Below are 115,343 nucleotides of genomic sequence, written 5' to 3'. Positions count from 1 at the left end.
AAGATAATATTGATATAATTAGAATATATATAGAACAAGGGAGTTTTCCAATTTGCTAACTAACCACTTGGATTTTCGATTAGAAGCTAAAATTAAAGAAATATATGAGCAACACAAAGTTCGCTCTGCAAAAATAGATTGGGGTTATTATGAGTTTCTGCCATGGGATAAAGCTCAAGATTTTAGAAGATTACCCTGGGATAAGAGCCAAGTTACTCTCCCTAGTGGCGTAATTATCGCTGTTGAAACAGCCTTACTTACTGAAGTTAATTTGCCTTGGTTTACTTCTCACTTGGAACAAACATTTAAAGGTAGTTTATCAGTTATCACTGACTTTGTTCATACTTGGACAGCAGAAGAAGATCAACATTCTAATCTACTTGAAAATTATTTACTTATTACACGAAACGTAGACCCTAAGCGATTACACGAACTTCACAAACAAACCGTTGAGGGTGGTTGGTCGCCTGATTTTCATACCCCTTTTGAAACAATGGTATATACAACACTTCAAGAACTTGCGACAATGGTATTTTACAACAACGTAGCCAAAGTTGCCGGTTCACACGACAAAGATTTATCTTCTCTATTAAGAAGATTGGCTAAAGATGAAATTTTACACTATGCATTCTATCGCGACGTAGTAAAATTCCATTTGCAAATAGAACCAAATTATTGCTATTACCTGGGTCATGTTCTTAAAAACTTTCAAATGCCTGGAACAGTAATGCCTGACTTTGAAGAAAGAATGGGCACTATCGCAAAAGAAGCGAATTATGGTCCTCTTGAGTATTTTGACCAGGTATTAGATGTTATTGTTGAGTACTGGGAGTTGGAAAAGATAAGACCAATTGCCCCTGAAGCTGAGAAGGCTCGCGTAGACATTATTTCTTATCGTGATAGATTAAAAAAAGTAAGAGACCGCCTAGCTAAAAATAAAAAAGGTCCCAATGAATAAACAACGGTCAAAAATATAAAATAAGTTCATGTTTTAGTATTCCAGAATAGGGCGCGATTGTGGAGCAACACAAGTAGAAAATGATTAAACTTTTTTATAAAACCGAAATTTAAATCTGCTGGATAAGAATCCATTTTGATCAAACTTTTTTCAAAATGGATTCTTTTTGTTTATCATAAAATACTGGTTTGTGAGGAATTTTTGATTAAACTTTATTTAACAGCAACACTAAGTTAGACCAATATATGTATATTCTCCTCAAAAATGCAGTTGGAGAGCTTGTAGGAACAAAGATCCTAAAAAAACAGAGTAAGTTCATTTGAAACCTCGTTACATATAAAAACACCATTCTTTCTATCATATAACAGAAAGAATAGCGTTTTTTTCATTTTGTAGATAATGATTTGCCTTAGCTTGATGGGGATGCGGTCGTACCCCAAAAAAGGCAAGAATTAAAAATGATGCTGGATTAACAGGGGAATTAGAGAATAATCAAGAATAAATAGGTTAAATGGTAAAAAAGAGGGTGCTACAATGGCTTCAAAAAAGAAATGCTCCAGGCATAAAGAAATCAAAATAGAGGCTCTTTTGACAATTGAAAATAGAACGTATATTAGTAGTTATTGTTTTTCTTGTTGGATAGACCAAAAGGAACTAGAATGATGCATTCCAATAAAATTTTCTTTGTTTTTAAGTCATGGAGAACAGTTTTCTATTTGATTATTTGTATATTTTGTTTATTAATTTTAGCGGGATCTTCTCTTATTGTGAATCAGCCCCCTATAAAATCCGGTGCTATCATTATGCTCGGCGGCGGTTGGACAGAACGAGCTAAAGAGGCAAGTATGTTATATAAGGAACATTTTGCTCCTGTTATTATCATATCGGACGGAGGAACAAGAACTAAACCATCAACGAAATCTGCAAAACAGGAAATTGAATGGCTTGAAAGTTATGGTGTTCCTAAAAAATTAATTATTCCCGAGTTTCGTGCACAAAGCACTTACGGAAATGCAGTTTACACCAAAGACATTATGCATAAGTATAACTTCCAATCAGCCATAGTAGCTTCATCCTCTTACCACATGAGAAGAGTAAAATATATTTTTGATAAGGTATATTATAACTCGGTATAAGATTAACTTACTGCGCCGCGTTTGTTCCGGAATATACCACATATTTTTGGTGGGATAGTCTTGCCGGTTGGAATCATATGATATCTGAGTGTATAAAACTTGTAGGATACTGGGTTCATTATGGAATATTAAATAAAAACCGATGACATCGCGTAAATTAATATTAAAATTATGTGCTCTTTTCTTAAGAAAAACAACAACTTTAAAGAGTTCGTTTATAAACGAAGGCAAAAAAATCTCTACAACGATTAGCACTACCTTCTTGTCTCTTTTTTAATTTTCCTTTCCTTTTCTTTTCGCTATTGGCGTAAAAATGGGATTAAAATGTCTGGTACGTATGAAAAAGCCGATCCAAAGTCCTCCGATAGCAGAAATAAATTCCTTTTCTCTAAATATTACTATGGATCGTCATTTGTCCCGGTGGCATCCCCTTTTCTTGTTCAACTAAATGGTAGATTAGTTTGAATTAAATTATTTTCCGAGGGTAATCCTAAACAAAAATATGGGAAAAGGGAGATTAATAATGGATACTTTAAATCCAATGGATGTTATAAAACCAATTGATTTTAGTTCAAAAGCATTTGACGAGAACCAACCATTAACATCCGTTGAAATGGGAAAACTTTGGGCGACTTATGTGGGAAACAGTATGTCCTTTCAAATTTTAAGTTATTTTCTTCAACATTGCGAGGAGGAAAATATAAAGAAACTATTAGAAAATGGTTTAGACTTATCAAAGGACTTTATGAAGAAAATAGAAGAAATTTTTAAAAAAGATAATTTCCCTATACCTGTAGGATTTACTAAGGAGGATGTAAATCTTGGTGCCCCGCGTTTATACGAAGATGAATTTTATGTTCATTATTTAAAATATGTGGCTAAGGCAGGGCTTAGCCTTTACGCAGTAGCAGTTCCAATACAAATGAGGGAGGATATAAGAGAATTTTTTATTTATCTTAATAATTGTGTAGCGATCCTTTTAGGGCAAATTAATAATGTATTAGCTGTAAAAAGGTATATCGCAAAACCTCCTATTATTCCAACACCAGAAACAGTTGATTTTATTCAAAAACAAAGTTACTTAAATGGTTTTGTTGGAGATGTCCGACCTTTACATGCATTAGAGATTACTCATCTTTATGATAACATTGAGAATAACACAGCAAGTAAGGCATTATTATTGGGATTTTATCAGACAGTTAGAGATGAAAAGATAAAGGCGTTATTTAAACGTGGATTAGACATGACTAATAAGTCAATTAAGCAGTATATGGAAAAACTTCAGACAGAACACCTGCAATCACCGTCATACATTGACCATTTAGTTACAACATCTACATATCCACCTTTTTCAGATAAAATAATGTTATTTCATAAAGTGGACATGTTCTCAATGAAGATAAGGGCTTTTGGGAACTCACTTGCGGTAAATGGAAGAAGGGATATGGGATTTTTGTACGGGAAGAAATCTCATAAATATTACTTTATTTATCGATGACGCTACAAATATCATGATTGAAAAAGGGTGGTTGGAATCACCGCCAAAAGCATTTGACAGAGTTTAATTATTACTAATTCGTTTATTTTATGGTTTAATTATTTATTTTTGATTGTAATATGGGAAGATGCTTATACATGCAATCGCCTTTTTGAGCTTACTTTTAATAAACAGATTGTGAAAAATTGTACTTAAAGTAACGGGTGCAAGAGTTAAAGATTGGGATGGCTGCGGCGGTCCCTTTTTTGTTCGACTAACGTGGCAGGTTGGTTTAAGAAGCTATGTGGGAAATTATGTATTAATAAAATTATGAAAATGTTATAATTAAAAATGTAAACTAATTGGAATTTACAAAAAAAGCCCATAGGGATGTGTTAATTGTGAAGAAATTAATTATAGGACTTAGTATCGTGGTGGTCGCTTTTCTAATTTCAATGTTTTCAAGCAATTACACTTTATTATATAAAATTACAGGGGCTGTGGGAATTATCTCACTGATAGTAGGAGCTTTGTTATCTGGAGCATTCTTGGATGGGGATAGGTTGGGTAGAAATCTACAATCTGAATCAAAAGAAGATAGAAAACAAAGATTTTCACAAACTAATTGTATATTGTTAATAGGATTACCTAATTTATTAATTGCAGCGGTTTGCTTTTTTCTAATGAAATAAATGAATAACAGTAACCAACTTCCTATTGTTTGTTAAACTAACGTGGGCAAGAGTTGTAGATCAAGCTGTCATTGTGGCAGCTTTTTCTTATTGCACTAATGGGGCAGTTTAGCACAAGAAGAGAACTTCAACAACAGAAATAAAAAAAGACAGTTTATCCGTCTCTTCTGGTTAATTTATAGATGCTTTTTCATTGTTTCGTTCTTTAAAAAAATGATATTTTATTTTATCTATGCTTCTCCAATCCCCATTGCCAATAACAATAAGAAAAATAGAATTAATGTGGCACTATTTAGAACTACGCCAATAATGATACTTGTAAGTTTTCTCGATAGGATCGCAACAATAACTCCTACTATCGATAGGATACTGATTACCAACAGGAAAATGCCTGGATATTTGTTAGTTTCATTGATGAAGAAAGACAATAATATACAGATACCAACCATTAATAATGAAAGTCGTCCATATTTATTCACTTAAGTTCCTCCATTAATTTATTATTCTAATGTTATTACACATTAAATTTTGTAAAAAATTGTAATTAAACCCCATCCCTTAATCTTCAACTACCATGAAAACTAACTTCTGAAATGCTGAAAAATAGCATGGGCTTTTTATTTTGAAGTTTTCTTAACGTTGTAAAACCTTCGTTAAATTTTCTTATTATGTTCAAAGTTTTTTAAAAATTAAAGAGTAAATTAATAGTTGTGAAGTTACTTTTTATTTGAAGGAGAGATACCATTGAAAGTTAAATCAAGTTTAATTGCTCCTGTAATAGCAGCATCTTTATTAGCACCAGCAGTTGGAACTGTCATCGCCCATCCTACAACCGATTCTGCAAAAACAGCAGTATCTGTCCAAAAAGAACATCATAAAAAATGGCACCATAAATGGGAAAAGGGCGAAAAGAAAAAAGAACTCACAAACGTAATCAATAAATACGCCACACCACAGTTAAAGACTCAATTAACAAAGGATATGGCTACTCGTCAAAGCTTACTAAAACAACTGCGCCAGACACCTGGATTCAAAAAGGATGAGGCCAAAGAAAAGCAGAAAAAACAAGAGTTTTACAAAGCACACAAAAAAGAAATTGACTCCATTAAACAACAACTGAAAGACGGCAAACTTACAAAACAACAAGCACGTTCAAAATTCGAAGCTCTGTTTGGAAAAGAACGTGAACATTTTAAAGGTAAAGAAGAAAACGAAAAAGGCGTCTATAAGCAACTAAAAACAGCTATTAAAGATAAAAACAAAAAAGAAATTAATGCTGCATTGAAAAAATTTGATCAAGAATTAGAAAAGTCGATTAAAGAATTACAAAAAGAGATTAAAGCAGATAAATAACATTGCATTCTAAGTCCTTGCCGTAAATGGCAGGGGCTTTATTGTTCTACCATGATTTTAATATTTTTTTATAATAATTTGTACAAGCATTTCATCACAAGAGTGGCTGAGATGTCACTCTTTTTTTCTGCAGTAAGTTTGTAGGTTGCATTCAGTTCTTTAAGTATCAAATCGGTGTTTTTATTTAATCTCTTATCATTTTAAAATATTGGTTGTCTCGTTATCTTGGCTTCTTCATACAAAACCTAAAAAAGATTAGCGGAAAGTATTTTGTGAAATGTTTCACTTAAACTAACGTGGCAGGTTAGTGGAATAAGTTTTGGGGAAATTTTCTTGAAGCAATAAGGTTAACGTTCATGCTAAGATTCACAGGAGGTTTTTTTTTGAGAATACAAAAATGTAATAATTGTAGGAATCAATTTACATGGAAAGAAATTCAAAATGCATCTGGTTGGGGATATAAGAAATTAGTTTGTAAAAAATGTGGTTTGGAACACCTGATTACTTTTCAATCAAGGTTTTTACCACGTCTGATATATGCAGTATTAATTTTTTCTAACTTATTTCTCAGTAATGTTCCTTATGCTTTACATCAAACGTATTTTGGATTGGCTTTATTATTAATTTTTATTAATGTGTTGATTTTTCCTTACTATGCAAAATATAAAGCTGTTTAAAAGCATAAATAAATATATTCTTATTCAAGTAACGAGTGCTTGAGTTGAACAAAAGGGTCGCTGCTGCGGCTTTTTTTTGTTTCACTAACGGGAGTGGAAGAAGAGAAATAAAAACAATATCTCCTTTATATCCAATTTGACTAGAAATCAAAAATTCCACTAATTCTTTTTTGATAAGAATTAGTTGTGCAAAATCAAAAATAACTTCAAAGTATGCACCAACAATACACATCAATAAGCCATCTTCATGATATGATCAACACTTACCCCCGGCTTTACAAAGGGATATAGTGCAGGCCTATGTGATTTTAATTACTTTTGACAATGAATAAAGCGTATCCTGGTATTAGGATACGCTCAAGGGTGCTCACCCCACCCGTAGTTGTTTCAATTGTAAAAGATCCATTAAAACTTCTTCATTTACTTCCTCTTTAAAATCTGCAGGAAAATCTAATGAAATACCTTTTCGACTAGCTACTGAAATAATTAATCCTAATTCATAGTACATCTTTTTACTTAATATTCCTTCTTCTACATTATGTAAAATTTCTTTATAGAATCGAATGAGAAACTCAATTGGTAAATTTTCATAAAAATCCATTATTTATTCACCCTTTCAGGAAAACGCTTACAAATAAAGTATATCATAGTTTTTGTTTGGGGTTCTGAATAAGCTGAATATTTAATTTAATTCTAATCTTGGATTACCAAATGGGAATATCCATATGGATTGGCAGGGCTACCGATATATCTAATACATCTTTTGCGTCCTACATATCGGCCAAATCCGTCGAAGTTTCATCTTTATAAGATATATCTAATATGTTCGTAATAGGTTGATTGAAGGCAACGGTAATGCTTTTTCTTATTGCAGTAACGTGGCAGGATTGTTAATAAAATGCTATATGTTTCATTTTGAAATCTTGGGTAAAATAATATTGGCATTGGAAATACTATAATAACTGGAAGGTATGTTCTTATGTTTCATATTACCGAAAGTTTAATCTGGGCAGTATTAGTTGGTGTAAAAGGATATTGGAAAAATTGGAGTACATATCAAAGCACAATTCTTTATGTAATTGTTGCGATTTAATATATAATTTTCTTACATATAATTATCAGTTGTGGGAATATACGGATAAAAACATGGTTTTTCCTAATACAGCATTCATAATTTATATGTAATGTTTTTTCTTCACCCTTGGTTTATAGTTGAATTTATACAATTAAAATTACGCATTATCAAAGATGAACATGGTTGGTCTCTATTGTATTCCATACCATTTGATATACTGGCTTATTAATTCTTAATTTTGCACCACAAAAGACCATTTTTGACTTACTTACTATCTTTTTTGCGGTTATCTTCCTTGTGTGGTATTTCCATGATCCAGTTCTAAATGAAAAATGACGATATTTAAAAATAGTAGGGATTTTAGTTTGTTGAAAAACTCTACTTATAGTAATGGGGTGTGATTGTTAAAGAGTGACAATCGCTTTTTCATTAAAGGAGCAGGAAGGTTTAGCAATAATAAATGGATTCATTTGTAAAATAGAGCAAAGATAATAATAAATTATCTTTGCTCTATTTTTTTAAACCTTGTTATTATAAACCAACATATTATTGCCAATAGCCAATAGATAGGGAATGAATAAATGTTTTTCCAAGTAATCTCTTGATATATATTAAAAAATTCCAAAAATTGTTCAGCTACAAATGCAAGGAATGCAGATTGAAACCCTGATATGAGAAAGAATTTTTTAAAGTTATCTCCCCAACGTTGATAAATTAACATAAACGGGATAATTACTATACCTATATCGTAAGGGTATAACTGTGGAAATAGGTAAGGTGTTAAACGTATAGGATATGTCCATGCCATTGCGTTACTCCCTATGGAGTCAAGAATAATAGCAGAAACTCCATAAAATAAGCCGTAAGCAGTAACCTCAGTAATTCTTATTTTATTGATAAAAATCCAATAAAATATGGGGGATAAAATACTAAGTATGACTAAGAGCCACCATTGCCATGTATAAAGATTATGTTCTCTCCAAAAATCTTGAATTGTATTATAAAAAGTTTTTTCGATTTGTATTAATTCGTCAATAGGAATTGTGCTTGACAATAAATACTCATATAAATTCAATGATACTATGTTCATTTATAAACACCCTATTTTACATATATATAATTATGTTTTACAAAACATTGATAATGTATCCGCTATTGAACTAATCGGGTGGCATTACTGAAACAAAGGTAATGCTTTTTCTTATTGAAGTAACGGGGCAGGTTTGTTAAATAACCATTGAAACAAGCTGTTCAATAATACCCCTGGTAAAACAATAACACATGAGCTTTCAAGACTGGAACATGTGTCAGTTATTATCACTACTGAGTACACCTTTTTCAATGGTGACGTAAAATGGTGTGGAAGTTTTTTTGTTTTTCCCATGTGAAAATAGGTATCATGATGTTCTATATTTTTTCTTTACTCTCTTCACAATCAATATTAGAAAAAAGAGTAAAGGAATGTATCCATAATCTATTAAAAATCCTATTTTCCCCAGGTAGCTAGTTACCGTATTAATTTGTTGCCTTGTCCTTAAAAAATTAATGATAATTAATACAATCATAGATATCATAAGTACCCCATATTTTTGCTTCAAGTTGGTCACCTTTTTTATAATACGGCTGGCACACCAAAAGGAAATACAAAAATTAGGAAGAAGGACAATAGTCCAAGTGGCAATGCCAATGTATTCAAATCTCTCAACAAAAGGCATCTCTACTATTTTCCACATCGTTAAGGTTGGCCATATGTTTTTTTGCAACTGTCCTTCAGAAAAATAAGCAAAGGTTAAAATCGTAAGAAATGTATAGGCAATCGTAGCAAGAAGAACAGCCACATGGGCCCATTTTTTTGATTTTTTCGGTTCTTTGATAAATGGATAAAAAAACAAAAGTATCAAAGAGCCAGAATAGGTAAAGGACATTTGATAAGATGCTTTAACCAGATCCTTTATAGAGTGGTCAAAAATTGGAAGAAGGTTCTTGAAATCCGCATAAGGTAGCGTAAATAGAAAAGTGAAAACTAAATAAGCAGGAAGAACAAATCCAAAAAACGCAACACCTGTTATGGTTCTAATCCCTCCAAAAACGACATAAGTACCTAAGCAACAAAAAGCTAGAGAATACCAAAAAGTACTAAGATCAGGAAACATCCACACTTGAATGACCTCTATAAAATTCCTAAGAACAGTGACAGCACTAACAAGAAAATAGATAACAAATAGCAGGGATATGAATTTGCCCATTTTATTGCCAAATGTGACGGTATGGGCTATCATTATATCGCCATCTGCTGTTTCGGCGATTTTGTACATCATCCATAGAATCATATGGATGCTTAAACCGGAAATTATAACGGCAATCCATGCATCGTATCCTGCAGTTAATGCGATAATAGGCTGGAAGCCAAGAACCCCTATTCCAACTTGCATCTTATGGATCAGAAAAAAAACTAAAAAAGACGATATTTTTGCTTTTTCAGGCACTATTTGTTCCATTAACCCTTCCTCCGGTTCTTATGTCCATCACTTTTTTGCTTTTTATTCATGTGAAAATATCATATTTAGGATTTTATGCCCTTGAAGCTTATAATCATTGAGGTTAATTGCTTTAATAAGAGTAATCTTAAGGTCCAACATTCACGGTATAGATTAAAAAAGGAGTTAAGGAAGGTAAATCTTAATAAGTATGTCTATATTTATCTTTTCCTTATATGGAATAATTATGAATCATGCTGTTGTATAATGGGTCACTTATGTAGGTAGATGAAATTTTATGATAAAGGAAATCATTTGCAAGTTACATTGATGAGTCTTAATGTTGGTGAAGACACCGGTTTGGAAATTCATCCTAACGTTTACCAATTCTTATGGATTGAACAAGGTCAAGGGGTTGTGCAAATGGGCAAGAGAAAAGATAATTTACACTTTGTTCAAAAGGTTTATGATGATTCGGCCATCATGATACCTGCTGGAACATGGCATAATGTAACCAATACAGGTAATATCCCTTTTAAACTTTATTCTATATATGCACCTCCTCAACATCCATTTGGCACGGTTCATGTAACTAAAGCAGATGCCTTGGCTACGGAACACCGTTCTACCTTTGATATGCACTATGCAGATTCAAAAAAGTATTCAAATAGGATTCAAACTAATAATATAAAAATCGTTAAAACTCGCTTTTCTAAAGAAGAAGCAGCAGCGGTAGCTTTACTTTTAAGTATTGACTTTGATAAAAGTAAGTTTGATTTAGATGAGATTTGGATGGGAGTGAATACTGAACTTGAGCATGGAAAACAGTCCAGCCAAACAAATGTTACTGGAGATGATCCTATTATTACTGGAAAAACTGCCCTAGCTCATCTTAATGAATTTCCTGATTATTATAAAAGGCTAAAAGTACTTGAGGATGAAGCAAAAGCATTGGAACAAATGATATACACACACTCCAGAAAACCCATATTGAATTAAACTTTAAGAACCATCCTGTTTTTCAGGTTGGTATACTTTTGCAATGAAGGAATTCTGGATAGAGTTAACTTAGAACATACCTCTTAAGTGGACCAATCGAGACTATTGTTTGTGAAGAAATTCACTTAAACTAACGGGTGCAAGAGTTAAAGAAGGGACCGCTGTGGCGATCCCTTTTTGTGCGACGGGCAGTCGCATGGAGTGTTGATCTAGTCGACACTCTTCTTTTCATTATCTGACAGAGACGTCATCTCGGTGAAACGACTGGTTGATGATGATGATACTGAATCCCAGATGGTGAAAGTCCATCTCCGAGGAGACTGACCTAGCTCGGGAAGCTTAATCTAGGGCAATACCGTGAGGTATTGTCTGAAGGAGATGCGGTAAGTCGAGAGACCCGTAGGCAACTAGATAGACCCTAATGCAATAAGTGTGAAGCACGGCGGCGGGATAAGTTGGCGACTCTTCGAAAAGTGAGGAAGCCCGCTAAAGGGGCATTTTCTTTAGAAGTCAGAGCGAGAAAATGTGACTTATAACGTGGTGGTGCAGGGTATGTCTAGAAGGGAAATGCGATAACCCCGTGAGGTCTCCACCTTACCAAACAGGCAGGGTTCTAGTCTATAAGGGTAATCCGAAATGACGAGGAACGGGTGGAGAAGTCAGACGTTCTCAGAGTACGGAAGTAATTCGATGACCATAACATCGAGTGAACGGAAGGGGAACGACCTATGGCTCCAAGCCATTAACTAGGTGTAATGTAAGCAATCATGTTACTGCGGTAAAACCGTTTGAATGTACATCAAGGAAAGGCGTGGAATACGCAATGAATCAAGAGTGGAAGTTTAAATTACACAGTGTATATGGGCAGATATTGTTTGACCGAAAATTAACCCAAAGCTTCGAACAAGTTAAAGCAAACAAAGGGGCAGGAGGAATCGACGGAGAAACAATTGAAAGTTATGATGCCAAATTACAAGAAAACATCATGGAACTTCTAAACAAATTGAGAGCAAAGACTTACCAAGCTCAACCAGTCAGAAGAGTATACATACCAAAGAAGAATGGAAAGAAACGTCCTTTAGGTATTCCAACTATCGGGGACCGCATAGTTCAACAAAGTATTGTAAATGTACTACAGCCAAAATTTGAAGATTTGTTGTTTCATAACTGGTCGGTTGGATACAGACCGAATCGAGGGGTACAAAGGGCCCTGCAAATAATCCTCTGGAATATTGAACAAGGATATAACCATATTTACGATTGTGATATAAAAGGTTTCTTTGACAATATACCCCATAATAAACTGATTGGGGTTTTAAAGAAATATGTGTCAGACCGTACGGTCCTGAGTTTGGTTGAACAATGGTTAAAGGCTGGGCACATGGAAGAGGGGAAACTTATCCATTCTGACTATGGCACACCTCAAGGCGGCGTCATCTCACCACTACTTGCAAATGTATACCTTAATGAACTTGACTGGGAGTGGGACTTGAATGGTATTCGATTTGTCAGATATGCAGATGATTTCTTGTTATTTGCTAAATCAAACGAAGAAATCAAGAAGGCGGCTACCTTAACTAAGAATAAGTTAGCTGAGTTGGGACTGGAAATCTCTAAAGAGAAGACCAGAGTTGTCAACTTTGATAAGGACGACTTTGACTTTTTAGGGTTCACATTCCATCATTGGACAAAGAGAAGGAAAGATAATAAACCCTTCTTTAATGTTACACCAAAGGAAGAATCCATCAGGGATTTTCGATTGAAAATCAAGGAAAAGACTAGGAAATCCCTAACTCTTAGCAAAGAAGAATGGATAAATCGGGTAAATCCTATTATTAGAGGTAAGGTAAATTACTATGTGACTATTATCAAAGCGGTAAAAGCAAACGAAGAATACGGACAAAAGAGTCACTGTAGAACCCGATGGATAAGGAAAATTCTTGAGCGAATTGATGGATATATAAGAAAAAGACTGCGTGTTGCGTTAATCCATAAGCACCCAACCCAAAGAAAAGGTATGAGAATGAATACCCTTTGGAATAACGAATTCTTTTTAAAGATTAAACTAATCCCATCCTATTGGCTTTATCTAAATAAAGCCTACGGATACACTATAGAACAATACCTAAGCGATATGAGTAAATCTGCAAAAAGAAGATTCCAATACAAAGTCAAAAGAGCAAAAGAAAAAGGTGAGGAATATTTTACCCCTCATCGCTTACAAAAGATGCAAAATGCCTGGAATGCATCCTCTTGATAAACATTGTAACATTTGGTAAGCCGTATGCCTTAATAGGGCACGTACGGTTTGATAAGGGGGAAGCCTCGAGAGAGGTTTCCCTACTTTCTCATTGCCGTTATTGAACTGATATGAACGAAACTGTCAACCCACCACACCCAAATGTTTTTATTTAGCGTTTTATTCAGTATGAATAGAGTTATTCCTTGTTCAACTTATAGACCAAATATCCTTTCGGATCTAGCTTGTCAAGGGCGCACTTTCCCTTGATAAGCTAAATCCGAAAGGGATACAATACAGAAAGTTGAACAGGATAACCTTAAAAACTTGGCACGAAGGCAAAAACTCTGACGGTGATATACAAACTGATATGCGTGGGTTGGGTACCACATTTCACTCCATCCGTCACGGAGCTGCCTCGGACTAAAGGCGCACGTTCAGTTCTAGACCTAGTGCATAGTTCAACATGAGGGTTCTCCTTCACGGGAATTTGCCTTCGAGCCAAATCTTCAATTTCCAACCAAAAAGTTATTACTTCATAAGAAAACTCCATTAATTTATTACTTTCAATCTACTTAAGCAATATTCAATCTACTTACTTGTTTATCTTCAATACAACAAGCGATAGCCCAGATAAAGCCAAGTAATTCTCTAGCAACGGCAACAACAGCTACTTTTCCACCTTTTCCTTTAGCAGAGATTCGATGATATTTCATATGAAGACGGTGTTGAGCTTTCCAAGCTATACGTTTTGCCTCTGGATCTTGACCTTCTTGACGTTTTAGCAATTCACCTTTAACAGATGGGCGATGACGATAAGACCAACAAACTTCTACTATGGAACGTCGAATTTGTGAGTTTCCTGTTTTCGTAATCGAACCTTGCCAACGACTTGATCCACTAGAGTATTCTTTAGGAACAAGTCCAGCATAGGACATCAATTGTCTTGGGTTAGAAAAACGAGAAAACTGTCCAATTTCAGCTACCAAGGTAACGGCAGTTACTTCCGCAACTCCTCTTAATGTTTGGAGTGCTTGAATAACGGGGGCGTGTTCACTTTGAAGTGCTTCTTCATGGATTTGATCTTCAATTCGTTTCATACGATCTTCTACTTCATTGATTGTATGAAGATACTCTTGAAAAACAATACGTTGTGCAGCTCTTTTAAATGTTAAGCGTTTTAACCATTCACGATGTTTTACAGACCAATTTCGAACTCCTTGCGGAGGACGTATATCATGGCGAAGTAAAAAGTGAATAAGTCTCTGACGAGAACTTTGTAAATCTTCACGAGCATCATGACGAGCACGAATTAAGTCTCTCAATGCTTCATGATCTTCATCTGGAACCCATACAGAAGTAAGCTCTCCCGCACGTAGTAACTGAGCTAATCTAATAGAATCTCTTTTATCTGTTTTCACGCGATCGCCAGATCGCTTTGGGATAAGAGAGGGTGCCACAACCAAACATTCAATTTCCATTGAAAGAAGTAAACGATAAATTCCATATCCAGTTGAACCAGCTTCATAACATACTAATAGGTTGTCAGGATTTCCTAACTTTTTCATTAGTTTGCGAATGTCTTCTGGCTTATTTTGGATAGTTCCATGAAATCTTGGTTCACCACGACCTGGATCAGCAATAGCAACAGCAATTGTATCTTTAGATACGTCTAAACCAACAAATTTTTGTACATCCTTCATATTAAACGGCTCCTTTTCGTGTGTAGCTCTACACTTGGTTTATTTTTGGGTAGTAACATTATGACCAAGTGCAACCTACGTTAAGCGATGGGAGCCGTTTCGTTCATTATGACTAAATGGCAGGATAGTTCAAGAAGAATTGACACAAAAGGTCGTCAATGAAGCGATTTTCTTTTGTCAAATTTTAGAATAAGGGATTTCCAGTTGGAATATTATGTTAAAGTTAAAGATCAGAGCAGTTTTTAGGGTATTGATAGTGAGAGTAATTGGGGAAATGATTATCTTCGAGAAAAGTCCTATGATTCATTAAAACTAAAACAGTTTAAATTATAATTCTTAAGGGGTGTTTATTAATAGTTATAAATAGAAATAAAAATGAGAGTTTAATTGGAATCGTTCTGTTCATTGTAGAGATAGAGATTTACGAACTCACTGGTCTAGCGGCCGAGGTAACCTCATGAGAGTAATGAAAAAGCTACCAATTTCACATTTGCTGAAGAAGCGTAGATTTTGGGGTTATGGTGCCGCTATAGCGGTAATGCCTTATCTGTTAATCAAAATCGCCTGGACTTTCGGTCTCTTCATGCCGACCGAACAAATGGGTGAACCAAGTTGGCGCACTGCAAACGCAGTAACAATGGTTCTAGCTGCAGTTGGTATCCTGTTAGCATTGGCCTTTAGCATGACATGGGGTGAGCGACTGCCCGCCTGGTTGGTTGCCTTGCCCGTATGGGTAGGTACTGGTTTACTTATACCTATGCTGTTGCTGGCACCTGTGCTTGGTCCTGCTGCTATGATACGCGATCAGCAGGCAGGAGCTGCCAACGTTTGGGTATATGAGCAGATTTTCGTAATGGTCTCACTGGTTGGAGTAAGCATCTGCCTACCTTTCGCCTTAGTTGAATACGCTAAAGCGCGTTGGCCAGAGGCATTTGCTGATTCAATCGACATTGAATTACTCCCGGGCAACAGCCAGAAACTGCAAATCACCTTAGCTAGGCTTGTCGCGGCTGGCTGTATCCTGCTTGGATTTATTAAGCTATTCTGGGCGGTTGGTGGAACTATTGGTATCAACCCAGCTATGTTGGATAAACGCGATTTATGGTGGCATCTATTGTCGTTGAGTACCGGTGTGTGGGCCTTCGCGGGGGCGTGGGGTTTATTGGTACTGACCACCCGCCGCAGGTCGAAGAGGTTCTTCCCTCCTATGGCAGCAGCATGGATCTCGTCGGGAATGCTGTTCTCTTATAACCTCTTTAACCGCTTGTCCGCCACTCGCCCCGATGCACAACCAACTATAGAGTACCCGTTTGCATATGTACTAGCCACCGAGTTAGGTAGCATATTGGGAGTGATGATGGGAATAATTATCTTGATGGTACTGCACGACCGCCAGAGAGCAATGCGGAGTTCTAGAATGAATTAATGTTCCTAATATTGAATTATATTTATAAAAAGAAAATAAATTAAATGAAAAGGCCCCCAATTTGGTGGCCTTAATACCCTTGTTCAACTATCGGGTGCAAGAGTTAAAGATGGGCATAGTGCGGCGAATTTTTTGCTTGTCGTACTAAAGACGCAGGTTAATGAGGTGAAATTACGCCATTAATATCGCTATCGACTCAAAAAGCTAAAAAAATAAGACTAGGATTGTAAACCAGTCTCAAGTAATAAGTCATATATATCTCTTTCCACAATTTCCTCTAACAACATTTTTAAAAAAGAATCATTTAATTTATGTTCATAAGCCGTTAAATATATATCAATTAGCTCTTCATTAGATAGTGTTTTAAATCGCATTACTATCTCCTTGTTATTCATCCTAGAATAATTTTGTGCATATTTATAGAGAATTTTTGTAAGTCTTTATAAAATCCAAGGTGACTTTTTTATTGAGTTATAAGTAACCGCATTTTACTTTTTATAAAACTAATATCTTTTCATTTATAACCCGTACATAACGTACTAAATATGAATTTATCATAAAAAGCTCTTGGTCATCCTCTAGAACGTTTTTTTACAACTCCTGAATCCACCAACTTTTTTTATAGTCTAATGGTTTGCTAACAAAACTTTTTCATTTGTTCCTAACTTAATGGTAGATTCAGTAGGGATCCATAAACCGGTATTTTCATTTCTACCTTGAAGTACATATTTAGGGTTATTTTTCCCCATTCGTGAGGCAGCCAATTTTGAAAGTTCTCCAATTTTGCTGCCGCTTACGCGATTAATAATCAAGCTAAGCTTTGTATCCTTAAACTCGGTCAACATTTCATAATCGGTATTGCTGTCGCCTGCAACAAAGATAGGGCCACATCCTCCTTTATTACTGGCAATTTCATTTATAATCGTTTTTGTTTTTCCTTGACCAGCAGTAATCGGATAATTTTCTTCATAAACAGGCTTGATGTTTCCGGATTCTTTCTTTAATCTCATGCCAAATACGTTTTCTTCCGGAAGGTTATAACCATATTTAGGATTGGATGCGAATACTTCCACTACTTCTTCCATTGAAGCGGATACAACATAAACATCAATTCCATTATTCTGAAACGTGTGCATTAAATTTGAAATTTCAGGTGCCAATCGTAAACCCGTTATATGGGAAATGCTTACTACGCCAGCATCGCCGTGCAACTGTTGCGGACTTGTCAGTTTCTCTTTCGATATGCCTGCACCTAAGTTGAAATCATTAGAATCTTCTGCCAACTGTTTAACTTCTCCAACGGACATGTTTGAAAACAAGTAAAGAACCCATGGATAACTAATGTCAGTACTATACGTATCGCCAATTGCCTCATAAAGGAAATATAGTTTCACCTTAAAATCATGAAAATAATCTGTGGTGCGAATCTCATCGAGAGATTGATCGCCTATTAATACCTTGTAATGTCGATAAAGATAGTCATAATCCCGTTTTAGATCATTTGTAATCGCTTCTAGCGTTACCAATTCCCCGTTATTGTTTTTATAGGCGTTTGAAAATGGTCCATCTGGAATCTTCGTTTTTATGACTGTGTAAAACTCTTCTGGAGTCAGATTAAATTTCATTTGATCAATTTGATAGAAGAAAAGGGCTTCTTCTGTATCATTCATAATGCTCGTATTATCCCAGTCAAATATGGCGTAGGGTTTCTTTTCTGACTTATACCTAGAGCTTTTGGCACCATACTTGTTGATCAAATCTTGTATGGCTTCATATGTATTCGGAGCCCATTTCCCTTGATCCAACATCTGGATAGATGAAAGATTTTCTTTTTTTTCAAACTTTTTATCTTGATCCTCAACCTTTGATTTTTCAGATGTCGCTGAAAACCCTGTTGTCAGAAGCAAGCTGCTGATGACGATACTTCCCACGATGCCTTTCAGTTTTTTTCTTTGCATGAACATTTCCTGTTTCCTCCTTTTAAAGCAAAAAAAGCGCCTTTAACAACAGTCTATTAGACTGCTGCTAAGGCGCCTTTGCCCAGTAATTATTTTATACCTCTAAGATACCATAAATGTGCGAAATTTCAAATATTTAAACTAGTCAGTTTTTTAACTATTCACCATTATTCATAAAATGAATCCCCACAACAGCCAAAAATATTTACACCTCGTCCTTGTGGGTTTATACAAAATGGCGTTTGGGAAAAAGATGTATTCGAGTTTAAAAAGTAATATATTAATTTGATATTTCCACTCAACTAACGGATGCAGGAGTTCAATAAGGTGTTGCTGCCGCAGCATCTTTTTTGCTTATTGAGCTACTGGCAGTTAATTCAATAAAAAGACAAATTTAACGCAGATTATAAATGGTATAGAATTCGTAGTCCATCTCTTATTTTTTACTAGCCTGGGTAAAAAGGAGTAACTTTATGACATTTAAAAAATATATGATTGCTGCATTTATTGCTGCAATTCTTTCTATTGTTATTCGTTCCATACTTCGTGCCAATGGTATCCATAATTTTCTTAACCAAAACTCAACTGGTCAAATATTGTTATATTTGGTCATTTTGCATTGTGTTATTTATTCTATAAGGGACGGACTGATAAATAAGAATTATATAAATGAATTTTCAAGAGATTGTGAAGCATTGTACTTAAACTATCGGGTGCAAGAGTTAAAGAAGATGGAGATCGATGCGACGATCTTTTTATTTGGGTACAAAAGGGTAAGATTGTTTAAATAAAGAAGGAGTTTAAAAGGTGTATATTGAATGTAAATATTAGGGAATTTTAAAAAGGGGGGGTTTTTGGAATGGAATTAACTCATACACGTTTGCTTGTAGATAATTATAAAGACTGTTTTTTATTTTACAGAGATGTTTTAGGGTTTCAAGTTTCTTGGGGAGATGAAAATTCTCGGTATGCTGATTTTAAATTTAATAGTGGTGCTACTTTAGGACTTTTTGAACGTAAACTAATGGCTGAAGCCGTCGGTGTAGAATACTCTGCTGTTATTGAGAGGGTTGATAGAACGGCTTTGATTTTTCAAGTAAGTAGCGTTGAAGAAAAATATCAAGAATTAAAAGATAGAGTAGAGTTTATTACTAAGCCAACTGAACAAAAGGGTTGGGGAATTAAGGTCGCTCATTTTAGAGATCCTGATGGTTCACTTATAGAAATTTATGAAAATATTTAAGCTATCGGAGGCTTTCCTTAAAGACCAGGCTGCAAAAGGCAGCCTTTTTGTGCGACGGGCAGTCGCATGGAGTGTTGATCTAGTCGACACTCTTCTTTTCATTATCTGACAGAGACGTCATCTCGGTGAAACGACTGGTTGATGATGATGATACTGAATCCCAGATGGTGAAAGTCCATCTCCGAGGAGACTGACCTAGCTCGGGAAGCTTAATCTAGGGCAATACCGTGAGGTATTGTCTGAAGGAGATGCGGTAAGTCGAGAGACCCGTAGGCAACTAGATAGACCCTAATGCAATAAGTGTGAAGCACGGCGGCGGGATAAGTTGGCGACTCTTCGAAAAGTGAGGAAGCCCGCTAAAGGGGCATTTTCTTTAGAAGTCAGAGCGAGAAAATGTGACTTATAACGTGGTGGTGCAGGGTATGTCTAGAAGGGAAATGCGATAACCCCGTGAGGTCTCCACCTCACCAAACAGGCAGGGTTCTAGTCTATAAGGGTAATCCGAAATGACGAGGAACGGGTGGAGAAGTCAGACGTTCTCATAGTACGGAAGTAATTCGATGACCATAACATCGAGTGAACGGAAGGGGAACGACCTATGGCTCCAAGCCATTAACTAGGTGTAATGTAAACAATCATGTTACTGCGGTAAAACCGTTTGAATGTACATCAAGGAAAGGCGTGGAATACGCAATGAATCAAGAGTGGAAGTTTAAATTACACAGTGTATATGGGCAGATATTGTTTGACCGAAAATTAACCCAAAGCTTCGAACAAGTTAAAGCAAACAAAGGGGCAGGAGGAATCGACGGAGAAACAATTGAAAGTTATGATGCCAAATTACAAGAAAACATCATGGAACTTCTAAACAAATTGAGAGCAAAGACTTACCAAGCTCAACCAGTCAGAAGAGTATACATACCAAAGAAGAATGGAAAGAAACGTCCTTTAGGTATTCCAACTATCGGGGACCGCATAGTTCAACAAAGTATTGTAAATGTACTACAGCCAAAATTTGAAGATTTGTTGTTTCATAACTGGTCGGTTGGATACAGACCGAATCGAGGGGTACAAAGGGCCCTGCAAATAATCCTCTGGAATATTGAACAAGGATATAACCATATTTACGATTGTGATATAAAAGGTTTCTTTGACAATATACCCCATAATAAACTGATTGGGGTTTTAAAGAAATATGTGTCAGACCGTACGGTCCTGAGTTTGGTTGAACAATGGTTAAAGGCTGGGCACATGGAAGAGGGGAAACTTATCCATTCTGACTATGGCACACCTCAAGGCGGCGTCATCTCACCACTACTTGCAAATGTATACCTTAATGAACTTGACTGGGAGTGGGACTTGAATGGTATTCGATTTGTCAGATATGCAGATGATTTCTTGTTATTTGCTAAATCAAACGAAGAAATCAAGAAGGCGGCTACCTTAACTAAGAATAAGTTAGCTGAGTTGGGACTGGAAATCTCTAAAGAGAAGACCAGAGTTGTCAACTTTGATAAGGACGACTTTGACTTTTTAGGGTTCACATTCCATCATTGGACAAAGAGAAGGAAAGATAATAAACCCTTCTTTAATGTTACACCAAAGGAAGAATCCATCAGGGATTTTCGATTGAAAATCAAGGAAAAGACTAGGAAATCCCTAACTCTTAGCAAAGAAGAATGGATAAATCGGGTAAATCCTATTATTAGAGGTAAGGTAAATTACTATGTGACTATTATCAAAGCGGTAAAAGCAAACGAAGAATACGGACAAAAGAGTCACTGTAGAACTCGATGGATAAGGAAAATTCTTGAGCGAATTGATGGATATATAAGAAAAAGACTGCGTGTTGCGTTAATCCATAAGCACCCAACCCAAAGAAAAGGTATGAGAATGAATACCCTTTGGAATAACGAATTCTTTTTAAAGATTAAACTAATCCCATCCTATTGGCTTTATCTAAATAAAGCCTACGGATACACTATAGAACAATACCTAAGCGATATGAGTAAATCTGCAAAAAGAAGATTCCAATACAAAGTCAAAAGAGCAAAAGAAAAAGGTGAGGAATATTTTACCCCTCATCGCTTACAAAAGATGCAAAATGCCTGGAATGCATCCTCTTGATAAACATTGTAACATTTGGTAAGCCGTATGCCTTAATAGGGCACGTACGGTTTGATAAGGGGGAAGCCTCGAGAGAGGTTTCCCTACTTTCTCTTATTCGACTTAACGGGGCAGTTTAGTGGAATAAGGACAATATAGATTTAGAACAGGTATTTTCTTAGATGAAATTGATAGCATTTAATATATTTGTGTAGAAAATTAAAGGCAAAAAGCTTGGGGAGTTTCCCAAGCTTTTTGTGCGGAGATTTCTCCTTATTCCAGTTATGTTCATGACCAACATGAAACATATCAGGGAGTTCCTCTTAATAGTAAGGTACCATCATTAAGTAAACGATAACGCCGGTTATACTTACATACAGCCAGATGGGCATTGCCCACCGGACAATTTTTTTGTGTTTTGTAATTTGCATCGTCCATCCCCATACAAGAGCAAAAAGCGCAATCGGCACGATGATGGCAGCTAAAAAGCTGTGTGTAATGAGAATAATGAAATAAATCGTTCTAATGGCACCATGCCCCCCATATCTTGCTGTTTCAGGAGATATATAATGGAAGGTCAGGTATGAAATTAAAAATAAAAAAGTGGAAGAAAAAGCTGCCAGAATTAAGCCTTTATGCACATTTACATTTTTTTTCATAATTGCAATGAAAGCAGCGACTAAAAAAATGAATGTAAAGCTGTTAAAGATGGCATTCAGCCGGGGTAAAATATTTACATCCCAGGTTACTTTTCCTTTATAACCTATGTTCGTAAAGAACAGCGCCAGAATTATAATATTGGCAATGACGGAAGTGGAAATAATTAGCACAGCAAAGTTTTTATTGCTTTTCTGATTGTACTGTTGATTATTCGTTTGTGTCATGGGAATCAATACCTCATTATTTTTTTGTATGTAAAAAACCTATATGAATTGCTTATTCATATGTGCATTATAGTATATTAATAAATCACTGTCATTTCTAAGAGGAAAAAGTCGCTGGATCCAATCATCAGGCACAACTGCCAAAAATGAATTTGAGAAAAGAGCTTTAGTTACAGGAAACGGGTAAAATTAAGATTGTGAAGAATTGTACTTAAACTATAGGGTGCTTGAGTTTAAGATCTGAGCTGTCATCGTGGCAGCTCTTTCTTGTTGAACTAAAGGGGCAGTATAGTTGAACAAGGATTTTGGTACTCGTTCGGAGAAATTTAATTATTATGTTTTCTGGGGATGTGTTTAGGAATGGAAGAGAGTTTTGTCGCAGGATCATTTAGTTTCATTATTCGTGGTGTAGATTTAGTCCCTGATGAAATAACAAAGAAGTTAAACCTTAAACCTTCAAGCGTTAAAAGAAAAGGTGAATTACTTACCAAATAGATAAAAATGAAGGATTCTTATTGGAGCTATCAGATGAAATTTAAAAATAACGAGGAATTAAATCAAGTGTTAGGGGAATTTTTAGACACACTATTGCCTTATAAGGCTTTTATCAGTGAAATCGCTGAAATTTATGATGCCTATATATATTTTGGTCTAAGCTCAAATTTAGGACAATTGGGGTTTGAATTACATCCCGAGACTCTACAAGCATTAGCTGACTTAAATATTAGATTTGAAGTCCATATTATTTCGTATGGAGAAGTTGAAAATTAATAAATTCCATTTTTTCTTCTACAACTATCGGGTGCAAGAGTTAATGATTGGGTTGCTTCGGCAGCCTTTTTCTTGTTCCACTAACGGGGCAGGTTACTTGAAGAAGGACTTTTAAATTTGAATATAGAAATAGTAAAAAATAACAGAAATGGCTTATTTGTAATGAGGTGGTACGATGGGAATTTATATCAGCATTTATTCAATCAAGCATATTGGTACTGAAAAATACGCAAAAAATTTCTTTGATTTAATGGACCAAAGTGGATTAAATATTGAAAAAATAGGATTATTCGAACCAGTAAAAAAATCATTTTCAATGGAAGATGCTATTGGTATGTGGACGACAGAAGAACCTGGAATATATGATTTCGAAACTAACAAAATGATTGGCAAATCAGGCGGAATGCTTGGAAAGAGTAAGGGATATTGGTGTCAAACTCATTGGTGGTTGCACCCGACTGAACTAAGTCTGAACTATCTAACCATTTATTTGAATAAAAAAGTATTTAATCAAATAAAGAATGATATATTGCCATTGTTTGAAGGGTTAGTGGACTGTTTCGAAGCTATTCTTAAATAACGGAAATTCTCTTTATGACATTCCTTGGCAAAAATTAAAAGGATTTAATAATAATGGGATTATATCTCAATTGACTGAAGACCCCTTCGACCGAACAATAGCGGATTTGGAAAAAAAGGTACAAAAACGATTGGGTGTCAGTAAATTTAATGCAACTGCCAAAGATTATCCAAAAATACTAATACAATAATTGTTCTTCAACTAAACCAGCTAATAGTTTGTCAACATTTTTCAATAAAAGCTTAAAATTTTTTATGTTATACTAAAAATGCGCATGCCAAACAACCCTCCTAGATTCGACTTTTGGAAGGTTTTGTATTGTTTGGTTTTATTTATAAATTAAGCGATATCTTGGAAAGTAGTGTTGGTTTTTAAAAGTGCGTAAATCCAGTGTAAGAGCTTATTGGCACAAGCGATTACAGCTACTTTATAAAGTTTTCCTTCTTCGCGTTTCTTATCATAGAACTCTCTTAACCTCTTGTTGCGTGGAATGATTTCTTTGGTTGTTTTCTTTTTACGACAATCACGAATAGCGCATTTTACAGCCAAATATAAGGCACGCCTTAGCCTACTTGATCCTCTTTTTGTTATTCTGTTTACGGTTCCTTTGAACCTTCCAGACTCAAAGATACTGGGATCAATTCCGGCAAAGGCTACAAGTTTTTTAGGGTGATTAAACCGATCAATCTCACCGATTTCGGAAATAATCATTGCCGCGATTTTTTCTCCGATACCAGGGATTGATTGGATAATCTTATATTCTATAAGTTCTTTTGCTAAAGCATCTATCTCAGCCTGAAACGTAGATAGGTGTTTTTGGTATTCTAAAAGCATATTAATATACATTTTTAGGGTTAAAATATGGCTTTTATATAAAGTCCTCTGAAAAGGATTCCTAGCTGCCGCATCTATAAGTTCCTTTGCCTTAGTATTTGCCCATTTGTGAGAGCGACTTTTACAGTGCTCTTTGATTCTAGCTGTTATCATTTCTTCTCCTTCTTCTAAGACATCGTTAGATGTAGGATAATCTAATAAAGTTAGTAAAGAAACAACAGAATATAAATCCCCAAAAACACCTACATATTCAGGGAAAACCTGATCAAGAACTGCTTGAAATTGTAGTTTGGCTTGTACATATATTCCTGTTATGTTTTCGTGTTGTCTTGTAAGATTACGAAGGTTTAAGAGATGTATTCCACGTTTTTTATAGGGCTCTAAATCCTCTTTATAGTACAACTTACAGAGATGATTAGCATCGATTTTATCTGTCTTTACTTTCCGTAAACTTGAGCTCTTGGCTCGATAGGAGACAAGAGGATTTATAATTATTAATAAATAATCTCTGTCCTAAAAATACTGAACAACGGGTGTATGATAATGCCCTGTAGCTTCAAGAACAATTGGAGGTTTAACCCCTGTTAAGTTCTCAATTTCTCTAAGAAATTGATGTAAAGTATCTAATCCCTCAAGTTTATGTGAAACTTTAAAACTACTTTTGTATGGTTTTTTCTTATCCAAGAAAGCTTGAACCTGACTTTCACCTTTTGCTATATCCAGACCAACGACTGGATTCATCGATAAATCTCCTCCTCCTATAATTAAATCACCGGTACCCCTAATTCCTTCTTGCAGTATCATAGCTTCGCTTGTTATACGAGATCTATGTCCCAACCAGCCAAATCATGTTTAAGCAAGTAGGGGGCGAACGGTTTACTTGACGGGTTCTAAGTCCCACGGGTGCTTACGTTCTACCCCGGCTACCGTTATAATAAAACCAAATAAAAATTGGTCAACCAGAAATATCTGGCTGACCTTATAATACGAAAGGGTGCTTTAATAAAAAAATATTCTAAAGCTGTAAATGGAGAATAACGATGGAAATTGGTAAAGAGATTTTTTCGGATAGCAAAAATCATAAGGCTGTTATTTTTAAAAAAAGTAAGATTTTTGAAATCCGTTTTTTTAAATGCTTTCCTGAGTGTATTGATGAAGAAGGCGATACTTGGGAAGAGTTTTGGCAAGAAATAACCCAAACTACGACAATAACTGATACAGTACAGATTGCAATTAAACTTGCCAAAGAGGAACTAGGCTTATTGAAGTAACGGGTGCAAGAGTTGTAGATCAAGCTGTCATTGTGGCAGCTTTTTCTTATTGCACTAAAGGGGCAGTTTAGTTGAACAATCGCCATTAGCTTTTTTTCAACAATCGGGCCATTATGTGGAGTAAAAGTCGAAAGGGACTGGACAATTATGGTAAAATATAAGAATATAGGAGCCCCCAAAAATACCTTTAATGTGAGGTGTGATAATGAATTTATTAACCAGTTTCTGTATAGCTGCCGTCTTCTTAATTATTTCTTATTTAATTTGGAAAAAGAAAATGCTTTTTCTTATTATCGGATATAGTGACAATAATTTTTTTGGCGATAAGGACAAATTGGCAAAAAGAGTCGGTATCATTACTGCTATAATTGGTGTCTTATCTCTATTTTTTCCTATTTTGATAACGATATTTGGTTCTTTTGTAATATATGTTTATGTAGGTGTTGTAGTTTTTTTAGCTGTTTTAGGCTCCCTTTTTCATACCCTTCCTTATTTTCAGATTAAGTGATAAGAAGATTCTTTTTCCAGAAAAGGGCGCATTTCTAGAATAAGAAATGCGCTCTTCTTAATGAATTGGGCCATTTAGTTCAAGAAGGAATTTTATTTACAAAGTGTTATCTGTATATTAGAATGTAATGCATTAAATCTTGGAGGAAAAAAATGGGTGAAATTGCTTTAATTATTATAGATGTACAAAAAGCATTTGATGATAAAAAATGGGGAGAACGAAATAATCTAAACGCAGAAAAAAATATTAGCAATATATTAAAGTTTTGGAGAGAAAAAAATTGGAGAGTTATTTACATACAGCATATGTCTGATACCCCTTCTTCGGTTTTTTACCCTAAGAATGAGGGATTTGAATTTAAAGAAATGGTTAAACCTATTAATGGAGAAGTAATTATAACTAAGAAAGTAAATAGTAGTTTTATTGGTACTAATTTAGAAGAGTATTTAAGAGAAAATCAAATATCAACAGTAGTTATAACTGGTTTAACTACACCTCATTGTGTATCTACAACCACTCGAATGAGCGGAAATTTAGGTTTCAAAACTTACCTGATTTCAGATGCAACTGCAGCCTTTGGTATGAAGGACCAAAATAACACTTATTATAATGCTGAAACTATCCATAATGTATCTTTAGCTACATTACATAATGAATTTGCTACGGTACTTACAACAGAGAAATTAATTAATAAATTTAGTAACTAAACGTCTTAAACGAGGGCATTACTTCAATAATGGGGAATGCCGTTTTCTTATTCAAGTAAAGGGCAGAATTGTTGAAGAGTTAATTCCAAATGGTTGTCGAATTTAGTATTATTAAGAATTAAATTTCTAAAGGGGAAAAAGCATGAAAATAGGTCAATTAGAAGTTTTTAATCTTCATAAATTAATCCAAGACAAAACTGAATATACAAATTTTATCGTAAGTGAAGTTAATGATCACGCACTTAGAATAGCCGTTATAAATGGGGAATTTCATTGGCATAAGCACGAGGATTGTGATGAATTATTTTATGTATTAGAAGGTGAACTATTTATAGACTTAGAAAACAATGAAACAGTATCATTAAAACCAGGTGAAATATTTACTGTTCCTGCTAATACAATGCATCGAACTAGTTCAAATGAACGAACAGTTAACTTATGTTTTGAAAAGTCCAGTACTAATATTAACGGATAGCTAACTGCAAATACTACGTATTTATTTCATTAACGGGTCAAGAGCAAAAAATCAGCTGCCATTTTTTCGATGCTTTTTTATTGAAGTCAATACAGAAGTTATAAAGTGTACTGATGGTGCAAATATTTTAATTCCCTTATTCAACAATCGGGCGCTTTTCTTTAGTAAGAAGGCGTCTTTTTTATATGCTCTTACACAAAACATTGTGAAGATTTTCACTTAAACTATAGGGTGCAAGAGTTAAATAAGATTGGGCTGCTGCGGTAGCCTTTTTTGCTTGTTCCACTAACGGGCAGGATAGTTGAAGAAGCAACCTTGTTTTTTGTTAAAATAAAATCAATAAATATGTTCGTTAGAGGGGAATGCTTTAATGGATATAAACGAACGCAAGGAAAAGATTAAGTTACTTCAAATGAAGAGTAAAAGAAATAATATAATTAAAGATATGAAAACTAAAGAAATTCATTTAAATCTTGATTCATTTATTGAACCTCAATATTCCTATGATTTACTTAGAAAATTATTTAACAAAATAGATAACCTTGGTGAAAATAAAGAGGAATCTAAGTTTGAACATAGCACCTATAAAGCTGTAAATCAGCTAAGAATACTATGTAAGAAAATTCCTAAACAGCTTCAAGAGAACCAAGTTATTTTGTTTCATTTAAATTATCTTGATACAGGTGCAATTATTTTAAGTTTAGAAGACATCTTTAGAGATATTAATTGGATAGTTAATTTTAGTGGATATTCAAATGGTGAATTTGATTTTGTCGTTGTTGAACCGACATTTAATTTTGGAATTTGTATTGAAGGGTTTGAATATTGGGATATCCTTACTATATGGGGTTTGTTCAAATAATGGTGGCAAAAGTTGTAAAAGGAGTTGCTTTGGCGACAACTCCTTTCTTATTGAACAAACGGGGCAGGTTACTTAAAGAAGGATTATTTTACTGAGACGGTACTGGTGCGAACTTATTTGTTTTTTTACCTGACGGTTAGATAGTCGTTGATGATAAAATTGATGAAACAAAAAGTATTGGGGATATTTTAATGAGTGTATCAGAAGAAAACAAAATACTTGCACAAACAGCTGTTAAAGCATTTGAAGGAAAGCCTAATGTTTTTAAATATTATGATGATAACCATAAGAGTTCAGTCGATATTCTTTCTTGTGAAGACAAAAATTTTGAAAGTATCTTATCTTATTCTACGCTTGGTTTATCCGATTTTTCTATTGGCTACGAGGGAAACAGGTTACCTTTAAGGGTTGAATTGGTGGGGGCAAGTGATTTTGAATGCTTCCCCAATATTTTAGCAACTTGTGCATTCAATATTATTAATTCTAAATTTGAATGTTCATTTGGAACGATTTTTAAGAACGTAATTGATATGTATCTGCCTGATAGTCCTATGAAACATATTTTATTTTTATCTCCTTTTCTTTGGGAAGATACGTTGAAAACAATAAAGTTCAAGAAAAAACAAGTGGCTTGGTTAATGGCAATTCCAATTTCGGAAGAAGAAAAACAATTTGCGGATAATAACGGGATGAAGGCTTTAGAACAGCTATTTGAAGAATATCAAATAAATGTATTTGATTTGGAAAGGACTTCAGTAATATAAATCTTATTGTGCTTATGATAAAGATGGGGATGACTGTTGACGGTCCCTTTTCTTATTCGACTAACGGGGCAGTTTACTTCAAGAAGGTTTCGCCATTTTTTATTAAACAATCTTTTCAGATTAGCATAGAAGGAAAACACTTCATATATGGAGAAGTAATTATAAATGGCTGCATTGGCAGCCTTTTTTGTATTTTTCAGAGAAAAGTCTTGTATTAAAATAAAAAATTATTATAAGTTAAACCATTTTGTATAAATAAAAAACAGTCTAATAAAAGCATATAATGACAGGTTTTATTTACATTTAATTATTATTATTTAACTAAGGAGGAGCTATATGGAGTGGATTGAATCTTTACAAAAGGCAATAGATTTTATGGAAGAACACTTATTAGAGGAGATTTCAATTGGAGATATAGCAAAGGAGGCCAAAGCATCTGTTTTTCATTTTCAACGAACTTTTACGATTTTAACTGATATTTCAGTTGGTGAATATTTACGACGAAGACGTTTAACCTTAGCTGCACAGGAACTTTCTAATACAAATAACAAAATCATTGATATTGCCTTCAAATATGGCTATGAAACTCCTGAAGCATTTTCAAAAGCATTTCGCAGGCAGCACGGGATAACACCCAGAGAAGCACGGTCTAATAAAGGAATCCTTAATTCTTATAACCGCCTGGTAATCCAGGTGAGTCTGAAAGGGGCAGAGCCGATGAAGTATAAAATTGTGGAAAGAGAAAGTTTTCAGGTAGTGGGTGTAAAAAAAGAGTTTTCTACCTTGAATGATGACAACATAAAAGGAATACCTAAAATGTGGGGTGAAGTCCATAAAGACGGAACAAATGAATTATTATTTAAGATAAACAACGGAAAAATAGAGGGTATCCTTGGTGTGTGTGTTACTAAAAAGGAGTACCAAGGTGACCAATTAATTGATTATTGGATAGCTACGGAATACGTAGGTGAAACACCTGACGGTTTAGAAATCCTTGACATTCCATCTTCCAAGTGGGCAGTTTTTGAGGTCCACGGGCCAATGCCAGATGCTATGCCTAGAGTCTGGAAGCAGATTTATCAAGAGTGGTTTCCATCTAATGCGTATGAGCACGCTGGAACCCCTGAATTAGAAGTGTATTCAGATGAAGACCCTTCAAGTGAGGACTTATATTCTGAGATATGGATTCCTTTAAAGCAAAGGTAAATTAAATGTCCAATAATAGGTGAATAATAAAGGGTTGCCAAGGCACCTTTCTTGTAAAATTCGCGGTAAATACTGAGTAGATTCAGGTATGGAAAGTTACGAAGAATCAACGGATTTAAAGCGAGAAGATAAGTGTTTGTGAAGTATTTCACTTAAACTATAGGGTGCAAGAGTTAAAGATTGGGATGGCTGAGGCGATCCTTTTTTCTTGTGGCACTAAAAGGGCAGGGAGTTGAAGAAGGAAATAACTACTTTATATTGAAATTATCCCTTAAATTAAAAAGTTAATTAAAGATATACCCCTCACTAATGAAGGGTATATCTTATTTATCTTGTGCAAGTTCTTTTCTATTGGGAGCAAGTGGTGGCTGTTCTAACCACTTGTTTTTCACCATAATATCGAACCAGTTTTTTGTCAATGCTAATGTTTTTAGAATTGATTTTTCATAAACTACAGCTAGGTCTGTTCGCATGGCTGATGCTAGACCTGTCCCGTAATATACTTGTGCAGTTTGAGCCAAGAAACCCATATGATACAACATTAATTTATCTGAAAAAGGAGAGTCTTTTGACGTTGTAACCTCTGATTCCCACGACATTGGTATTGGCAAATTATCCTTGTGCATAATTTTTGACAGGGCTTGTATGTTTTCATCTGCCTTTTTTTCTAATTCCTCAAAAAACTTTCTTATTTCTTCCGATTCAGTGACTTGACTGAATCCGATTGAAAGAGTTTTTGCCATAATGCTCTTTTTAATGTTAAGAGAAATACTGATTATTTCTGTAGCAGATAATACTCTCCCTTTTCCGAAGAATCCATCAGTAAAATCTTTGGTAGATATAAATTCAGGGCTTTCGTTAGGATAAAAATAGGGGTCTCTTTGGAATTTTCCTTTTTTAAGCAATAACTCAATGGTTAAATCGTACATACTTTTTGCATCATTATCACATGAATTGTAAAATTCCCGTAGGTCCTTTCTGACAGAAACACTAAAAGCAGTTGTATGACCCAACAAACCATGTATAGTCATAATATGTAAATAATTTAAGCAGAATGTGTCAGAAAACAATCTCTTTGCACCTTTATTAAGGTCGGACTCAGTAAATCCAATAGGAACTGGAAATCCCTCTTTCTCAATGAAGGAAACAAGATTCTTCTTTTGCTTTTCCCATGTCTCAATGGCAATTTCAAAAACTTTTTTTATTGATTCGTCTTCCAAAATAGAAATCATATACCTATTTACTATCTCGGTCATAGTTCCGTTAACATACTCCCCCCATAGTGTTCCTATTTCGGAAGATGTAAGTTTTAAATTATCATTTTCCATTTGTTCTCACCTCTTCCGTATTTTTTACTGACACAGAAATAGATATGCGTTTCCTTGAACTTAAACCTTTTAGATGATAATAGTTGAGAAGTTTCTTGTTGAACTAACGGGTGCAAGAGTTGAAGATCTGCTGCCATTTTTGGTGGCTTTTTCTTTTTCAGCTAACGGAGCAGTTTAGTGAAAGAAGGAAGTGGGCAATCTCTGCGGTGAATGGTATCAAAATATATCCTCAGCATGCAAAGGGGATTATTTACCATAGGCTAAAGTCACGGCAATTTCTTTATGTTTTTGGACCCTCTTGCTATAATAAATACTACAGTTGTAAAAGTAGGAGGGCTATCATGAAAGATATTCCACAAATATCAGAAGCAGAATATGAAGTGATGAAGGTTATATGGAACTTTGAGCCAATTTCGACTCCTGAGGTAGTGGAGAAATTATCGAATAAGAGTGATTGGAAGCCAAATACCATCCACACCATGCTGGCGCGCCTAGTTAAGAAAAGGGCTTTACACGCAAGAAAAGATGGCCGAGTGTTTATTTATTCTTCACTGGTTGAAAAGCACGAATATGTTGAGCAAAAAAGTAAATCCTTTCTGCAGCAGTTTTTCGGCGGCACGTTAAATTCAATGATATTAAATTTTATTGAAAATGATAAGTTATCTAATGAAGATATTTCGGAATTAAAGAAAATATTATCCATGAGAGACAAGAAAGGGGAAAAATAATGGATACCATGTTGCTGCGGATTTTAGTTAGTACAATCGTGGTATCCCTCCTTATTGTCATCATTCTGTTAATCAAAAAGCTATTAAACAATCATATGACGGTGAAAGCACATTATCATATTTGGTATTTTCTTTGCATTCCAATCCTTGCTACCTTTATACCTTGGAATTATTTTCGCCTTGGAGAAGGAACGCGCTATTTTAAAAGCTTACTTTTTTTTCATAGAGACGCGCCATCGAAGAGTGAAAGAATTAATGGAGTGGATGCCTCTCAGGCGCCAAACAGCGATTTATTACATGATTTCACGGTATCGGTAAACAAGTCAACGCCCGATTTCGTCTACCATACATTTTTTACAGTTTGGGTCATTGGAGTGGTTCTTTTTGTTGGGACTGCTGTTTATTCAAACTATCAAATCTATCAGATGAAAAAGTCAGCTGCGGCTGTTCATAACCAAAAGTTAAATGAACTATTAGAAGCGTGCAAAGAGTTGGTTGGGGTGAAAAGAAACATAAGGCTGCAGGAGACCTCTCTTATTACCTCGCCTATCACGGTGGGGATTTTTCAACCCTATATTTTTTTACCAAGCAAAACGGGAGAAGCATTCTCGTTAAATGAATTAAAGTACGTGTTTTTGCACGAGCTGCACCATCATAAAAGCAAGGATCTGTTCGTGAATTACGTCATGTGGTTGTTTCGTATTATTTATTGGTTTAACCCGTTCGTTTGGTATGCCTTAAAAAGGATTCGATTCGATCGGGAATTAGCCTGTGATGCTTCCGTTTTAGATCTCTTGGATGAGATCGGATATATCGAATATGGGCATACCATCATTCGGTTTGCAGATAAAAAATATGATCGTACCCTTGAACATTTTGCTCCAGGTATAGGTGGCACAAAAAAACAAATCACACAAAGAATCCAGTGCATTGCAAGCTTCTCTAGTGATTCTCTATTATTGAAATGGAAAAGCAAGGTCATCTTCGCTGTTTTAGGAATTGTTGTGCTATTGCTTGCTCCAATCACTACCGTTATTGCCAGCCCAGATAATGTGTATCGATTTAGCGGCAATAATACGGTCTATGAAAATCTAAGCTCCTATTTTAAGGGCTACAAGGGAAGCTTTGTTTTATATGATCCCTCTAAAAACCAATATCAAATTTATAATCGAGAGATGAGTAAACAGAGGATTTCTCCTGATAGTACCTATAAAATATATTCTGCCTTATTTGCATTGGAATCCAATGTGATTTCCGCGAATAACAATGAACAGGTTTGGGACGGGAAAATTTATCCCTATTCAGAATGGAATCAAAATCAAAATTTAGCGACTGCCTTAAGCCGTTCAGTTAATTGGTATTTCCAAAATACCGATCGGGAGGTAGGGAGAAAGCAGCTGCAAGATTATTTTCACAAAATAAAATACGGGAATGAGGATCTTTCAGGGAATTTGGATAGTTACTGGATGGAATCTTCCTTAAAAATATCACCCATTGAACAAGTCCAATTATTATCCCAATTAGTAGAAAATCAATGGGATTTTAAAGCGGAAAATATCAAAGCGGTAAAAAAGGCAATTTTAATCGATGTCCAAAAGAATGGACGGTTGTATGGTAAAACGGGAACCGGCATGATTAATGGAAAGAATGTAAATGGCTGGTTTGTTGGCTTTGTCGATAAAGGTGATGAAAGTTTTTATTTTGCCATTAATATTCAAAATATGAATGGACAGGCTCTAGGAAGCAAGGCAGCGGAGATTGCCAAGCAGATCCTGCATCATAAAAAGATATATTAATAATTAACCCCAGAAAGGATTACCCCACCTTTTTGGGACTTTTTTGGACCAAATACTACGATTGTAATATTTTAATGACCTTGTACACAAACTTCCCAAAATGAAAGGGCTGATGCGTTTTGAAATCTTTCTTTTGCTGGTTATGCTCCATTCAATGATCCCGAGATTGCCATTGCCGTTATTGTACCAAATGCCTACCGTGATGGTTATGCTCAGCCACACAGTGCAGCTAATATCATCAGCCAGCGGGTTTTTCGGGCATATTTTGACCTTAATGAAAAAGGACAGCTAACTATAAAATGATATTGACATCTTTTTATTACACGTGTAGTATTACATGCGTAACCAAATACTACATATGTAGTACTTTGTGTGTAATCTAATCTTACACATGTTTCAAATTGAAGAAAGGAGGAAATTCTCCCCCAGCATTTCGGGGCAGAATAAGGTTATGAAAATGATATTGAAGATGGTTAAATAAGCTGCTAACGGAATAAATTTTTCGTTGCATAAATAATGGAATTGAATCTGAGTGTAATACACAATTTTTAGAATCTGTTGGTTAATAGCCGATCGGTGTTAATTAAAACATAATGATTAAACCCGCTTATTCTATTTTCAGGACATCTAATTTTAATAGAAAGAGGTTAAGATCTTGAGGAAAACAAATGATATTTTCAGCAAAAATAATTTTATATTTGCCCTGCTTTTGCTAGTGGTTGCAATTGTACCCCTCACCGGTTGGTCGATGAGCACCCATAACCTTTCTGACAAGTCCGAAAAGGCAGTCACAAAAACACCAGCGCACCAAACACACCGTGAGTTTGCAGAACTCGAGAACAAATATGATGCCCGGGTCGGAGTCTACGCTATTGATACAGGTACAAATAGGAAAGTCTCCTATCGATCTCAAGAGCGGTTCGCTTTTGCATCTACTTACAAAGCTCTAGCCGCAGGTGCATTGCTGCAGCATTACTCAATTGGTCAACTCGACGAGCTAGTCACATACAATAGCGAGGACATAGTTCCATATTCACCCATCACACAGCTTCACATAGATACCGGGATGACTCTTCGGGAAGTTATTGAGGCTGCTGTTCGACATAGCGACAACACCGCAGGGAACCTTTTATTAGAGAAACTGGGAGGCCCTGAGGGATTTGAAACAGCATTGAGGAAGATTGGAGATAACGTTACCCAAGTTGATCGGTACGAGACGGATTTGAACTCAGCTGTTCCAGGAGATACACGTGACACAAGCACACCAAAAGCGCTTGCTACGAGCCTCAAGGCTTTCGCAGTTAGCGACTTGCTCCCTGCTGAAAAACGTAAGATCCTGACAGATTGGATGCGGGGAAATACCACTGGAAATGCATTGATTCGTGCTGGCGCACCAACAGGTTGGGAAGTCGATGATAAGAGCGGGGCAGGAAGCTATGGAACGCGGAATGACATTGCGATTGTTTGGCCGCCGAATAGAGCTCCCATTGTCATCGCAGTTCTATCTAGCCGCGATACACAGAATGCCACCTATGACAATACGCTTATTGCAGAAGCTGCCAAGGTCGCACTTAACGCTCTGAAGTGAAGAGATAAATAAATTTACTCATCATTAATTCTCGATTGCATCAGTGAACAGGCTTATCATCAGTCATCATATACAATCATTAGAAAGGTTAGTATGTGATGACTGATATTTTTGCTTTACAATAATAGAAATATGACATCATTTAAGCAAGGGCTGTATACTCTCTTTTGCCCCCTTTTACTCTTTAGAGAAGGATTTATCATGATGCACAAATAGCGTTGAAATATATCCAACCAGATGAAATCCTGACATACAATATTTTTTCACCAGTAGAAGAATTCGCAAAAAAATATGTAGAAATGGAAGGCGAGCCGTTGTCCGATTTTAACAAAGGGAATGTGAAGGCACGGATGCGCATGATCGCTCAATATGCAATATGCGGAATGCACGGTTTATTAGTGATTGGCACGGATCACGCTGCAAAAGCGGTTACAGGTTTCTTCACGAAATTCGGTGACGGCGGAGCCGATATCCTCCCTTTAAGCGGTTTGACAAAGCGTCAAGGAAAAGCACTTTTGAAAGAATTAAAAGCTCCAGAAAAGCTGTATTTGAAAAAACCGACGGCAGACCTTTTGGATGGTACGCCTCAGCAAGAAGACGAAACGGAACTAGACATCACTTATGAAGAATTGGATGATTATCTGGAAGGAAAGAGCGTTTCAAAAGGGATAGAGGAGAAAATCGAGAATCGATATCTCGCTACCGAACACAAACGAAGACTCCCAGTGTCGATGTTTGATACTTGGTGGAAATGAATAAAAAGCAAATTGTAGCGGATATTATGAGCACTAATCCAAAATCATCATAATCTCAAAAACAAGGAAACAATCGAAGAACAGGACTCTTTATCTGCTTCTTTCAAAATACGATAAAAAATTTGTACAAATAAATCTTTATTCTTGTAACGAAGTTTGTAATCTTTACTTTAAAGCTACGATTTTAAAAGCAGATATATTGATTTAAATTAGACAATTCGGTTCCTTGAATATGCAGTCTTTAGGGGTAAACCAACATCTATTCATTTGAAGCTGTAAATTTAGTAGAATCAAAAGCAATAAAAAACTCTAGCCATGATTCGGTTAGAGTTTTCTTTATAGCTCCTTCTTTTTTACTCTTTAATATCAAAATATTTATTAATATATATGGCTAAGTATATTTCGATTTTACTATATATAATGTTATATATTGCATTAATAAACAACATATATAATATCATGTATTTATTTATGATATATATACAATACCTGCAATTTTCCAAGAGCCGAAAACCTTTAATACGTTGGCTCCTCGCCCAAACCCAGCCAACGGTAGCCCGTCAGTCCTTTCAACGTAACCGTTCCGTTGACCGGAATCCCGTTGAGATAATTAAAAAGCCGAAGTGGAATTGCAATCAATATAACAATGCCAGTCAATATGATTCTGAGAGCAAGAAGCAATTGCTTACATAGATTAATCATTGCCGTCGCTACCTTGAAAAAAAGGGGTATGCAATATCAAGGAAAAACATTAAATGGATTGTAATTCAAAAAGTCCAGACTAGAACATTCGTTTGGGTATTTCTACATGGTTCCATTCTACGGTAAACCCACTATAATCCTTTATCAATTGCAGAAATTCCTGTCCTTCTTCCCCCTCTAAACACTAAAAAGAAGATGAAGGGAGGTGCTAGTAATAGAACATGGATATTAACAAATTCAGTGCTGACACGGCTGCGGGCCACATTCAGCGAAACTTCAATATGACTCTACACCATTTATATAAAAAGTAAACTTTCGTACCTTACATGGAATGTTTTAACATCTTATAATAATACTCAAACAAAGCTAAGGAGGATGAAACATGGAACAAGATAATCACTTGCTTAACAGCCAGGAGCCTTACGTAAAGATTCCCGGAAGTGAGCGAAAACCGTTACCCTATGCCGTAAAATCAACTCCCATCCATCCTGATGAAGAAATATCTGCAACCTTGCTTATCCGCCGTCCGCCAGTTACCAGTTTCTTAGAAAAGAAAAGCACTTCTCCGTTAACACCGATACAGCATCTTAGCCATGAACAATTTATGGCGACTCATGGTGCTGACCAAGAGGATTTAAACAAAGTTGAAAAATTCGCTGCAAACAATGGACTTACCATTAAAGAAGTGAATGCTGCCGCTGGGACTGTATTGATTGCCGGGCCTGCGTCAGCCTTTAATAAAGCCTTTAAAGTACAGCTTGCCATCTACGAACATCAAAACTTTACTTATCGGGGCCGTACCGGGCCGGTCCATATCCCACAAGATCTCTCCGATATTGTCGAAGCGGTTATTGGATTGGACAACCGTCCGCAGCTGCGGCCGCATTTTCGTATTTTGGAGGAAAAGAGTGAACCACATAGAAATCAAGTAGCTACAAAATCCTTTACTCCTGATCAAATAGCAAGCCTTTATCATTTTCCACAGAATATTGATGTCAGTAACCAATGTATTGCGATTATTGAATTAGGCGGAGGCTATCACCCCGATGAAATGAAACAATATTTTTCATCCCTCGGAGTAGCCCAAGCCGTCTTAACCGACGTGACAGTGAGTGAAGCAGCCAATCAGCCGACGGGAGATCCAAACGGTCCGGATGGTGAAGTGGCATTGGACATTGAGGTAGCAGGAGCGGTTGCCCCCGGCGTGAAAATTGCTGTTTACTTTGCGCCCAACACAGATGCAGGTTTCCTTAATGCCATTACAACGGCGATTCACGATACGGTAAATAAGCCTTCTGTTATTTCGATTAGCTGGGGTGCACCGGAAAATCAATGGACAAGCCAGGCAATGCAAGCGATGGACCGCGCCTTTCAGGATGCCGCTGCTCTCGGTGTCACCATCTGTTGTGCCGCTGGTGACCGCGGTTCATCCGATGGTGTGACCGATGGGACTGTTCATGTAGATTTCCCTGCTTCCAGCCCTCATGTTCTTGGATGCGGAGGAACAAAGCTTTTTGGCTCTGGACAAACTATTACACGAGAGGTTGTGTGGAATGAAGGACCTGACAGCAGTACTGGAGGAGGAGTAAGTGACGTATTTACTCTGCCTTCCTGGCAGACAGCTGCTCATGTCCCTCCTTCGGCAGACCCTCAAACCAATAATGGCCGTGGGGTACCTGACGTTGCCGGAGACGCTGATCCAGCTACTGGTTATCAGGTTCTTGTTGACGGGCAGCAAGCTGTGTTTGGAGGAACAAGTGCAGTGGCTCCACTTTGGGCCGGGTTGATCGCATTAATTAATCAGCAGCTCGGCCATCCGGTAGGGTTTTTGAATCCAACCCTATATAATCTACCGGCCAGCAGTAAAGCGTTTCATGATATTAAAACCGGAAATAATATATCCAGTAATGAACGGGACGCCTATAAGGCAAAAAAAGGATGGGATCCTGTGTCTGGGCTGGGAAGCCCAAACGGAATAAACTTGCTTAATGCACTTATGGGTTTGCAAAGTCCCTAAACAACTATGTTTAAGAAGAAGGCCATGTCCTAGACATGGCCTTTACTTGCAGGTACACAAGTACGTTGAATGGACGCCACCTTTTTTGAAAATTTATATTAAATGAACCCTTGGGCACAGTATACAGTTCTGACTAAGCGGGACATAAAATCTTCGTTATTGCTACATACTATATTTATCAAAATATTTTAATGAATTGAGGTTTTTGAAAGTGGATGAAATGAGAACAACTAATCAAGTGGAAGAAGTAAATAAACACCTTAAAGAAATTCCTAAGGAAGTCGAAGCAAGAAGCATTGAAAATCAGCCTCAAACTGGTAAAAACGAGAAAGCCATCGAGCCTTTTTAAGCAAATAAGACCTGTAGGAAAACCGGAGGTCTGATCTGGTATGGAGAACAATAGAAACAGAGTATGGGAAATTTCCTATACTCTGCTTTTATTTTATGGAATTGTTTGCTTTCCTATAAATCCATTAATGATAAAATCACCACAGAACTTCAAATGTCCGATGCAGTGGTCAATAAAGATTTATTACGGTTCTATACACCAAAAGGATTTAAACCGATTGATCTTAATAATTACCAATCTCTAGGTCCTAGTGGAATTACGAAACAACCTAAGGTTCAAACAACTGGGGCTGAATAGCAGTCACAAGAGAGAAATAAGCCAAATGATATAAAACCAATCGGAAAAGAAATCGTATTTATTATAGAGCCCATCTTGAAAAATGATGGGCTCTTTTCTTGGGTAAGATGTTTAAGGGAGCGAAGGATGGTACGCTGTTAGAATACAGATAATTTATGTTGAAATCTTTCAAAAGAGTGGAATGTTATTTTTTATCTTATTTAGGCGGAGGCGCATGTAAATGAAATGGTCTGAAGCACGTAAGCATATTCCAGAACGTTGTGTCTTAGTAGGAGCATTAAAATCAGTAACAATAGGTAAATAAAGAGTCATTGGAAAAGTGTCGTTTATCGATGACTTTGAAAACGGCAATGGAGTATGGAAAGTATATAAAAAACTCCATTCAGTAAACTGCGTTTTCAATGTATGCTCTGAGAAGGCATCAAATACCTTATCTTAGATAATAAGGGCTTGAGAACGCCCTATTGTGTGTGGTATTCGCCTTCAAGGCTACTAACCGTTGTGAATTTGATGATGGAAAGGCTCGTTATCAAGACAAATACTTCAGTATAGATAACCGAATTTTGTTGGCGGTACCCCGTTAACCAATGTCTAATCCAAGGGTTTAACATTATTAAATAAAGAACAAAAAGAAGAAACACACTGAAATCTCAGTGTGCTTCTTTAAAAATGGAGTCTTTATGATCTAAATATCCTTATCCCTTTCCTTATTTTCGGTATTTTCCCCGTATTTCTTTGTTTTTACGCAGATGATGACCCCAGAATCCGTTATGAGCTTTCTGGCAGCAAACACCGCAAGCGAAGAATTATCCAATTTCGGCGATATTTCTACCACATCAAATCCAATGATCGGCAGTTCAAACAAATCGTACAATAAGTCAAGGAGTTCACGGCTATCTAACCCGCCAAATTGAGGAGTTCCGGTACCCGGGGCATAAGCGGGTCAAGCGAATCGATATCAATAGTAATATAAATATTCTCAAAACGGGCCATTTTTTCCTTAATGGTTTCTAGTGCTTTGTCAACACCATCATGGCGAACTTCTAAGGCTTTAATAATGTTCATCTTATTTTGCTGAATAAATTGAAGTTCTTCCGATTCCACCGAACGGATTCCAACAAAAAAGATACTCTCCGTATCCGGGACATTTTCTAATTCTAACGCACGGCGTTCAGTAGAACCATGGGACAAATGATCTCCTCCCATTTCGTTGCACAAATCAAAGTGGGCATCAATATGAATAATTCCAAAAGGCTTATTCAAGGCTCGGTTAATCCCTCGCATAACCGGTATGGTAGTTGAATGATCTCCTCTTATCATGGTTAACATCTTTCCTGCTTTTATGATAGAAAAGGCTGTTTCTTCAGCTTGTTGAAACATTTTTTCACGGTTTTCACCATTGATATCACCGACTTCTAGAATACGTAGTGAGGAGAGATCTTCCCATCTTTCCGTTGTCGGAGGAATGGTATATGTGATTTCGCGGACGGCCCGGGGACCTTCTTTTGCTCCAGATCGGAAGCTGAGGCCTCCGTCATAGGGAATCCCATAAAAAACAACATCGGCATCATCGAAATTCATATCAGGTCGATTCAGTCCGGCCCAGATTGCAAGAAATAGGTGTTAAAAAGACCACTTTTTATAAGTTAGTTAAGGAGTACGAAAGAGAAGCGAAAAGTATCAGTATATATATAGATGAAACTCGTCAAAATAATCTTTTTTAGCAAAAGCAAAGGCCTTTTCAAATCAAGGAATTCAACAAACTGGCCAGATTGTAATGGCGTTTGGGAAAAAGATGTGGGTTGGATGGAAAGCGTGGCCATCAGTGGTATCAATCGTAGGATGGGGCAAATATTAGGGTAGGAGCTAAAAGGCTCTTTTTATTTTGTCTTTTTTAGTATATTACAACAAAAAAACACTCTTAAGAGTGTTTTAACGAAGCTTTAGCTTTAAAGATATTAAAAAGGTATCCCAAAAATGATATGCCTTATCGTGACTAAAGTGTTCAAGGAAAAAATTAAGCCATTAGCATAAATTCTTCCACGAACTGAAATGCGGTTTGCTGGTGGTACCCCAATATATGTTTATTTGGCTTGCTCTTTTTTGATAATACCGAGTATGTAGCTACTCAAGAGGAAACCTGCAGCTGCAAATGCAGCCATGATTAGGAAAATAGTTTTGTATCCGGATAAACCAGGCATATTGTCTAGAATGCTACCATACACGGTGTAGAGGAATGCTCCAGGCAAATAGCCGATAAATGCGCCTAAAGACATTGCAGAGCCTGTAATTTCACGGGGTACATTTATCTCTTCCATAGGTGCAAAGAATACCGCACGCATACTGAATACACAAGCGCCAATGCTAAGAGTCGAAACTACACCAACATATACATTGATACTTCTGTGTGGCAGAAAAGCAAACACGACCAGTGCCACACCTGTAATCACAAAAACAATGCGCATGAACCTAGTTGGAGAATGTAGTACCTTATCTGTAATAAGGCCACCTATTGGACCGCCAAGCATTTTAAGACCGTATTGGTTGATAATCCCATAAGCTCCAATAAGTACGACAGGAAGTGCATAGACTTCTTTTAGGAAAGGAATGAAATAAGTAAGACCACAGTATACACTGTAAACTGAAAATACGTTGAATGCCACTAGCCAAATGTTCTTATTCCTCAGTGCACGCATCATGCCACCAAGAGCAATTTTGTTCTTGCCAATCTTTTCACCTTTTGCGTTAGTATCGGAGATTACATCTGGCTCTAATAAAATATAAGAAATTAAACCTATGACAAATGGAACAGCAGAGTAGAAAAGGATAGCAGCCTTTAAGCCTGATTCATTGCTTCCAAAAGCGGCAAAAACGCCCAGAGCGCCAAAGGCAGTAATGGTATCTATGAGTCCGCGTCCGCCTTCCAGAATACCGAACATACGCCCCTGTTCATACTCGTTTCCAAGAAGACGTACTGATTTTAGCATTGTTGGCCAGAACAACATATCAGCACACACAGCCAACAAACAGTAGATAACAAGGAACATACTATAACTAGGAAAAGTAGACAATGTCAAGCCTAGCAATCCTGTACCTACTAGAGAAAGTGGAATCATAATTTTTTTTGAAATCCGGTCGGTAAGATAAATAGACGCTAAAAAGCCAAAAGTGGAAATGAGGCCAGCAACGCTCATTGCAACGCCGATTTGTGTGTTGGAAAGTCCCATAAATTCCTGCATGGGCACATAGAAAGCATCTTTCAAGGCACCCAACTTGTAAATAGTGCCTGCCCCCAACATTAAAGTACCAAAGGAAAGCCATTTTACAGAACTTTTCTTTTCCAAATTCGTCTCAACCACAGCCATAGACTCACTCTCCATTTAATAATTTTTGCAGCAATATTACTTGACCACATTATATATGCGTTTGTGTGTTAATTCAAGTCTTTTTGTGTTTTTTTGTGTGTTTATGTGTTAATGTGTGTATATTTTTGTGTTTTTGGGTGAATAAAATTGAGTTATCATGTTATCCTGTGGTATTATAAGATACGAAGTCAACTTCTATTTACCAAAATGAAAGATGGTGCAAGTATGCTGGTAGAACAACGATATCGCGAAATACTCAATTTGATGAAAGAAACCGGCAGTATCAAAACTTCTACACTTAAAGAAAAACTTGATGTGTCTTCTGAAACAATAAGGCGAGATCTTGAAAACATGGAATCTCAAGGACTTTTGCAGCGTACACATGGAGGGGCCATACTTTTGGAGCAGGATTCAAGAGACAGTATAATAAGCAGTAACATATATGAACCTTTCCACCAACGTGGGGAGCAAAACATAAAAAGCAAAATAGAGGTTGCAGAGTTGGCAGCTCAGTATATTAAAGAGGGGCAGTCTGTAGCGCTCGACTCCGGCACTACTTCATACCAATTAGCAAGAGTAATAAAGAGAAAATTCCATTCATTGACTGTTGTTACAAACTCCTTGGCTATAGCTAACGAGCTATCCGATGCCCATGGAATTACATTAGTTCTTACAGGCGGTATATTCAAACCGGATGAAGCTGCTTTTACATCAGATATCGCAACTTTAATTTTCGCAAAGCTAAGAATCAACACATTTTTCCTTACTACTTGTGGCATTTCCGTTGAACATGGTGTCACCTACCAACGTGTGGATGAGATTGAAGTACAAGGGAAAATGATGGAGTGCTCCGATAAAACAATTGTAATAGCTGACAGCAGTAAGTTAGGTGTTAATTCACTTATAAAAATGTGCGATGTAAACAGAATTAGCCAAATTATAACGGATTCTTATGCCACAGAGCTACAGATGGGCCCCTTTGAAGATGCACATATTCCAATTGTACGTCCATGACAAATTAATCTAAAAGAACTGGGATCTATGTGTCATAGCATCCCAGTTCTTTTAGTATCCATTGACGCATTGAAACCTAAATTTGTTTTTGAGCAGGTAAAGTCATGACCACAGTTCAACGGGTGGTTATAAATAATTGTGCAAAATTCTCTTGCATCCCACCGATAATGGCAAATGCGATTGGAAGCCCTAGCATTCCTCCCTGTACAGCTGATTGTGGGTTACCGCCGCTTGCGACCTTTATGCTTGCGGAATAATGTTACCAATACTTTGTTTCAGAACCAAAATTATTTTTTAATCTTTGCTAAATATCGATAAACACTTGGTTCTGACATCCCGATTCTTTTAGCAACTTCAGTAATTCCACCTTTAAGTAGAAAAACACCTTTTTCATTTAACTCAGAAATAATTTTATTCTTTTGTCGAGGACTCAATTCATTTATATCGGTATTATAATTTTCTAATACTTCTTCAATCAGTGAATTCATTAATTCTTCAAGATTTTGCCCAAGAGTTTCATCTTGTTTTGTAGATGGGCTATTAGATAGGTCAATAAATTTAGTTAATTCATTTAAGTGAATTAACTCATCTATCTTATTTCGAATATCCAATAAAGGAGATACTAAAATATTAATACACAATATCCCAATTAAATTACTTTGTGAGTCTTTTATAAAAAAAGTAGAAGATCGACAAACCCTTCCGTCACTGGTTATCGATTTATAATTTGTAACGTGGTCCTCCGTTAAGTACCTTTTACTTTTTAGTATTTTTAAAGCCATATCTGTTAGGGGGCCACCTAGGCAGCGTCCACTCAAGTTACCAGATAAAGCAATAATGGAAGAATCCGGTTTATTAATATCATGAAGAATAACTTCACAATTAGGTCCAGTGATTTCATAAATAAATTTCACCATTGGTTTATATTTCTCTAAAGTTTCTTTGTTTGGCATCTTAATAATAGTCCTTTCAAATTAAAATGTGTATTTTAATTTTGTAAATATTGCGTCTTGTCTTTTGTCTCATTTAACAGTATACTATATCCTAAGTGATAATAAATTATTATTATTGATAATTTTTTATTATTATGTAAGCGTTTTTAAATTTATTTGGGGGTGATGTTTATAGAAGTAGCAAAGACGCAGGTTAAAAAATGGTTTACCTTATGTATTTTAATTTTGGGTGGAGGAACAATATATAAATTATCATCCTTAAAAGATGCTTTTTACATTCCAATGCAAAAATATTTTCACCTTTCACATACGCAAATAGGTTTTGCAATATCTGTATATGCTATTGTACAAGCAATTGGTTATGCATCCTCCATTTACATCGCTGGTAGGTTTTCTAAAAGGACGTTAATTCCGATTGGATTGGTTGGCGTGGGTGTAACTGGGATTTATTTATCTACTTTTCCTGGTTATTATGGAATTTTAGCTTCTTGGGGAGTAATGGCTTTATTTACAGAGACTGCTTTTTGGCCTGTGTTGATAAAATCCGTTAAATTACTTGGAGAGTCCGATCAACAAGGCAGGATGTTTGGATTTCTTGAAGCTGGCCGAGGTATTGTAGATACAATCGTTGCATTTTCTGCCTTAGGTATATTTATATGTTTAGGGTCTAAGTCATTAGGTTTCAGAGCTGCAATTTTATTTTTTGCCTTGATTATAATTATTGTCGGTATTATAAGTTATTTCTTTTTAGAGGACGATATAATTCTTCAAACATTTGATAAGGGTGGAGAAGAAATTAGTAAAAATAAAGTAGCTTTGAAAGGTGCGATTCAAGCAATTAAAAATCCCATTCTGTGGTTTGCCTCATTTACAATATTTTGCGTTTATACGGTTTACGCAGGTTTAACTTACTTTATTCCGTTTCTGAAAGAAGTTTATGGGATGCCGGTAGCATTAGTTGGTGTATACGGAATCATAAATCAATACGGATTAAAAATAATAGGAGGTCCCATCGGTGGATTCTTAGCGGATAAAAAATTTAAATCGGCGACAAAATACCTTAGATTTGCTTTTCTCTTATCCATTATTGCAATGGCAATTTTTATTATGCTTCCACATGGAAAAATGAATATTTATATAGGAGTGATAACAACACTTGGCTTTGGAGCGATTGTATTTACTCAACGGGCTGTGTTTTTTGCCCCATTAGATGAAATTGATATTCCGAAAGAAATAAGCGGTGCTGCCGCTTCAGTAGCTTGTTTAGTTGGTTATGCTCCTCAAATTTTCGCCTTTACCATGTATGGTTATATTCTGGATCACAAACCTGGAATTGCCGGATATAGATATGTATTTTTGATAATGATTGCTTTTGCAGGTATGGGTTTTATTATTAGTAACCATTTGGTTAAAATTGTAAACAAGAAAAACCACAATATCCAAAATTAGGATAATAGTCAAATGAATTCTTAATTTTTTATTACTAGAAAAATATTATAGATAAAAAGGAGTTTTTATTATGAAAGAAGCAGTTTTAACAAGTAATGCACCACAACCTATTGGGCCATATTCCCAAGCGGTACTATCAAAAGGGAATCTCTATATTTCGGGGCAACTCCCTTTAAATCCTAATACTAATAAATTAGCTATAGGCATTGAAGATCAAGCAAGACAATGTTTAGAAAATTTAAAGCATATTTTAATAGAAAAAGATCTTGAAATGAATTCAGTTTTGAAAACAACTATATTTGTAACTGATTTATCTGATTTTCAAACTGTAAATAAAATTTATGCTGAATATTTTTCGGAGCCTTTTCCAGCTAGGAGTACCATTCAGGTAGCAAAATTACCTATGAATGCAATGATTGAAATTGAATTGATTGCTGAGGCAAAAAGTTGATCTATTATTCTTTTTTTGAGAAGGATTGTGTTTAGTTGTTTTGTTGCTAGTTCTTCCCCAATTTAAGAGCTTTTATAAATTAACATAAAGGTGTGTGAAACATGAAAATTGGATTAGAAACAGAAACCTTTCACTTGCAGTTTATTACGGGCCGAATGAATATTTTCGATTTTATCAGAAAAACTGCTGAATTAGGATTAGACGGAGTCATGATCAATATTATTCCATGGCCGGGGTTACCAGGGTGGGGTACTTTAGAATCACTTGATCCCGAGTATTTAGAGAAAGTAAGAAAAGAAATTCAAAAGTATGGATTTTTCGCTGAAATCGATACAAATGGATTCGATCCGGAACATTTAACTACGGTCATTGAAGCAGCCCATCGAATTGGCGCGGATGTAATTCGTACATATGTCTGCATGGGAGAGTATGATCAGGAAAGACTGAGGAGAGCACCTGAAGATATTAAAAAAATCGTACCGTTGTTAAAGAAATATAGAATCAAGCTTGCTGTGGAAAATCATGAGGAGGAAACATCAGATGAAGTGATTCAAATGATTAAGGAGGTCAACAGTTCTTGGGTTGGTGCTCATTGTGATTTCGGGAACGCAATGATGGCATGGGAGGACCCGGTTGAAGCTGTAAGAAAATTAGCACCATATGCTTTTACAACTCATTTTAAAGATCATATTATCGTCCATGATGGCGAAGAATACAGGGTATGTGGCGTACCTGCTGGGACAGGCAATATCGATCTGGAAGAAAGTTTTAAAATATTGGTTGAGAATTCAATGTTAACTAGAATCAACGTTGAAATGTGCTTCCCGTATGCCATCCATTTTAAGAGAGAACTTGGTACAGGTGGAGTCTTTGCAGTAGGCGAAGGAGCATTTAAAGTGCAACAACCTCCTTATGATTTAAATGTAATTAAACCATTAGATTACTATTATCCACCAGAAGAACTTTTAGAACAAATGATTGAGGATCAAGAAAAAGGTGCAGAACAATCTGTTAGGTATGCTCTTGCATTAAGAGATAAATATTGCCGCTAAAGACTAAAAAGGGAGAGGTTCTTTCGGGAATCTCCCTTTTTGGGGTAGTACCAGCGAAGCTGTCACCACCCGCAATAAGAAGACATCAAAGATCTTACTGAAGAACGCTAATGCTACATAACGGACACCGACATACAATGTAGCAATATGCTAAATATTAATACAGATAAGGGAAGGATGTTTTTTTTATGAAAAAATCAAAATTTAAACTGTTATTTAGTAGTATAGTATTGAGTTTAGTTCTTTTATTATCAGTAGCTAATCCTTTCGCACTAGCTATTGCCTCAGATACTAACAGATCTTCAGCAATTACCTACCATGGACAAGTTTTAGACAGTGGCAAATGGGCACCAAATACATATAAAGCTATTCATAATTTAATCCAGGAAAATCGCACGCATAATAGTAGGAGAAAACCATACGCTGTTTTTGACTGGGATAATACCTCTATTTTTCAAGATACAACAGATAACGTTTTAAACTATCAAATTAACAATTTGAAATATAAAATGACACCGGAACAATTCGAATATTCTTTTACGCATGGAGACAATAAGCCTATTCCTCAAGAAAATTTTGTAGAGCCCTACAAGAATGTAAATGGTCAATCTGTCAATATTTATAAACTTTCTATAGATGTTGTTTCCGATTATAAATATTTTTGGGCCCATTATAAAGGATTAAATCCTAATGCTGATGGTACATTATCAGATATTGCAGCTGTTCAAGCGACAGATCAATTTAAAGACTTTAAGGCGAAAATATGGTTTGCTTATTCTGCTCTTATAGACACATTTGGTGAGGATGTTGCATATACATGGCAGCTTAACATGTTTGTGGGTTATACTCCTGATGAATTAATACAATTATGCAACGAAGGCATTGCTTATTACTTAGCAGAAAAAATACAAAACGTGTATTTTGACAGTCCTGCAACGCTGCCTGGTATAGCAGGGGAAGTTAAAAATAGTGTAATAGGCAACTATTTTACACAAGGACTTCGTATTATCCCTGAAATGTCAAACTTAATGAATACTTTACGCAAAAATGGGATTGATGTCTATATCTCTACTGCTGCCATGGATACAGTAGTTAGATCCTTTGCTTCAAATCCATTGTATGGCTACAATGTACCTGAAGCAAATGTGCTTGGCTTGCGTTTAAAAGTAGATAATGCAGGTCGATATAAAGCAGAAATTCCAGATAAGAAGGATTATGCTATTAATGTTAAACACGGAAAAGCATATAATATTAACAAATATTTAGTTCCGAAGTACCGAGCAAATCCTATTTTGATTTGTGGTGATAGCAGTGGTGATTATGAAATGATGACAGAGCTTTCAGGATTTAATAATGTTAAAATGATTAATGATAAAGAACCCGTAAAAATGGTGCTTATTTCGAATCGTATCAAAGGTGAAGGTTTAGGGGAACTTAGTAAAATAGCTGTATCTCAATTGGGTACTCCTAATCCTTCCATTGTTCTTCAAGGAAGGAATGAAAATACCGGTTTGTGGATACCTGATGAACGAACTTTAAGACTTGGCAAAACCTCTTTACAATTAACAAAATAAGTTTTTTAAGAGTTGAAAAATGTTTATTTTAGCTTGAAAATAGTAACTATCCACTGGGCCACGATAAAAAACAATTCGCAACGATCTTCTGAAGAACGTTGCGACTAATAGATTCTTTCATTACAAAGAGATTCCTATCATGGAATCTCTTTGTTTTTTTAGGCATTGGATTAGGGAGATATGAAAACTGGGTGAACATTGTCAAATGTGCTGACTATAAAATATAGAACTTTATGACAACATCGGGCGTGTATTTTATGCTTCTGTTTCTTTACAACTTTCAAAACTGATGGAAGCAGCATGATTTATACTGCAGTGAGGAAATAGGGATCTAGGTTGCTGATAATCTTCAGCTGTTTCAGGTAGATATCGACACCTGTAGCTAATTTAGGAGTAAGTCCGCATGCCTATCAAGCTAAAACACATCAATACCCAAAAGGCGAGAAAAACAGGCTATCCTATGTGAAAAGAAAGTAGCTCGAATGGCGCAGCTTTTCGGCTATAACGTAATTGTAAATAGCCAAATATGAATAGTTTTGTGGACTGTTAGGTTCTTATTTGTTTTAAAGACAATGATATTAAAAATGATGATTGCAATAATGAGTCCGATTATAACGTTCACTTTTTTCTAAAACCATTTTATAATTTTGGACCCCAAAAGTTAGAATTTCACTCTAACTTTTGGGGTGCAGTACATTCACTCAGTATTAAAATAGAGAAATTGGGCTTTTTTCGTTTCACCATTAAGTGCCCTTTAATGGAATATAAAATGATTATTGTAAATGACTGATTTTATTTGTTTTTTAATTAATGCAGGAGTTACGCCTTTTAATGTCAAATTAAGACAAAAGACAATAATCTACGCCAAACTTTTACATATTGTGAAATATTTACACTAAACTTGGATAAGACAGAAGGGATTAATTTATCATGAAGCATTCTTTTTTAACAAAAGGTAAAATCCTTTTATTCCTTACACTCATCTTTATTGCCGGATGTGCCGCCAACACCACCCAGCAATCATCGGCCACTTCTTCGCCAAAAAAGAGAAAACAATTAGAACTAATAAAACAAATAGAACAAAAAGAACATAAAGAACACCTATTAGCAAAGGCTAAAGCCTCAGCCCAACAATATGATTATCAAAAAGCTATAACACTATTAAAAAAATCAAGTATTTTAAAAGATGAAGACATTCAAAATGCAATAGATACATACGAAAAACAAAAGAAAAACCTTGTGACATGGCCAGACAATAGCAAGATTCCTCATTTATTTTTTCACTCATTAATAGTTGACCCTTCCAAAGCATTTGACGGGGATGACATGGACCAAGGTTATCAAGACTACATGGTAACCATCGATGAATTTAAAAATATTTTAAATCAATTATACGAGAAAGGATTTGTCCTAGTGAGTATCCAGGATATTGCAAAACTTAACAAAAATGGGAAAATGGTTTATCAAAATATTAAATTGCCATCAAATAAAAAACCATTGGTATTGTCGCAGGATGATGTTAGCTATTATGAATACATGAAAAATGACGGATTTGCCAAGAACTTAACCCTTGATGCTAATGGAAATCTTACAAATACCTACATAAATAGAAAAGGGAAAGTCGTTCAAGGAGCATACGATTTAGTTCCTATCTTGGATCATTTTGTTGACAAACATCCAGATTTTTCTTATAAGGGAGCAAGAGGAATTATTTCGTTAACGGGGTATAACGGAGTACTTGGATATCGAACGTCGGAGAGTGAATATGGCCCAAATAGTGATAAACCAAATCCAAATATCAAAAAGGATCGGCAGCAAGCGAAAAAAGTAGCCGATGCTATGAAACAAGAAGGATGGGAATTTGCCTCTCATACTTGGGGACACCTAAATGCAGAAAAAGTATCCCTAGATCTTTTAAAAAAAGATACCTCTAAATGGAAACAAGAGGTGGAGCCGATTGTCGGACCCACGGAAACCATTATTTTCGCTTTTGGCAGTGATATTGGAGACTGGAGGCAATATTCTAATAATAAATATCATTATTTGAAAAGCCAGGGCTTTGATTACTATGCCAACGTTGACGCATCAAAAATTACCTGGTCTCAATTAGGTCTAAATTACTTCCGACAATCCCGTATTAATGTGGATGGCTTAAGGATGCGTGGAGCATTGACCGGAGAAAACGAGGTATTAGAACATTTTTTTAATGTCAAACTTGTTTTTGATTCCTCACGACCAAATGCTAAAACATTAATTCATTAAGGTCTCACTGTAGGCATAGGCAAGAATTTATTCTTATTTGAACCATTCACAAAAAACAATTGTCGTAACGATTAAAAAGAATACAAAGAAAATTTAAAGCCATTCTTGTATAGAATGGCTATTTATTTAATAATCAAAAGGTCTAAATTTGACCACAATGTTTGTTTTTGTTGTACAATCGCGCCAGTTTGTTTTTAGATTTAGTGTATATAATTAAGAATATGTATATATATGTATGTTGAAAAATTTATAACCATAAAACTAACTATATTTTCAACAAATAAGTTAACATATATAATATCATATATTTGTATTACATTAATATTGATATATGTATATAATAGGTGAACGATTTTCCAATTTTATAAAAATATCATTATATAACTACTTAATTTCAATAAGGAGATGTCAGAAGTTCATTTGCCATGAACAAAAAACGGTTTACCATTTGGGTAATTTTTAAGCGAGTTTTAATGACTAAACTTAAAATAGTAGTTCCTTTTCTTAACGTTTTTATGAATTTTCAATTAAATCCACCCTTTTCCTTTTCATTCCACGACCTATATTCATATAAAATTCTTCCCCTTTTGTTTCATGCCGTCCACAAAGCATTAAGGCTACGACTTTTTTCAGAATTTAACATTTTAAAATTTAAAACTAGGTCCAAAGAATATCGAACTTCTTTTAGGCGGCAGCACTACGGACTGATCAGAAAGGAAAAAGCACCCTTTCTGTCATTCCGTACATGTCGCTTCGGCATTAAATGGACCGATAACCACGGACTGTACGGCTCGCACCTACATTCCGTAGGTTCCTGTTCCATTTACGGCTAACGCCGCCATACCGAACGAGCTGAAAACCAAAATCAAAAGATTGAAAGAATAAAAGAATAAAGAACAAATGGAGAGCAGCCGTAATGGCTGCTTTTATTGTTGATTTTTCCCTTTTGCCTTCCGAATCGTAAAACAGCGCAAACTTTCTAACCTTCCAGCCGGTAGGACACCCGAACCTTTCCGGCTAGAAACTAAGAAAGCGAGTCAATCGGTCAAGGGGCAAAAAACTTTTTTGCTTAAAGACACTGTCGCAACAGCAAAAAACTTTTTGTGCTAAGAACGCCCTTGACCCGTTGCCTATGCGTGTTTTTCGTTCTACTTGCAAAAGGGGAAAAATCATCCCCTTTTGGGGACGTTATTCGCCTCTCAAGGCAAAAGAAAAATGGAAAAACGAAAAACAAGAAGGAAAGGGAGTTTAGAGAAATGGAATTCATGTCAATCTTTGAAGTTGTGCGAATCAAGCAGGAAATTAAGGAGTCGCAGGAACCGTTTGTAAAATATTCTATCCGTTCACCTGAAGATGCTCATCAATTAGCGGCCTCTTACATTGCAGATGAAGACAGGGAAGTACTCCTTGTGTTAATGCTTAATACGAAAAATCAGGTAGTGGGGTTACATAGAGCTCATATTGGGAGTTTAAATGCCAGTATTGTTCATCCTAGAGAGGTGATGAAATGCGCTATTCTCAATAATGCTGCCTCTATTATTGTCAGCCATCAACATCCAAGCGGAGACCCCACCCCGAGTAGGGAGGATATAGATATAACTAAACGTCTTGCAGAAGCGGGTAAAATTCTAGGTATTGAAGTTCTTGACCATGTTATTGTTACTCATACCGGGAACCATGTAAGTTTAAGGGAAAAAGGACATCTATAAAAATACTAATTATCAGGAGGAGTAAGATTTCAGATTTCATAAAGATATGAAAGTAGAAACAATTGAAATGGGAGACTTTATTATTAGAAAAATGAACCAGCATCGGATGGATCACCACCAATGTTGGTTCACGAATAGATAAAAAACAGATGTTTTTTCTTGATTATAGAACGCAGGCATCGAGCCTGCTTGACGGTTGCTGATGCAACTTTTTGCAGGATGACTCAGAGTAGAAAGGAAACCATTTGCTGAAGCAAATGGTCATTACCATAGTTAAGTATGCAACGGGTGAGAATAGACCCAAGTGAATAATCTTCACTTGGGTGGTGCTTTAAGTCGCGATAGAGATCTTGTTCATTAAAATATAAGAATATTTTTGTGAATTCTTACAGAAATAAAATAACCTTGGTACGTGTGGAATGGATATGTTAAATTGAATTAATAAAATAAAGTTTCGATTAGATTATAAATTTACTTAATATTGTAAGGGTTTACGTTTTTTTGTGAGGGGGGCTGATATGTTTTTTTCCTTACGGAATCGTTTATTTATCGTATTTACTTGTTTATTAACCATACCATTAATCATACTTTCTATTATTATCCCAAGCTGGTTTACTTCCATAATTGAAGAACAGACTCAGGAGTTAACTGTGGAGGCAATGGACCAATATTCGCTTTTTATTGACTCGATCACCACACAAGCGAAAGATCTAGGGAAACAGGTACTTGTGAACCAGACGACACAAAAATGGCTAAAACAGGAAAGTGAAAATGCAAATATACCTGAGGTACAGAGATTGTTACAGAAGAATCAATTAAAAATGCTGTTATCTTCAATGATGGTTAACAATTCAAATGGAATGTCTATTTCAGTTGTTCTTAATGATGGTACGAGTACTTGGGGGAATATTCCTAATTTAAATCAAGTGGATTGGTATAAGGACTTTACTCAAAATAAGCAGCAATTTATTAGGTCACATATTGATTCATTTCAGCCAACTCAAGGTAATATTAATAGCTATATTTTGCCCCTCTTTGATATGAATACATTTGTTCCATATGGGATTATAAAGGTGAATTTTCCATCGGATTTGCTTAAAACACCTTTAAATAAAACCAAGATTGGCAGAAACGGCCATGCCTATTTGATCAATCAAAATGGAGAGAGTATATTGCCGGGAAAGATACGTACACCTAAGAAGGTCTTAAAACAAACCCTAGTCAAAATAAATAATGATAAAAATCAAAAGGGATTAATTGAAACGAATAATAATGGAGAAAAATACTTAGTTTTTTATAAAAAGTTAGGAGTGGGCGATTGGATTTTAATTAGTGAAGTGACTAAATCGGAATTGTTCGCCAAAGTTACACATTTACAAAGGAACCTGCTATTAACAAGTGCCATCGTGTTTTTAATAACGATTCTAGCATCATACATGATTTCTTCCAATATTGTTAGTCCATTGGGTAAACTGGCAAAAGCAATGAGATATATAGAAAGTGGTGATTTTTCCGGCGCTAAACGCTTTATGCCGACTATAAAATCAGCTAAAAACGAAGTTGGTTACCTTATAACGGTATTCAATCAGACGATTGATCGGTTAAAAAACTTGATTGAAACCGAATATGAAGCCAATTTACGCCGGAAAGATGCCGAATACAAAGCTCTATTGCTGCAAATTAATCCTCACTTTTTAAATAATACGCTTGAAATTATTGGCGGTTTAGCTATGCAAGAGAAAAATAAACAAGTGATGGATGTTAGCATTCACTTAGGTAAGATGATGAGATATTCTCTAAATACCCAAAGTGACGTAGTGAATTTGGGAGAAGAGTTAAAATATATCCGAAGTTACACTGAAATATTAAAGGTTAGATATGAAGATGCAATTACCATTGATATTGAAGAGGATATAGGGACAAGAAATCTTCCCATTATTAAATTTGTTTTGCAGCCGCTCGTAGAAAATGCTGTGAAATATAGTTTTATAGAAAAGACATCAGCAGAAATTTTTATCAAAACCAAACAAAGTAATCATTTGGTATTTATTGTTATTGAGGATAAGGGCATCGGAATGTCTGAGGAATTGATTTCGGATCTGATGAGTATGGAAACGAAAAATGACATCAAAAATGTACTTATGAGTAAAGGAAGCAGCATCGGCCTTAGAAATGTCATCGGTCGTTTGAAACTTTACTATGGTTCAAATTTCACTTACAGCATTGAATCTGAAAGGAATTCAGGAACACGGATTACGTTATGTATGAATGTTGATCGGGGTGAAGGACATGATGAAGGTGATCATAACGGATGACGAGGTACAAATTCGTAAAGGTTTACGAATGAAGGTGAATTGGGAAGAAGAAGGGTTTCAAATAGCAGGGGAGGCATCCAATGGGGTGGAAGCACTTGAATTGCTCCGTTCTTTGGATATCGATGTAGTTATTACGGATATGAGAATGCCGATTATGGATGGGATTGAATTTGCAAAACGCTGTCAACTGGAATTTCCAAACGTAAAAGTGGTTGTTTTATCTGGTTATTCGGATTTTGAATATGTAAGAGGATCGATGAAGGAAGGGGTAAAAGATTACCTGTTAAAACCAGTTGCCCCGGATGAATTAATAGAGATACTAACTAAGATTCGTAAAGAAATAGAGGTAGAGAAGAGGAATCAAGCCGAATCAGCTCGATTGCAAAGGCTTGTACATTCCCAGCTCCAGGAAGTCCAGGAGCAATTTCTGCTTTATTTAGTAAAAGAGGAATGGCTGGAGTTAGGCATGGTAACAGAGAGATTGCGTCAATTACGGTTGGAAGAACTTGTGAATGAAAATACAGAAGTACAATTTGTTACGGTTGAAATTAGAGAGAATACAGGTAATCCGAATAGATTAAAGGAACTTTGGCTCACCTTTCAGATGGTTTGTAAGGAAATTGCGAAGGGACATTTCAGAACGTATTCTTTTTATGACCCCAGTTATGCAAATATGATTCACTTTATATTACTTCTTGATTCAGAAAAGGAAAATAGTCCTGTAAGTTTAGTAAAAAAATTACAAAGGTCTGTAAAAGAACTTTTGAATTTGGAAACTGTTATTGGAATTGGTAATGTAACCAGTGGAATTGCAAATTATAAGACAGGTTATATTTCTAGTTTACTAGCTTGGAGTCAGAGTCAACTTGGTTCACAATCACAGGTGATGGATGGGTCGAATGTAAAAAAGGAAGTATTTGAATTTTCACCTGATATGGAAAGAAAGTTAACAAATGGAATTGAAAGTGTTAATTATGATGCGTTTAAAGAAAATATTCACATTTTATTAGGCGGAGACCGGAATCTCTCGATTATGTCCTTTACATTTGCAGCTAATCGCGTGTTATTTTTGTTAGGATCGCTCGCAAAAAAATATAATATTGAAACAATCGATTTTCAAAATTTAATGTGGAAGTGCCAGCAAAGTATTTGGGAGCTCAATTCGCATAATAAAGTGATTGAGTATCTCCTACAATTAGCAAAGCTAATTATAGAAAAGGTGCAAATGGCCCGCTTTTCTAATGGAAAACTAATTGTTGCTAGTGTTCAGCAATATTTGGACCAGCATTATGCAAGTGAAATTTCCCTTTCCTTGTTATCAGAACTTTTCCATATCAATAGTGCTCATTTATCTGAAACATTTAAAAATACGGTTGGACAGAATTTTAGTGATTATCTTGTTCAATTAAGATTAGAGAAAGCCAGGGATTTCCTGAAAGATAGACAGCTTAAAATCATTGATGTAGCGAACTTAGCAGGCTTTTCAAACTCAGGCTATTTTAGTACCGTCTTTAAAAAATATTTTGGACAAACACCTGTGGAATTCAGGAATTCAATAGATTCATAAGTTTTATTTTTAAAAGCAGGAAGATGAGGGTATGTAAATGAAAAAGTGGATATTTTTGATTATTTTTGCCTTCATACTTATAGGCAGTTTCCTGTATGCGCTATCTTTTTTGGATACATTCTCAAAAAGTAAAGCTGGACATGGTAAAAAAACAAATAAAACGAATCAAATCCATCTGACCTTCTGGCGTAATAACGGAAACGCAGCGGAAAATAAAGCATATGAAGAATTAGTTTCTTCTTTTGAAGCAGTCAATCCTAATATAAAAGTTCATATGAGGTCATTCCCATATGGTGATTATGAAGTAAGGCTGAGAACCGAGCTAGCTACTGGAAACCCTCCCGATATTATGACGATTGACAGTCCAACCTTGGCCCTTTATGCCAATACAGGTTCATTATTATCAATCGATTCCTATATGAGAAAAGAGGGAAAGATTGAAGACATCCCCGAATCGACATTAAAAGGAATGAGTTTTCAGAATAAAATTTACTTGGCCCCAATTGTTGAATCCAGTATAGCCCTATTTTATAATAAGCACCTTTTTAAGAATGCAGGTATCCCATTTCCTTCTGGAGACCCCAATGAACCAATGACATGGGAGGAAGTGCTAAAGATTGCCAAAAAACTTACCAAACCAAAAAAGGGAGTGTATGGAATTGATCCCGCACAAGGGTTTAATGATGGCGAGTCTCCTGCCTATTTTAAAATGCCGCTTTTATGGCAGTTTGGGGCGGATGTTTTAAGTCCAGATGGATCAACCGCAAGTGGATATTTGGATTCAAAAGAGGCATTAAAGGCATTGCAATTTTACCAGGATTTATACCAGAAAGATAAAGTTGCAGCTTATGAATTGCCACCAGACCCATTTGTATCGGGTAAAGTTGCGATGACTGTCCTTGGCTCTTGGACATTAGCAGAACTGGAGAATAATGATTCTACATTTAAGTTAGGGAGAGATGTAGGAGTTGCCCCATTGCCTAGGGAAAGGTTTCAGGTCGTTCCAAATGGAGGATGGGCACTCGGGATCTCCTCCAAGACAAAATATTCAAAAGAAGCATGGGAGTTTATCAAGTATGTTACGAGTTATGAAGGGATCAAAACATATGTGAAAGAAACTGGTGACATACCTGCCAGATACTCTGTAGCTAAAGATTTTCCTGAATTTAATCAATATCCTAAAAATATTTTCTTACAGCAAGCACAAAAATTTTCAAAAAATCGCCCTATTACTCCCGCATATCCTGTAATCAGTGACGCAATAAAGACCTTATTTGAAGAAGTTGGTCTTGGTGGATATGATGTAGGAGTTGCTGCAAAGGAAGCAGTGGAGAAAATTAACATAGGTTTAAAACAAATACAGAAGCCATAAAAATGAAATCCTCTAGTTAAAGACTAGGGGATTTTTTTATCCTTAAAAATAGCTTCACTATGGCCGCATGCATATCAAGCTTGTTGTATAAAGGGTGAAAACGATTTCAAATGCCGAAAATATTAAATGCTCCAAACCAAAAAAATTGAAATATTCTTTTCAGTCTCTTTGTTAAAGTAAAGCCAGAAGAAATAAATCAAGAGAGGAGGAAGCATTGTGGAACAGGTATACGAAAAATTAGAGAAGCGTCCAAACGAAGTTAGGAAAGCAAAAGTAGGAAGTAAGATGTCGAAAAACTTAAAGTATATAAAGAACAATTATCAATTATACCTTCTTGTTCTTCCCGCATTGATCCTACTTATTATTTTTAAATACGTACCGATGTACGGTGCCATTATTGCATTCAAGGATTTTAATCCATTGCAAGGAATTATGGGAAGCCCGTGGATTGGGTTTAAGAATTTTGAGAAGTTTATGAGCACTCCCGATTTTATGAATCTATTAAAGAACACTTTAAAATTGAGTGCATTTGGATTAATTTTTGGCTTTCCAGTACCGATTATTCTAGCACTTATGATGCATCGAATTAAAAGAGTAGCAATTAAGAAAAATATCCAATTGATATTATATGCACCAAATTTTATCTCAGTGGTAGTTGTCGTCGGTATCGTGTTTATCTTTCTATCTCCCGTTGGACCAATTAACCGTTTAATCACTTTTTTTGGTGGAGAGAGCATCTCCTTCATGACAGAACCTGGTTATTTCAGGACCCTTTATATTATTAGTGATATTTGGCAATTTTCTGGATGGGCCTCTGTTGTTTACTTAGCTGCGCTTTCCAATGTAAGCCAAGACCTCATTGATGCAGCGAAAATAGACGGAGCGAATATTTTACAGCAAATATTTCATATTGATTTGCCAACCATTAAACCGATTATGGTGATTCAATTTATTTTAGCTGCCGGGAATATCATGAGCATTGGTTTTGAAAAAGCCTATTTATTGCAAACCTCGATGAACCTTCCTGCATCTGAAATATTGCCAACCTATGTATATAAAATTGGCTTGCAAATGGGGGATTATGGTTACTCAACAGCAATAGGACTCTTCAACGCATTGATCAATGTAATCTTACTGATCAGTGTGAACCAAATAGTAAAACGGTTAAACGAAGGAGAAGGTATATAAATCTAATGGATGGAGGTGAATAAAATGTTCAAGCATCAAACGAGGGTTGATAAAGTAATCCTAACGACAAACGGAATCATTTTGACATTTGTTGTGCTTGCTATTTTAATCCCATTAATTTATGTCATTATGGCATCGTTTACAGACCCAGCTACATTATTAAACAGTGGAATCACTCTTAATCCAGCTAAATGGACACTTCAGGGATATTCACGATTGTTTAAAGATGGATCAATATTAATCGGCTTTAGGAATTCGCTCTTTTATTCAACAGCTTTTTCTATTATTTCAGTTACGATCACGTTGTTCGCTGCTTATCCATTATCGAGGAAGGATTTTGTTGGCAGAAAAGTGATTATGACCCTCTTTATCATTACGATGTTTTTTGGTGGGGGATTAATTCCAACATATCTTCTAGTAAAAAACCTAAATATGCTAGACACTATTTGGGCCATTTTATTACCAGGTGCTGTAAATGTATGGAACATCATTTTAGCAAGAGCTTATTTTCAAGGAGTTCCTAATGAATTACGGGAAGCAGCAATGGTGGACGGAACATCTGAAATCCAGTTTTTCTTTAAAATTTTACTTCCATTAAGTAAACCTATCATAGCCGTATTAGTATTATACCAATTTGTGGCACAATGGAATTCGTATTTTGATGCTATGATCTACCTGAAAAGTGATAACTTGCAGCCCTTACAGATTGTCCTTCGTTCAATCCTAGTTCAAATGCAACCTAGACCAGGAATGATCCAAGACGCTCAAAATACAGCACAGTTACAGCAAATAGCTGAAATGGTCAAGTACTCTTGTATTGTAATTTCCAGTTTGCCACTAATTATCATCTATCCATTCTTCCAAAAGTACTTTGAAAAGGGAGTAATGGTGGGGTCAATTAAGGGATAAAAAATGAACAAAAACAACTAAAGGGGGTTAAGGGAAAATGAAGAAAAAGAGAAAAATGAGGTTTTTAGTAACAGCAGCACTCCTTACAAGTTTACTAGCTTCAGGTTGTACGAATTCCGCCAGTTCGGGGAATAAGGCAGAAGGGGATAATTCATCTCCAAAATATGAACTGAAAGCTATGAAATTTCCATTAGACAAAAAGGTAACTTTAAAATTCTTAACACAAAGCTCGCCAATTGCACCAAAGGACCCAAATGATAAATTAATCTGGCAAAGGGTAGAAAAAGATACAAATGTTCATATCGATTGGACGAATTATCCTTGGGAGCAATTTGCGGATAAACGGAATTTAGAACTTGCAAGTGGAGATTTGCCGGATGCAGTTTTTCATGCTGGCTTAAGTGATAATGATATCTTGAGATATGCAAAACAAGGAGTTATTGTTCCGGTTGAAGATCTAATAGATAAATATATGCCTAATTTAAAGAAAGTCCTGGATGCCCGTCCGGAATATAGAAAATTAATTACTGCGTCTGATGGGCACATTTATTCCTTCCCATGGATTGAGGAGCTTGGAAAAGGAAAAGAGGCGATTCAAGCGTTAGATGACATTCCATGGATTAATAAGAAATGGCTAGATGAGTTAGGATTAAAGATGCCGACAACCACCGAGGAATTAGAAAAGGTGTTAATTGCTTTTAAAGAAAAGAAACCAGAGGGAAGAACAGACATCATTCCTATGTCATTCATGATCAACCATGGCGGGGAAGATCCAGCAATGCTCTTAGGTGCCTTTGGGTTAGGGGATAACTCGGATCATTATGTGGTATCAGAAGATAAGAAAGTTGTATATACAGCCAATCAAGAGGGATATAAAAAAGGAATTGAATGGCTTCACCAGCTGCAACAGGAAGGCTTAATCGATAAGGAGGCCTTTACACAAGATTGGAATACGTATGTAGCAAAAGGGAAGAACGGACGCTATGGACTATACTTTACTTGGGACCGAGCCAATATTTCTGGAAATAATGAAGATTACGTTCCACTGCCTCCATTAAAAGGACCAGACGGACGAATTTATGTAGCACGGACAAATGGGTATGGTTTTGATAGAGGTAGAATGGTCATTACGAGTGCAAATAAGAATCTTGAACTAACAGCTAAGTGGATTGATAAAGCTTATGAACCGATTCAATCTGTACAAAATAACTGGGGAACTTATGGAGATAAAAAACAGCAAAACATTTTTGAGCTAACTGGTAATGGTTCACTAAAACATTTACCACTTGGAAACACCTCTCCTTGGGATTTAAGGCAGAAGACCAATGTTGATGGACCTTTGGCTGTCTTGGATGATTACTATGGAAAAGTAACGACAATGCCAGATGATGCTGCTTGGAGATTAAATGTTTTGCATAAAATATATGTTCCATATATGAAAGCTACCTATAACTATCCTCCGATTTTCTTAAATAAAGAGGAACAAGATCAATTAACACAACTCGATTCAGTGATTAAACCATTTGTTGAAAGAAAGAAAGCGGAATGGATCCTAAAAGGTGGAATTGATAAACAATGGGATGCTTACTTAAAACAATTAGACAAAAGCGGGTTGCCTAAATTCCTTGATATTAAACAAAAAGCATTAGATAAATATAATGCCGGAGAATAGGTTAGGAATCTCGTAAAAATGAATTGATACTATTTAAGCCGAAACAGAATTTCGTTTCTGATCGGCTTATTTTTCTAAAAAAATAAGATTTGTATTTAAAAGGAGAACCGAATCAAATGAATCAAATTAATGTGAAAGAAAAGTTTCGTCCGCAGTTTCACTTTTCACCGGAATCGAATTGGATGAATGATCCAAATGGAATGGTCTATTATGCCGGAGAGTACCATCTGTTTTATCAGCACCATCCTTATGGTACGACATGGGGCCCGATGCATTGGGGACATGCTGTAAGCAAGGATTTAATTCATTGGGATCATCTTCCCATCGCCTTGGCACCTGATGAGCATGGAGATATATTTTCCGGTTGCGTAGTGGTCGATTGGAAAGATTCAACAGGATTTTTTAATGGTGCCTCTGGTCTTGTAGCGATTTTTACGCATGCTGATCAATATCCGGAATCGGGCCGTCCAAGACAGAGACAAAGTCTTGCATACAGTACTGATCATGGACGTACTTGGATTAAATATGAAGGAAATCCCGTATTAGTAGAGGACTCCATAACTGATTTTCGTGATCCGAAAGTATTTTGGCATGAAGAAACGAATAGATGGGTTATGATTCTTGCTGCGGGGAACCATATTCGGTTTTATACCTCACATAACCTAATGTCTTGGGAGTTTACAAGTGAATTTGGTGCAGAGTCTGGTTCACATGCTGGTGTCTGGGAGTGTCCTGACATTTTTAAATTACCAGTTGATGGAGATTTAAATTCAAACAAGTGGGTTATGATTGTTAGTATTGGCAATGATTCCGCTTATGTCGAGGGTTCTAGAACTCAGTACTTTATTGGTCAATTTGATGGTGTCTCGTTTACCAATGAGAACTCAGATGAAACAGTACTCTGGCTAGACCACGGAAGAGATAATTATGCCGGCGTTACATGGTCAGATATCTTAAAAGAAGATGGACGGCGGATTTTTATTGGTTGGATGAGTAATTGGAAATATGCAAATGAAACTCCAACCATTGATTGGAGAAGTGCTATGACACTTCCTAGGGAATTAACATTAAAAGAAACATCTGATGGAGTAAGATTGGTTCAAACTCCAGTGGCTGAGTTTGAGTCAATTCGTGGAGAAAAACAATCCTGGGATAATATTACCTTCGAGCCAGAGGAAAATATATTGGCTGATGTTTCAGGTGATCAGGTAGATATTATCGCTGAATTCGAGTTTCAATCCGCAACAGAATTTGGTTTTAAAATTAGAAAATCGGCTGATGAAGAAACCACTATCGGTTATGATGCTATAAAGAATTTTTTATTTATTGATCGTAATCGATCTGGGGTTTCGAATTTTAACAAATATTTTCCTTGTAAACATGGTGCCTCACTATTAAAAAGTGATAATCGAATAAAAATGCGAATTTTAGTGGACCGTTCTTCTGTGGAGGTATTTGCAAACGACGGGGAAGTGGTTCTGACGGATTTAATCTTCCCTCATCCAGAGAGTAATGGATTGGAGATTTATACAAAAGGTGGAAGTGTAAACCTAGTATCCTTATCTATTTATCAACTAAGTTCAATTTATCATGTGTAGCCTTTTAGGGATGCCTGTACTATTATTCAATTTTGCAAGAATAACAGGAAATCCCTAATTTTGTTTTGTTAATGCGTTTTGTTAAATCAATTTTATTCTGGAAACGAGGTCAATGGATGAAACCAAATTTAATAAAATGGAATTCTGTAATTTTGTCAATTGTACTGGTTACTTCCTCATTGGGAATGGTTTTTGTTCATCCGGCGAAAGGCAATGCAGCTGAATCAAATGAAATGGGGGAGGGGTCGACCATTTTTAAAAATGTAGCCAAAGCAAATACGAATCTAACAGACTGGCAAATTAGAGGGAAAGGCACCTTAGAAGATACTGAACAAGGACTGTTGCTTACTTCAGAACCAAAAGAGAATGTAATGGCAATATCAGGTGTTACATCTGAAAATTTTATATATGAAGCAGATGTAAAAATTATAGACAAAAATGCGGATGCCACCTTAGTATTCCGTTCTAATAAAGATGGATGGGACTCCTACTTGCTGCAAATCGTTCCAAATGCGGGAATCATTCGTCTTCGTGATGCACGCGATGAAAGGGAATTAAAAGAGGAACGCCAAGTTAAGGTACAAGAAGGTGGAATCTATCATCTAAAGGTGAAAGTGGTAAACGATAATATCAAAGTTTATTGGGAGAATAAGTATGCTCCGATTATTGATGTTAAGAATTCTACATACAAGAAGGGCTTTCTTGGTCTTAATGTATGGGATGGTGCAGCATTATTTCAAAATGTAAAAGTTAGCGAACTTTCAACAAATCTTGGCCCATCCCTATATAAGGAAGGAAGATGGGAACCAGCGATCAAAGGTTTGAAGGGAATTGCTATTGATGGTGTGAAAGCGAAACAAGTTTTCAATAAGAGTGCCAGTGACTTTGTACTAGAAGGAAATGTTTCTTTTGATCAAGATTCATCGGAAGCCGCACTTTTATTTCGTACAAATGATCAAGGAACAACAGGTTACCAGGCTGCACTTATTAAAGAAGGGAGTACTGTCAAAGCACAATTGAAGAAGGCGGATGGTACAGTTCTCAAAACATCCGAACGCTCCTATAAAACCCAAGAAGGTACCAAACATCATCTTGAAATTATAACAAACGGCAATCAAATCGAACTTTATGTTGACGGGTATTCTGAGGCAGCTATAAAAGTGGCGGATAGGAGTTACAGTACTGGATTTGCAGGATTTACTGTAACATCCGGTTCTGCTTACTTCCAGGATATTTATCTTGTTCCAGCATCGAACTATTATAATGAAAAATATAGACCCGATTATCATTATACTCCAGCTCGAGGCTCTGTCAGTGATCCGAATGGGTTAGTATACTTTGAAGGCGAATATCATTTGTTCCATCAAGATGGCGGGACTTGGGCACATGCAGTAAGTAATGATATGGTACATTGGAAACGCCTCCCAATAGCTTTGCCATGGAATGATAACGGACATGTATGGTCAGGATCTGCTGTAGCAGATACCAATAATGCTTCTGGATTATTCAATAATTCCGGTGGTAAAGGGCTGATTGCGTACTACACTTCCTTTAATCCCGATAAACCAAATGGTAATCAGCGTATTGGTCTAGCCTACAGTACTGATCAGGGGCGTACTTGGGAGTATTCAACCGAGCATCCAATTGTTATTGAGAACCCGGGCAAGAATGGAGAAGATCCTGGAGGCTGGGACTTCCGTGATCCTAAAGTTGTCCGAGATGATGCGAACAATCGATGGGTCATGGTTGTATCTGGAGGGGATCATATCCGCTTCTTTACTTCCACTAACCTAATTGATTGGAAGCTCACAGATAATTTTGGTTATGGAAATTATGTTCGTGGCGGTGTATGGGAATGCCCTGACCTCTTTGAACTTCAGGTAGACGGTACAAAAGAGAAAAAATGGGTTCTAATGATAAGTACAGGGGCAAATCCAAAGACGCAAGGATCCGATGCGGAATATTTTATTGGTGATTTAACTTCTGAGGGTAAATACATTAATGACAATCCTGCGGGTAAAGTGCTGAAAACGGATTACGGAAAGGAGTTTTATGCGTCTACCTCCTTCTCCAATATGCCGAATAACCGCGTGTGATGATGGCATGGATGACCAACTGGGATTATCCATTCGCTTTCCCAACAACGGGCTGGAAGGGTGAATTGACGATTCCAAGAGAAGTAAGATTGGTGAAAACAGATGATGGGATAAAACTTGCACAAACCCCAATTAAGGAGCTTCAAACAATTCGTAGTACCATTTTCCAGACCGAGAACAAGGTTGTAAATCCGTCGAATTCTTCAAACTTGTTGAAAGGAATCTCTTCAGGAGCCTTTGATATTGAAGCTGAAATTGAAATTCCTTCTTCCTCCAATGAATTAACAGAATTTGGTTTACAAGTTCGTGAAGGGACTGACCAAAAAACAGTTGTTGGATACAAACCAGCAGATAATCAAATATTTGTCGATCGTGCTATGTCAGGAGAGACTGATTTCTCAAGTCTTTTTTCCACTCTGCATGAAGCTCCTTTAAAACCGGATAATAAACGGATCAAAATGAATATATTTGTTGATGATTCGTCCATTGAAGTATTTGCAAATGATGGAAAAGTTGTTTTATCTGATGTGATTTTTCCTGATCCTTCAAGGCGTAGTATGAACTTCTACACAAAGGGAGGAGAAGTGAAGGTTATTTCATTAAAAGTACATTCACTAGAAAATATTTGGAATCAAAAAGCAGATGAAGAAACAAGTATTGTAATGGATACAAATCAAAGAGAGATGAATATTGGTGATAATCTATATCTGTTTGCTTCCGTAGAGAACGGAAAAGGAAAGGGAACGCAGCCAATTAAATGGACATCTAGTGATTCGAATGTGGTGAAGGTTGACTCGTCTAAAAACTCCAAAGCAGTAATAAAGGCGGTAAGTAAAGGAGAATCGGTAATTACAGCCTCTACACCAGATGGTAAGGCTTCTACAAGTGTAGTTGTAAGAGTGTATGATGGTGAATTCTTTACAAATCTGACTGGATGGAAACCAGATCTTTCTGCCTCCCAATGGATTATTACAGAAAATGGAATCCGTGGTACGTATATAAGTGATGCAAACTATATCGCCAAGGAAACTGCAGGAAATTTTACTTACGAAGCAGAGATGACGCTGGGGAAAAATGGAGGAGCAGGTTCCATTCTGTTCCGGGCAAGTGAAGACGGTAGAAATGGCTACTACTTCAATCTTGACCCAAATATGAAGGCTTTTCGTCTTTTTTACAAGATTGACGGTGGTTTTGAAGACCGGATGGTAATAGCGAAAGTCCCTGCTTTTATTCAACCTGGAAGGACATATAAGGTGAAAATTGAAGCGAAAGGACCTCACATCCAGATTTATGTGGATGATCAGAAAATCATCGATTTACAGGATGGAACCTTTGCAGAAGGCCATTTTGGTTTAAATGTATTTGGAGGTCAAACAACCTATCAAAATGTGAATGTTAGCAATCTGTCAGAAGCTAAATTAACTGTTACTAGCTTTACGAATCCATCAACTGGCAAAGCGATTTATACTGCTATGTCTCAAAACGGTGAGCCCGTGACTGTAGCTGATACAGAAAATGCGACAAAATGGATCTTAATTCCAACTGGTGATGAGTATGGTACATATTCTATACGTACCGAGGGCGGCAAAGCGCTTGATCTGGATACAGGGCAAAATAAAATTCAACTGTACACCTACCTTGGTTATAATAATCAGCGCTGGATAATTACAAAAAATGATAATGGAACTGTAAGAATCACATCTGTGCATAACGGAAAGGCACTTGAAATATCAAAAGAGGGAAATTTGAAACTAAATGATGTGAATCCGGATTCAGAACGTCAGCAGTGGACACTTTCGTCAGATTTATAAAGGAAAAAACTGAGTAAAGGCAGGTTTAACGAAATGGATACAAAATCATCGATTATTTGTATTGGAGAATTACTAATCGATTTTTTCTGCACCGATGTGGATATGGATTTAATCGAAGGTCAAAAATTTGAAAAACAGGCAGGTGGAGCTCCTGCTAATGTTTGTGCAACGATTGTGAAATTGGGGGGCAGTGCTTCTTTCAGTGGTAAAGTTGGCAATGATCCGTTTGGACACTTTTTAAAAAAAACATTAGATAAAGTAAAAGTCGATACCTCCCTTCTTGCGATGGATGATGAACATCCTACAACCATAGCTTTCGTTTCGTTAAAGGCAAATGGTGAAAGGGATTTTGTTTTTAACCGTGGAGCAGATGCTTATTTGACGGTGAACGATCTTGATCAAAAAAGAATAAAAGAATCCACTATTATCCATTTTGGTTCAGCCACTGCTCTATTAGGTGATCCTTTTCGAGTAACCTATTTACAAGTGATGCAAGAAACTAAGGCTGATGGTAAATTTATTTCATTTGATCCTAACTTTAGACAAGACCTTTGGAAGGGAAGAAAAGGAGAGTTTATAGACCTAGTGAAAAAGGGAATCGCAATTGCTGATTTTGTCAAAGTCAGTGAGGAGGAATTAAAGATTATCTCCGGGACAACCAATTTAACGGATGGAACCTTATTTCTTCATCAATTGGGAGCAAAAGCAGTAGCGGTGACGTTAGGGAATAAAGGAACATTGATCTCTAATGGCCAACATATGGAAACGGTTCCTAGTATTTTGGTTGAATCAATTGATTCTACAGGTGCCGGGGATGCATTCGTAGGCGCAATGCTTTTCCAGTTAGTGAAAGAAGGAGATCCAAAAAGAGTATTGGATGACTTCGTACAACTAACAAAAATCATATCCTTCAGTAATAAAGTGGGTGCGATGGTCTGCACCAAGGTAGGGGCGATTTCGGCATTACCGACCCTGGAAGAGGTTGTCCATTTTAAAGAAATGCAAATTTAATGGTCTTTAGATTTGTAAATCATAACTTTTAAAGGAGGGTGGGTTCTATGAAACTAGGTTATATCGGTTGTGGGATTATATCCATTTCCCATCTTGAAGGCTTGGAAGTATTAAAGAAAGATGGGAGAGAAACATATAAATTAACAGCAGTTTGGGACATTCAGTAGTAAAGGGCTGAAGAGTTTGCTTCCGAGGTAGAAAAAAGATTAGGTAAACTGATGTATAACAAATTAGCAGATGATGCCGTATCATACACGTGGTTTATTTCATCAATAATTAATACCTTTTATACTTGGAAAAACAAAGAAACGAGGCTATAGGCATGTTGGGAGCTATGCTTCCTAATTTCTAAAGAGCCTGATACAAATAAAAAATCCATCCTCTAAAGAGACTTGAAACAACCTCTAAGGATGGTTTTTTCTTTATCTACAAAGACTTCTACTTTAATAAAAAATCCCCCAATAATTCCCTCGGAGACTTTCTCCGAGGAGAAAAGGTATTTATCGACTGAATGGGCACAGCAAAACCCGGAAAGTGGTTTCCAAAATACCTACGGCGATATCTCTTTAAAACTACGATTCCTTTTGGCAAGCTTTGAGTGTTGTTACGTATCAACATCTATTCGTTCGCCATGTCAAAGTCTCAAAACCAAGTGCGGAGCAAGGGTATTAGGAATACCGACTACGCTGGCGGTAAATTTATCTTTTCTCGTGAAGGTGCAGATAAATTAATGCAGGAAATTGAAGAATCATTAAAACTAGCGAAATCATAAAAAACTCCACCCCTGGCGGTTGGAGTTTTTTAGATGTTTGAATTATACGTATACCGTACAAATTAGGTTCCTTGGTCGTAAGAGAGGAAATAAGTCTAAGGAAGCTTTCGTGTTCTAGTGGAATCAACGATTGGAAAAATACAGGAGGTTGAAAAGTACCTATTCCTATCGGGTTTGTCTTTTCTTACTCCCTTTTTTAAATTAAAATAATTGTGACGATAAACAGGAAGAAGGAAACAAGATGTTTTTCCTAAATATCATGTTTAGCTTAATTTTAAGCGTAAGCGGCGGCATTTTACTTCAAAAACATGGATATGTTTGGGGAGGTTCATTGCTAACAGTTGGGATACTTTTCCTCATCTATACGATTATCTATTATTCTAGAAAAAACAAAAGAATTGATTTGAGAAATAAAAAAAGAATAGAAAAAAAGATAATGATTGGAGTATTTTTATTGATTGTATCGATTGCGTCGATGGAGACATGATAAATTGTGGACACGGACATGACTGCGGAGGGTTCGATTGTGGTACGTGAACTTTTCTACGACATCATAACGCTTCAGTTTGTCCCATGCCATCGAAGAAAGGACCGGACCATTTGCATTAACGGAAAATACTTACCCATTTGCAGTCGCTGCATGTCCATTCTGCTTGGTTATTTGTTCCTTATCCCTTTATTATTATTTCATATTCATGTAGCGTTTTGGTTAGGAATGGTACTGAATATACCTATGGTTGTCGATGGATACACACAATGGAAAAGATGGCGTACAAGCAACAATACACTTCGGGTGATAACAGGTTTATCCACTGGGATCGGTCAAAGCATGATCATTATTTTTCTTTCATTCCTTTTGATTCATTTATTAACAAAAGCATAAAAGTATAGTTTTACAAAAACAATCTTTAGTAAATTACAGAGTGTTAATTTCATGTGAAAAATTGGTAATTCCTTAATCTTAACTGCGCCTCAAAGGCGTTTTTTTGTGGAGATGCCAACTTGAGAGTCCCAAAAAGCTAGGTCGATCAGAGGTTCCTCGAAGTTGTTCTTCTGTAAGTGGTAGTTTTTTATTAATTTAGTGTGCATCAGGTAATTTTTATTGAAAAAATCCCTCAAATTCTAGGTTATCTTTGCTCATTCGATTTCACCGTGATGAATGGCTATAATTAAATAGTACAGAAATTTGATGAATTAGTGCTCGAAAGGACTCCCTTTCGAGCACTTTTTCTTCTTCGCCGTTTTAACACTTCACTTCCTTCCTCCATCTAGATAGCCGTAATATGATACGATCTTCTGATGTGGTTAAGCTATTAGTATTCCAATCCACCTTAAGGACGATTGTTTAGAAGGATTTAATGAATAGGGTCGAAATTTCGAATTTTTATTTTTAAAATATTTAGTAATTAAATATGAGCGGTTCTAGTTAGAGCGTACGGAGAAGGGTTAATCCTTCTCCTTTTTTTGTGGAGAAAATCAATCGATATGAATGACTTAGCATGCCTTAAGAGGGGGCATTTTTAAAAAAAGAAAAATGATGAAGATTCTTTTATTGGCGGCAGCACGACAGCTTGTAAAAAAGCAAAAAACGCTTTTTAACAAGCTGTAACGTGTCGCTGTGGCACTAAATGGATCGATAACCACGGACTGTACAGCTAACGCCTACATTCCGTAGGTTCCTGATCCATTTGCCTAACGGCCGTACCCCACGAGCCGAGAATCGTAAAAGCCATAACCAAAAGGAAAATTCCCGGTTTACTCCGGGAATCGTGTCGCTTTGCTCCTAATGATTTAATTTGCCCTTTTGCCTTCCGAATCGTAAAACAGCGCAATCCTTCTAAACTTCCAACCGGTAGGACACCCGAACCTTTCCGGCTGGAAGCTAAGAAGGCTAGTCAATCAGTCAAGGGGCAAAAAACTTTTTTGAATAAAAACGCTACGCAACATCAAAAAACTTTTTGTGCTAATCCCTTGACCAATTGCCTATGCATGTTTTTCGTTCTCCATGCCAAAAGGGAAAAATTAATCCCCTTTTGGGAACTAATCTGTTTCGGAAGACAAAGAAGCAAATCAAAAGGAGGAGAAACCAAATGAAAAAAAGCATTTACGAGATTGTAACAGAGCAGGTCATTGAGCAATTGGAAAAAGGAGTGGTGCCGTGGCGTAAGCCGTGGATCAATGGAGGAGCGGTCAACTGGAAGACACAGCGTCCATACAGAGGAATTAATACTTTTCTTTTAGAAGCTGGTGAATATGCGACATTTAAGCAAATCCAGGATGCTGGCGGAAAGGTAAAAAAAGGAGAGAAATCACATATCGTAGTTTTCTGGAAGTGGATTGAAAAAGAAAATGAAGAAAGTCGAGATATCGAAAAAATACCTTACCTTCGGTATTACCGTGTATTTGAAATCAACAACCAAGTGGAAGGGCTTGAAAGCAAAAAGAAAGAAACAACTTTTGACCATGATCCAATTGAGAAAGCAGAAGAAATTTTTAAAGAATACAACAATTCACCAGATTATACCTTCTATTCAGGAAGAGCCGTTTATTATCCAACCGTTGATAAAATCAACTGCCCGCCATTAAAGGATTTTCCGAAAGCTGAAGAATTTTACAGCACATTATTTCATGAAATGATTCACAGTACAGGTCATAAAAGACGATTAGCGCGTCTAGGAGTGACAACGCAAAATGTAGCGTTTGGCGATGAGGTTTATTCGAAAGAAGAGTTGGTGGCAGAAATGGGTGCAGCCATGCTTTGCGGAATAGCTGGAATTGATAACAATACTCTCGAGAATAGCGCTAGTTATATCCAATCATGGCTTCCCTCGTTAAAAGAAGATAGTCGGCTGGTTGTCCAAGCAGCTGCACAAGCACAAAAAGCAGCAGATTATATTTTGGGTATAGAGGAAATTGAGGAAGGCTAAAGAACTGTAATATATAAACTCAAAAGCTCAAAGGACCGGTCGCCTTCCTCTTAAGGAAAGGAGACCATAAATAGATTCATACGATTATAGGGAGGTACATGATATGAAAGACTATGAGGTAATTACTTGTCCATATTGTGGGAGTGAATTGGTTGAGCAGGTAGAACAATATTATTGTGAATTTTGTCTCATGCGTTTAGATTTGAATCAAGTACAACGCAATCATGAAAGAATTTCTGTTCGAATAAGAGATTTTTGCTAGAAGTTTATCTGGACAAAACTACACCTGAGCTTATGAGACTTTCAACTTTTGAGTTACTAAGTTTGCTAAAGTACGCCAGAGCTGAAAGAGTATCTCTTTATCATTATTTAAATGTGTTCTATAAAGCTCGAAAGCTCGGTCAAACAGAGGAATATAAAGAAAACGAGGAAGAAAGCGGGAAAGAATACGAAAAAATCACTCGGAAAATGTTTGTTCTCGAAAATATTCTTCGTCAGCGGTTGGGATATGTTCCCCATCGCATCACAGATGACTATTTGGCAAGGTATTTGGAGGAAATGAAGAAAGGCAAGCATAAACCTATGATTATACGTCAAAAAAGAAGAGATGAAGTCAAAAGTGGCAGTTGAATTTCTAACTCTTTAAAGTAGTTAGCAGGAAAAATAACTTTTTTTTATAACGAAATTAGAGGAATCAATAAACTTGCAATCAAAAAAGAAATATTAAATATTGGGAATTGTATTAAAAGAACTAAATAAAATGTGTACTCTAAAAGGGAAGTTTTCCCGGATGTTTTGATGATAGATGTTCCTCAAAAATTTGTTTAAAAAGTTTAGGCAGCGTATGGTAACCGAAGGTCTTCGTGAGCTTCGCCGTCACCCCAACCCCATCATTACATTTACTTATATATTTTTTCTTCGAAGTCAGGAATATCGGACGCCATGTTAGATCTGCAAATGCAAATTAGACATCGAATTGGGGTACGAGTTGAGTGTTTATTCACTGTTAAATCACAAAACTATAATTTCATATGCAAAACAGCCATTAGCAATATAAATGGCTGCTTTTTCAATTTATATTTGAATTGGATTTTTTCTTCCTATTTCGAAGGAATGCGATAAGTAGTAAGATGCTTGGAATGATAATTTGAAAAGGGAAATCTAAATAGACTGGTTCAAATTTAAGTCCTTCTTTATTAAACTCAGCATACGTTGATGCAATGGATATAGATGCAAACAAAACAATCATTCCAATTGGAAACACGAGATTTCCCAGTTTTTTATACTGAAATAAATCCGCTGTACCTGCTACTGCAACATAAAAATACAGTAATATTTTAAAAAATCCGCCAATGATTAGGTAGAGCATAAAAAGAACATCCAGCCGCTCAATAAAATTTGCTAGTTCAATTCTTGAAACGGTTGTTAACAACGGAAAGGTTGTGCGGGTATAAAGCTCGGGACCAATGGTTGACATCGTAATAATCACGGTAATGGTAATATTAAGCCCGCTTAAAATCATTCCGCCCATACAAGCAAATTTTATTTTCTTCGATGCATTTACAAGTGGGTATATCATCGTGAAAACAATTATTTCTCCAAACGGAAATACAAGTGTTTCGTGGAAAAACGTTTTGAATACGGGTTTCCAGCCATTTTCAAGAATAGGCTTAAGAAATTCAAAATGGATTAACCCGGAAAAAATAATTAGCAGAAATCCTATTAGGGCCATAAAATATACAATGCCAAAATAAATCTGTCCCACTCTTGCGATTACTTCTAAACCTTTATGAATGCCATAGATGATGGTCAGAACCATCAATGTATTGATGACAAATAACGGCGTATTTGTATAAACAGTCGTTACCAAAAGTTCCCCAAAATCTCGTAAAACTCTTGCGGTAAGATAGATAAAATAAGTGATATAGAATAACGCGATGATTTGGCCCGGCCATTTTCCTGCAATTTTTTTTATATAGCTAGTTAGAATTAATTCTGGATAAAAAAGAAACAAACGATAGTGTATAAAGAAGACGATCAAACCACCTGCTAACCCTAATAAAATGGTAATCCATGCATCTTGTTTTGCATTTGCTCCTAGACCAAAGAGGATTGAACTACCCATTTCAAATAAAAATACTAGTACGAAAAGCTGGGATGCGCTTATTTTAATCTTTTCCATTTACTATATTTCCCCTTTGCATAGGGTTATTTTTGCTTCTCCAAAGTACTTTTTTTCTTTAGTGTACTAATTGTTTCTTGGGCATCCTCTGAATTTCTTTTCAACCAAATGATCAATTTTTTAACAACAGCAACATTTATCAAATCGATAGGAATAAAATACTCTCTTCATTTGCAACTTTTTCGTTTCTCTTTAACAAATGAATAAAATTAAAAACAATCTCCGCCTAATTTAGAAGGTATCTCAAATATTTTCCCTAATATTGGGTAGAGTGTCAAATATCCACCAAATTATTCAAGTCGCATAGAGTATAAACGTTTTAACGTTACAATCCATGTTGAACTCGATTTATTAGTAAAAGAGAATGGTTCTGCTCGCAATTGTGAAATCCTAATGAAGAGAAAGCCATGGGAAGAAGGAAAGGGGGAAATTGTTATTGATGAAGAATGAAATACTATTGCAAAGGTTGGAGTTTGTGCAAAAAAAGAACAGAGCATTTATAATAAAATCCAAAAATAACATTGTTATGAAATAGAACAGGAGTCATTGTTTTTGAATCGGATATAGATAATTCAATACATATAAATATTATGTAATGATCCATCTTTAATATTAAGGATTTGAAAAAGGACTAACTAAGTAGATTGAATTTGGGAGCCGACAATTAATTAATCCGTTCGACATCAAAACCGAGTGAGTTTTTGTAGTGTGGGAGGGTAAAGGAAAGTTCTGACTAAGATTATAAAAATAATTGGAATAATTGTTTGCTTTTCTAAACTGAATGAGAATGAAAAAAACTTCAAATATATTTTCAAAATTTGGATTTTTTTATAATTCCCTAGGTTAAAGTAGACCACCAATAATATAAAATATTAATCTAATAATAAATTACAATTTCAATGCACCTAGGAAGGGTATGAAAAAAGAAGCGCAATAACAATAAAGAAAATTTATTATTACACTTCTGTATCTTCTTTCATTTCTTGAATTTGTCTACTGATACTTTCTTTATTCTTTTTTATATATTCTGCTAAAATTTTCAATAAATTTTCTGTATCTTTTGTTGGGACACCTTCTTCATTTTCTAAATACTTTTCAAGTAGTGCTCCTTTTTGAATCAATCTTCTAGTTCTTGACCTTCGATTTTCATTTGAAATTTTAAATTCTAATGCTTTCTTTTTTTGCTCTAGGACTTTAATTTTGTTCTCAAGTTTATGTATATCTTCCTTTGTCATTTTGAACACCCATGAGAATTAAATTTTAACCTCGTCCTCTTCTTGATTTTCTTTAGATGAAGCAACTTCTGAATATACCTTTACCTGGTCTTTAAGTAAGTCTATTAATTTTTTGGCTTCACTATACCACTTCGAGGATATGGTGCGTTGGCTCCTTCTTTGAAGAAGCCAATCTCGTGACGCGTCCAAAAAATTCGCTTCGCTCATGTATTAAAAAGAATGTGGGGTGTAATATCGATGGCTATCTATCATTTCTCAAATCAGATCATTTCAAGAAAAAAACAGCAAAATACAATAGCTGCTGCAGCTTACCGTTCTGGTGAAAGATTGATAGATGAAAGAACAAATGAGGAGAAGTTCTATAAAAGAAAAGTGAAGCCAATCACTCATATTCTTGCGCCACGCCATGCACCTCAATGGGTTTATGATCGCCAAAGACTCTGGAATGAGGTAGAGTTAAAGGAAAAACAATAGAATGCTCAACTTGCACGTGAAATAAATGTTGCATTACCAAAAGAGTTATCAAATGATGAACAAGAGAACTTAGCTATTGAATTTTGTAAGGAAGTTTTTGTAAACGATGGAATGGTAGCTGATTTATCCATCCACCGAGATAATGAGGAAAATCCACATTTTCATGTAATGTTAACGATTCGTCCATTTAATGAAGATGGGACCTGGGGAAATAAACAGGTGAAAGTAAAAGAAATAATGGAAGGTAAAGAACAAGTTAAAGCATTACATACAACTGATTGGAATACCAAAGAAAAATTGGTTTATTGGAGAAAACAGTGGGCTCATTATGCAAATCGTTATTTAGAGAAAAATGGTTTTTCTGAGCGAATTACTCACTTGTAAAATAAAGATAGAGGGATTGAAACACTGCCAACTATCCATGAGGGATTTGTTGCAAGGCAGATGCAAAACAATGGAAAAAATCTGACAGGATTCAAATAAATCAATCAAGGAAAGAATACAACAAAACTATTATTGAACTCAAAGAAGCGAAGAAAGAAAAACAAAGGAAAGAAAGAGAAATAAAATTTGTTCGTCGCTTTACTCCTATAGAAAAAAAGCAACTGCGTGAAACAGCGAAAAGCTTAAGAATGTTTGTAAACTATGAAAATATTAACACCAGAAAATTGCAGTTGGAAAAATGGCAGTCCCGTATTGAATTTCAAAAGGATACTATTGATAAATATAAAATATTAAATCGAATCGAAAAAGAAACGGATATCTTAAACCAAGATGAATTTATATTAGAAATGGAGGCCAATCGATTTCTGGATAAATATTATCCAAAATTAAATAAAAGTGAGCTAACAAAAGATCAGAAAATAGAAGTTGTTGATATTACAGTTTCGCAAAATAAATTGTTAAGCACTAATGATATTGAAACTGTATATCGTGAATTAGAGAAAAAACAGATTGAAAATGATCTAAATATTTTATTAAATAACCGACCTAAATTTGTTTTAGCATTGCAACAGGTAATACAAAATGCGGGGATGAAATTTGAACAATTAAGAGTAAAAAGTGGAATTAATTTTGCTGATCCAGCTTCCATAAAAAATGCTTCTGATAAAGATTTAAAACAAATGCAATTTTTATTGAAACAAAAGGAAAATATGAACAAATCTCTAGAGTTGATAAATCGACTTTATGATTATCAGCTTAGTGAAATGTATCCTAATTGGGATGGGCGAAAATATTTAACCTTAGAAGAAAAAGAATTATTTGTGATGGCAGAAGAGTTTTATGGAAAAAATTTAACTCCTAAAGATTTCATTAACCCACCAAGAAAATATTCAAAAGAAGAACAAAAGGAGATTATCACTTATTTGTATTCCATTCAAAACAATAAAATTGAATCAAATAGTGATGATCCGAACTATCAATTTTTACAAAACAAATATCCTGATTTCCAGTTGCAAAATCAATCTTATAAACAAATGTTTTACAATGAATGCATGAGATATAGGGATGAAATTGGCCAAGATACAATTGATCAACTTCAACGTATATTTAATGTTCTACCATATAAAAATGTCGAGGAATTACAATCGGATAGTCTTAGCAATTCCATACCAAATTCTAAACTCATTTCCTCTAATGGTTTCGACTTCTTTTCGATTCTTGAAAGTGCAATTCGTGAAGCCGATCGAAAATGGAGGGAAGACGAATTTGAACAGCGGAACAAGAAAAAGAAAAGACAAAAGGGGATGGATCGTTAGACTAACTGTTAGCAAATAACAAAGCTGCATCCTTTGCAACTGAATATCCGATGAATTAGTCAATGAAAGAATTATATGTACATTAATTTAGGAATTAAAATATTAAACAAATACACAAAAACTAATGGTGCTAGAACTTCGTCAATATGATTTTAATTTTAATTCTTGACAGTCTATAATTCTTATTTAGGATATTTACTCATTAATTAAAAACATGGATAGGAAAAGGTGATTCAAAAGACTATTTTAATTGCTTACACTTCCGCAAATTTTTCTAATAGTAATCATAATTACCTTTTTCTCAGTTCCAAAAATTGATGAATAATTATTTTGTATAGTTATGTCAATCACATTTTCTTTTATTTTGTTAATGGCTTAAAGAAAAAGAATGAAATCCGTTGTAATTAAATTTGTATAATACTTGTCAAACAAGTGGAATTGAAAATGTAATTTGGCTATTTAAAATGTTGCCCATATCATAATTGAAGAAATTAAAAAAGCCAGGAGCTTACCTGGCTTAGGCACAATGGTAATGAGGTGGAAACATACTGGTTGAAGGTAATTATTTGTATATACAATACTGCATATGAGGAGTTTAGTTTTGGGTATTTGCCTATTTTATAAAAATATGGGCCTCCAACGGAGCATAATAGACACACTTAATTGATACGTAAATTTACATAATTGATGAAAAAAGGGGGCCAGTTGCAGGCTCCCTTTTGAAAACATTAATGCATTGAATTCATTGCCGCATGGTTGACGATGACGCGGCGGATAAAGAATGCTAGAACCAGACTGATCAGCGTCACGATCATTGCAAACAAAAACACGTTCTGTGAGCCGAACGTCATTGCGTTAGCCATCTCGGTCGGTTGGGTTGGAGCAGAGGATACGTGCTTATACTTCTCCATACCGCTCGTTAGGATAATGATTGCAATAGTTGTTCCTATCGCACCCGCAACCTGCTGCAATGTGTTCATGACTGCCGTACCGTGTGGATAAAGCTCCGGCGGCAGCTGATTCAGGCCGTTCGTTTGCGCAGGCATCCAGACCATGGAAATGCCGACCATTAATCCGATATGCAAGGCGACAATAAAAGCAATCGAAGATGAAGGAGATATGCTGGAAAGACACCATAGCATAATCGCGACGACGACGAGGCCGGAAATAACAAGCCACTTCGGCCCATATTTGTCGAACAAACTCCCCATGCGAGGTGACAGGATGCCGTTAAGCGCACTACCTGGCAACAACATAAGCCCAGCAGTAAACGCGGATAGTCTCATACCGTTTTGAAGAAACATTGGCAGAATAATCATGCTTGACAGGATTATCATCATACAAGACAGTACCATAAGCAGCCCAACGATATACATTGGATACTTAAAAACACCGAGGTCCATCATCGGCTCACGCATAAATATCTGCCTCAATGTGAAAAGCACGAGTGCAGCCAGCCCGATTGCGATGGAAGAGACCACGGCCGGGCTGGTCCAGACTTCCGCCCCTTCACCCGCCTTACTAAAGCCAAAGACAATGCCGCCAAAGCCGAACGTTGATAATATGACAGAAAGTAGATCAATTCGAGGCTTCGTGACTTCGGTAACATTTTCTAAATACTTCAGCCCTACTAAAAGCCCTATCACTAAAAACGGCAGAGATAGCCAGAAGATGTAGTGCCATGTTAAATATTCGATTAGAAGACCTGCCACGGTCGGACCAATGGCTGGTGCGAACATGATCACAAGTCCGACGAAACCCATCGCCGCCCCCCGCTTCTCCGGTGGATATACGACGAGGATCGTATTGAACATAAGTGGAATCAGCAGGCCCATGCCGACCGCTTGAAGAACTCGCGCGACCATAAGCATTTCGAAATTGAACGATAAAGCCGCAATCAATGTGCCTACGATGGAGCTAACCAGTGAACCGATAAACAATTGCCTGGTTGTAAACCATTGGAGGAGCAACCCAGTCATCGGCATCAAAATGCCGAGAGTAAGCAGGAACCCCGTCGTCAACCACTGTGCGGTAGCAGCCGAAATTTGGAAGACGACCATTAAATTACTAATCGCAATGTTGAGAGCAGTCTCACTGAACATGCCAACGAAACCGCAGATAAGTAGCGACGCCATGATGGCACGCGTATTGTATTGCTTCATTTTCTGATTCCACTTCCCTCTGATATCTATTTTTACACTCCTAGATGTGTGTTACCTGTTAAATTTTAGTGTCCACAATTATCCAAGTCAATAAAAGAAAACTTTAAGGGTAGCTCTTCTTTTTTGAGGAAAATTTTTCTATTGTTCCTGTTTCTTTTATTAAAATTCTAATTTCAATATGTGTTAAATTCAAATTATTATTATATGTATGCTCGGACAAAATATGATAAAAAATCCAAGTGCCATCACCAAACGGTTAGCAAGGAAGAGGGATTAGTCAGGATAATAAAAATAGAAGATAAAAAGTGAAGACTTGAAACAGAGGAAATTTTTAGCCATGCAGAAAACGTTTGGAACGAGGACGTCAGACCGTAAGGCCAACGCTGAGGAATCAAATACTAATGTTAATATTAATAATGGGATTAATCCTAGCGTTAAATTCGACAAAATTGAAGATCTAAAGAAAAGCTCCAGGAGGAAATCCCAAGAAAAAAACTGACGACAGTTATGAAGGGAAATTATTTTAAATGCAAGCTAAGCCGGAGAATCTTAGCGTAAGGTAATCCGGCTATTTTTTGGATAGGATTCAATATTTATCAAAAATTGTACAAAATTTATAAAAAAGTGACGTTTAATGTAATCTCTTCTTTCTTGGACGCTTCCGTAAGCTTAATCCATATATTCCTATTTAATAAAGCCTTCTTCCTAAAAGATTTTTATCAATACAACAGATCTTTATAAAAACATGAGTGAAATAGAGAAAAACTTCAAAATCATAAGATTGAACACCATGACGTTCGCTTTCATTCGCTTCCATTATCAATAAAGGTCACTTTCATAAGGAATACCGACTTTGTAAAAATATAACAAAATGGAGATAATAAAGATGCAACAAAAATATGGAGGTAATTCAAATGGTGAAATTATGGAAATATATTGTTGAGTGGTTAGAGGTTCTAGATAAGGCTTATCAAGTAGCTGAAAAAAAGCGCGAACATACTTTTGTAGAAATGTTAAAAGAAACAGCAGCCAAAATAAATAGAGAAGTGATTTGATGCATGTGAATTGGAAGGGATGATCCCCTGTTCGTTTCCAATATGGAGTGAACAGAGGATTTTTTAAGTAACAGCGTTTGATACCCTAAATTTAAATCTTGTTAAGATCTCGGTTGACACTTTGTTCATTTTAATTTATCAATAGGAACATCAAAATATAGTAAAAGAACAATAATGATTGGTACAGAAAGTGCATATGCCATTAAAGGTTTCTTATAGTGCAAAATTAACATCGGAAACATGACACAATTGAATAAAACGGACCACCAAAAATTCCATCCATGATAATATTTAAATAAACCAATTAGGTGATAAGATATTTCTATTGCTGAGTTTAACAATACCCAAAAAATAATATAGAAAATTTGTTTTTTTTTTGTTTCAGGGTAACAGGAAAGAAATAGTAGAACAGTACAGGTAAATCCTACAAATGTGATTGCAAGGCTATTTAATGTATGAGTTGGCAGGAAGGTATCGAAATCACTATATTCCCATAAAGGATAATTGTAGGTCAAAACTTCATATAATAATGCACAAGTAATCTTAAAGAGAATGGTACTTTGGTACTTTTCCCAATTCCTCCAATCCCCCCAACGCCAGACAGCAACAATAAATGTAAATAACCCAAGGATTTGAATTGATTATCCCTCGTCTTTCCAAATGAATATTTGTCTAGGGTATTATCATTTCCAAATAATTGGGATTAATTCTATTCCGCTAAGCTTTTGACAATTGTTTTTCTTTCCACATAACAAGTAATATCGAGACCAATGACCAAAATGACAGCAGCGAAAAGATAAGGATAGTGAATGTTGAAGTCAAAAAGTATCCCGCCCATCGCTGATCCGACGATATTGACTAAACTTGTATAAGTTGAATTCATTCAAGCAACAAATTCTTGCTCTTTAATGGGAAATGACAGAAAACACCTCCAATTCAAGGAGGTGTTTTTATCATACTGAATAGTGAGCGGCTATTTAAATTTTATTTATTTTCCCTCATAGAAAACTAGCCTTAAGTTTGTCAATTTAAATAACAGTTTTATAAAATTAATTAATGTGCATTCATTTCTTCTGCGATTCCTTCACCGCTTAAATTAGAAAAATAATAGGTTGGCCAATTGTCTAATTCATTAAAAAGAGTGACATGATCTTCATCTCCAAAATAAATATGGTAATGTTCTGTTTTTGTTGGATAAATACTATGATCACTAAATTGAACATATTTTGGTACTCCATCTGCTTCTCTAACTAAATCAAATAAATAACGAATGCCTCTATTTCCAGATTCATAAGTTAAAAATTCGTATCCATGATACTTATATTCTCCTGTTTTTCCTTTTCCATTTTTATAAAACGTTATCGTATTATCTTTTATAACGATTCGTTCAATGTCTGTTTCATACCCAACTTTATAATATTCTTTGTACTCTTCAAAGGTTTTATCTTTCTTTGTTTCTGCTTTTTTCTGTAAGACCCCATCTAAAGTTCCATCTAATAAGTATGGGTAGACTGATTGCCAATCTCCTTCCCAATCTGATAATTCTCTATCTTCTACTTCATCATCTTCAAATATCCCTGAATATATTTCTTTCTGTTTTTCATCATCGTGAATATGGTTATGATTATGGGTATGATCTGTACTTTCTGCAGATTCAGAATTGGAATCAGAAGAAGCAGGCTCTGATTCAGAGGAAGCATTTTCGACAGGTGAATCCGCTTCTTTTTGACAGCCTGTAAGGATTATACCTAATAAGAAAAACACAATTATTGATTTGATAAATTCTTTTTTCATAAATAAAATCTCTCCTTTTCCTTTTTAATAGTCGACACAAATCGTAATGATTACTATTTGAATTCTATAAATATAGTATGTTTTAAAATTTCTGTCAATATAAAACGTAATGATTATGATTTGTTTAATTTAAAGGCTTCAATAATTGTTAAATGAGGACGAAATTATCCCACTAAAAGTCAACATTTGTTGGCTTCAATCTTTCAGAAGAGGGCAAAATTAGCAGCCAAAGGGGAATTTTGCATCTACATGCAAAATGAATTATAAAATTAAAAATATTTTTGCACTAAAATAAAAAATTTTTGACAAAGGCAGCTGTTAGTAAAGGATTTTTTACTAGAAATTTTGGCATAAAAATTGCATAATAAAATTTTGAATAAGTGCTTTGGTATTCAATTATTATCGGTTGAATTTTCGGAAAAAACTGAAAGTTAAAAGGACTTATTGGTACTTACTTACGTTAGATTACTGGTTATATTGTAAGTACTAAAAAAATAAAGATGAGGAGTGATGTGAAAATGGGATTAAGGGAAGAAAAAGTGATAGTTCCCCAACACTCAGGAAATGAAGAGCCGAAGTTAAATCGCGGTTTGAAAGCCCGGCATTTAACGATGATTTCGATTGGTGGAGCGATTGGTACAGGCTTGTTTTTAGGCAGCGGTTCTGCGATTCACGCAGCTGGGCCGGGTGGTGCATTATTTGCCTATGCATTTGTTGGATTGATGGTATATTTTGTTATGACGAGCTTAGGAGAACTATCTGCTTTTATGCCAACAAGCGGTGCGTTTAGTACCTATGGAACGAAGTTTGTAGATCCTGCATTTGGATTTGCGTTAGGGTGGACATACTGGTTTAACTGGGCCATGACGATTGCAGCGGAATTAACAGCTTCTACCATGATTATGAAATTCTGGTTTCCGAATAGTCCATCAATACTATGGAGTTTCTCATTTTTAGCCATTATTTTTCTATTAAACTATTTATCCGTTAAGGGATATGGTGAAGGGGAATATTGGTTTTCCTTCATTAAAGTTTCCGCCATTGTGATTTTTATCGTCATCGGCTTATTGATGATTTTTGGAATAATGGGTGGAGAAGTCATCGGATTTAAAAACTTTACAGTTGATAAAGCCCCTTTTAGCGGAGGTTTTCTAGGTACCTTTCTTATTTTCATTGCCGCCGGCTTTTCGTTTCAAGGAACAGAAATTGTCGGTGTTGCTGCAGGTGAAAGTGAAGATCCAGCGAAAAACATACCAAAAGCCATCAATAGTGTTTTCTGGCGTATCCTCATTTTTTATGTACTAGCCATCTTTGTTGTTGGTCTTATTATCCCTTATACAAACCCGAATTTACAAAGTGATGATGTAATGGTGAGCCCATTCACACTTGTATTTAAAAAGGCTGGTCTTGCGTTTGCAGCATCACTCATGAATGCGGTTATTTTGACTGCGGTCTTGTCTGCAGGTAATTCAAGTCTTTATGCATCCACTCGTATGTTATACGCAATGGCAAAAGAAGGACAAGCTCCACGCATTTTTGCAAAGCTTAATAAGCGCGGAGTACCGTTCGCGGCCATTATTTTAACGACTGCAATTGGTATGCTTGCTTTCTTATCTTCCATCTTTGGTGACGGTATTGTTTATGTTTGGTTAATGAATTCGATCGGCATCACCGGTTTTATTTTCTGGTTAGGTATTTCTGTAAGTCACTATCGATTCCGTAAGGCTTATCTAGCCCAGGGCTATTCGCTCGATCAACTGCCATATCGCGCAAAATTATTCCCATTTGGCCCCATTTTCGCGGTATCTATTTGTTTAATTGTTACATTAGCCCAAAACTATCAAGCATTCCTTGGCGACAAAATTGATTGGGGCAGTGTCATTGCCGCTTATTTAGGAATACCGCTTTTCCTTCTCTTGTGGTTTGGATTTAAGTTTATCAAGAAGACAAAGGTAGTTAGACTAGAAGAATGTGAATTTGATTTTAATTTTGAAAAAACACATGATTAATTAGACTGAAAAAAATGCCCTCGATGTTTGAGAGCATTTTTCTTATTTAAAGAATCGATTATTGTTATGTTACCAATCCAACGAGAGTTATGAAAAAACCCGTTTTTTAATGTTGTATTTTCTAAAAGGACTTTAGTGTCCATGCTTTGAGATAATAACCTTTCCATATCTTCTATTTTGTCTCAACTAGATGTGGCTCACGAATAATTACTTGTGAAAGGGTTACTTTTCATTTTGAAGGTAGGTATTATATCTGTTAAAATGAACTGCCCCGTAATTGTTACGGGGTGTTTTTATGACCAGGCATTTTTCAGAAGCGTAACACCAAGTTCAATTTCATCACAATAAAGATTACTAAAACCAATTTTAATAATTTAGTTCATGCCAATATTGGCTCTGCGCGGATACTTGAAAAGAATAGATATGACTTTCATGGAAGATTAAAGGACCACTATTTTATAGAGAATAAGTATTATGATGCATTTCTTTTCGACAAAATTACAAACATGGAAACTTAGCGTTCTTATACAGATAAAATGAAGATCTTTGTTGACCATGATTCAATAAAATATAGTCCGTTGTTATTCAATTAAAAGGCGCGATTGTGGAGTAATTTAGATAGGAAACGAATAAACTTTTTTACAAAAATTGAAACCTAAATCTAATTTATGAAAAAGAATCCACTTTGATTGTAAGGATAAGCCCTTCTTAAAAACTATTTTGCAGAAATACCACCAGCGATCGGGTACTTTTCTACAATGGTTGGCCTTTTCTTTATATCCGCACGGAAACATAATAGCTACACCCCCGCAAACTTTGAGAGCTGCCCAAACCTGCAAGGGAAGAATTTACAACGTGTAAGTCTCTTGTTGGTCTGGCCATACGTTCAATCTTATAAATCACTAATTTGTCTCCTGCTCTTAGATATTCCATGGCATTGTTCAGTTCGGGCCTGCCATTATTACCACTTTTCTTTCGTGAAATATCTTAGTGCATCCATACTTTTCTAATTGTTCAACTTATAAGGAATAATCCTAATCTAAGATACTTACCCTTTGCGTATCCAACAAGTTCACTCAACTTTGATCATTCCTGTCTAAATGATATATAACTTTCTGTACATTTTTTATAGACTAACTTTTAGATGGAAATCAAAATAGAAAAAAAGCGAAAAAACTGATATTTTCGTAGTATTAAAAAACTTACGAGTTTTGGAACAAATAATAAAATGTGTTTTTTAACTTTGTTTAGCAATCGAGCCAAATTGTTGAAGAACGTATTTAAGAAAATTAGATATATTATTAAGTAATAGAATAGATTGTGAAGTAATTGTATTTAAACGAACTGTCAGTTGAATAAGAACTCATAATTTTATAAAAACAGCCAGATATGAATCTGGCAATTTTTTGAAAAGAAAAAAGCGAAAAGTTTCTTTTAGATTAAATTTCATGACTTATAGGACGTTTAATCATCTCATTAATTGATACAAGCTGGTTGTTCAATTGTAAATACAGTGGCAGGAGCAATTCTTAAGCATCCATCGTGCCTTCATAAATTTATATATTCCAACCTTTCTCATTGGCATAAAATTCAAATATCTTCTTGTATTTTTCCCCATACTTATCCAATAGTTCTGCTTCAAAATCTTTCTCAATATGTTGCATGATTAGATCATGGTAAAAAGCTGTTTTGAGCATACCAACTACAGATGGATGGTCAGTCTCTAAGGCAGATAGTTTTGTTGAACCTCCAAAGCCTCCTAGTAATGCTGTATGTGAATCGCATAAAATCGAAAAATTCCTTAATTCAGAAATGCTCCAATCATCGCTCCTTACGTGAACAAATACGTTCTGAAGCATTGTTTGACACTCACCTATAGTAATGAGTATGACATTGATTCCTCTTTTTTCGGCTTCAAGCAAGTCCTCTTCAACCCAATGTAAATCTTCTGACCAAATGTCTATAATTATGAAATCTTCAGCATTTGCAATTATTCGATGAATAGTTGTATTAAGCTGCTTCTCCCCTTGCCAGTTGTAAAAAGACGGAGTAATTCTAGGTGGAGACTTTAATTTATTTACTAAAACTTTTGTAACTTGTTCAAATTCAGCTTGTAAATGTTTCGCTAAATGCTCGATTGGAACAGTATCGTATCGGACCGGTTCTCCCTCAATGCTGCGACAAGCACCTTTATCTGTTAACGATCGCAGGGCGGAATAAACATTAGTACGAGAAACTGACACTCTTTTAGCAACCTCATAACCTGATATTCCGGGTTCATCATGAAGTGTTAAATAGCAGCGTGCTTCAAGATCAGATAATCCTATTTTTTTTAGCAACTCAATCATATGAAACCTCCTTTTATCTGTATAAACATAAGTGTTATTTTATGGTGCTACTAATGGATGAATATATTTAAATACTACTAGAATGCAAAAAATAATCAAGATACTTATTTCCATATTTTACACACATGTTTTGAAGTAATTTCTGGCCAAATATTAGAAAATCGTCGCTTGAAAAATAGTGGTATTAAAAAATACTACTTTAATACATAATTACATTGACACTATTCTGAATATTGTTTATAATCCTTTAAAGAGGTAGTATTATAAAATACTACTCATAAATATCTTATTCCTTATTTTAATTTTTTATAAAAAAAGAAGTGAGGTGAGAAATAATTGTTATAAATTTTACTTTTTAATCACCTGGAGAAATGGAGGGGTTTACATGGGGAATACAACTAAGATGGATAATGAAATTACAAAAAAAATGCGAATAGCGTACGCAGAGGATGAGTGGCAGTTTGGTGATTTACGGATTCCGAAAGGGCCAGGCCCCCATCCTGTTGCAATCGTAATTCACGGTGGATTTTGGAAATCAATTTTTGAATCGGATTTAATGGATGACGTTGCTGAGGACCTTACAAATAGTGGATTGGCAACGTGGAATATTGAATATAGAAGGGTAGGGAACGTTGGTGGATCCTATCCTGGTACATTGCAAGATGTTGCTAGTGCAACAGACTTTTTACGAACAATAGCTGAACAATTTAATTTAGATCTAACGAATGTCATTACGGTGGGGCACTCTGCAGGAGGTCATTTGGCTCTTTGGTTAGCCGGACGTCATCGCCTTTCAATGGGGAGTATTTTGAAAACGTCTAATGATCCTCTTTTGCTCAAAGGAGTTGTAAGTTTGGGTGGCATCATTGACTTAGAGCTTATGAGTAACCTTATACAATACAAACAACGAATGGTAAAAAAGGTGAAAATTGAAAACCCAGTGACTGACCTAGTAGGGGGGACACCAAATGAGGTGCCTGAAAGATATCGAGAGGTATCACCGGTCCATCTACTCCCGCTAAATGTACCCCAAGTATTGATTCACGGTGATCTGGATGTAAATGTCCCATTCAAATTAAGTGCCCTTTATAAAGAACTTGCCGAACAAGCAGGTGACCAAGTAAAGATGATTACACTTTCGAATGTCGAACACTTTGAAATCACTGACCCAAAGTCACCGGTATGGACTACTATCACTGAGCAGATTAAAGAGTTGATTGGCTCCTGATATAAAACATAAAATCAGCTTCAGTACTGAATGTTTGTTCGTTTTCTAAATCAAGAAGATGGAAATGTAGTTTACTCGAGCATTGAAGCCCAGGAACAATTGTACAAGCAGAAAAGAATATTCGGTTCCTCATAAACAGTTATTCTGTACTAATACATTTTATAAACTTTGGAGAGGAATGATCAAACCAATGTCAAATGCAATGAAAAAAGTATGGGGATATCGATACGTTATTTTGTTTATCGTTTGGATACTCTATATAATCAATTACTTTGATCGCATGGCTGTTATAACCTTTTTACCGTTCATCCAAAAAGATATGAATTTATCACCAGTACAGGTTGGACAAATAGCTTCGATATTCTTTCTTGCCTACTCTGTTGGTCAAGTTGCTTCTGGATTTTTAGCGGATAAATTCGGACCGAAAAAGGTCATGTATGTTGCCATTGTCACATTTACTTTAGCATCTTTTTTAACTGGATATGCCGAAACCTTCGGCCAATTTGTTGCTCTTCGAATTGCTTTGGGGCTTGGGGAAGCACATCATTTCCCTCCTTCGGCTAAAGCGGTAAGTAGCTGGTTTCCATATTCCCAGAGAGGGAAAGCGCTTTCTTTTTTCAATACATCCAATTATGTAGGGTTAGCGCTTGCGCCGATTATTTTGACTAGTCTCTCTGCCACTTTTTTTAATGACCAGTGGAGACCTGTATTCTTCACATTAGCTATACCTGGTTTAATAGGCATCTTGTTACTTTGGGCATTTTTTAAAGATACGCCAAAGGAAATGTATGAAAAAGGTCGATTAAAAATAGAGGAACTTGATTTAATAAATGCGGATCAAGGAGCCGTTCTACAAGAATTTCCAAAAGAAAAAGTAAAAAGTAAAATTTTCTTGAAAGACCCTTCTTTCTATGTCATTTGCTTGATTATGTTTTGTCAAATGGGTATTCTTTGGGGTTTCACCACTTGGCTTAGTACATTCTTAGTCCAGCAGCATGGCTTTAATATCAAGGAAATGGGATTCATAGCCTCATTGCCTCCTATTATTAGTATCGTCAGTATTCTAATGGGAGGATGGCTGTTGGATAAATTTAATAAAATGAAACCAGTTGCATTAATCGCATATTTAGGATGTATTCCTACTCTTTGGATAATTGGTTCTATTGAAAAGGGGAATACTGCTGCCCTGATTACTTTACTTCTTCTCTCTGGGTTTTTCGTTGCTTTTAACTCCGGTTGTATCACAGCCGTCGTTCAGAAGAGATATCCGAGTTCAGTTGTAGGTAGTGCAACGGGATTAGTTAATGGTTTCGGTCAGTTGGGGGCATTTCTTACTCCCTTAGTGGCCGGATATCTGGTGACTGTGGGAACCGGCAACAATTATAACTTTTCAAAAGTGTTTATTTATTTCTCTCTTCTTGCTGGCTTGGCAGCTATTAGTGCTCTTTTTCTAAAAGAGAAGCCAATCCAAATGAAAGAAATAAATCAGAAGATCGAAGTTCAAAATCATAAAATATAAAGTACATTCCATAGCATGATGTTGGGCGGACTTGGGATATAAGTATAGGATTGTTCGGAAGATCGTCATGAAAACAAGCAATTTACTTCGTACCAAAATAGGCTATAGCACTTCAGCTATAGCCTATTTTGCCATTAATTACTGGGAGGATAAAAAATGAATCGATATGGCATTTATCAAGTGACTATCCCACTACCGTTTTGGAATGGCAATGTTCATTGTTACTTAGCACAGCGGGAAGGGAAATGGACAATCATCGACACAGCGATGAACCAAGAAGTAACACGGGAAAGTTGGAAGGCGACGTTTTCTAAACATGGTATTAATCCGAAGCATGATGTGGAACGTATCTTGATCACTCATCATCATGCAGACCATTTTGAATACGCAAGAGAATTACAGCAACAGACAGGGGCAGATGTTTTTTTGAGCGAGAAAGAACAATCACTTGCTTTGTCAGTTCTAGACAGAGAATCTTTTACAGAATTTTACTTAGCTGCTGGTATGTCTAAGGAATTAGTCAAGCAATTACAACCGGTCAATAAAATAGATACCAGTTTTCCAAATAATTTATTCACCATAGATACGAATCGACTTTATCCGATTGGAGAGCTTCTATTTGAAGCTTTACACATGCCAGGTCATTCGGACGGACACATTTGTTTTTATAACCGAGAAGAACAGCTTCTCCTTTCGGGCGATCATTTGACTAAAGAAGCGATCCCTTATATTTCATATCATGGTTACGGAGATGAAAATCCATTAAGCAGCTACCTTGCAACATTGAAAAGGATAAAATTAATGAAAATTTCATTGGTGCTTCCAGGACATGGTCCCATTTTTACTGATGTTCAAGAGCGGATCACTGAGCTTCTACATCACTATGAAGAACGGATAGGTTTTGTACTCGAGCAAATAACTGGAGAAATGAATGCATACGAAGTATCACAATCATTATTTCCAGTAGATTCAAGTGTATTTGACCAATGGATTGCGATTGGAGAAACCAATGCCTATTTACGTTATCTAGCTTCAATAGGTGAAATAAGTGTATATAAAAAAGGGAAACAATTTAAATATGTAAGAATGTAAAGTTATTTTAGGTTAAAAGTTCAAAACTACTCCCTAGAAACACAGGATGAAAGTTCCTTGAAAGTTCCATTTAAATTCGCAATCGGGTGCTAGTTAAAATTTCTCCTCCCAAAAAAATAACCAAAATATTTAGTGGTTTATTCATTTCGATTGTAGAATAAGACAAATCAAAAAATCTGATTCCTCAAATATTTAGGGAATCGGATTTTTTAGTTTGAAAATCTTCTTTGTATTCAAAATTCCGGCATACCCTTCTACACGTTATTTTCGTTGACAAAAAAACGACAAAATAAATGAAAAGTAACAGATGGAAATCAAATTAGAAAAAAAGCGAAATTTAAAAAACATACGAGTTTTGTAACAAATACTAAATGTGTACATTTTAAACTTTGTTCAGCAATCGGGCCATTTAACAATAAGTAATTGTGTAAATTTGGAAAATTTGAAATAATTAGTAGTGTCAGTTGAATTAAGTGATTGTTAGAGGATTAGTCTAAAAATGAAAGGGGGAAGAATTAGGAAGCACAGATGAATTTATGATTTTATCTCTTAGTATGTTGTATTTTTTGTTGGGCTACTTAGTAAGAAAAGAGAAATAAAAGTTAAAGAGGTTAATAGGATTTAAGTTGGTGACCAAACCCGAAAAAAACATAATAAAAATGTACGCTAAAGGAGAATGACCATGCGATGGAGAATAATATTGGCATACTTAGTCGTAATAACTTTTGCGGCTACAATCCTTCTAATTTTCAACAGTAAAAGTTATGCTGAGAAGAACGATGTCATAAAAAAACATAATGTCGTCTACGAAGATCTAAGTTCGTATTTTACCGGTTTTAGCGGCACATTCGTGATGTATGATCTCGAGCATAAACAGTATACAATTTACAACAAATCCAAGAGTGAAAAGCGGCTTTCACCCAATTCCACTTTTAAAGTACCTCATGCTTTGTTTGGATTGCAAACGGGAGTGTTGGAAGATGAAAACACGATGTTTCAATGGGATGGAACCGAATATCCATTTCCTCAATGGAATCAGGATCAGACTTTGACCCAAGCGATTCAAAATTCGACGATCTGGTATTTCCAAGAAGTGTCTAGCCGGTTGGGGGAAAATCGTGAGCAGTATTTTTTGCACCGGATCCACTACGGAAATGAGGATATTTCGGGAGGATTGACCCATTTCTGGCTGCAAAGTTCATTAAAAATCTCACCCATAGAGCAAGTGGATTTCTTAAAACGGTTTTACACCTACCAACTGCCTTTCTTTCACCGAAACATCGATATTGTGAAGAAAATACTCGTATTGGATCAGAAGGATGGCGCAATGCTGTCTGGAAAAACGGGTACAGGATGGAAGGATGGAGTGATTAACGGGATTCCGGTCAACGGAAATTTCATCGGTTACGTTGAAAAGGACGGAAACGCTAATATTTTTGCCACGAATATTGAGGCAGACAATCTGGCGAGCAGCAGCAAGGCAAAGCAAATTACCCTTCAAATTTTGAAGGATAAGAAGATTTTTGAATGACTTTCACACGGAAATTTCATCATCTAGAGAAGACTATGGGGATCATCAAGATTTATGTCGCCAGAAGTAGTTTGAATTGGATGCTGGATAAATGAAAGAACTAACGTATTTAATATGGGTGCAATCGCTTTTGGATTGTTGGGTGGAGAACTTGACCGATCAATTTTAAAAAGTTAGATGCAGGTCAAAAGCTTTACGAAGTTGCAATGAAAGCAGTTGAAGTAGATAAAAAAGACAGATATTCAACAGTAAGAATTCTTTGTAGCGTGGGAATCAGCATCTAAAAAGTATCTATCCTGAACTAAGAGATTGTAAAGAAAAATACTTAAACTAAAATAGTTATCCTGAGCTACTCAGTTATTCCATTATAGGGCGCCATTCCTAAATAAGAAGGCGTCTTTCTTTAATGGGCCATATTGTCGGGAATTATAGATTGTGAAAATTGAGAATTTTGAAATAATTGTCCCTGGCTGTAGCAATAAGTTAGGAAGAGGAATAATTTACTAAGTGGAATTTTTATAATTTTATTTAAGACTAGAACATCACAATTGGGAATGAGGATGTAAAAATGGTGATAGTTTTATTCTCAATTTTATTCATGTTTTTAGGTTTATTTTGTTTGTGGATGTCTATTTTCGGTAAAACAAAGATGTTAATAGGAAGGATATTCTCATTCTTTTTAGGAATATGTATTGAAATTGTAGCTATTTATTTGTTAGATTTCTATGTGTTTTTTCAGCTTTAGGAATATATAAACTTTTTAACTATTAAGAATCGGGAGCTAATCCGAAGTAATGATAAAAGTCCAATATCTCAATTTTATTGAGATATTGGGCTTTTTATATTTATTTATAGTGCAAAATATCGCTTAAAACAAGCGCAAATTACCTCCTAAAGTGACAAAAGAAAAAAGCTGCTGTTTTCGTAGTGTACAAAACTTACAACTTTTATATACATAAATTTTTAGCCTTTACCCCTTCAGGGGCACTTCTTTTACACTACTATCTTCCCTTTGTGTTTCTTCGATACCGATGACAGCATTAACTAAAGAATACTCTTTTTCTATTAGGTATTTGAATATATTGGTACAAAATTTAGAGTATTTGAAGCTAAAAATAGCCATTCCAATTGTTGATAAGGAAGTCACAATAAGAGTGAAGTGGAAATTAAATATCTACATCATTCTGCTTGGAACAAATCCAACCATACACAATACAATCAAATCCAAAAAATCAAAATAAACCTTTACGCTTGTATTCATTTCATCGGTTTCAGAAAAATCATTAAGATAATCCAGACAAAACATTTCTCTAAAGGGCTTTTTTATAATGAAAATTGAGCCTTAATAAAAAATTACAATAAAATAATATGAAATTGACTCAAATATGTAAAGATACGGAAAAATTATTTCTACTCATTTTTATGTATAATGTCTATGAAAAACAAAACAAAACTATAAATGCTTGTTTATGAAATAATAATTGTAACTTTCATTCAGCCGGTTGCATTTGTAGACGTTCATTTCAACTTTAGACCCTCAATAGAGTAGGAGTATAGGGGAGGGTTAGTTTGAAGGATATTGTTATTTGTTCTTCTTTATAGAAGGATTTAAATGAGAGGAAAGAATGATAGAGCTAGATGTTAAAAAGGAACAGGCTATGCAAGAAACAATAGAAAAGATTGAACAGCGTAAATACCTTATTTCGAAACACGTAAAGGGATGATTAGATTTTTATTAATTTAATTCGTTATAGACGGATTTTAAATGAAAAGTAATGGACTAAAATCAGTCTCTCATCAGTCAGAGACAAGTTATTGATAACTGCTTCTTTTTAAATCAACTTTTAGTAACTTACACATAGGAGAGAAGATGAATGTCAGAAGAAACGTATCGTTCTCGTCACGAACGAAAACAAGCTGTAAAAATAAGACAAAATCAAAAAAAAAGTAATAAAACGCCAAAAATAGCATCCTTGTTGAAAAAAGTGTTAATTTCCTGTTTGGTGCTGGGATTTGTTTCGTCAGGAGTAGGTGCCATTACCTTCGCTACTATGATTAAAGATGCGCCTAAATTAAATTCTTCAAAACTAGTAGATCCACTACCAACAAAATTTTATGATAAAGAAGGGAATTTCATTTATGAATACGGTAAAGAAAATCGAACGAAAATTACGTATACTCAAGTTCCAAAAGTGTTGGAACACGCATTTATTGCTACCGAAGACGCAAATTTTTATAAAAATGATGGTATAGATTTTAAACGGACCGCTATAGCGATTTTCAAGAATCTAACCGGGCACTTCGGTTCTCAGGGCGGTAGTACCATAACACAGCAGGTAATTAAAAACTCCTTTTTGTCTCCACAGAAAACCATAAAGCGAAAGGTAAGAGAATGGTACCTGGCGTATCAATTGGACAAAAAATATTCTAAACAGGATATTTTAACGATGTATTTAAACAAGATCTACCTTGGAGATGGGGCCTATGGAGTGGCCGCTGCTGCAAAAACCTATTACGGAATTGATGCAAATAATTTAAATAAATTAACGCTTCCGGAGGCTGCCATGCTGGGAGGGCTCCCACAAAGTCCAGCTAATTACGATCCGTCTAAACCTGCGAACAGAGAGGCTGCCACCAATCGACGTAATCTTGTGTTAAGCTCCATGCATAAACAGGGCTATATTACAGAGAAACAAATGAAGGAAGCGATGAAAGTACCCGTAACGGAGGGCCTTGTTCCGAAAACCACTCAACAAGGTATTCCTTATGAAGCATTTTTTGATGCAGCTGTTAAAGAAGTGGAAGGAAAACTTAAAAGTGTAGACATCAGCACGGATGGATTATCTATTTATACCACTTTAGATCCAAAAGCACAGGATTATGCGGATAAAATGATGAACACAAATGATATCATTGCTTATCCTAATTCTAAGTTTCAAGGTTCATTTGTTTTTTTAGATACAAAAACTGGTGAAGTCCGGGCAATAGGGAGCGGACGAAATGAATATAAAGGAACATTTCTAGGAAACAACTTTGCAATTGATATAAAACGTCAACCAGGTTCTTCGTTTAAGCCGATTTTTGATTATGGTCCTGCGATTGAATATTTGAAATGGTCAACTGCTCACCAAATCAATGATCAGCCGACAACGTATACAAATGGTCAATCTATTTCAAATTGGGATAATCAATATCACGGGATGTTGTCAATACGGACGGCACTACAATATTCTTATAATATCCCTGCGCTTCATACTCTTCGTGAGGTTGGCATAGATAAGGCAAAGAATTTTGCAGAAAACCTCGGTATTCCTTTTAATAACAACCAAGTGTACGAATCCTACGCGATTGGAAGTAATACAGTTAATCCTTTAGAAATGGCAGGGGCCTACAGTGCTTTTGGAAATGAAGGAGTATACAATCAACCGCATTTTGTCCAAAAAGTAGTCTTTCCTGATGGAAAAGTTGTGAGCTTTACGCCACAGCCAAACCGTGTTATGCATGATTACACAGCCTATATGGTAACAGATATGTTACGTACAGTCGTAAACTCTGGGACTGGAAAAACGGCAAATGTCCCAGGATTGGATGTTGCTGGAAAAACAGGAACAACCAATTTTGACCATAAGACCAGTGCTCAATTTGGATATCCATCCAACGCAGTAAATGATAGTTGGTTTGCGGGTTATACCCCACAATACACGATGGCTGTATGGACTGGGTATGTGAATAACGGTCCAGGCAACTATATGCTTGGAGATACTACCAAAATCTCGCAAATAATGTTTAAGGACATGATGCAAGCGTTTGGAACAGATTCAACCAGCTTTAAGCAGCCAAGTGACGTTAATAGAGTGAATAATGAACTGTATGTTAAAGGAGGAAATTCTGACGATGCTCCGAACCAGAATAACGAGCATGTTACAAGCTATGATTCAAATTCTCAAGATTGGCAGGAGATGCTGCAGACAATCTCTTCTGCTATTGGAATAAATCAAAGCAATATAACTGTATGGTGGTTAGGGAGCGACAAAAGCAACCCAGGCGGCTCAGTTGGGATTGTATCAGCAAAAGGAAATGGCACGCAAAAATATCGTGTGTATGTCCAATGGGATGGTTCAAGCTATAAAGCAACAAAGGTTGAACCAGCTTCATAAAAAGGAAAAGGGGCTGTCCGATAATTTCTAAAATAAAGCAAGTGAAGAAAAACGGATAGTATTTCTCCATTTGCTTTTGTATTTTTATAATTTTTTTCTGAAAGTATCTGGCGGATGCCTGCTACTTTTAGTTTATTGTGGGCTAAAGCACAATTTGAGGGAATTGTTGGGATAACGCTCCACAAGAGTCTTTTTTTGGCCATTTTAAGGATGAGGCATTTATAAACCAGTGTAATTCTTTAGAAGAACAAAAAAAGAAATAAGGCGTTATATGATCTACTATAACAATTTTAGAGATCAATGGAATTTAAAGAAAATGACCCCTGTTGAATACAGAAATTATCTTCTCAATATGGCATAACCTTTTTTAAAATGTCCTTTACAATGGGTACACTTTAATCATCGAGAGGGGCTTTTTCTAATTCCATTACTAATTCAGTTATATCTTCTCCACTTGCCTTTACTCGCACTATTCTCCACCAAACGGCATTTCTCTTTTGATCTGTTTCCAAAATAAAAAAGTTACTTCTTCAGGCCGTTTTCTTCTCAAAGGAAATTCTCCCCTACGCATGACTTTATTTTCATTCGAGATAAAATGAAGCTTAATGGATACATTCATTCTGGATCAAATCCTATGCAATTGTTTTTTCTTAGCTTCAAATTCTTCATCTTTGCGCAGTAAGCACACATTTGTTTTACTTCCGATTCTCCCAATGCTCTTTAATCTCCAATTCCTCTTCAATCATTCTTTTTAACTGTGTTTCATCCACATATTTAGGACCTTTAATTAAAATATTTAAAGCTTCTCGAGAGGTATAGTCTGTTTTAAAGGATGGGCAATTAGAAAGGTTTTCGTACTGTCCACTTTTCCAATGGTTGAACGTGGCACGCCTGTTTGTTTAGAAATAAAACAAAGATAAGTAGGACTACAATTAGTAAAATATCATCCGATAATGATTATGCACCTACACTCCCCACGATTAAAGAGATTATGAAGGCAATTCGTGAAGTGGATCTAGCTGCAAGGGCCGACGATTTTTTTGATATGAAAACTCCTCCGAAACGAATCAAACATTATTTAAGAATTAGCCTTAAGGCTTATATTACAGGCTTAAGCCTGTTAGTCGTATAGATTAGCCATCATTACAATTCCATCAATTTCTCTTTGTAATTCTTCAAGCTTAACAACAAACCACTCTTTAGGAATTAACACTTTTCCTTATAATTGGCTAAAAAATGAGGCCGACCAGGGAGATTTCTCCTTGTGAACTTGGTGACAAGATTTTGAATATAAAACATTAGTAGATTTAAGTTCATCAGGAATTTGAATTCTTTTAGTTAAGAAATAGCATATAACTATTTTACAAATTTGGTATATTATGGTTAACTAATAGAGTAAAATTATACTTTATGGGGGTAAGTTATGAGAAAGAGAAAGTTTAGTATTTTCATTGTTTTAGTTCTTTTGTTTACACTTCTGTATAGTCAGAACCCAGTTAAAACGAAAGCAGCAACAGGTAGTTCTTTAAATGAAAAAGTATTAACAACCACACCAATAGAAGCACAATTTGAACCGTCGGAACAAACGCATTGGTATAAAGTGATGCCCACAAATGAAGATGTTTCTAAGAACACTCACTTTCGCATCAAATTGCAGTCAGAGCAGGAGTTAAACATTTCTGTTTATTCTAGCTTAGAAAATGCACTGAACGATAATACATTTGACCGTTATATGGGATACACTTATTCAAACGAGCCTGCACAAATTGAATTTCCGCTTGCATGGACGGGACCATATTACATAAAGGTTGAAAATTATAATAGTGGATTAGAAGAAGGTGAAAGTAAAGAATTTGAGGGCGAAGAGGGACCTGATTCTCCGCCGATTGTTAATCCGGTATATACCATCAGCTATGAAGGGGATACACTCGCACCATCCGACTCACCTATCGGGGATCAGTGTCCGGCTGAATTAGGTGTTTTAAATAGAGAAAACGGCAAAGGGATTCTTAAAGATTTACGAATGATTCGGGAAACTCTATTAGCTAATACTGATAAAGGAAGAGAATTCACTTCTTTATATTATAAAACAGCGCCGTTTTTAGGCACAAAAATGATTGTCAATAAAGCACTACGAGAAGATGTATATAAAAACTTGGTTCAATTGAAAGGTTTATTTGCAGATCTAGCTGAAAACGGGGACCAAAGCTCCTATATCATTAAAACCAATGAACAACAAGCAATTAACAACTTGTATAAGATTTTACAGGAATCAGTTCCTGGATTTCTGAAAAAACAAATTGAGCAAAAAGCTGCTGAGATAGGTATTTCAAATTTAACTAATTCTAGTTTGTCTTCTGTTATTGAAAAACTTGATTTAAAAACTTCCAATGACAAGGAAGAAAACCGTATGATCGTGAAATTAAAGGAAGGAAAACCGCTTAGTCAATTCAAAACGAAAGTTAAGGCTTACGGATTAAGATCTATTAATCCATTAAATGTGAAACAAACTAATAATCATAATCTACTAGTTGTCGAAATGAATAAAACAAATCAATTTAAAATTGCTATTAAACAAATTGCAAACCTTCCAGAGGTTGAATTTGTTGAACCGATTCAGCAATATAAAGCCCTAACAGCCGATACACAGTACAAATACCAGTGGTCGCTACATGAAAATGAAGGAAATACTGGGCCTGATAAGATCAATAAAGATGCTAATATCCAGTTTGAAAAGCTACAAAATTTAATAAACGGCCAATTAAAAGATACTGTCGTTGCTGTAGTTGATACAGGTGTTGATCATACACTTGCAGATTTACAGGACAAGGTTCAATCTGATCAAGGCTATAATTTTATTAATCGGACAAATAATATTATGGATGATAACGGACACGGTACCCATGTGTCTGGAATTATCGCGGCCTCGGCTAATAATGGGTATTCAATGGCAGGTATCTCTCCTTCAGCTAAAATCCTGCCGGTAAAAGTTTTGGACTCATCAGGAAGTGGGGATACAGAACAGATTGCTCTCGGTATTTTATATGCTGCTGATCATGGGGCAAAAGTGATTAATCTAAGTCTTGGCGGTCCATATAGCCGCACAATTGAATATGCTTTACAATATGCAAACAAAAAAAATATCACCGTTGTCGCTGCATCCGGCAATGATGGGTTTGAAGAAGTTTCCTATCCAGCCTCTTCAAAATATGTAATCGCTGTAGGTTCAACGAATCGTCTAAATGTTGTATCAGATTTCTCTAATTACGGGGAGGGGTTGGATCTTGTTGCTCCCGGAAGTGACATACCAAGTCTTGTTCCTAATGGAAATGTGACGTATGCAAGTGGTACTTCAATGGCTGCGCCACATGTTTCAGCAGTTGCAAGTTTGCTGCTTTCGCAACAACCGAACTTAACACCATCTGAAATTCAATATTTATTGACGAAAACAGCAAATGATATTAGCTTCAATGAACAAGATAATCCGAACGGAGATTTTCCGGGAACCCCGGATCAAGAATATCCGCAACCAACGAAAGAGGTTGTTCCCGGATATGATCAAGTATCTGGCTGGGGGAATTTGAATGCCTATAGTGCGTTTAGTGCGGTGGCATTAAACGCAAATGTAGACCGTCTATTAAACAATCAGACTAAAGTTACCGGAACAGCCATCAATGGATCTACCGTAAAAGTTTTAGATGGAGATACAGAATTAGGCGAAGGTAAAGCAACAGCATCGGGGACATTTACTGTTAATATTCCAGTTCAAAAATCGGGAAAACTATTGAATGTGATAATAAGTACCAAAGGTGTTGACAACGGGCCGGAAACAACTTTTAGAATAGCAGTAGAAAAAGCACCTGAAAAGCCAACTGTCCAACCTTTATCAAACATTGATGAGTATCTAACTGGCAACGCAGCCCCCAAATTAACTGTCAATATCAAGGATTCTTCTAGAAAAGTCATTAAAACGGGCAATACAGATGATTCTGGGGCGTTTAAAATAAAGATTGACAAGCAAAAGGGAAATACTGTATTGTATGTAACTGTTTCAGATGACCAGAACAGGGAAAGCAGTGAAGTAAAGGTTACAGTAAAAGATGTCATTCTTCCCAATTCGCCTAAGGTCAAACCAGTTAGTGATCGGGACGAAGTCATTAAAGGAAGTTCAGAAGCAAATGCCCAAATAACTGCCAAAGTGAATGGGAAAGTAATTGGCACAAGTAAGGCTGATAGAACAGGCGCGTTTGAAATCAAAATTAAAAAACAAAAAGCGGGCTATGAAATAGCAATCACTGCAAAAAATGCAGCAGGAAATAGCAGTAAAGAAACAAAGATAAAGGTGATTGATAAAACGCCGCCGGCTACACCAAAAGTGAACGCTGTCGATGATAATAGTACAGTTATAAAAGGAAAAACAGAGGCAAATGCTAATGTTTCAGCAAAAGTGAATGGGAAAGTAATTGGCACGAGCAAAGCTGATAAAACAGGTGCGTTTAAAATTAAAATTAAAAAACAAAAAGCATACACTATAATAGCTGTCACTGTAAAGGATGCAACAGGTAATAGTAGTAAAGAAACAAGAATTACAGTGATCGATAAAACGCCACCAGCTACACCTAAAGTAAACGTTGTTAATGATAAAAGTACAGCTGTAAGAGGAAAAACAGAAGCAAATGCGACTATTACAATTAAAGTAAACAACAAAACAATTGGAATAGGAAAGGCAAATAAACACGGCAATTTTTTTGTGGGAATCAAAAAACAAAAAGCAGGAACTGTGTTAGTTATTAAGGCAAAGGACAAAGCTGGAAATGTAAGTAAAGGCATAAAAACAACTGTAAAAAAGTCAAAATAATTTTTAGTAGACAGAAAAACCTGGAAGGCAAGAAACCATTGCATCCAGGTTTTTTTGTTATTCGGTCAAATACAACCTTATTTTTTAAACATCTTTAATGCCATTCAAAACCTGATTAAATAAATTGCTTGTTACATCTTTAGCAGTTTTGTTATGGGGGTAATGATTTGTCTTAGCTTAATGGGCATGTGGTACCTCTTAAAGAAAATATGTATAGTGAACAGCTTGCGAAAACATTCACTTACGAATACATTGTTTACATGTCTTCAAAACAAGTTTTTTTACTTCTAAGTTTAGATACGCCCGTATTTACAAAGTTAAGGAGATTCAAAAAAAAAAATCCCAATTTTCTCAGCATTAATATTGAGAAATTGGGATTTTTCGTTACTCAAGAAAAGAACTCTTTTATTGAATAAGAATTTTCTTCAAATCGAGACGGATTGGCATATAACGTTTTCGCATTCACGAACCCGCGAGCCTTAGAACGAAGTTCTTAAGCACGCAGGGGTGTCGCCTGAATATCTGCTTCTCTGCTTCTTCCCCTGGCGACCAAGGGGCTCGGAGAGTCCCGCAGCGTGAATGCTGTGTTATATGACGTACCCGACTTCTTCAAGTTATTTCACACTGCTTTTCTGTTTCAAGTTTTACTTCAGTAATGTATATTTCAGTAAAGGCTTTTTGTAAAACGTCACTTACTTATTTGTTACCGAGTTGTTCCGCCAAACCGATTAGAAGTCCTTCGCCACGAATGTAGCAGAGCCGATACGAGTCCTCGTACTGAACCACTTCGCCAACGAGCGGACACCATACTTACCAAAACTTTCTGAGGTGCAGCTTACCCATAAAGTAAAAGGTCACCTGCGAGAATGGAATTTCACGAAAACATATGAAGGAGAAGCAGAGTTCCAAAAAATTACGCTGTTTGAAGATGGGGAACAGGTTGCCATCTATTATCTATCCTCTAAAACAGTGACTTTGGAATTTGCTGGATTTACAGAAGCTTTACTCGTATCTGCGGACAATATGCCCAGCAGTGGCAGACTTTAAAGGAAGCCACAGTTTCAATTGCCATTGAACAAGATACCTCTATTCCATCTGGGTTATTTTATATTTATTTTCCGACGGAAAAAGCAACAGAATTGCGAATTAGCTTGAATGGTCCATTTTTTGGTGATATGAGTCGGATACATATGCGACTAGTCTATACCTTTGAATGCTTATTTTTATTTTTAGATTTGTCTCTTTGTGTTTGCATCACCTATATGCAAAAAGGTACTAGGAAATTAGAAATCCCCTCGAATAGTGGATAACTTTAAATTAGGCTTGTAATTTTATGAAGAACAGCGGTTCTATTATTGACATTTAGTTTGTTAAAAATATTATTCAAGTGAGACTTTACAGTATTAATACTCAAAAATCATGTTGCTGCAATCTCATTATTGCTATGACCTTTTGAAATAAAATCAACAATTTCTGCTTCCCTTTTTGATAAACAGTACTCCTTAATGGCCTGATCAATAAAATATCTTTCTTGTTTTTTAGGTTGAATATAAACTCCAAATAATTGTTTATTACTATTTAACACTTGATTAACTTGTTGGAGGTATTCTATTTTAAACAAATCCAAAGTCATAGCCCAGCTGGTCAAGGACGGAAGATGCGCTGAACCTACGATACCGCAAGGTGTTTATGCCGAACTCCGTGTGGCAAAGAAAATACGCGATCTCGAGCAGGAAGGGAATAGTGAGCAAGGTGATCCGTATAAGGGTGTTTTTGCCCGGTTAAAGGAGACTTATCCGAGGATTGAGCAATGTCGCGGAAAACTCGGGAGGATTTGGAGATTTTACCCGATGGGACTTTGTATTGTTAAGAAGAAAGTCTACCTACTTCATTCCTAAGTTCTGTTTTTATTCTGTTGGCCCCCTGATTTTCATAAATAAACGAAAGAAATTAAAATTTTAATTTCAATATGTGCTAAATTCAAAATATAATAATATGTACGCTCGGACAATATATGATAAATAATCCAAGTACTACCACTAAACGGTCAACAGGGAAAGGGTATTAGGCTGGATAATATAATATAAGAAAAAAGGTAATGACACGGAATCGAGGAGGGGAGACCGTACGGTCAAGAAAAACAGAAAAGGAATTGTTTCCATATAATTATTATTTAATATCGCCCGTGAAAAGGACGGATACTCAGCCACTTGATTGTACGTCATACCGATTTGAATTTGATTATATTCAGCTAAAGTAATTCCTTCTCTTTTCCACGGAGAAAAATATCCATTTAACGCTTCTTTTACATGTTTTTTCCAAATTGTTATGGGTTTTACTTTGTTATATGGAACATACACTCTTGCTGTCTTCGTTTTCTTAACCCATTTTTTGCCGATTTTCTTATAATCCATGTACTTTATTGAACCTTTATACCATTTAGAATTAACTTTAGTAAGAAGGGTATCTTTTGATATTTGTATTTTGTAAATTTTTCCTTTACTTGTATGTGCGATAAGGGCGCTAGTAAGACTTGCTTTTGTGTAAACTTGTGTTTTGACAGAAGTTTTATATCCCGAGGTGCGATCATAATCTACATATTTCACGTCGTAACCGTGAATACTGTTATCATCGTCATAATAATATAAATCAGGTAAATCATATAAATTTCTAGCATAAACTGTTTTTCCTCTTGAATCTTGAACATGTAATAATTTACCGTTTGGGCTAAGTGAGAATATAGAGTTTGCTTTAACTGTAATAGTATCAAATGAACTTGCTTCCGTTTTATTTGCTGTACCAACTCCCAGCAATATTCCTAACGATAATGCCCCAGTAAGGAAGGCCCTGCCGATCTTTACCAAATTAAATCTCCCCCTGTTTTACTTTCTATCTACTAGATATTATTTTGGATCTTGCGAGATATTAAGTTTGTATTGCATGTAATGAAAATCCAAGCCCAATTATAGCATTATACGGAATCAAACATGTATATATATAAGATGGTAAAAAATAAACGACTTTTTGGTTTTTAAAGTCGTCTCAGAGGATGATAAATTTACATTTATTGAGCCGATTAAGTGCCGGGTGAAGTATAGAACCTCATTAAAAATGGACTGCTTCGGCTAGAAGGCACTGAAAAAGTCCCTTAAATTTAGGTGGTATCTATAACTTGGCTGTTGATTTCCGCTCCAGGCGCTTCGCTTTCCGCGGGCGTGCCGGTGAGCCTCCTCGGCGCTTTAGCGCCTGCGGGTCTCCCCAGCCCCGTACTCCCGCAGGAGTCTTCGCGCCTTCCGCTACAATCAATAGAGTTCTTTTTACCTAGGTTAAATTTTAAAAAAGGTATAATACCTCTTTGTTAGAGGAATTATACCTTTTTTGTTGTACTTTTATAGTATCAATCTCAAACGGGTGGGTACTATGATACAAAATCAACAATCAATGATTTTCAGTCCATATATGGATATTTATGATTTAGTTGTACCGAAGGATAATCTTTTGCGTAAAATAAACGATTTAGTTGACTTCTCTTTTATTTATGAAGAACTTAAGGATAAATATTGTCATGTAAATGGTCGAAACGCTATCGATCCTATTCGCATGTTTAAATATTTATTCTTAAAGACCGTCTATGACCTATCTGATGTGGACGTGGTGGAGCGTTCAAAATACGATATGTCCTTTAAGTATTTTCTTCGTATGGCTCCGGAGGAGCCGGTAATTGAACCAAGTTCCTTAACCAAGTTTAGAAAACACCGTTTAGAAGATATAAACCTTTTGGACATGCTTGTTAATAAAACCGTTGAAATTGCAATCGAAAAGGAGATCATTAAAAGCAAATCGATTATTGTAGATGCCACCCATACCAAAGCCCGCTACAATCAGAAATCACCTAGAGAATATTTGATGGACCGTTCTAGAAATCTGAGGAAAGCCGTATATAAGATAGATGAAAATATGAAAGATAAGTTCCCTGCTAAAAACACTTCAGATGATCTGGAAAAGGAAATCGACTATTGCCATATCCTCATCGAGGTAATTGAAAATAAAGATACCCTAACCCAGTATCCTAAGGTGAAGGAACAGTTAAACCTTTTAAAAGAAACAATTGCTGACGATATTGCACATTTACAGATTTCCGAAGATATAGATGCAAAGGTAGGGCATAAAACTGCCGATTCATCGTTTTTTGGATACAAGACTCACATTGCAATGTGCGAAGAAAGAATTATTACAGCCGCAACAGTTACAACAGGAGAAAAGAATGACGGAAAGCAATTAGAAACACTTATTGAAAAAAGCATTAAAGCGGGGGTGAAAGTTGAAACTGTTATTGGTGATACAGCCTATTCGGAAAAAGGTAATATCGAATATACCAATGAAAATGATATAAAATTAGTAGCCAAGTTAAACCCATCTGTAACGCAAGGTTTTCGTAAAAAAGAGGACGAATTTGAATTCAATAAAGATGCTGGAATGTACGTTTGTAAAGCTGGTCATATGGCTATAAGAAAGGCACGCCAAGGTAAAAAGGGTGTAGCTGTTAATCAAGTTGACACTTATTATTTTGATGTAGAAAAGTGCAAAAACTGTCCATTTAAAGATGGTTGTTATAAAGAAGGCGCTAAAAGTAAAACTTATTCTGTGACTATCAAATCAAATGTCCATACTGAACAGGAAAATTTTCAAGAAAGCGACTATTTTAAGGAAAAGTCGAAAGAACGATATAAAATAGAAGCTAAAAATAGCGAACTAAAACACAGACACGGGTATAATGTTGCGAAAACCTCGGGTCTATTAGGCATGGAATTGCAAGGTGCAATGGCTATCTTTACAGTAAATTTAAAAAGAATATTGAAACTAATAAACCAATAATAAGGGGGAAATAGGCCCCAATACACACAAAAAACGACTCAGAATTCAATTCTGGGTCGTTTTTTGATACACATTTTAATCTCTCCAAACAAATCCGAAGGATTTTCAGTGCCCTCCTTCGGCTACCTTCATTTTTTAGCTGGAATTAAATAAAAGCATCTTCCACCCCTTATTATCATTTTAAGGACTGATTTTCTTATTCAACAAACGGATTAGGTTAATGGGAGAAGGTTTTTTAGGTGTGATGCAAGGTGATAGCCGGCTTAAGTTTTTGTAAGATTACCCTTTTGGCTTGCCATCTTTTCGCCTCTAGCTTTTGGCTGCCTTCAGGCCAGCCTTATTCCATTCACGAATGATGTCCCGTTTTAAATTCCGTAAATACTGATTACATCCTAATCAATGTTTCAACTTCAGCATGTATCTAACTTATCTATTGCTACAAATTCTCTTTTTTTCCCCGCAGGGGTCAGCAATTTCGATTTATCGTTTTATGAATCTGGCTAAACGATCTAATTTGTAGACCACAAATAACCTTTTTTGAGGTAGTTGGTAATGGATATAATTCGTATAGGACTTTAGGTTAGGGTAGGCTGATTTCCCTCTTTTGTAGCGAATTATCTAATCAGCTATTTAAAGAGGTATTTTTAATAAGTTCTCGAAGTTAAAGGGAGCGACTAATCTTCGCCTCTTTTTATTTACTTGGACTTTTTTAATACCTTCCCAATCCTCTTTAGAATCTCTCTCATTCCAGGTTAATCCAGGACCCGCTAAACCTAACCACCTTATATCCCTGCTGTTTTATAAAACGGTTTTATGGGCTGAACCGTTCAGTCCGTTTTTTATTTAGTTCTTGTTTAAATGGTATTTACCTCCAATACCGGTCATCATAAAAACTGAGAGTAACAGGCAACATAGTATTCCCTTTTCAAGTGTTAACCCTCCGACGGTACTTTTCAAATATCCAGCTATAGACCCATAAAAAGGGGGGAGCGACATATGCCAATAGAAGCCCTCCTTTCACAATCATTATTTGCCATTTTTCAGATTCATTCCAGGTAGGCTGGTGCCAAAAGATAATTCCAATAAAAATTAATAATAAAACGACTACATGGGAGCTATGATCCTGTTTTCCCAGCAATTTACTAGAACAAAATACAGAAAAATATACCCAAGGGATCCAGGCTGTGGAAACAACAATCAGATAATGGGCCAATAAAATCATGTCGAAACGTTCCAAAAAGCGAAATTCAATTAATTTAACTAGGTTCAGGACGGGTTGATTATATTCTAATATCCCCTCGGGGCTAAAATAGGCAAAACAGACCATCGTTGTAAATAAATAAAACAACATCGTTATTGTGTTCGCAATTGCGACTCCGAGAACAGCATACTGCTTTTTTTTTAAAAAGGGGTACAAGAAGAATGCAACTTCAAATCCCAAAAAGGAAAAAGTAGTGGTCGGCACTGCTGATAATACAGGTTTCCACCCTTCTTTCAGTAAAGGAAGAAAGTGCAACCAATTTCCATCTCGAAGAGGTATCAAGAAAAAAAGTGGGATCCACATCACCAAATAAAAAGATAGTTCGGAGTATCTGCCTAAAATTCGAATCCCGTTTCGGGCAACTAAAAATGTAGGAATCGAAAATAAAAGTAAAATAATGTAATCAGGGGTTTTAGGCAGGAACCATGACTTGATATACAGGCAGGCATTCACAAGAGTCGAACAAGCGAAAAATGCAAAGTACATCATGTACACCAAGACTACTGCTTTCCCAATTATTTTTCCAAATAATCGTATAAGAATTTCGTAAAGGGTGGCACTTGGATATCTTTCCACCATTTTTACAATTAAAATGTTGGCCATCATGGAAAATATCCATCCTATCAGAATAGCTATCCAACCGTCTGTTCCTGCTTTATCCGCAAGTACACGCGGAAGGGATAGAACACCTGTTCCTACCTGCGCTCCATTAATCAAGAAAATATACTGCATAAGCGTGATTTCATTATAGGCATAATTTTTCATTGTCTCACCTTTTAGTACGATTTCAACCCTAGCGAATCAATCGATTAGGCCCGGTGCCATGAGGGCGTTTTTTCATTGCCTATATGCGGCCATCCTTTTGTTTCTAATCGACAACCTGAAATTTTACCACTTACTAATAGAATGCTATCTCCACCTAAAATAGCATTTTCGACGTCACCCCACGAATAGATGATTTCGACATCTCCTAATGTGACAGGCAGTTCATTATTAGGGTTGAAGAAGCTCTCCATCAAAGGTCTCAAGACGTGAGTATGAATTGTATTTTTATCTGTTGATCCTTTCAAGTACACAAAAGTGGCATCTGTTATTTTAATCCGACGAATGACTAAATCAGGTACTTGAGAAAAGGACGATTGAAGTTTCTCGATATTTTGGGATAAATCAGAAGAAAGGACTTCCTTATCCATATTTTTTTCCGAGAGTTAGAATTATTGTTTATTTGTTGGCATCGAAAAGAATTCAGATCCTTTAAATGCTTCAGAAAATAAACCATCAACTCCGTCCCTTTCCGTATTTACTCTATATTTTTTGGTTTTAGTATGGTTTGTTTATAGGGAAAATATTCTATTCCTCTGGCATCATTGATGTTCGTAAAATACGAGCTAGTTTGGACCTTGTAAGTAGGAAAAAGCAAAAGACAGTCTGAAGGCAAGAATTGTTCGGACAAGCAGGAAGGACAGCAAAGATTTTCCGAATAAAGCAGTGTCGTTTAATACTTAGTTGGAGTGTATTTCATTGTGGAACCACAGTGAATTTTCCCTAATGGGGTACCACCACATGCCCATCAAGTTAAGGCAAATCATTATCCCCATAACGAAAAAAACGCAATCATTTTTTGTAATAAGATGGAAAGGATGGTGCTTTTTGTGTAGTGAGGTTTTAAATGAACTTATTCTTTTTTCTCAAGAATTACAAAGAATTTTGTCCTCACAAGCTCTCCAACAGTTGGCCAAAAAAGTAGCGAGTACTTCCTTGACTCAATTATGTTGTTGTTTAGAATCTTCAACGGGTGTCTTGACGATTAGGTGACCAAAACCCACTAAAAATAAAAGCAGACGAAATCTTTGACGGGAAAATTGAATGTATAGAATAAAATCTTTATTATAGGTTCTGATTCTGGAAAGAATGATCATTTTATTTTAGGGGGTTTTTTTATGAAAGAAGTTATATCACTTCCAGCTGGTCAAACACAGGATATTATTAAAAATTATTTGGTACACGCTCATCCTTATCCAAGACCTTACAAGGAAGCTCAATATATGACATTCCGAAAAATTGGCGGTGTTATGGATACATTATTTAGGTTGAACATGAATTCGTTTTAAAACCAGAAGACCAGGATATTGAAAAACAAATTAGTTATCTGAGCACTGGAAAAAAAGAACGTTTGCTAGGGTATATTCATGAAAGGAAACATACTTTTGGATTCGGAGAAAAGGAAGAATATAAATTTTACATATTAAAAGAAGAAAGGCAATTAAAACAGCTTTCTAAACCTGAAGAGCCAAAACTTCAATCACATACGAATTATACATTTGAAGAAATAACAAGTGGGAAAAGATTGATATCCTGGGATTCCCAAAGAAGTAAAAGGATAAAAAGTAATTAAGAAATTTTAAAAAAGGAAAAAGGAACCAATCTCTTGTTGTTTCGAAAAAGCACTTAATGACATAGAAAAGAGGTTCAACCAATTGGTAATGGAAATGGATAATATAGTTACTAGTAAGTTAAAAGAGTTTGCATTAAATAACGGAAATAAGGTATTTGATAATAAATTTAGTGATATTACTTATAATTCAAGTAACAATAAATTTGATATTATTCTAAATGCAGGTAATATTTACGGTATATTTGTTCAACTAGATAATAAATGTAAAAATTTGTTGTAGGATGAAGTTGCTAATAAAACGAAAATTAAAGATATTAATAGTTTTATTCCTGTTTTTGATAATTGGTATCCTCTGTATTGGGGGAAAGATGTGCAAGGTGCCCAGAGAGTTTCTGCGTATATAAAAGGACATAAAAAGAATGGAAATATTAATATGCCTCAATATGATACTTTAAAAAGGTGAAAATTATTTATGGTTCAATCACTGTAGAAAATTATGTTAAGTTCGAAAAGGATATTATGAAAAAATATGCTCCTCTATTAGGTACATTCCGTAATGGTAGGATGGTTGTCAAGAAGTATTAATTTTTTCTTACATGCAGCAGTAAGTTGACTTCTACTGCTACGTTGTATCCTAAATAATTAAAATTAATATTCTAATATTATTTCGTGTTGACACTTTGTCCTATAAAGAAATTAATAAATAAGGTATTTAATAATCGTGTGGACAATTACATGGCTAGCATTATCTTAATTGGCAATAAACCTTGATAAAACGCCGGTGTGGAGGAATTGGTAGACGCGCACGACTCAAAAAAGTGCCTTTTTCCAAAAAAAATTTGTTAAATCTGGAATACAGAAACCTATAAAACGTAGAATATTAAAACGCTCTGCTGTAAATTGCAGAGCGTTTATGGGCATTTTTTGTTGTTTCAACTTATTTTAGGAATAACCAATATCAAATGTTATATCCGCTTACTTTTACGATTAAATAATCTTCTTACCGGTAAAAATTTATTGTGTTGCTGCTTTAAATGTTCAGAATCCATTTGAATATATTTTCTAGTCGTCTGAATATCAGCATGGTCCAGGATTTTCTGTTACGTGAATAAATCACCGCCGTTTAGAATGTAATTTCTTGCAAATGTATGTCTAAATATATGTGGATGTAGTTTGGGTATTTCCAATTTTTTTTTAACCCATTTAATCTTCTCCTAAAGGCGTCGGCAGTAAAATCATCCCCGTAGGCATTCATAAAGATCCGGCAACCTTCGCTAAAATATTGTTCAGTTTCATCTAAAAGCTGTTTTAACCTTTTGGATATTTCCCGGCTAATTGGTATATCTCTATTCTATCTATTTTTTGCAATTGAGGAAGGAACCAAAAGGGTATTCTGATGGAAGTCAACTTGCTCAGCGGTTAGTGACATTGCTTCATTGATCCGTAACCCCGTGTCTAATAATAGCAACACTAACCTCTTATCTCGCCACTGAGCAAATTGTTTATCATCATATGAATCTAGTATCATATCAATTTCTTCGTCCGATAGCCCTTGGACTTCTTCATGTGCGTCATCTTTAACCAAAGGAATATTCCTAGATGGATTTTTATTAATGATATCTTCCTCAAATAAAAAACGGAAAATTGCTTTTAAATTACGCAAATGAATATTGATGGTATAAACCGATAATCCTTTTTTATTCCTTTCCCGTTGTTCATCACCTGATAGGGGTCACGTTACCAAAAGTGAAAAATTGTACGTTCAGACACAATTTAGACACATTTTATCCAGTTACCTGTACGGTAAGACAAGATATAAAATACGTAAGATTATAATAAATGATGAAAATATATCTTGGTAGAGCTGGCTAGGCCACGTCTATACGCAACCTGCCAACGATTTTAAGAGGCATTTTAGTGTGTAGATGTAGGTATATTTTCTTTCTGTTTCTTATATTCTCTCCATCGACGATAAAAGGTAGCTTCGCTTATATTGGTGATCTTACAGATCTCTTTTATGGGTTTATTCGTGGTTTCATGTAATTCGATTGCATGTTTGACACCGTCATGCCTTAAGGTAAACTTCTGTTTCTTCCCTTTGTATGTCCCTTTCCTTTTTGCAATCGCAATGCCAGCTTGTTGTTTTTCTTTGATCATCGTGCGATCGAGTTCACTAAACGCCGACATAACCGTTAAAATGAATTTTCCTGAAGGAGTTCTCGTATCAATCCCCAGATTCAATATGACCAAATGAATGCCATGTCCTTCTAACTCTTCAATGAGCTCTAACAACTGCTTTGTATTTCTTCCCAGACGATCCATCCTTGTAACAATGAGTGTATCCCCTTTAACTAATCGATTCAGTAGTTGTTGCAATTCCTCTTTCTGATTTTGTACACCTGATACTTTTTCCTGAACAATTCGATCTACGTTTGCATTTCGCAATTGTTCAATTTGTGAATCCAAGTTCTGATCAAACGAAGAAACACGCGCATACCCAAAAATCATAAAATCCCTCCCAAAAACACGTAATCAAAGACAAGTGTATATGATAGTTAGATTGTACAATAAAATCAACACTTGAGCAATCTATCAATAGAGTATACCCTATTGATAGAATAATAGTAATTAGTCACTCAGTCCCTTACATGGATCTGCGCAACTATTCGTGTCAAAAGTGCGCAAAATAAAATGTAAAGTTACAAGCTGAAAAAATTGGTACGAACCAGCGTAACAGAAACGTTCGTTTTTGTTGCGTAATTTAATAGTAAAGGCTACTTTAAAATGACGAAAAAGATTTGAAATTTAACATGAGTTTCATTAAAGGAAATACTTACTCATGCCATTTTTAAATATAGGCAGGGTCTTAGTCACTAGCTCTTCTGGTGAAATAGGTCTTCCATCCTTATTCCATGTGTATGCAGCTCCGTATATACTCCAACTTAGCATAGTAGATAGGGTTGTTACCAATTGTTTATCCTCTAATTCAATGGTATTTTTAGTTCCTTTTAGCATAAGATCAGCTATTAGCTTCTGTAACTCTTCTTTAATTTTACTTTCTATAATAGTTCCTAAAGAGTTATAACCTTTAGGACATAGGTCGCTTAACTCTTTATGGTGATCACACATGGCTAGAAAAATATTTGCAATGACTTTTTCATTGAATCCCTCGTGATCATTTAGTCTTTTTTTCAATTTGTCTATAAAAGTATTGGTGATTGTAGAATGTAATAAATCAAATTTATCGTCAAAGTGCGCATAAAATGTAGCGCGGTTAATAGTAGCCTTTTCTGTGATATCACGTACCGTTATATTGTTGAAATCTTTTTCACTAGCTAACGAAAGAAAAGAGTCTACAATCAATTGTCTTGTACGAAGTATTCTCGGATCTTGTTTTGGCATAATCAATCTGTTCTTCTCCTTTTTAGGTACATAATGGTGTTTAAAAGCGACAATGTTAATAGAGATGTTGTGTAAACAACATATTAGCCATTTTGATGGTTGTTAATAGTTCTTTTTCATCTTATCATCAATTATACAACGCGCGTTGTTTAAATAACACATGTTTTTGTTTGAGGGTGTTGATTCAGCAAAAATTGTAGAGATCATTTAGAATCATACCGAAAATATTGTTCAGATGAAACGTGTAAATTCTTTTAATGAGTATTCAAAAAATGTTTGGGAATAAAAAACATTCATCAAAATCATAAAGGAGACAATTATCATGTCAAAAGTATTATTTGTTAAAGGAACACCTCAAAGTGAGGAGCAATCAAGAAGTACGCAAGTTGCAAGAGCATTTATCAATGAATATAAGGAAGTAAATCCAACGGATGAAATAATTGAGGTGGATGTCTATTATGCAAATGTGCCATTAATTGATGCTGATTTTTTAACTGGACAAAAGAAGTTAAGAAGTGGGGAAGCGCTAACAGATGTTGAAGCACAGAAAGTAGAAGCAGTTAATGCATTCACAAAGCAATTTATGGAAGTAGATAAATACATCATTCAGTCTTCAATGTGGAATTTAGGAATCCAACCGTTATTAAAAGCCTATTTTGATACAATCATGAGTGCTGGAAAAACGTTTAAATATACACCAGAAGGTCCAGAAGGATTGATGAAAGGGAAAAAAGCAATCCATATTCATGGAATGGGAGGGTTTTATTCGCAGGCAATTGGAATGGAGCATTCCGATTCTTACGTGAAAGGTGCGCTAAAGTTTGTTGGGATTGAAGTGGTTCCAACGATTTTTGTTGAAGGTATTGACTATGATCCAACTAAAGAAGAAGAAATTGTTGCTGCAGCAATTGAAAAGGCAAAAGCGGTAGCACGAACTTTTTAAAAAAGAGCATTGGTGGGATTAGTTAAAAAGATTTTTATTAACATAATCCCCTCAC

86 protein-coding genes and 14 pseudogenes are annotated in these 115,343 nt (G+C 35.7%); 66 read left to right on the top strand and 34 right to left on the bottom strand.

Features of this window, described 5'->3' with window-relative positions; translation table 11 throughout:
- Nucleotides 1-52 precede the first annotated feature (52 nt).
- The 4 genes and pseudogenes from RCG21_RS21910 to RCG21_RS21895 all read left to right on the top strand — a co-directional run bounded on the left by RCG21_RS21910 (nt 53) and on the right by RCG21_RS21895 (nt 4,263).
- Nucleotides 53-958: an acyl-ACP desaturase gene (locus RCG21_RS21910; RefSeq protein WP_308913775.1), complete on the top strand. Its 906-nt coding sequence runs from the start codon at nt 53-55 to the stop codon at nt 956-958.
- Between the two features lie 659 nt (nt 959-1,617).
- Nucleotides 1,618-2,094, top strand: coding sequence for a YdcF family protein (locus RCG21_RS21905; protein WP_133340455.1), 477 nt, complete (start codon nt 1,618-1,620; stop codon nt 2,092-2,094).
- A gap of 541 nt (nt 2,095-2,635) precedes the next feature.
- Nucleotides 2,636-3,659, top strand: a pseudogene (locus tag RCG21_RS21900) (DUF3231 family protein).
- Between the two features lie 313 nt (nt 3,660-3,972).
- Nucleotides 3,973-4,263 carry a DUF5316 domain-containing protein gene (locus RCG21_RS21895; RefSeq protein WP_133340721.1) on the top strand — a complete coding sequence of 97 codons (291 nt, stop codon included), beginning with the start codon at nt 3,973-3,975 and terminating at the stop codon, nt 4,261-4,263.
- A 230-nt stretch (nt 4,264-4,493) separates the two neighbouring features.
- Here the strand turns inward: RCG21_RS21895 and RCG21_RS21890 are convergent, their stop codons facing one another.
- On the bottom strand, nt 4,494-4,742 hold the full coding sequence (locus RCG21_RS21890) for a hypothetical protein (RefSeq protein WP_308913774.1): 249 nt from the start codon (nt 4,740-4,742) through the stop codon (nt 4,494-4,496).
- A 265-nt stretch (nt 4,743-5,007) separates the two neighbouring features.
- Here RCG21_RS21890 and RCG21_RS21885 point away from each other — a divergent pair, with 265 nt between their 5' ends.
- Together RCG21_RS21885 and RCG21_RS33645 are read left to right on the top strand one after the other, a co-directional pair.
- Nucleotides 5,008-5,616, top strand: a complete 609-nt coding sequence (locus RCG21_RS21885) for a hypothetical protein (protein WP_133340717.1) — start codon at nt 5,008-5,010, stop codon at nt 5,614-5,616.
- 356 nt (nt 5,617-5,972) lie between these two features.
- Nucleotides 5,973-6,293 (top strand): TIGR04104 family putative zinc finger protein, encoded by a 321-nt coding sequence (locus tag RCG21_RS33645; protein WP_133340599.1) that lies wholly within the window; start codon nt 5,973-5,975, stop codon nt 6,291-6,293.
- Here RCG21_RS33645 and RCG21_RS21880 read toward each other — a convergent pair.
- The 4 genes from RCG21_RS21880 to RCG21_RS21865 form a co-directional block, all read right to left on the bottom strand.
- Nucleotides 6,247-6,525, bottom strand: coding sequence for a hypothetical protein (locus RCG21_RS21880; protein ID WP_308913773.1), 279 nt, complete (start codon nt 6,523-6,525; stop codon nt 6,247-6,249). The genes RCG21_RS33645 and RCG21_RS21880 overlap by 47 nt on opposite strands.
- Before the next feature lie 135 nt (nt 6,526-6,660).
- On the bottom strand, nt 6,661-6,894 hold the full coding sequence (locus RCG21_RS21875; RefSeq protein WP_133340597.1) for a hypothetical protein: 234 nt from the start codon (nt 6,892-6,894) through the stop codon (nt 6,661-6,663).
- A 973-nt stretch (nt 6,895-7,867) separates the two neighbouring features.
- A complete protein-coding gene (locus RCG21_RS21870) occupies nt 7,868-8,458 on the bottom strand; it encodes a CBO0543 family protein (RefSeq protein ID WP_133340595.1) in 591 nt (196 codons plus the stop codon).
- 307 nt (nt 8,459-8,765) lie between these two features.
- On the bottom strand, nt 8,766-9,866 hold the full coding sequence (locus RCG21_RS21865) for a GerAB/ArcD/ProY family transporter (protein ID WP_133340593.1): 1,101 nt from the start codon (nt 9,864-9,866) through the stop codon (nt 8,766-8,768).
- Between the two features lie 285 nt (nt 9,867-10,151).
- Between RCG21_RS21865 and RCG21_RS21860 the strand changes: the two are divergent.
- The 3 genes and pseudogenes from RCG21_RS21860 to ltrA (RCG21_RS21850) form a co-directional block, all read left to right on the top strand.
- Nucleotides 10,152-10,463: pseudogene (locus RCG21_RS21860) on the top strand (cupin domain-containing protein); the annotation flags it as partial.
- Between the two features lie 18 nt (nt 10,464-10,481).
- Complete coding sequence (locus RCG21_RS21855; protein WP_235824983.1) at nt 10,482-10,844, top strand: DUF5661 family protein; 363 nt, start codon at nt 10,482-10,484, stop codon at nt 10,842-10,844.
- An 823-nt stretch (nt 10,845-11,667) separates the two neighbouring features.
- Nucleotides 11,668-13,101: a group II intron reverse transcriptase/maturase gene (gene ltrA / locus RCG21_RS21850; protein ID WP_133340727.1), complete on the top strand. Its 1,434-nt coding sequence runs from the start codon at nt 11,668-11,670 to the stop codon at nt 13,099-13,101.
- Nucleotides 13,102-13,658: 557 nt separating this feature from the next.
- Here ltrA (RCG21_RS21850) and RCG21_RS21845 read toward each other — a convergent pair.
- Nucleotides 13,659-14,786, bottom strand: coding sequence for an IS110 family RNA-guided transposase (locus RCG21_RS21845; RefSeq protein ID WP_133340743.1), 1,128 nt, complete (start codon nt 14,784-14,786; stop codon nt 13,659-13,661).
- A gap of 457 nt (nt 14,787-15,243) precedes the next feature.
- Here RCG21_RS21845 and RCG21_RS21840 point away from each other — a divergent pair, with 457 nt between their 5' ends.
- A complete protein-coding gene (locus tag RCG21_RS21840) occupies nt 15,244-16,212 on the top strand; it encodes a hypothetical protein (RefSeq protein ID WP_133340629.1) in 969 nt (322 codons plus the stop codon).
- 218 nt (nt 16,213-16,430) lie between these two features.
- Here RCG21_RS21840 and sda read toward each other — a convergent pair whose 3' ends face one another.
- Together sda and RCG21_RS21830 are read right to left on the bottom strand one after the other, a co-directional pair.
- Nucleotides 16,431-16,586 (bottom strand): sporulation histidine kinase inhibitor Sda, encoded by a 156-nt coding sequence (gene sda / locus RCG21_RS21835; protein ID WP_133340631.1) that lies wholly within the window; start codon nt 16,584-16,586, stop codon nt 16,431-16,433.
- A 252-nt stretch (nt 16,587-16,838) separates the two neighbouring features.
- Nucleotides 16,839-18,176 (bottom strand): HAD family hydrolase, encoded by a 1,338-nt coding sequence (locus RCG21_RS21830; protein WP_308913772.1) that lies wholly within the window; start codon nt 18,174-18,176, stop codon nt 16,839-16,841.
- A gap of 467 nt (nt 18,177-18,643) precedes the next feature.
- Between RCG21_RS21830 and RCG21_RS21825 the strand changes: the two genes are divergently transcribed.
- From RCG21_RS21825 to ltrA (RCG21_RS21815), 3 genes are all read left to right on the top strand, one after another.
- On the top strand, nt 18,644-18,961 hold the full coding sequence (locus tag RCG21_RS21825; RefSeq protein ID WP_308913771.1) for a hypothetical protein: 318 nt from the start codon (nt 18,644-18,646) through the stop codon (nt 18,959-18,961).
- A gap of 68 nt (nt 18,962-19,029) precedes the next feature.
- Nucleotides 19,030-19,413, top strand: coding sequence for a VOC family protein (locus tag RCG21_RS21820; protein ID WP_133340635.1), 384 nt, complete (start codon nt 19,030-19,032; stop codon nt 19,411-19,413).
- 693 nt (nt 19,414-20,106) lie between these two features.
- Entirely contained in the window at nt 20,107-21,540 is a 1,434-nt protein-coding gene (ltrA, locus tag RCG21_RS21815) for a group II intron reverse transcriptase/maturase (protein WP_133340727.1), read from the top strand.
- Between the two features lie 302 nt (nt 21,541-21,842).
- Here ltrA (RCG21_RS21815) and RCG21_RS21810 read toward each other — a convergent pair whose 3' ends face one another.
- Nucleotides 21,843-22,403 (bottom strand): DUF420 domain-containing protein, encoded by a 561-nt coding sequence (locus RCG21_RS21810; protein ID WP_308913770.1) that lies wholly within the window; start codon nt 22,401-22,403, stop codon nt 21,843-21,845.
- A gap of 348 nt (nt 22,404-22,751) precedes the next feature.
- Here RCG21_RS21810 and RCG21_RS33780 point away from each other — a divergent pair.
- Together RCG21_RS33780 and RCG21_RS21795 are read left to right on the top strand one after the other, a co-directional pair.
- Nucleotides 22,752-23,174 (top strand): annotated as a pseudogene (locus RCG21_RS33780) (DUF4279 domain-containing protein).
- Between the two features lie 175 nt (nt 23,175-23,349).
- Nucleotides 23,350-23,754 carry a hypothetical protein gene (locus RCG21_RS21795; protein ID WP_308913767.1) on the top strand — a complete coding sequence of 135 codons (405 nt, stop codon included), beginning with the start codon at nt 23,350-23,352 and terminating at the stop codon, nt 23,752-23,754.
- Nucleotides 23,755-24,093: 339 nt separating this feature from the next.
- Here RCG21_RS21795 and RCG21_RS21790 read toward each other — a convergent pair.
- A pseudogene (locus RCG21_RS21790) lies at nt 24,094-25,329 on the bottom strand (IS110 family RNA-guided transposase).
- Between the two features lie 299 nt (nt 25,330-25,628).
- Between RCG21_RS21790 and RCG21_RS21785 the strand changes: the two are divergent.
- The 7 genes from RCG21_RS21785 (at nt 25,629) to RCG21_RS21755 (ending at nt 30,381) form a co-directional block, all read left to right on the top strand.
- Nucleotides 25,629-25,859, top strand: coding sequence for a hypothetical protein (locus RCG21_RS21785; protein ID WP_308913766.1), 231 nt, complete (start codon nt 25,629-25,631; stop codon nt 25,857-25,859).
- Between the two features lie 205 nt (nt 25,860-26,064).
- Nucleotides 26,065-26,367: a DUF3784 domain-containing protein gene (locus RCG21_RS21780; protein WP_133339811.1), complete on the top strand. Its 303-nt coding sequence runs from the start codon at nt 26,065-26,067 to the stop codon at nt 26,365-26,367.
- A 152-nt stretch (nt 26,368-26,519) separates the two neighbouring features.
- Entirely contained in the window at nt 26,520-27,074 is a 555-nt protein-coding gene (locus RCG21_RS21775) for a cysteine hydrolase family protein (protein ID WP_133339809.1), read from the top strand.
- Nucleotides 27,075-27,216: 142 nt separating this feature from the next.
- Nucleotides 27,217-27,549, top strand: coding sequence for a cupin domain-containing protein (locus tag RCG21_RS21770; RefSeq protein ID WP_133339807.1), 333 nt, complete (start codon nt 27,217-27,219; stop codon nt 27,547-27,549).
- Nucleotides 27,550-27,919: 370 nt separating this feature from the next.
- Entirely contained in the window at nt 27,920-28,411 is a 492-nt protein-coding gene (locus RCG21_RS21765) for a YxiF family protein (protein ID WP_133339805.1), read from the top strand.
- 191 nt (nt 28,412-28,602) lie between these two features.
- On the top strand, nt 28,603-29,175 hold the full coding sequence (locus RCG21_RS21760) for a suppressor of fused domain protein (protein ID WP_133339804.1): 573 nt from the start codon (nt 28,603-28,605) through the stop codon (nt 29,173-29,175).
- Between the two features lie 336 nt (nt 29,176-29,511).
- On the top strand, nt 29,512-30,381 hold the full coding sequence (locus tag RCG21_RS21755; RefSeq protein WP_133339802.1) for an AraC family transcriptional regulator: 870 nt from the start codon (nt 29,512-29,514) through the stop codon (nt 30,379-30,381).
- 323 nt (nt 30,382-30,704) lie between these two features.
- Here the strand turns inward: RCG21_RS21755 and RCG21_RS21750 are convergent, their stop codons facing one another.
- Nucleotides 30,705-31,709 carry a DUF3231 family protein gene (locus RCG21_RS21750; RefSeq protein WP_133339800.1) on the bottom strand — a complete coding sequence of 335 codons (1,005 nt, stop codon included), beginning with the start codon at nt 31,707-31,709 and terminating at the stop codon, nt 30,705-30,707.
- Nucleotides 31,710-32,050: 341 nt separating this feature from the next.
- On the opposite strand from RCG21_RS21750, the gene RCG21_RS21745 reads away from it, so the two are divergent.
- The 4 genes and pseudogenes from RCG21_RS21745 to nadE form a co-directional block, all read left to right on the top strand.
- A complete protein-coding gene (locus tag RCG21_RS21745; RefSeq protein ID WP_133339798.1) occupies nt 32,051-32,437 on the top strand; it encodes a BlaI/MecI/CopY family transcriptional regulator in 387 nt (128 codons plus the stop codon).
- A complete protein-coding gene (locus tag RCG21_RS21740) occupies nt 32,437-34,233 on the top strand; it encodes a BlaR1 family beta-lactam sensor/signal transducer (protein ID WP_133339796.1) in 1,797 nt (598 codons plus the stop codon). Before RCG21_RS21745 ends, RCG21_RS21740 begins: the two co-directional genes overlap by 1 nt.
- A gap of 673 nt (nt 34,234-34,906) precedes the next feature.
- The gene (gene bla, locus RCG21_RS21735) at nt 34,907-35,821 is read left to right on the top strand and encodes a class A beta-lactamase (RefSeq protein WP_372512771.1); all 915 of its coding nucleotides are present in this window, start codon (nt 34,907-34,909) and stop codon (nt 35,819-35,821) included.
- 203 nt (nt 35,822-36,024) lie between these two features.
- Nucleotides 36,025-36,576 (top strand): annotated as a pseudogene (nadE, locus tag RCG21_RS21730) (NAD(+) synthase); the annotation flags it as partial.
- A gap of 516 nt (nt 36,577-37,092) precedes the next feature.
- Here the strand turns inward: nadE and RCG21_RS21725 are convergent.
- Nucleotides 37,093-37,278, bottom strand: a complete 186-nt coding sequence (locus RCG21_RS21725) for a hypothetical protein (RefSeq protein ID WP_133339790.1) — start codon at nt 37,276-37,278, stop codon at nt 37,093-37,095.
- 382 nt (nt 37,279-37,660) lie between these two features.
- On the opposite strand from RCG21_RS21725, the gene RCG21_RS21720 reads away from it, so the two are divergent.
- The 3 genes from RCG21_RS21720 (at nt 37,661) to RCG21_RS21710 (ending at nt 39,941) form a co-directional block, all read left to right on the top strand.
- Nucleotides 37,661-39,295 (top strand): S53 family peptidase, encoded by a 1,635-nt coding sequence (locus RCG21_RS21720; RefSeq protein ID WP_133339788.1) that lies wholly within the window; start codon nt 37,661-37,663, stop codon nt 39,293-39,295.
- 211 nt (nt 39,296-39,506) lie between these two features.
- Nucleotides 39,507-39,644, top strand: coding sequence for a hypothetical protein (locus RCG21_RS21715; protein ID WP_165976406.1), 138 nt, complete (start codon nt 39,507-39,509; stop codon nt 39,642-39,644).
- 63 nt (nt 39,645-39,707) lie between these two features.
- Entirely contained in the window at nt 39,708-39,941 is a 234-nt protein-coding gene (locus RCG21_RS21710) for a hypothetical protein (protein ID WP_133339786.1), read from the top strand.
- A 685-nt stretch (nt 39,942-40,626) separates the two neighbouring features.
- Here RCG21_RS21710 and speB read toward each other — a convergent pair.
- A pseudogene (gene speB / locus RCG21_RS21705) lies at nt 40,627-41,522 on the bottom strand (agmatinase).
- Nucleotides 41,523-42,025: 503 nt separating this feature from the next.
- Nucleotides 42,026-43,306, bottom strand: a complete 1,281-nt coding sequence (locus RCG21_RS21700) for an MFS transporter (protein ID WP_133339784.1) — start codon at nt 43,304-43,306, stop codon at nt 42,026-42,028.
- Nucleotides 43,307-43,531: 225 nt separating this feature from the next.
- On the opposite strand from RCG21_RS21700, the gene RCG21_RS21695 reads away from it, so the two are divergent.
- Nucleotides 43,532-44,320, top strand: coding sequence for a DeoR/GlpR family DNA-binding transcription regulator (locus RCG21_RS21695; RefSeq protein ID WP_308913765.1), 789 nt, complete (start codon nt 43,532-43,534; stop codon nt 44,318-44,320).
- 133 nt (nt 44,321-44,453) lie between these two features.
- Here the strand turns inward: RCG21_RS21695 and RCG21_RS33640 are convergent.
- Nucleotides 44,454-44,558 (bottom strand): annotated as a pseudogene (locus RCG21_RS33640) (LLM class flavin-dependent oxidoreductase); the annotation flags it as partial.
- A gap of 49 nt (nt 44,559-44,607) precedes the next feature.
- On the bottom strand, nt 44,608-45,273 hold the full coding sequence (locus RCG21_RS21690; RefSeq protein WP_133339782.1) for a helix-turn-helix transcriptional regulator: 666 nt from the start codon (nt 45,271-45,273) through the stop codon (nt 44,608-44,610).
- Nucleotides 45,274-45,438: 165 nt separating this feature from the next.
- On the opposite strand from RCG21_RS21690, the gene RCG21_RS21685 reads away from it, so the two are divergent.
- From RCG21_RS21685 to RCG21_RS21595, 19 genes and pseudogenes are all read left to right on the top strand, one after another.
- Nucleotides 45,439-46,722 carry an MFS transporter gene (locus RCG21_RS21685; RefSeq protein WP_308913764.1) on the top strand — a complete coding sequence of 428 codons (1,284 nt, stop codon included), beginning with the start codon at nt 45,439-45,441 and terminating at the stop codon, nt 46,720-46,722.
- A gap of 70 nt (nt 46,723-46,792) precedes the next feature.
- Nucleotides 46,793-47,173, top strand: a complete 381-nt coding sequence (locus tag RCG21_RS21680) for a RidA family protein (RefSeq protein WP_133339778.1) — start codon at nt 46,793-46,795, stop codon at nt 47,171-47,173.
- Nucleotides 47,174-47,274: 101 nt separating this feature from the next.
- The gene (locus tag RCG21_RS21675) at nt 47,275-48,225 is read left to right on the top strand and encodes a sugar phosphate isomerase/epimerase family protein (protein WP_133339777.1); all 951 of its coding nucleotides are present in this window, start codon (nt 47,275-47,277) and stop codon (nt 48,223-48,225) included.
- Between the two features lie 188 nt (nt 48,226-48,413).
- Nucleotides 48,414-49,799, top strand: a complete 1,386-nt coding sequence (locus RCG21_RS21670; RefSeq protein ID WP_308913763.1) for an HAD family hydrolase — start codon at nt 48,414-48,416, stop codon at nt 49,797-49,799.
- 930 nt (nt 49,800-50,729) lie between these two features.
- Entirely contained in the window at nt 50,730-52,061 is a 1,332-nt protein-coding gene (locus RCG21_RS21665) for a polysaccharide deacetylase family protein (protein WP_308913762.1), read from the top strand.
- A 1,256-nt stretch (nt 52,062-53,317) separates the two neighbouring features.
- Nucleotides 53,318-53,770: a JAB domain-containing protein gene (locus RCG21_RS21660; protein WP_198311368.1), complete on the top strand. Its 453-nt coding sequence runs from the start codon at nt 53,318-53,320 to the stop codon at nt 53,768-53,770.
- A gap of 518 nt (nt 53,771-54,288) precedes the next feature.
- Nucleotides 54,289-56,085 (top strand): sensor histidine kinase, encoded by a 1,797-nt coding sequence (locus RCG21_RS21655; protein WP_133339769.1) that lies wholly within the window; start codon nt 54,289-54,291, stop codon nt 56,083-56,085.
- Nucleotides 56,060-57,652, top strand: coding sequence for a response regulator transcription factor (locus tag RCG21_RS21650; protein ID WP_308913761.1), 1,593 nt, complete (start codon nt 56,060-56,062; stop codon nt 57,650-57,652). The genes RCG21_RS21655 and RCG21_RS21650 overlap by 26 nt, the downstream gene beginning before the upstream one ends.
- A gap of 37 nt (nt 57,653-57,689) precedes the next feature.
- Nucleotides 57,690-59,024, top strand: a complete 1,335-nt coding sequence (locus tag RCG21_RS21645; RefSeq protein WP_133339768.1) for an ABC transporter substrate-binding protein — start codon at nt 57,690-57,692, stop codon at nt 59,022-59,024.
- Between the two features lie 285 nt (nt 59,025-59,309).
- The gene (locus RCG21_RS21640) at nt 59,310-60,212 is read left to right on the top strand and encodes an ABC transporter permease (protein WP_133339817.1); all 903 of its coding nucleotides are present in this window, start codon (nt 59,310-59,312) and stop codon (nt 60,210-60,212) included.
- Nucleotides 60,213-60,236: 24 nt separating this feature from the next.
- Nucleotides 60,237-61,121 (top strand): carbohydrate ABC transporter permease, encoded by an 885-nt coding sequence (locus RCG21_RS21635; RefSeq protein WP_208025435.1) that lies wholly within the window; start codon nt 60,237-60,239, stop codon nt 61,119-61,121.
- 37 nt (nt 61,122-61,158) lie between these two features.
- Nucleotides 61,159-62,793, top strand: a complete 1,635-nt coding sequence (locus RCG21_RS21630) for an ABC transporter substrate-binding protein (protein ID WP_133339764.1) — start codon at nt 61,159-61,161, stop codon at nt 62,791-62,793.
- Nucleotides 62,794-62,909: 116 nt separating this feature from the next.
- Nucleotides 62,910-64,391: a glycoside hydrolase family 32 protein gene (locus RCG21_RS21625; RefSeq protein WP_308913760.1), complete on the top strand. Its 1,482-nt coding sequence runs from the start codon at nt 62,910-62,912 to the stop codon at nt 64,389-64,391.
- Between the two features lie 233 nt (nt 64,392-64,624).
- Nucleotides 64,625-68,298 (top strand): annotated as a pseudogene (locus RCG21_RS21620) (GH32 C-terminal domain-containing protein).
- Nucleotides 68,299-68,331: 33 nt separating this feature from the next.
- Nucleotides 68,332-69,309, top strand: a complete 978-nt coding sequence (locus RCG21_RS21615; RefSeq protein ID WP_308913759.1) for a carbohydrate kinase family protein — start codon at nt 68,332-68,334, stop codon at nt 69,307-69,309.
- A gap of 1,013 nt (nt 69,310-70,322) precedes the next feature.
- Nucleotides 70,323-70,568, top strand: coding sequence for a hypothetical protein (locus RCG21_RS21610; protein WP_308913758.1), 246 nt, complete (start codon nt 70,323-70,325; stop codon nt 70,566-70,568).
- A 6-nt stretch (nt 70,569-70,574) separates the two neighbouring features.
- Nucleotides 70,575-70,964 carry a DUF2085 domain-containing protein gene (locus RCG21_RS21605; RefSeq protein WP_308913757.1) on the top strand — a complete coding sequence of 130 codons (390 nt, stop codon included), beginning with the start codon at nt 70,575-70,577 and terminating at the stop codon, nt 70,962-70,964.
- Between the two features lie 1,207 nt (nt 70,965-72,171).
- On the top strand, nt 72,172-73,008 hold the full coding sequence (locus RCG21_RS21600) for an ArdC family protein (protein WP_308913756.1): 837 nt from the start codon (nt 72,172-72,174) through the stop codon (nt 73,006-73,008).
- A 324-nt stretch (nt 73,009-73,332) separates the two neighbouring features.
- Complete coding sequence (locus tag RCG21_RS21595) at nt 73,333-73,638, top strand: hypothetical protein (protein ID WP_133338760.1); 306 nt, start codon at nt 73,333-73,335, stop codon at nt 73,636-73,638.
- Between the two features lie 439 nt (nt 73,639-74,077).
- On the opposite strand, the gene RCG21_RS21590 is transcribed toward RCG21_RS21595, so the two are convergent.
- Together RCG21_RS21590 and RCG21_RS21585 are read right to left on the bottom strand one after the other, a co-directional pair.
- The gene (locus RCG21_RS21590; protein ID WP_133338762.1) at nt 74,078-75,190 is read right to left on the bottom strand and encodes a GerAB/ArcD/ProY family transporter; all 1,113 of its coding nucleotides are present in this window, start codon (nt 75,188-75,190) and stop codon (nt 74,078-74,080) included.
- A gap of 956 nt (nt 75,191-76,146) precedes the next feature.
- On the bottom strand, nt 76,147-76,425 hold the full coding sequence (locus RCG21_RS21585) for a DUF3847 domain-containing protein (RefSeq protein ID WP_133338764.1): 279 nt from the start codon (nt 76,423-76,425) through the stop codon (nt 76,147-76,149).
- A gap of 219 nt (nt 76,426-76,644) precedes the next feature.
- Here RCG21_RS21585 and mobQ point away from each other — a divergent pair.
- A pseudogene (gene mobQ, locus RCG21_RS21580) lies at nt 76,645-77,283 on the top strand (MobQ family relaxase).
- A gap of 44 nt (nt 77,284-77,327) precedes the next feature.
- Nucleotides 77,328-78,659 carry a hypothetical protein gene (locus RCG21_RS21575; RefSeq protein ID WP_165976373.1) on the top strand — a complete coding sequence of 444 codons (1,332 nt, stop codon included), beginning with the start codon at nt 77,328-77,330 and terminating at the stop codon, nt 78,657-78,659.
- A 728-nt stretch (nt 78,660-79,387) separates the two neighbouring features.
- Here RCG21_RS21575 and RCG21_RS21570 read toward each other — a convergent pair.
- Complete coding sequence (locus tag RCG21_RS21570) at nt 79,388-80,821, bottom strand: MDR family MFS transporter (protein WP_133338772.1); 1,434 nt, start codon at nt 80,819-80,821, stop codon at nt 79,388-79,390.
- Nucleotides 80,822-81,735: 914 nt separating this feature from the next.
- Here RCG21_RS21570 and RCG21_RS21565 point away from each other — a divergent pair.
- Nucleotides 81,736-81,876 carry a hypothetical protein gene (locus RCG21_RS21565; protein ID WP_165976363.1) on the top strand — a complete coding sequence of 47 codons (141 nt, stop codon included), beginning with the start codon at nt 81,736-81,738 and terminating at the stop codon, nt 81,874-81,876.
- 125 nt (nt 81,877-82,001) lie between these two features.
- On the opposite strand, the gene RCG21_RS33635 is transcribed toward RCG21_RS21565, so the two are convergent.
- The 3 genes and pseudogenes from RCG21_RS33635 to RCG21_RS21555 all read right to left on the bottom strand — a co-directional run bounded on the left by RCG21_RS33635 (nt 82,002) and on the right by RCG21_RS21555 (nt 83,670).
- Entirely contained in the window at nt 82,002-82,487 is a 486-nt protein-coding gene (locus tag RCG21_RS33635) for a CBO0543 family protein (RefSeq protein ID WP_372512770.1), read from the bottom strand.
- A gap of 106 nt (nt 82,488-82,593) precedes the next feature.
- Nucleotides 82,594-82,783, bottom strand: a pseudogene (locus RCG21_RS21560) (MFS transporter); the annotation flags it as partial.
- A gap of 146 nt (nt 82,784-82,929) precedes the next feature.
- Nucleotides 82,930-83,670: a metal-binding protein ZinT gene (locus RCG21_RS21555; RefSeq protein WP_133338774.1), complete on the bottom strand. Its 741-nt coding sequence runs from the start codon at nt 83,668-83,670 to the stop codon at nt 82,930-82,932.
- Nucleotides 83,671-84,188: 518 nt separating this feature from the next.
- Between RCG21_RS21555 and RCG21_RS21550 the strand changes: the two genes are divergently transcribed.
- Nucleotides 84,189-85,679, top strand: coding sequence for an amino acid permease (locus tag RCG21_RS21550; RefSeq protein WP_133338878.1), 1,491 nt, complete (start codon nt 84,189-84,191; stop codon nt 85,677-85,679).
- A 774-nt stretch (nt 85,680-86,453) separates the two neighbouring features.
- Here RCG21_RS21550 and RCG21_RS33630 read toward each other — a convergent pair.
- Both RCG21_RS33630 and RCG21_RS21545 read right to left on the bottom strand, forming a co-directional pair.
- Nucleotides 86,454-86,663, bottom strand: a complete 210-nt coding sequence (locus tag RCG21_RS33630; protein ID WP_133338880.1) for a recombinase family protein — start codon at nt 86,661-86,663, stop codon at nt 86,454-86,456.
- 572 nt (nt 86,664-87,235) lie between these two features.
- Nucleotides 87,236-88,027, bottom strand: coding sequence for a TrmB family transcriptional regulator (locus tag RCG21_RS21545; protein ID WP_308913755.1), 792 nt, complete (start codon nt 88,025-88,027; stop codon nt 87,236-87,238).
- Nucleotides 88,028-88,412: 385 nt separating this feature from the next.
- Here RCG21_RS21545 and RCG21_RS21540 point away from each other — a divergent pair, with 385 nt between their 5' ends.
- The 7 genes and pseudogenes from RCG21_RS21540 to RCG21_RS21515 form a co-directional block, all read left to right on the top strand.
- Nucleotides 88,413-89,255, top strand: a complete 843-nt coding sequence (locus RCG21_RS21540) for an alpha/beta hydrolase family protein (protein WP_133338778.1) — start codon at nt 88,413-88,415, stop codon at nt 89,253-89,255.
- A 178-nt stretch (nt 89,256-89,433) separates the two neighbouring features.
- Nucleotides 89,434-90,774, top strand: a complete 1,341-nt coding sequence (locus RCG21_RS21535) for an MFS transporter (protein ID WP_308913754.1) — start codon at nt 89,434-89,436, stop codon at nt 90,772-90,774.
- 156 nt (nt 90,775-90,930) lie between these two features.
- Nucleotides 90,931-91,866, top strand: a complete 936-nt coding sequence (locus RCG21_RS21530; protein WP_133338780.1) for an MBL fold metallo-hydrolase — start codon at nt 90,931-90,933, stop codon at nt 91,864-91,866.
- A gap of 682 nt (nt 91,867-92,548) precedes the next feature.
- Entirely contained in the window at nt 92,549-93,397 is an 849-nt protein-coding gene (locus RCG21_RS21525) for a penicillin-binding transpeptidase domain-containing protein (protein ID WP_165976364.1), read from the top strand.
- Nucleotides 93,398-93,427: 30 nt separating this feature from the next.
- Nucleotides 93,428-93,697 (top strand): annotated as a pseudogene (locus tag RCG21_RS33625) (serine/threonine protein kinase); the annotation flags it as partial.
- 1,574 nt (nt 93,698-95,271) lie between these two features.
- Nucleotides 95,272-97,554, top strand: coding sequence for a PBP1A family penicillin-binding protein (locus RCG21_RS21520; RefSeq protein ID WP_165976365.1), 2,283 nt, complete (start codon nt 95,272-95,274; stop codon nt 97,552-97,554).
- A 158-nt stretch (nt 97,555-97,712) separates the two neighbouring features.
- Nucleotides 97,713-97,915, top strand: a pseudogene (locus RCG21_RS21515) (IS3 family transposase); the annotation flags it as partial.
- Between the two features lie 108 nt (nt 97,916-98,023).
- On the opposite strand, the gene RCG21_RS21510 reads toward RCG21_RS21515, so the two are convergent.
- Complete coding sequence (locus tag RCG21_RS21510) at nt 98,024-98,173, bottom strand: hypothetical protein (protein ID WP_165976366.1); 150 nt, start codon at nt 98,171-98,173, stop codon at nt 98,024-98,026.
- Between the two features lie 804 nt (nt 98,174-98,977).
- On the opposite strand from RCG21_RS21510, the gene RCG21_RS21505 reads away from it, so the two are divergent.
- Nucleotides 98,978-102,412, top strand: a complete 3,435-nt coding sequence (locus tag RCG21_RS21505) for a S8 family peptidase (protein WP_133338784.1) — start codon at nt 98,978-98,980, stop codon at nt 102,410-102,412.
- A gap of 696 nt (nt 102,413-103,108) precedes the next feature.
- Here RCG21_RS21505 and RCG21_RS21500 read toward each other — a convergent pair.
- The 4 genes and pseudogenes from RCG21_RS21500 to RCG21_RS21490 form a co-directional block, all read right to left on the bottom strand.
- Nucleotides 103,109-103,210 (bottom strand): annotated as a pseudogene (locus RCG21_RS21500) (VOC family protein); the annotation flags it as partial.
- A gap of 514 nt (nt 103,211-103,724) precedes the next feature.
- A complete protein-coding gene (locus tag RCG21_RS33620; protein ID WP_133338786.1) occupies nt 103,725-103,826 on the bottom strand; it encodes a helix-turn-helix transcriptional regulator in 102 nt (33 codons plus the stop codon).
- 3 nt (nt 103,827-103,829) lie between these two features.
- Complete coding sequence (locus RCG21_RS21495; protein WP_308913753.1) at nt 103,830-104,039, bottom strand: hypothetical protein; 210 nt, start codon at nt 104,037-104,039, stop codon at nt 103,830-103,832.
- A gap of 412 nt (nt 104,040-104,451) precedes the next feature.
- Nucleotides 104,452-105,276 (bottom strand): hypothetical protein, encoded by an 825-nt coding sequence (locus RCG21_RS21490; protein WP_133338790.1) that lies wholly within the window; start codon nt 105,274-105,276, stop codon nt 104,452-104,454.
- 556 nt (nt 105,277-105,832) lie between these two features.
- On the opposite strand from RCG21_RS21490, the gene RCG21_RS21485 reads away from it, so the two are divergent.
- On the top strand, nt 105,833-107,287 hold the full coding sequence (locus RCG21_RS21485; protein WP_308913752.1) for an IS1182 family transposase: 1,455 nt from the start codon (nt 105,833-105,835) through the stop codon (nt 107,285-107,287).
- A gap of 925 nt (nt 107,288-108,212) precedes the next feature.
- On the opposite strand, the gene RCG21_RS21480 is transcribed toward RCG21_RS21485, so the two are convergent.
- Both RCG21_RS21480 and RCG21_RS21475 read right to left on the bottom strand, forming a co-directional pair.
- A complete protein-coding gene (locus RCG21_RS21480; protein ID WP_308913751.1) occupies nt 108,213-109,313 on the bottom strand; it encodes a GerAB/ArcD/ProY family transporter in 1,101 nt (366 codons plus the stop codon).
- 44 nt (nt 109,314-109,357) lie between these two features.
- Entirely contained in the window at nt 109,358-109,741 is a 384-nt protein-coding gene (locus tag RCG21_RS21475; protein WP_133338794.1) for a spore germination protein, read from the bottom strand.
- Between the two features lie 457 nt (nt 109,742-110,198).
- On the opposite strand from RCG21_RS21475, the pseudogene RCG21_RS33615 reads away from it, so the two are divergent.
- The 3 genes and pseudogenes from RCG21_RS33615 to RCG21_RS21465 all read left to right on the top strand — a co-directional run.
- Nucleotides 110,199-110,351, top strand: a pseudogene (locus RCG21_RS33615) (IS4 family transposase); the annotation flags it as partial.
- Between the two features lie 137 nt (nt 110,352-110,488).
- On the top strand, nt 110,489-110,659 hold the full coding sequence (locus tag RCG21_RS21470; RefSeq protein ID WP_165976367.1) for a hypothetical protein: 171 nt from the start codon (nt 110,489-110,491) through the stop codon (nt 110,657-110,659).
- A gap of 366 nt (nt 110,660-111,025) precedes the next feature.
- On the top strand, nt 111,026-111,223 hold the full coding sequence (locus RCG21_RS21465; protein ID WP_133338796.1) for a hypothetical protein: 198 nt from the start codon (nt 111,026-111,028) through the stop codon (nt 111,221-111,223).
- 1,071 nt (nt 111,224-112,294) lie between these two features.
- Here the strand turns inward: RCG21_RS21465 and RCG21_RS21460 are convergent.
- The 3 genes from RCG21_RS21460 to RCG21_RS21450 all read right to left on the bottom strand — a co-directional run bounded on the left by RCG21_RS21460 (nt 112,295) and on the right by RCG21_RS21450 (nt 114,345).
- The gene (locus RCG21_RS21460; protein WP_308913750.1) at nt 112,295-112,528 is read right to left on the bottom strand and encodes a tyrosine-type recombinase/integrase; all 234 of its coding nucleotides are present in this window, start codon (nt 112,526-112,528) and stop codon (nt 112,295-112,297) included.
- 329 nt (nt 112,529-112,857) lie between these two features.
- Nucleotides 112,858-113,451 (bottom strand): recombinase family protein, encoded by a 594-nt coding sequence (locus RCG21_RS21455; protein WP_133338800.1) that lies wholly within the window; start codon nt 113,449-113,451, stop codon nt 112,858-112,860.
- Between the two features lie 312 nt (nt 113,452-113,763).
- Nucleotides 113,764-114,345, bottom strand: coding sequence for a TetR/AcrR family transcriptional regulator (locus tag RCG21_RS21450; protein ID WP_133338884.1), 582 nt, complete (start codon nt 114,343-114,345; stop codon nt 113,764-113,766).
- Between the two features lie 322 nt (nt 114,346-114,667).
- On the opposite strand from RCG21_RS21450, the gene RCG21_RS21445 reads away from it, so the two are divergent.
- A complete protein-coding gene (locus RCG21_RS21445; RefSeq protein ID WP_133338802.1) occupies nt 114,668-115,288 on the top strand; it encodes an FMN-dependent NADH-azoreductase in 621 nt (206 codons plus the stop codon).
- Nucleotides 115,289-115,343 lie beyond the last annotated feature (55 nt).

This window comes from Bacillus salipaludis (assembly GCF_030938565.1).
Lineage (GTDB): Bacteria > Bacillota > Bacilli > Bacillales > Cytobacillaceae > Neobacillus > Neobacillus salipaludis_A.
The sequence above is the reverse complement of the archived record's forward strand: the minus strand, read 5'-3'. Positions and strand labels throughout refer to the sequence as shown.

Bases quoted from the DNA above. Each gene is read 5' to 3' on its own strand.
- RCG21_RS21845 (WP_133340743.1), bottom strand. From the start codon at position 14,786: ATGAAGGATGTACAAAAATTTGTTGGTTTAGACGTATCTAAAGATACA.
- RCG21_RS21510 (WP_165976366.1), bottom strand. From the start codon at position 98,173: ATGAATGTATCCATTAAGCTTCATTTTATCTCGAATGAAAATAAAGTC.
- RCG21_RS21630 (WP_133339764.1), top strand. From the start codon at position 61,159: ATGAAGAAAAAGAGAAAAATGAGGTTTTTAGTAACAGCAGCACTCCTT.
- RCG21_RS21625 (WP_308913760.1), top strand. From the start codon at position 62,910: ATGAATCAAATTAATGTGAAAGAAAAGTTTCGTCCGCAGTTTCACTTT.
- RCG21_RS21880 (WP_308913773.1), bottom strand. From the start codon at position 6,525: ATGTGTATTGTTGGTGCATACTTTGAAGTTATTTTTGATTTTGCACAA.
- RCG21_RS21650 (WP_308913761.1), top strand. From the start codon at position 56,060: ATGATGAAGGTGATCATAACGGATGACGAGGTACAAATTCGTAAAGGT.
- RCG21_RS21535 (WP_308913754.1), top strand. From the start codon at position 89,434: ATGATCAAACCAATGTCAAATGCAATGAAAAAAGTATGGGGATATCGA.
- RCG21_RS21550 (WP_133338878.1), top strand. From the start codon at position 84,189: ATGGGATTAAGGGAAGAAAAAGTGATAGTTCCCCAACACTCAGGAAAT.
- RCG21_RS21840 (WP_133340629.1), top strand. From the start codon at position 15,244: ATGAGAGTAATGAAAAAGCTACCAATTTCACATTTGCTGAAGAAGCGT.
- RCG21_RS21530 (WP_133338780.1), top strand. From the start codon at position 90,931: ATGAATCGATATGGCATTTATCAAGTGACTATCCCACTACCGTTTTGG.
- RCG21_RS21740 (WP_133339796.1), top strand. From the start codon at position 32,437: ATGGATACCATGTTGCTGCGGATTTTAGTTAGTACAATCGTGGTATCC.
- RCG21_RS21485 (WP_308913752.1), top strand. From the start codon at position 105,833: ATGATACAAAATCAACAATCAATGATTTTCAGTCCATATATGGATATT.
- RCG21_RS21670 (WP_308913763.1), top strand. From the start codon at position 48,414: ATGAAAAAATCAAAATTTAAACTGTTATTTAGTAGTATAGTATTGAGT.
- RCG21_RS21540 (WP_133338778.1), top strand. From the start codon at position 88,413: ATGGGGAATACAACTAAGATGGATAATGAAATTACAAAAAAAATGCGA.
- RCG21_RS21810 (WP_308913770.1), bottom strand. From the start codon at position 22,403: ATGACACAAACGAATAATCAACAGTACAATCAGAAAAGCAATAAAAAC.
- RCG21_RS21585 (WP_133338764.1), bottom strand. From the start codon at position 76,425: ATGACAAAGGAAGATATACATAAACTTGAGAACAAAATTAAAGTCCTA.
- RCG21_RS21770 (WP_133339807.1), top strand. From the start codon at position 27,217: ATGAAAATAGGTCAATTAGAAGTTTTTAATCTTCATAAATTAATCCAA.
- RCG21_RS21545 (WP_308913755.1), bottom strand. From the start codon at position 88,027: ATGATTGAGTTGCTAAAAAAAATAGGATTATCTGATCTTGAAGCACGC.
- RCG21_RS21445 (WP_133338802.1), top strand. From the start codon at position 114,668: ATGTCAAAAGTATTATTTGTTAAAGGAACACCTCAAAGTGAGGAGCAA.
- RCG21_RS21525 (WP_165976364.1), top strand. From the start codon at position 92,549: ATGCGATGGAGAATAATATTGGCATACTTAGTCGTAATAACTTTTGCG.
- RCG21_RS21555 (WP_133338774.1), bottom strand. From the start codon at position 83,670: ATGAAAAAAGAATTTATCAAATCAATAATTGTGTTTTTCTTATTAGGT.
- RCG21_RS21725 (WP_133339790.1), bottom strand. From the start codon at position 37,278: ATGATTAATCTATGTAAGCAATTGCTTCTTGCTCTCAGAATCATATTG.
- RCG21_RS21675 (WP_133339777.1), top strand. From the start codon at position 47,275: ATGAAAATTGGATTAGAAACAGAAACCTTTCACTTGCAGTTTATTACG.
- RCG21_RS21680 (WP_133339778.1), top strand. From the start codon at position 46,793: ATGAAAGAAGCAGTTTTAACAAGTAATGCACCACAACCTATTGGGCCA.
- RCG21_RS21875 (WP_133340597.1), bottom strand. From the start codon at position 6,894: ATGGATTTTTATGAAAATTTACCAATTGAGTTTCTCATTCGATTCTAT.
- RCG21_RS21590 (WP_133338762.1), bottom strand. From the start codon at position 75,190: ATGGAAAAGATTAAAATAAGCGCATCCCAGCTTTTCGTACTAGTATTT.
- RCG21_RS21775 (WP_133339809.1), top strand. From the start codon at position 26,520: ATGGGTGAAATTGCTTTAATTATTATAGATGTACAAAAAGCATTTGAT.
- RCG21_RS21695 (WP_308913765.1), top strand. From the start codon at position 43,532: ATGCTGGTAGAACAACGATATCGCGAAATACTCAATTTGATGAAAGAA.
- RCG21_RS21640 (WP_133339817.1), top strand. From the start codon at position 59,310: ATGTCGAAAAACTTAAAGTATATAAAGAACAATTATCAATTATACCTT.
- RCG21_RS21720 (WP_133339788.1), top strand. From the start codon at position 37,661: ATGGAACAAGATAATCACTTGCTTAACAGCCAGGAGCCTTACGTAAAG.
- RCG21_RS21795 (WP_308913767.1), top strand. From the start codon at position 23,350: ATGGGAATTTATATCAGCATTTATTCAATCAAGCATATTGGTACTGAA.
- RCG21_RS21905 (WP_133340455.1), top strand. From the start codon at position 1,618: ATGATGCATTCCAATAAAATTTTCTTTGTTTTTAAGTCATGGAGAACA.
- RCG21_RS21785 (WP_308913766.1), top strand. From the start codon at position 25,629: ATGGAAATTGGTAAAGAGATTTTTTCGGATAGCAAAAATCATAAGGCT.
- RCG21_RS21520 (WP_165976365.1), top strand. From the start codon at position 95,272: ATGTCAGAAGAAACGTATCGTTCTCGTCACGAACGAAAACAAGCTGTA.
- RCG21_RS21610 (WP_308913758.1), top strand. From the start codon at position 70,323: ATGTTTTTCCTAAATATCATGTTTAGCTTAATTTTAAGCGTAAGCGGC.
- RCG21_RS21570 (WP_133338772.1), bottom strand. From the start codon at position 80,821: ATGAAGCAATACAATACGCGTGCCATCATGGCGTCGCTACTTATCTGC.
- RCG21_RS21505 (WP_133338784.1), top strand. From the start codon at position 98,978: ATGAGAAAGAGAAAGTTTAGTATTTTCATTGTTTTAGTTCTTTTGTTT.
- RCG21_RS21660 (WP_198311368.1), top strand. From the start codon at position 53,318: ATGGAATTCATGTCAATCTTTGAAGTTGTGCGAATCAAGCAGGAAATT.
- RCG21_RS21870 (WP_133340595.1), bottom strand. From the start codon at position 8,458: ATGAACATAGTATCATTGAATTTATATGAGTATTTATTGTCAAGCACA.
- RCG21_RS21780 (WP_133339811.1), top strand. From the start codon at position 26,065: ATGAATTTATTAACCAGTTTCTGTATAGCTGCCGTCTTCTTAATTATT.
- RCG21_RS21565 (WP_165976363.1), top strand. From the start codon at position 81,736: ATGGTGAAATTATGGAAATATATTGTTGAGTGGTTAGAGGTTCTAGAT.
- RCG21_RS21685 (WP_308913764.1), top strand. From the start codon at position 45,439: ATGTTTATAGAAGTAGCAAAGACGCAGGTTAAAAAATGGTTTACCTTA.
- RCG21_RS21760 (WP_133339804.1), top strand. From the start codon at position 28,603: ATGAGTGTATCAGAAGAAAACAAAATACTTGCACAAACAGCTGTTAAA.
- ltrA (WP_133340727.1), top strand. From the start codon at position 20,107: ATGAATCAAGAGTGGAAGTTTAAATTACACAGTGTATATGGGCAGATA.
- RCG21_RS21700 (WP_133339784.1), bottom strand. From the start codon at position 43,306: ATGGCTGTGGTTGAGACGAATTTGGAAAAGAAAAGTTCTGTAAAATGG.
- RCG21_RS21480 (WP_308913751.1), bottom strand. From the start codon at position 109,313: ATGAAAAATTATGCCTATAATGAAATCACGCTTATGCAGTATATTTTC.
- RCG21_RS21765 (WP_133339805.1), top strand. From the start codon at position 27,920: ATGGATATAAACGAACGCAAGGAAAAGATTAAGTTACTTCAAATGAAG.
- RCG21_RS21755 (WP_133339802.1), top strand. From the start codon at position 29,512: ATGGAGTGGATTGAATCTTTACAAAAGGCAATAGATTTTATGGAAGAA.
- RCG21_RS21635 (WP_208025435.1), top strand. From the start codon at position 60,237: ATGTTCAAGCATCAAACGAGGGTTGATAAAGTAATCCTAACGACAAAC.
- RCG21_RS21470 (WP_165976367.1), top strand. From the start codon at position 110,489: ATGAAAGAAGTTATATCACTTCCAGCTGGTCAAACACAGGATATTATT.
- RCG21_RS21820 (WP_133340635.1), top strand. From the start codon at position 19,030: ATGGAATTAACTCATACACGTTTGCTTGTAGATAATTATAAAGACTGT.
- RCG21_RS21825 (WP_308913771.1), top strand. From the start codon at position 18,644: ATGACATTTAAAAAATATATGATTGCTGCATTTATTGCTGCAATTCTT.
- RCG21_RS21645 (WP_133339768.1), top strand. From the start codon at position 57,690: ATGAAAAAGTGGATATTTTTGATTATTTTTGCCTTCATACTTATAGGC.
- RCG21_RS21690 (WP_133339782.1), bottom strand. From the start codon at position 45,273: ATGCCAAACAAAGAAACTTTAGAGAAATATAAACCAATGGTGAAATTT.
- RCG21_RS21855 (WP_235824983.1), top strand. From the start codon at position 10,482: ATGCACTATGCAGATTCAAAAAAGTATTCAAATAGGATTCAAACTAAT.
- RCG21_RS21655 (WP_133339769.1), top strand. From the start codon at position 54,289: ATGTTTTTTTCCTTACGGAATCGTTTATTTATCGTATTTACTTGTTTA.
- RCG21_RS21745 (WP_133339798.1), top strand. From the start codon at position 32,051: ATGAAAGATATTCCACAAATATCAGAAGCAGAATATGAAGTGATGAAG.
- RCG21_RS21665 (WP_308913762.1), top strand. From the start codon at position 50,730: ATGAAGCATTCTTTTTTAACAAAAGGTAAAATCCTTTTATTCCTTACA.
- RCG21_RS21710 (WP_133339786.1), top strand. From the start codon at position 39,708: ATGGGAAATTTCCTATACTCTGCTTTTATTTTATGGAATTGTTTGCTT.
- RCG21_RS21830 (WP_308913772.1), bottom strand. From the start codon at position 18,176: ATGTTCATGCAAAGAAAAAAACTGAAAGGCATCGTGGGAAGTATCGTC.
- sda (WP_133340631.1), bottom strand. From the start codon at position 16,586: ATGCGATTTAAAACACTATCTAATGAAGAGCTAATTGATATATATTTA.
- RCG21_RS21475 (WP_133338794.1), bottom strand. From the start codon at position 109,741: ATGGATAAGGAAGTCCTTTCTTCTGATTTATCCCAAAATATCGAGAAA.
- ltrA (WP_133340727.1), top strand. From the start codon at position 11,668: ATGAATCAAGAGTGGAAGTTTAAATTACACAGTGTATATGGGCAGATA.
- RCG21_RS21450 (WP_133338884.1), bottom strand. From the start codon at position 114,345: ATGCCAAAACAAGATCCGAGAATACTTCGTACAAGACAATTGATTGTA.
- RCG21_RS21865 (WP_133340593.1), bottom strand. From the start codon at position 9,866: ATGGAACAAATAGTGCCTGAAAAAGCAAAAATATCGTCTTTTTTAGTT.
- RCG21_RS21750 (WP_133339800.1), bottom strand. From the start codon at position 31,709: ATGGAAAATGATAATTTAAAACTTACATCTTCCGAAATAGGAACACTA.
- RCG21_RS21455 (WP_133338800.1), bottom strand. From the start codon at position 113,451: ATGATTTTTGGGTATGCGCGTGTTTCTTCGTTTGATCAGAACTTGGAT.
- RCG21_RS21600 (WP_308913756.1), top strand. From the start codon at position 72,172: ATGAAAAAAAGCATTTACGAGATTGTAACAGAGCAGGTCATTGAGCAA.
- RCG21_RS33645 (WP_133340599.1), top strand. From the start codon at position 5,973: ATGCTAAGATTCACAGGAGGTTTTTTTTTGAGAATACAAAAATGTAAT.
- RCG21_RS21615 (WP_308913759.1), top strand. From the start codon at position 68,332: ATGGATACAAAATCATCGATTATTTGTATTGGAGAATTACTAATCGAT.